The organism is Halopiger djelfimassiliensis (assembly GCF_000455365.1).
GTDB classification, from domain to species: domain Archaea; phylum Halobacteriota; class Halobacteria; order Halobacteriales; family Natrialbaceae; genus Halopiger_B; species Halopiger_B djelfimassiliensis.
In genome coordinates this window covers 197,789-313,131 of sequence record NZ_HG315684.1, presented here as the reverse complement: position 1 = coordinate 313,131, position 115,343 = coordinate 197,789, and the positions used below count along the sequence as shown (strand labels likewise).

General features: G+C 63.6%; 104 protein-coding genes, 2 tRNA genes and 2 pseudogenes (1 of these 108 cut by a window edge). 52 read left to right on the top strand and 56 right to left on the bottom strand.

The window, feature by feature from the left end; all coding sequences use genetic code 11:
- The 4 genes from TX80_RS01580 to TX80_RS01565 all read right to left on the bottom strand — a co-directional run.
- On the bottom strand, nt 1-1,158 hold the 5' portion of the coding sequence (locus TX80_RS01580; RefSeq protein WP_049921122.1) for an outer membrane protein assembly factor BamB family protein. Its footprint begins 54 nt before the window's first position; only the first 1,158 of its 1,212 coding nucleotides appear in the window; its start codon is at nt 1,156-1,158; its stop codon lies off the left edge, out of view.
- A 59-nt stretch (nt 1,159-1,217) separates the two neighbouring features.
- Nucleotides 1,218-1,874 (bottom strand): fibrillarin-like rRNA/tRNA 2'-O-methyltransferase, encoded by a 657-nt coding sequence (locus TX80_RS01575; protein WP_049921121.1) that lies wholly within the window; start codon nt 1,872-1,874, stop codon nt 1,218-1,220.
- Entirely contained in the window at nt 1,867-2,736 is an 870-nt protein-coding gene (locus TX80_RS01570) for an NOP5/NOP56 family protein (protein WP_049921120.1), read from the bottom strand. Before TX80_RS01570 ends, TX80_RS01575 begins: the two co-directional genes overlap by 8 nt.
- A 67-nt stretch (nt 2,737-2,803) precedes the next feature.
- Nucleotides 2,804-4,342 carry a TrkH family potassium uptake protein gene (locus tag TX80_RS01565; RefSeq protein WP_049921119.1) on the bottom strand — a complete coding sequence of 513 codons (1,539 nt, stop codon included), beginning with the start codon at nt 4,340-4,342 and terminating at the stop codon, nt 2,804-2,806.
- Nucleotides 4,343-5,285: 943 nt separating this feature from the next.
- Between TX80_RS01565 and TX80_RS01550 the strand changes: the two genes are divergently transcribed.
- Complete coding sequence (locus TX80_RS01550; RefSeq protein ID WP_049921116.1) at nt 5,286-7,604, top strand: amino acid permease; 2,319 nt, start codon at nt 5,286-5,288, stop codon at nt 7,602-7,604.
- Nucleotides 7,605-7,613: 9 nt separating this feature from the next.
- Here the strand turns inward: TX80_RS01550 and TX80_RS01545 are convergent, their stop codons facing one another.
- Entirely contained in the window at nt 7,614-8,363 is a 750-nt protein-coding gene (locus TX80_RS01545; protein WP_049921115.1) for an Lrp/AsnC family transcriptional regulator, read from the bottom strand.
- Between the two features lie 389 nt (nt 8,364-8,752).
- Here TX80_RS01545 and TX80_RS01535 point away from each other — a divergent pair, with 389 nt between their 5' ends.
- Together TX80_RS01535 and TX80_RS01530 are read left to right on the top strand one after the other, a co-directional pair.
- A complete protein-coding gene (locus tag TX80_RS01535) occupies nt 8,753-9,424 on the top strand; it encodes a potassium channel family protein (RefSeq protein ID WP_049921113.1) in 672 nt (223 codons plus the stop codon).
- Nucleotides 9,421-10,968, top strand: a complete 1,548-nt coding sequence (locus tag TX80_RS01530) for a TrkH family potassium uptake protein (RefSeq protein WP_049921112.1) — start codon at nt 9,421-9,423, stop codon at nt 10,966-10,968. The genes TX80_RS01535 and TX80_RS01530 overlap by 4 nt, the downstream gene beginning before the upstream one ends.
- A gap of 160 nt (nt 10,969-11,128) precedes the next feature.
- On the opposite strand, the gene TX80_RS01525 is transcribed toward TX80_RS01530, so the two are convergent.
- The 3 genes from TX80_RS01525 to TX80_RS01515 all read right to left on the bottom strand — a co-directional run bounded on the left by TX80_RS01525 (nt 11,129) and on the right by TX80_RS01515 (nt 13,613).
- The gene (locus TX80_RS01525; protein WP_049921111.1) at nt 11,129-12,256 is read right to left on the bottom strand and encodes a DUF63 family protein; all 1,128 of its coding nucleotides are present in this window, start codon (nt 12,254-12,256) and stop codon (nt 11,129-11,131) included.
- A 102-nt stretch (nt 12,257-12,358) separates the two neighbouring features.
- Nucleotides 12,359-13,162 carry an inositol monophosphatase family protein gene (locus tag TX80_RS01520; protein ID WP_049921110.1) on the bottom strand — a complete coding sequence of 268 codons (804 nt, stop codon included), beginning with the start codon at nt 13,160-13,162 and terminating at the stop codon, nt 12,359-12,361.
- 368 nt (nt 13,163-13,530) lie between these two features.
- A tRNA-Leu gene (locus tag TX80_RS01515) sits at nt 13,531-13,613 on the bottom strand.
- Nucleotides 13,614-13,721: 108 nt separating this feature from the next.
- On the opposite strand from TX80_RS01515, the gene TX80_RS01510 reads away from it, so the two are divergent.
- Complete coding sequence (locus tag TX80_RS01510) at nt 13,722-14,039, top strand: carboxypeptidase-like regulatory domain-containing protein (protein ID WP_049921109.1); 318 nt, start codon at nt 13,722-13,724, stop codon at nt 14,037-14,039.
- 60 nt (nt 14,040-14,099) lie between these two features.
- Here the strand turns inward: TX80_RS01510 and TX80_RS19915 are convergent, their stop codons facing one another.
- A complete protein-coding gene (locus tag TX80_RS19915) occupies nt 14,100-14,228 on the bottom strand; it encodes a hypothetical protein (RefSeq protein ID WP_268258127.1) in 129 nt (42 codons plus the stop codon).
- A 179-nt stretch (nt 14,229-14,407) separates the two neighbouring features.
- On the opposite strand from TX80_RS19915, the gene TX80_RS01505 reads away from it, so the two are divergent.
- The 13 genes from TX80_RS01505 (at nt 14,408) to TX80_RS01445 (ending at nt 29,371) form a co-directional block, all read left to right on the top strand.
- Entirely contained in the window at nt 14,408-15,283 is an 876-nt protein-coding gene (locus TX80_RS01505; RefSeq protein WP_081661380.1) for an ABC transporter ATP-binding protein, read from the top strand.
- A 1-nt stretch (nt 15,284) separates the two neighbouring features.
- On the top strand, nt 15,285-16,991 hold the full coding sequence (locus TX80_RS01500) for an ABC transporter permease (protein WP_154658549.1): 1,707 nt from the start codon (nt 15,285-15,287) through the stop codon (nt 16,989-16,991).
- Between the two features lie 182 nt (nt 16,992-17,173).
- Complete coding sequence (locus TX80_RS01495; RefSeq protein ID WP_049921106.1) at nt 17,174-18,253, top strand: ABC transporter ATP-binding protein; 1,080 nt, start codon at nt 17,174-17,176, stop codon at nt 18,251-18,253.
- On the top strand, nt 18,240-19,061 hold the full coding sequence (locus TX80_RS01490) for an ABC transporter permease (protein ID WP_049921105.1): 822 nt from the start codon (nt 18,240-18,242) through the stop codon (nt 19,059-19,061). Before TX80_RS01495 ends, TX80_RS01490 begins: the two co-directional genes overlap by 14 nt.
- A 242-nt stretch (nt 19,062-19,303) precedes the next feature.
- Nucleotides 19,304-20,017 (top strand): sporulation protein, encoded by a 714-nt coding sequence (locus tag TX80_RS01485; protein WP_049921104.1) that lies wholly within the window; start codon nt 19,304-19,306, stop codon nt 20,015-20,017.
- Between the two features lie 990 nt (nt 20,018-21,007).
- Entirely contained in the window at nt 21,008-22,972 is a 1,965-nt protein-coding gene (gene lanM, locus TX80_RS01480; RefSeq protein WP_049921103.1) for a type 2 lanthipeptide synthetase LanM, read from the top strand.
- A complete protein-coding gene (locus TX80_RS01475) occupies nt 22,969-24,177 on the top strand; it encodes a lanthionine synthetase LanC family protein (RefSeq protein WP_049921102.1) in 1,209 nt (402 codons plus the stop codon). The genes lanM and TX80_RS01475 overlap by 4 nt, the downstream gene beginning before the upstream one ends.
- Nucleotides 24,178-24,417: 240 nt before the next feature.
- Nucleotides 24,418-25,803: a DUF6895 family protein gene (locus TX80_RS19625; RefSeq protein WP_230198658.1), complete on the top strand. Its 1,386-nt coding sequence runs from the start codon at nt 24,418-24,420 to the stop codon at nt 25,801-25,803.
- A gap of 127 nt (nt 25,804-25,930) precedes the next feature.
- Nucleotides 25,931-26,728 (top strand): succinylglutamate desuccinylase/aspartoacylase domain-containing protein, encoded by a 798-nt coding sequence (locus tag TX80_RS01465; RefSeq protein ID WP_049921100.1) that lies wholly within the window; start codon nt 25,931-25,933, stop codon nt 26,726-26,728.
- A gap of 71 nt (nt 26,729-26,799) precedes the next feature.
- The gene (locus TX80_RS01460; protein ID WP_049921099.1) at nt 26,800-27,144 is read left to right on the top strand and encodes a glutaredoxin family protein; all 345 of its coding nucleotides are present in this window, start codon (nt 26,800-26,802) and stop codon (nt 27,142-27,144) included.
- A gap of 122 nt (nt 27,145-27,266) precedes the next feature.
- A complete protein-coding gene (locus tag TX80_RS01455; protein WP_049921098.1) occupies nt 27,267-27,848 on the top strand; it encodes a DUF7110 family protein in 582 nt (193 codons plus the stop codon).
- Between the two features lie 117 nt (nt 27,849-27,965).
- Nucleotides 27,966-28,280 carry a DUF7577 domain-containing protein gene (locus TX80_RS01450; RefSeq protein ID WP_049921097.1) on the top strand — a complete coding sequence of 105 codons (315 nt, stop codon included), beginning with the start codon at nt 27,966-27,968 and terminating at the stop codon, nt 28,278-28,280.
- A 119-nt stretch (nt 28,281-28,399) separates the two neighbouring features.
- Nucleotides 28,400-29,371: a phosphoadenosine phosphosulfate reductase family protein gene (locus TX80_RS01445; RefSeq protein WP_049921096.1), complete on the top strand. Its 972-nt coding sequence runs from the start codon at nt 28,400-28,402 to the stop codon at nt 29,369-29,371.
- 99 nt (nt 29,372-29,470) lie between these two features.
- Here the strand turns inward: TX80_RS01445 and TX80_RS01440 are convergent, their stop codons facing one another.
- The 6 genes from TX80_RS01440 to TX80_RS01415 form a co-directional block, all read right to left on the bottom strand.
- On the bottom strand, nt 29,471-29,665 hold the full coding sequence (locus tag TX80_RS01440) for a DUF7333 family protein (protein ID WP_049921095.1): 195 nt from the start codon (nt 29,663-29,665) through the stop codon (nt 29,471-29,473).
- Nucleotides 29,666-29,736: 71 nt separating this feature from the next.
- Entirely contained in the window at nt 29,737-30,486 is a 750-nt protein-coding gene (locus TX80_RS01435) for a hypothetical protein (protein WP_049921094.1), read from the bottom strand.
- A gap of 113 nt (nt 30,487-30,599) precedes the next feature.
- Nucleotides 30,600-31,439 carry an aldo/keto reductase gene (locus TX80_RS01430; protein WP_049921093.1) on the bottom strand — a complete coding sequence of 280 codons (840 nt, stop codon included), beginning with the start codon at nt 31,437-31,439 and terminating at the stop codon, nt 30,600-30,602.
- A 434-nt stretch (nt 31,440-31,873) separates the two neighbouring features.
- A complete protein-coding gene (locus TX80_RS01425; protein WP_049921092.1) occupies nt 31,874-33,325 on the bottom strand; it encodes an amidase in 1,452 nt (483 codons plus the stop codon).
- A gap of 101 nt (nt 33,326-33,426) precedes the next feature.
- Entirely contained in the window at nt 33,427-34,803 is a 1,377-nt protein-coding gene (locus TX80_RS01420) for a geranylgeranyl reductase family protein (RefSeq protein WP_049921091.1), read from the bottom strand.
- 206 nt (nt 34,804-35,009) lie between these two features.
- Nucleotides 35,010-35,750 carry a proteasome assembly chaperone family protein gene (locus TX80_RS01415; RefSeq protein WP_049921090.1) on the bottom strand — a complete coding sequence of 247 codons (741 nt, stop codon included), beginning with the start codon at nt 35,748-35,750 and terminating at the stop codon, nt 35,010-35,012.
- 133 nt (nt 35,751-35,883) lie between these two features.
- Between TX80_RS01415 and TX80_RS01410 the strand changes: the two genes are divergently transcribed.
- Both TX80_RS01410 and TX80_RS01405 read left to right on the top strand, forming a co-directional pair.
- Nucleotides 35,884-36,792: an RsmB/NOP family class I SAM-dependent RNA methyltransferase gene (locus TX80_RS01410; protein ID WP_049921089.1), complete on the top strand. Its 909-nt coding sequence runs from the start codon at nt 35,884-35,886 to the stop codon at nt 36,790-36,792.
- The gene (locus TX80_RS01405; RefSeq protein ID WP_049921088.1) at nt 36,792-37,325 is read left to right on the top strand and encodes a DUF7122 family protein; all 534 of its coding nucleotides are present in this window, start codon (nt 36,792-36,794) and stop codon (nt 37,323-37,325) included. Before TX80_RS01410 ends, TX80_RS01405 begins: the two co-directional genes overlap by 1 nt.
- A 62-nt stretch (nt 37,326-37,387) precedes the next feature.
- Here the strand turns inward: TX80_RS01405 and TX80_RS01400 are convergent, their stop codons facing one another.
- The 3 genes from TX80_RS01400 to TX80_RS01390 form a co-directional block, all read right to left on the bottom strand.
- The gene (locus TX80_RS01400; RefSeq protein ID WP_049921087.1) at nt 37,388-38,314 is read right to left on the bottom strand and encodes a ring-cleaving dioxygenase; all 927 of its coding nucleotides are present in this window, start codon (nt 38,312-38,314) and stop codon (nt 37,388-37,390) included.
- A 106-nt stretch (nt 38,315-38,420) separates the two neighbouring features.
- Nucleotides 38,421-39,635, bottom strand: coding sequence for an MFS transporter (locus TX80_RS01395; protein ID WP_049921086.1), 1,215 nt, complete (start codon nt 39,633-39,635; stop codon nt 38,421-38,423).
- A gap of 157 nt (nt 39,636-39,792) precedes the next feature.
- A complete protein-coding gene (locus tag TX80_RS01390; RefSeq protein ID WP_049921085.1) occupies nt 39,793-41,340 on the bottom strand; it encodes a DUF790 family protein in 1,548 nt (515 codons plus the stop codon).
- A 140-nt stretch (nt 41,341-41,480) separates the two neighbouring features.
- Here TX80_RS01390 and TX80_RS01385 point away from each other — a divergent pair, with 140 nt between their 5' ends.
- On the top strand, nt 41,481-42,056 hold the full coding sequence (locus TX80_RS01385) for a diadenylate cyclase (RefSeq protein WP_049921084.1): 576 nt from the start codon (nt 41,481-41,483) through the stop codon (nt 42,054-42,056).
- A 63-nt stretch (nt 42,057-42,119) separates the two neighbouring features.
- Complete coding sequence (locus TX80_RS01380; protein ID WP_049921083.1) at nt 42,120-43,076, top strand: CPBP family glutamic-type intramembrane protease; 957 nt, start codon at nt 42,120-42,122, stop codon at nt 43,074-43,076.
- Between the two features lie 38 nt (nt 43,077-43,114).
- Here the strand turns inward: TX80_RS01380 and TX80_RS01375 are convergent, their stop codons facing one another.
- Nucleotides 43,115-44,569 carry a DEAD/DEAH box helicase family protein gene (locus TX80_RS01375; protein WP_049921082.1) on the bottom strand — a complete coding sequence of 485 codons (1,455 nt, stop codon included), beginning with the start codon at nt 44,567-44,569 and terminating at the stop codon, nt 43,115-43,117.
- A gap of 131 nt (nt 44,570-44,700) precedes the next feature.
- Here TX80_RS01375 and grpE point away from each other — a divergent pair, with 131 nt between their 5' ends.
- The 3 genes from grpE (at nt 44,701) to TX80_RS01360 (ending at nt 48,838) form a co-directional block, all read left to right on the top strand.
- On the top strand, nt 44,701-45,672 hold the full coding sequence (gene grpE / locus TX80_RS01370; RefSeq protein ID WP_081661379.1) for a nucleotide exchange factor GrpE: 972 nt from the start codon (nt 44,701-44,703) through the stop codon (nt 45,670-45,672).
- A gap of 158 nt (nt 45,673-45,830) precedes the next feature.
- Entirely contained in the window at nt 45,831-46,976 is a 1,146-nt protein-coding gene (locus TX80_RS01365; protein WP_049922151.1) for an SPFH domain-containing protein, read from the top strand.
- Nucleotides 46,977-47,080: 104 nt separating this feature from the next.
- Nucleotides 47,081-48,838: a YcaO-like family protein gene (locus TX80_RS01360; RefSeq protein WP_049921081.1), complete on the top strand. Its 1,758-nt coding sequence runs from the start codon at nt 47,081-47,083 to the stop codon at nt 48,836-48,838.
- Nucleotides 48,839-48,840: 2 nt separating this feature from the next.
- On the opposite strand, the gene TX80_RS01355 is transcribed toward TX80_RS01360, so the two are convergent.
- A complete protein-coding gene (locus tag TX80_RS01355; protein WP_081661377.1) occupies nt 48,841-49,380 on the bottom strand; it encodes a hypothetical protein in 540 nt (179 codons plus the stop codon).
- Nucleotides 49,381-49,523: 143 nt separating this feature from the next.
- Nucleotides 49,524-51,026 carry an IMP dehydrogenase gene (gene guaB, locus TX80_RS01350; RefSeq protein ID WP_049921078.1) on the bottom strand — a complete coding sequence of 501 codons (1,503 nt, stop codon included), beginning with the start codon at nt 51,024-51,026 and terminating at the stop codon, nt 49,524-49,526.
- A gap of 474 nt (nt 51,027-51,500) precedes the next feature.
- On the opposite strand from guaB, the gene TX80_RS01345 reads away from it, so the two are divergent.
- The 8 genes from TX80_RS01345 to mce all read left to right on the top strand — a co-directional run bounded on the left by TX80_RS01345 (nt 51,501) and on the right by mce (nt 61,166).
- A complete protein-coding gene (locus TX80_RS01345) occupies nt 51,501-52,445 on the top strand; it encodes a DUF5794 domain-containing protein (protein ID WP_049921076.1) in 945 nt (314 codons plus the stop codon).
- Between the two features lie 53 nt (nt 52,446-52,498).
- Nucleotides 52,499-52,673 (top strand) — tRNA-Trp (locus TX80_RS18830).
- Nucleotides 52,674-53,458: 785 nt separating this feature from the next.
- Nucleotides 53,459-53,854 carry an SPW repeat domain-containing protein gene (locus TX80_RS01340; RefSeq protein ID WP_049921074.1) on the top strand — a complete coding sequence of 132 codons (396 nt, stop codon included), beginning with the start codon at nt 53,459-53,461 and terminating at the stop codon, nt 53,852-53,854.
- Nucleotides 53,855-54,885: 1,031 nt separating this feature from the next.
- Nucleotides 54,886-55,572, top strand: coding sequence for a helix-turn-helix domain-containing protein (locus TX80_RS01335; RefSeq protein WP_049921073.1), 687 nt, complete (start codon nt 54,886-54,888; stop codon nt 55,570-55,572).
- Between the two features lie 89 nt (nt 55,573-55,661).
- A complete protein-coding gene (locus TX80_RS01330) occupies nt 55,662-57,344 on the top strand; it encodes an acyl-CoA mutase large subunit family protein (protein ID WP_049921071.1) in 1,683 nt (560 codons plus the stop codon).
- A gap of 217 nt (nt 57,345-57,561) precedes the next feature.
- On the top strand, nt 57,562-59,697 hold the full coding sequence (locus TX80_RS01325; protein WP_049921070.1) for a PQQ-dependent sugar dehydrogenase: 2,136 nt from the start codon (nt 57,562-57,564) through the stop codon (nt 59,695-59,697).
- 79 nt (nt 59,698-59,776) lie between these two features.
- The gene (locus TX80_RS01320) at nt 59,777-60,634 is read left to right on the top strand and encodes an aldo/keto reductase (RefSeq protein ID WP_049921068.1); all 858 of its coding nucleotides are present in this window, start codon (nt 59,777-59,779) and stop codon (nt 60,632-60,634) included.
- A gap of 148 nt (nt 60,635-60,782) precedes the next feature.
- Nucleotides 60,783-61,166, top strand: coding sequence for a methylmalonyl-CoA epimerase (gene mce / locus TX80_RS01315; RefSeq protein WP_049921067.1), 384 nt, complete (start codon nt 60,783-60,785; stop codon nt 61,164-61,166).
- Between the two features lie 97 nt (nt 61,167-61,263).
- Here the strand turns inward: mce and TX80_RS01310 are convergent, their stop codons facing one another.
- Nucleotides 61,264-61,458, bottom strand: coding sequence for a cold-shock protein (locus tag TX80_RS01310; RefSeq protein WP_049921066.1), 195 nt, complete (start codon nt 61,456-61,458; stop codon nt 61,264-61,266).
- A 163-nt stretch (nt 61,459-61,621) separates the two neighbouring features.
- Between TX80_RS01310 and TX80_RS19245 the strand changes: the two genes are divergently transcribed.
- Nucleotides 61,622-61,792, top strand: coding sequence for a hypothetical protein (locus TX80_RS19245; RefSeq protein WP_195893011.1), 171 nt, complete (start codon nt 61,622-61,624; stop codon nt 61,790-61,792).
- A gap of 50 nt (nt 61,793-61,842) precedes the next feature.
- Here the strand turns inward: TX80_RS19245 and TX80_RS01305 are convergent, their stop codons facing one another.
- Nucleotides 61,843-62,481 (bottom strand): ferredoxin--NADP reductase, encoded by a 639-nt coding sequence (locus tag TX80_RS01305; RefSeq protein WP_049922149.1) that lies wholly within the window; start codon nt 62,479-62,481, stop codon nt 61,843-61,845.
- Nucleotides 62,482-62,817: 336 nt separating this feature from the next.
- Between TX80_RS01305 and TX80_RS01300 the strand changes: the two genes are divergently transcribed.
- Together TX80_RS01300 and TX80_RS01295 are read left to right on the top strand one after the other, a co-directional pair.
- Nucleotides 62,818-64,572 (top strand): 2-oxoacid:acceptor oxidoreductase subunit alpha, encoded by a 1,755-nt coding sequence (locus TX80_RS01300; protein WP_049921064.1) that lies wholly within the window; start codon nt 62,818-62,820, stop codon nt 64,570-64,572.
- The gene (locus tag TX80_RS01295; protein ID WP_049921063.1) at nt 64,572-65,435 is read left to right on the top strand and encodes a 2-oxoacid:ferredoxin oxidoreductase subunit beta; all 864 of its coding nucleotides are present in this window, start codon (nt 64,572-64,574) and stop codon (nt 65,433-65,435) included. The genes TX80_RS01300 and TX80_RS01295 overlap by 1 nt, the downstream gene beginning before the upstream one ends.
- Nucleotides 65,436-65,539: 104 nt before the next feature.
- Here TX80_RS01295 and TX80_RS01290 read toward each other — a convergent pair whose 3' ends face one another.
- A complete protein-coding gene (locus tag TX80_RS01290) occupies nt 65,540-66,199 on the bottom strand; it encodes a DUF6517 family protein (RefSeq protein ID WP_049921062.1) in 660 nt (219 codons plus the stop codon).
- 172 nt (nt 66,200-66,371) lie between these two features.
- Between TX80_RS01290 and TX80_RS01285 the strand changes: the two genes are divergently transcribed.
- Nucleotides 66,372-67,493, top strand: coding sequence for a pyridoxal phosphate-dependent aminotransferase (locus TX80_RS01285; protein ID WP_049921060.1), 1,122 nt, complete (start codon nt 66,372-66,374; stop codon nt 67,491-67,493).
- Nucleotides 67,494-67,603: 110 nt separating this feature from the next.
- Here the strand turns inward: TX80_RS01285 and TX80_RS01280 are convergent, their stop codons facing one another.
- Entirely contained in the window at nt 67,604-67,819 is a 216-nt protein-coding gene (locus tag TX80_RS01280) for a hypothetical protein (RefSeq protein ID WP_049921059.1), read from the bottom strand.
- A 179-nt stretch (nt 67,820-67,998) separates the two neighbouring features.
- Here TX80_RS01280 and TX80_RS01275 point away from each other — a divergent pair, with 179 nt between their 5' ends.
- Complete coding sequence (locus tag TX80_RS01275) at nt 67,999-68,328, top strand: YbjQ family protein (RefSeq protein ID WP_049921057.1); 330 nt, start codon at nt 67,999-68,001, stop codon at nt 68,326-68,328.
- 32 nt (nt 68,329-68,360) lie between these two features.
- Here TX80_RS01275 and TX80_RS01270 read toward each other — a convergent pair whose 3' ends face one another.
- The 6 genes and pseudogenes from TX80_RS01270 to TX80_RS01240 all read right to left on the bottom strand — a co-directional run bounded on the left by TX80_RS01270 (nt 68,361) and on the right by TX80_RS01240 (nt 74,752).
- Nucleotides 68,361-68,993, bottom strand: coding sequence for an RAD55 family ATPase (locus tag TX80_RS01270; RefSeq protein WP_154658546.1), 633 nt, complete (start codon nt 68,991-68,993; stop codon nt 68,361-68,363).
- A 118-nt stretch (nt 68,994-69,111) separates the two neighbouring features.
- Nucleotides 69,112-71,106, bottom strand: coding sequence for an AAA family ATPase (locus TX80_RS01265; RefSeq protein WP_049921054.1), 1,995 nt, complete (start codon nt 71,104-71,106; stop codon nt 69,112-69,114).
- Between the two features lie 62 nt (nt 71,107-71,168).
- On the bottom strand, nt 71,169-72,176 hold the full coding sequence (locus TX80_RS01260; RefSeq protein WP_049922147.1) for a TIGR04024 family LLM class F420-dependent oxidoreductase: 1,008 nt from the start codon (nt 72,174-72,176) through the stop codon (nt 71,169-71,171).
- A gap of 106 nt (nt 72,177-72,282) precedes the next feature.
- A pseudogene (locus tag TX80_RS01255) lies at nt 72,283-72,501 on the bottom strand (GNAT family N-acetyltransferase); the annotation flags it as partial.
- A gap of 34 nt (nt 72,502-72,535) precedes the next feature.
- Complete coding sequence (locus tag TX80_RS01250) at nt 72,536-73,078, bottom strand: helix-turn-helix transcriptional regulator (RefSeq protein WP_049921052.1); 543 nt, start codon at nt 73,076-73,078, stop codon at nt 72,536-72,538.
- 384 nt (nt 73,079-73,462) lie between these two features.
- On the bottom strand, nt 73,463-74,752 hold the full coding sequence (locus TX80_RS01240) for a hypothetical protein (protein WP_049921049.1): 1,290 nt from the start codon (nt 74,750-74,752) through the stop codon (nt 73,463-73,465).
- 231 nt (nt 74,753-74,983) lie between these two features.
- On the opposite strand from TX80_RS01240, the gene TX80_RS01235 reads away from it, so the two are divergent.
- Nucleotides 74,984-75,652, top strand: coding sequence for a hypothetical protein (locus TX80_RS01235; RefSeq protein ID WP_154658545.1), 669 nt, complete (start codon nt 74,984-74,986; stop codon nt 75,650-75,652).
- Between the two features lie 8 nt (nt 75,653-75,660).
- Here TX80_RS01235 and TX80_RS01230 read toward each other — a convergent pair whose 3' ends face one another.
- Complete coding sequence (locus TX80_RS01230; protein ID WP_049921047.1) at nt 75,661-77,349, bottom strand: thiamine pyrophosphate-binding protein; 1,689 nt, start codon at nt 77,347-77,349, stop codon at nt 75,661-75,663.
- A 103-nt stretch (nt 77,350-77,452) separates the two neighbouring features.
- Between TX80_RS01230 and TX80_RS01225 the strand changes: the two genes are divergently transcribed.
- Entirely contained in the window at nt 77,453-78,313 is an 861-nt protein-coding gene (locus tag TX80_RS01225; protein WP_049922145.1) for a UbiA family prenyltransferase, read from the top strand.
- A 56-nt stretch (nt 78,314-78,369) separates the two neighbouring features.
- Here TX80_RS01225 and TX80_RS01220 read toward each other — a convergent pair whose 3' ends face one another.
- Nucleotides 78,370-78,645, bottom strand: coding sequence for a hypothetical protein (locus TX80_RS01220; protein WP_049921046.1), 276 nt, complete (start codon nt 78,643-78,645; stop codon nt 78,370-78,372).
- Between the two features lie 421 nt (nt 78,646-79,066).
- Between TX80_RS01220 and TX80_RS01215 the strand changes: the two genes are divergently transcribed.
- On the top strand, nt 79,067-79,531 hold the full coding sequence (locus tag TX80_RS01215) for a GNAT family N-acetyltransferase (RefSeq protein ID WP_049921044.1): 465 nt from the start codon (nt 79,067-79,069) through the stop codon (nt 79,529-79,531).
- A gap of 79 nt (nt 79,532-79,610) precedes the next feature.
- On the opposite strand, the gene TX80_RS01210 is transcribed toward TX80_RS01215, so the two are convergent.
- Complete coding sequence (locus TX80_RS01210; protein WP_049921042.1) at nt 79,611-80,789, bottom strand: redox-regulated ATPase YchF; 1,179 nt, start codon at nt 80,787-80,789, stop codon at nt 79,611-79,613.
- Nucleotides 80,790-80,909: 120 nt separating this feature from the next.
- On the opposite strand from TX80_RS01210, the gene TX80_RS01205 reads away from it, so the two are divergent.
- Entirely contained in the window at nt 80,910-81,326 is a 417-nt protein-coding gene (locus TX80_RS01205) for a DUF2267 domain-containing protein (protein WP_049921041.1), read from the top strand.
- Between the two features lie 58 nt (nt 81,327-81,384).
- Here TX80_RS01205 and TX80_RS01200 read toward each other — a convergent pair whose 3' ends face one another.
- A complete protein-coding gene (locus tag TX80_RS01200; protein ID WP_049921040.1) occupies nt 81,385-81,831 on the bottom strand; it encodes a hypothetical protein in 447 nt (148 codons plus the stop codon).
- A gap of 409 nt (nt 81,832-82,240) precedes the next feature.
- Here TX80_RS01200 and TX80_RS01195 point away from each other — a divergent pair, with 409 nt between their 5' ends.
- Entirely contained in the window at nt 82,241-83,449 is a 1,209-nt protein-coding gene (locus TX80_RS01195; RefSeq protein ID WP_154658544.1) for a hypothetical protein, read from the top strand.
- A gap of 196 nt (nt 83,450-83,645) precedes the next feature.
- Here TX80_RS01195 and TX80_RS01190 read toward each other — a convergent pair whose 3' ends face one another.
- Complete coding sequence (locus TX80_RS01190) at nt 83,646-84,377, bottom strand: GNAT family N-acetyltransferase (RefSeq protein ID WP_049921037.1); 732 nt, start codon at nt 84,375-84,377, stop codon at nt 83,646-83,648.
- 179 nt (nt 84,378-84,556) lie between these two features.
- Here TX80_RS01190 and TX80_RS01185 point away from each other — a divergent pair, with 179 nt between their 5' ends.
- Both TX80_RS01185 and TX80_RS01180 read left to right on the top strand, forming a co-directional pair.
- Nucleotides 84,557-85,009, top strand: coding sequence for a hypothetical protein (locus TX80_RS01185; protein WP_049921036.1), 453 nt, complete (start codon nt 84,557-84,559; stop codon nt 85,007-85,009).
- A 421-nt stretch (nt 85,010-85,430) separates the two neighbouring features.
- The gene (locus TX80_RS01180) at nt 85,431-85,691 is read left to right on the top strand and encodes a hypothetical protein (protein ID WP_049921035.1); all 261 of its coding nucleotides are present in this window, start codon (nt 85,431-85,433) and stop codon (nt 85,689-85,691) included.
- On the opposite strand, the gene TX80_RS01175 is transcribed toward TX80_RS01180, so the two are convergent.
- Complete coding sequence (locus TX80_RS01175; RefSeq protein WP_049921034.1) at nt 85,688-86,272, bottom strand: GNAT family N-acetyltransferase; 585 nt, start codon at nt 86,270-86,272, stop codon at nt 85,688-85,690. The genes TX80_RS01180 and TX80_RS01175 overlap by 4 nt on opposite strands.
- 319 nt (nt 86,273-86,591) lie before the next feature.
- Between TX80_RS01175 and TX80_RS01170 the strand changes: the two genes are divergently transcribed.
- Nucleotides 86,592-87,578, top strand: a complete 987-nt coding sequence (locus TX80_RS01170; RefSeq protein WP_049921033.1) for a glycine betaine ABC transporter substrate-binding protein — start codon at nt 86,592-86,594, stop codon at nt 87,576-87,578.
- A gap of 8 nt (nt 87,579-87,586) precedes the next feature.
- Nucleotides 87,587-90,028: a methyl-accepting chemotaxis protein gene (locus TX80_RS01165; protein ID WP_081661373.1), complete on the top strand. Its 2,442-nt coding sequence runs from the start codon at nt 87,587-87,589 to the stop codon at nt 90,026-90,028.
- A 91-nt stretch (nt 90,029-90,119) separates the two neighbouring features.
- Here TX80_RS01165 and TX80_RS01160 read toward each other — a convergent pair whose 3' ends face one another.
- From TX80_RS01160 to TX80_RS01150, 3 genes are all read right to left on the bottom strand, one after another.
- Nucleotides 90,120-91,076 carry a M48 family metallopeptidase gene (locus TX80_RS01160; RefSeq protein WP_049921032.1) on the bottom strand — a complete coding sequence of 319 codons (957 nt, stop codon included), beginning with the start codon at nt 91,074-91,076 and terminating at the stop codon, nt 90,120-90,122.
- A 79-nt stretch (nt 91,077-91,155) separates the two neighbouring features.
- The gene (locus tag TX80_RS01155; RefSeq protein WP_049921031.1) at nt 91,156-92,085 is read right to left on the bottom strand and encodes a hypothetical protein; all 930 of its coding nucleotides are present in this window, start codon (nt 92,083-92,085) and stop codon (nt 91,156-91,158) included.
- Nucleotides 92,086-92,162: 77 nt separating this feature from the next.
- Nucleotides 92,163-92,816, bottom strand: coding sequence for an HAD family hydrolase (locus TX80_RS01150; protein WP_049921030.1), 654 nt, complete (start codon nt 92,814-92,816; stop codon nt 92,163-92,165).
- Between the two features lie 116 nt (nt 92,817-92,932).
- Here TX80_RS01150 and TX80_RS01145 point away from each other — a divergent pair, with 116 nt between their 5' ends.
- Nucleotides 92,933-94,603, top strand: a complete 1,671-nt coding sequence (locus TX80_RS01145) for an aldehyde ferredoxin oxidoreductase C-terminal domain-containing protein (RefSeq protein WP_049921029.1) — start codon at nt 92,933-92,935, stop codon at nt 94,601-94,603.
- 14 nt (nt 94,604-94,617) lie between these two features.
- Here TX80_RS01145 and TX80_RS01140 read toward each other — a convergent pair whose 3' ends face one another.
- From TX80_RS01140 to TX80_RS18390, 5 genes and pseudogenes are all read right to left on the bottom strand, one after another.
- Entirely contained in the window at nt 94,618-94,974 is a 357-nt protein-coding gene (locus TX80_RS01140; RefSeq protein ID WP_230198657.1) for a ubiquitin-like small modifier protein 1, read from the bottom strand.
- Between the two features lie 83 nt (nt 94,975-95,057).
- Nucleotides 95,058-96,404, bottom strand: coding sequence for an IS200/IS605 family transposase (locus tag TX80_RS01135; protein ID WP_049921028.1), 1,347 nt, complete (start codon nt 96,402-96,404; stop codon nt 95,058-95,060).
- 397 nt (nt 96,405-96,801) lie between these two features.
- The gene (locus TX80_RS01130) at nt 96,802-97,644 is read right to left on the bottom strand and encodes an alpha/beta fold hydrolase (protein ID WP_049921026.1); all 843 of its coding nucleotides are present in this window, start codon (nt 97,642-97,644) and stop codon (nt 96,802-96,804) included.
- Between the two features lie 6 nt (nt 97,645-97,650).
- Nucleotides 97,651-98,154: a YciE/YciF ferroxidase family protein gene (locus tag TX80_RS01125; RefSeq protein ID WP_154658581.1), complete on the bottom strand. Its 504-nt coding sequence runs from the start codon at nt 98,152-98,154 to the stop codon at nt 97,651-97,653.
- Nucleotides 98,155-98,282: 128 nt separating this feature from the next.
- A pseudogene (locus TX80_RS18390) lies at nt 98,283-98,854 on the bottom strand (FAD-dependent oxidoreductase).
- A 201-nt stretch (nt 98,855-99,055) separates the two neighbouring features.
- Between TX80_RS18390 and TX80_RS01115 the strand changes: the two are divergent.
- Both TX80_RS01115 and TX80_RS01110 read left to right on the top strand, forming a co-directional pair.
- Nucleotides 99,056-101,548, top strand: coding sequence for a hypothetical protein (locus TX80_RS01115; protein ID WP_049921021.1), 2,493 nt, complete (start codon nt 99,056-99,058; stop codon nt 101,546-101,548).
- Between the two features lie 193 nt (nt 101,549-101,741).
- Nucleotides 101,742-103,319 carry an FAD-dependent oxidoreductase gene (locus TX80_RS01110; RefSeq protein WP_049921020.1) on the top strand — a complete coding sequence of 526 codons (1,578 nt, stop codon included), beginning with the start codon at nt 101,742-101,744 and terminating at the stop codon, nt 103,317-103,319.
- Between the two features lie 10 nt (nt 103,320-103,329).
- Here TX80_RS01110 and TX80_RS01105 read toward each other — a convergent pair whose 3' ends face one another.
- The 7 genes from TX80_RS01105 to TX80_RS01075 all read right to left on the bottom strand — a co-directional run bounded on the left by TX80_RS01105 (nt 103,330) and on the right by TX80_RS01075 (nt 110,623).
- Nucleotides 103,330-104,109, bottom strand: a complete 780-nt coding sequence (locus TX80_RS01105) for a hypothetical protein (RefSeq protein ID WP_049921017.1) — start codon at nt 104,107-104,109, stop codon at nt 103,330-103,332.
- 84 nt (nt 104,110-104,193) lie between these two features.
- The gene (locus TX80_RS01100) at nt 104,194-104,817 is read right to left on the bottom strand and encodes a class I SAM-dependent methyltransferase (RefSeq protein WP_049921015.1); all 624 of its coding nucleotides are present in this window, start codon (nt 104,815-104,817) and stop codon (nt 104,194-104,196) included.
- 112 nt (nt 104,818-104,929) lie between these two features.
- Nucleotides 104,930-106,075, bottom strand: a complete 1,146-nt coding sequence (dnaJ, locus tag TX80_RS01095) for a molecular chaperone DnaJ (protein ID WP_049921013.1) — start codon at nt 106,073-106,075, stop codon at nt 104,930-104,932.
- 161 nt (nt 106,076-106,236) lie between these two features.
- Complete coding sequence (locus TX80_RS01090) at nt 106,237-107,280, bottom strand: glycerophosphodiester phosphodiesterase family protein (RefSeq protein ID WP_049921012.1); 1,044 nt, start codon at nt 107,278-107,280, stop codon at nt 106,237-106,239.
- A 502-nt stretch (nt 107,281-107,782) separates the two neighbouring features.
- A complete protein-coding gene (gene dnaK, locus TX80_RS01085; protein WP_049921011.1) occupies nt 107,783-109,732 on the bottom strand; it encodes a molecular chaperone DnaK in 1,950 nt (649 codons plus the stop codon).
- 195 nt (nt 109,733-109,927) lie between these two features.
- Nucleotides 109,928-110,365 (bottom strand): RNA-binding protein, encoded by a 438-nt coding sequence (locus tag TX80_RS01080; RefSeq protein WP_049921010.1) that lies wholly within the window; start codon nt 110,363-110,365, stop codon nt 109,928-109,930.
- A gap of 63 nt (nt 110,366-110,428) precedes the next feature.
- Nucleotides 110,429-110,623 (bottom strand): hypothetical protein, encoded by a 195-nt coding sequence (locus tag TX80_RS01075; protein ID WP_049921008.1) that lies wholly within the window; start codon nt 110,621-110,623, stop codon nt 110,429-110,431.
- 130 nt (nt 110,624-110,753) lie between these two features.
- Between TX80_RS01075 and TX80_RS01070 the strand changes: the two genes are divergently transcribed.
- The gene (locus TX80_RS01070) at nt 110,754-110,978 is read left to right on the top strand and encodes a hypothetical protein (protein ID WP_049921007.1); all 225 of its coding nucleotides are present in this window, start codon (nt 110,754-110,756) and stop codon (nt 110,976-110,978) included.
- Between the two features lie 40 nt (nt 110,979-111,018).
- Here TX80_RS01070 and TX80_RS01065 read toward each other — a convergent pair whose 3' ends face one another.
- The 3 genes from TX80_RS01065 to TX80_RS01060 form a co-directional block, all read right to left on the bottom strand.
- Nucleotides 111,019-112,050 (bottom strand): aldo/keto reductase, encoded by a 1,032-nt coding sequence (locus tag TX80_RS01065; RefSeq protein ID WP_049921006.1) that lies wholly within the window; start codon nt 112,048-112,050, stop codon nt 111,019-111,021.
- Between the two features lie 189 nt (nt 112,051-112,239).
- On the bottom strand, nt 112,240-112,416 hold the full coding sequence (locus TX80_RS19240; protein ID WP_195893010.1) for a hypothetical protein: 177 nt from the start codon (nt 112,414-112,416) through the stop codon (nt 112,240-112,242).
- Between the two features lie 62 nt (nt 112,417-112,478).
- The gene (locus TX80_RS01060; protein ID WP_049921005.1) at nt 112,479-113,159 is read right to left on the bottom strand and encodes a type 1 glutamine amidotransferase domain-containing protein; all 681 of its coding nucleotides are present in this window, start codon (nt 113,157-113,159) and stop codon (nt 112,479-112,481) included.
- 152 nt (nt 113,160-113,311) lie between these two features.
- Here TX80_RS01060 and TX80_RS01055 point away from each other — a divergent pair, with 152 nt between their 5' ends.
- Nucleotides 113,312-113,773, top strand: coding sequence for an Hsp20/alpha crystallin family protein (locus TX80_RS01055; protein WP_049921004.1), 462 nt, complete (start codon nt 113,312-113,314; stop codon nt 113,771-113,773).
- A gap of 21 nt (nt 113,774-113,794) precedes the next feature.
- On the opposite strand, the gene TX80_RS01050 is transcribed toward TX80_RS01055, so the two are convergent.
- On the bottom strand, nt 113,795-114,793 hold the full coding sequence (locus TX80_RS01050) for a DHH family phosphoesterase (protein ID WP_049921003.1): 999 nt from the start codon (nt 114,791-114,793) through the stop codon (nt 113,795-113,797).
- Nucleotides 114,794-115,019: 226 nt separating this feature from the next.
- Between TX80_RS01050 and TX80_RS18385 the strand changes: the two genes are divergently transcribed.
- On the top strand, nt 115,020-115,343 hold a 324-nt coding region (locus TX80_RS18385), incomplete at its 3' end, for a twin-arginine translocation signal domain-containing protein (protein WP_154658580.1).

Here is a 115,343-nt window from a genome sequence, read left to right as displayed (position 1 = left end):
GCCGTCGACGACCGCCGGCGTGCTGGCGACCCAGCCGTCGGTGCGGAACCGCCAGCGCGTCTCGCCGGTCTCGGCCGAGAGGGCATAGATGGAGCCGTCCTCGTTCCCGACGTAGAGGCTGTCGCCGACGACGACCGGACTGCTCCGAACGGCGCGAAAGCCGCCGCCGTTCCAGTAGTACGTTTCCGGACCCGGAGTGTCGTCACCGTCGGTTTCGGCGGCCGAGGGTGAAAGCGCGTACACGTTCCCGTCGAAGCTCCCGGCGTAGACGGCGTTCTCGACGACGGCCGGACTGCTGGTCACCGAGTTTTCGGTCTCGAAGCGCCACCGGATCGATCCCGACTCGTCGTCGATCGCGTAGACGTTGTTGTCGTTGCTGCCGACGTAGACGACGCCGTCGGCTACCGTTGGTCTGCTCTGGATGCGGGCGTGCGTGCTGACGGACCACCGCTCCTCCTCGGACTCGATATCCACCGCATAGAGCGTCTGATCGGCGCTCCCGACGTAGACGGTTCCGTCCGCGACCGCTGGTGCACGCTGTACCGCTTCCCCGGTTTCGAAGGCCCACTCCTTGTCGCCGTCGTCGGCCGCGATCGCATAGAGGGAGTTGTCGTTGCTGCCGACGTAGACGACGCCGTCGGCGACGGTCGGACTGCCGGCGACCTTGTCGTCGGTTTCGAAGGTCCACTCCTCGTCGCCGCTGTCGGCCGCAATCGCGTAGACGGTGCCGTCCTGGCTGCCGACGTAGACGGTTCCGTCGACCACTGCGGGGCTGCTCGAGACGGCGTCGCCGGTGTCGAGCGACCAACGTTCGTCGCCGTCGTCGGCCGCAATCGCGTAGACGGTGCCGTCGTTGCTGCCGACGTAGACGGTGCCATCGACCACCGCCGGGCTGCTGTACACGGAGCCGTCGGTATCGAACGACCAGCGTTCAGCGACGTCTTCCGTCGGTCCCGTCCCCGGGGCGCGACCGGTGTTGGCCGCATCGAACTGGAACATCGGCCAGTCCACGCTGTCGTCGGTCGCGATCGGTTCGACCGTCGGGGTTTCCCCGCCGGGACTTCGCTCTTCGGGACCCGAGAGACAGCCCGCCAGCCCGACCACACAGGCCGCCGTCGTCCCCCGAAGGAGATCCCGGCGCGTTCGGTCGCGATTCATTTTATCGTAGGTTCACGGACGGGAACATATAGGTTTCTTCATACCCGCACGGCCACCTGTCACCGGGGCCGCGCGACGACGCCGAGGTGATCCGCGTGGTACGGTTCGAGCCGTCGGGTTTCGAGGAGTTCATAGCTCGCCTCGAGTTCCGCGCGAACGTCCGCAAAGACCGCGTCGGGATCGCGGGTCACGTCCTCGCTTCTGGCCTTGACGGCAAGCAGCAGTCGCCCGTCGTCCCCGAGAAACCGCGCGTTCTCGAGGGCGACGCGGGCCTGTCCGCGCGTAGCGACGTCCTGAACGATCGCGTCGACGTCCGATTCGACGACGTGGGCGTAGGTGTCGGGCTTGCGGGCGTCCTTCAGCAGCGGGAACAGTCGCGGGCGCGACTCGGCGGTCTCGAGGAGGTCCCGGGCCGGCCGCGCGGCGAACTCGACGGCGTAGGTCGGCCCGGCGAAATCGGCGACGTGGCTCACCGTCGTGCCGCTTGCAGCGCCGAGATAGAGGACCGTTTCGCCGCCCGACAGTCCCGTGTCCATCCCGTGTTCGAGCATCGCGCCCAGTTTGGAACGGTTCGGATTCCACGCGCGCCACTCGCCGTCCGTGGGTTCGCCGTACACCGGCTCGCCCCGGGTCGCGAGTCGACTCGGCCCGTCGAACGCGTGGCGCTCGACGCCCGCAGGAAGGCCGGCGGTCGACGCCGAATCCGCGTCACTCATCGTCGCGACCCCCGTCGTCGGCACGCGCCTGAATCGTCTCGATCCGCTCGGCCAGTTCCGCCTCGAGGTCGGGCTTTCGCTCGCCGGAGTAGTGATCGACGCGGGCGGCGATCGCCAGTTTCCCCGCGAGCGCTCGCGCCGCCGACCCGCGATCCTCGGGTCTGGTTCCCCGAACCGCATCGTGCGTGTAGATGATCCCGTGTTTGGGCGACGAGGCGTGTCCGCGGAGGTGGGCAAACAGCGCGTCCTCCGCGCCGAGGACCTGTATCGTGCCGCTTGGCTTTTTCGCCAGCGTCTCGAGTCCGCCGGCCAGCGAGATCAGCCGCGCCGCAAGCACCGGGCCGGCCAGCGCGGCGAGGTTCGGCGCGATGGTCGGCGTTTGCCGTTTGACGAACGCGCGCAGCTCCTCGGCTTCGGTCTCGAGGTCGACGACGCGTTCGGCAAGCGAGCCGATCGCCTCCTCGCCGCCCGCGGGCGGGCGGTCCCTGTCGATCAGGTCCCGGGCGTACTCGATGCCCGTTCCCGCGTCGGGATCGACGGTCCCGCCCCACTCCGCCAGCCGCTCGGCGAGTTCGTTTGCCGTCCGCTCACAGTCGTCCATCGCCCGGACCGCGTGGACGAGCTGGCGGTCGTCCGCGGTCTCGCGGTCGGTCACCGCGGCGCGGGTCGCCGCCATCGTCGCCTCGTGTAACAGCTCGTAGTAGGCGTCCTCGTCGTCGGCAACCCCCGCCTCGACGGCGAGTGCGGGCCAGTCACGCGGCGCTGCGGCCGTGCCGTCGCGGATCGGCTCGAGGGCCGACTCGGGGTCGTCGGGATCGACGTCCGCGAACCACCCCTCCGTCGCGGCGTGTTGCTCGGTCATACGTCGGTATAGCGACCGGGCTCGTATATGCGTTCCCGAACCGAACCCGACGGGCCACGGTCCGGCGTTACCGCTTCCAGAACGCACCCGTAAACAGGACGAGCGCCGGAATGACCTCGAGCCGGCCGATCCACATCAGAAAGACCATCAGGAGTTTCGAGGTCCACGGGAACGCGAGGTAGCTGCCGAACGGCCCGAGCTTGCCGAACCCCGGGCCGATGTTTCCGAGCGTCGCGATGCTCGCGCTGATCGCCTCGATCGGGGATAGCGCGAGGCCGACTCGAGCCGAATCGATCACGATCACGACCGTCGAAACGCCGAATATCAGCAGGTACAGAAGTGAAAAGCCGAGCACGGCGCGGATCGCGTCTTCGTCGATGACGGCCCCGCCGAGCCGGATCGGTTTCACGGCTTCCGGGTGGGCGGCGGTGAACAGTTCCCGTCGGGCGAACTTCAGGACGACCAGCCAGCGGATAACCTTGATCCCGCCGCCGGTCGAGCCGGCGCTGCCGCCGATGAACATGGCAAACAGGAGCACGAGTTGCGCGGTCGGACTCCACTCGGCGAAGTCGCTCGTCGCGTATCCGGTGGAGTTCAACAGCGAAACGATCTGGAAGAGGCCGTGTCGGATCGACGGCTCCCCGAGGGCGGCGGTCGTCCCGCCCAGATCACCGAGCGGCGGGGCGGCTCCCCGGTAGAGGAGTGCCCCGACAAGCGCGGCCAGTACGGCCATCGAGCCGGCGTAGGCCCGCAGTTCCGTGTTCTCGAAGAACCGTCGCGGTTCCCCCCGGAGCACGTACCAGAACAGCGCGAAGTTGGTCCCCGCGATGACCATAAACGGGATGACGACCCACTGGACGGCCGCGGAGAACGCCGCGATGCTGTCGGCCTCGGGCGAGAACCCGCCGGTCGGCAGGGTCGTAAAGCCGTGGGCGACCGCGTTGTAGAAGGTCATGTTGTCAGCCAGCCCCGCGAGGTGAAGCGCGTAGAGTAGCCCGATGTACACCACCGTGAACCCGAAGTAGACGAGCCAGAGGATGCGGGCCGTCTCGGCGATCTTCGGTGTGAGCTTCTGGAGTTCCGGCCCCGGGGCTTCGGCCCGGATCAGTTGCGCGCCGTTGACGGCCAGTTCCGGCAGGATCGCGATCATCAGAACGATGATCCCCATGCCGCCGAGCCACTGTGTGAGCTGTCGCCACATCAGGAGGGCGTGGGAGTGGCGATCGAGCGAGATTTCGCCCATGACGGTCGCCCCCGTCGTCGTGAACCCGGACATCGACTCGAAGAGCGCGTTCTCGGGCTGTGCGAGCGTCGATTCGGTTCCGTACCCCGCGAGAACGTACGGGATCGCCCCGACGACCGCGACCGCGAGCCACGAGAGCGCGACCAGCAGCATCGCCTCGCGCGGTTGCAGGTCCGGGTCGGGATCGAGTCGCTCGAGGAGATAGCCCAGCGCGACCGTCAGCGCAAGCGTCGCGACGAACACGAGGATATCCTCCCGGTAGATGAGCGCGACGCCAACCGGAACGAGCAGGGTCAACGCGAGGTACTTCAAAACGGTGCCGGTCAGCGCGAGACTGGCCCGCCAGTCGACCCGGATCGTCATGGTTTCACGGTGGGGCGGAACCAGCGGGACGTGACTCCGTGCTTTCGAGGCACCCGTGCCTTCGAGTCGGCATCACGACCTCGTCTGACGCGGCTACGCGATCGTCGATCGGCGACACGCGCGGCGGAACCGACCGCCAGCCGGCCGGATGGCTCCGAACTGACGGCCGGATCGAAGCGGCGCTGCCCGATCGAGAAGGCGTTCGCCGACCGGTCCACCTGACCGGGGCCGGCGACGCCTGACCGTGGCTGGGTCAGAGACATGGTCGACCAGAACTGACGTCACTACATAGTTGTACTGAAAACCGCTCGGTTCGTACAGCCGCCGGCGCTCGAGTGAGACGTGTTTCCACCGTTTTCCGGGACGCGTTCCTGACCCGTCGGTTCGTGCCGCCGCCAGATGACCTATATGGCTCTGAACCGTAGCTTCGAGAAGCATGCCTCGCCTGCCAAGCGTTCGACATCCGAAGTCGTTTTTCGACGTGTTTTCCGTCTCCGTCGCCGCGATATCCGTCGTTGCGCTCGCTCTGGCGCTTTGGCACGGCTCGTTCGTTCGAGTCGAGATGGCCGCGTTCGTGATCGTGGTGTTTCTGTGGGCCATGTGGGCAGTAACCCAAATTCTCAAGCACTCGGTGGAGCATTCGAACCGAACGCGATAACCCCTCGAGCGGCGACGTATCGACCCCGACGGCAGTAGACAACCGGTCCGCTCGTCGCGGTCCGTTTTGTTCGACGGCAAACGAACCAATTAAGAGGCGAGTGACGCTTCGATTTACTATGGTTCGGAATACACTCGCTCAGTCCCGACTCTCGCGACGAAGACGCGTATCGGTCGCCTCCGGGTTCAACATCGGCAACGGATGATCCTCAAATGATAGTGAATACAACTATGGGAGCAAACCTGTCGCGGGTTTCGACGGCTGACCTGCCAAGAGGTGATGGCAATGGCTGACGACGAGGAGCTCGCCAAGGATCTCGGCTTGTTCTCGGCGCTTGCGGTCGGTATCGGGACGATGATCGGCGCGGGGATTTTCGTCCTGCCGGGGGCTGCCGCTCAGGAAGCAGGGCCGATCGTCGTGCTCTCGTTTCTCATCGGCGGTTCGGTCGCCATGATAAACGCGCTCTCGGTGAGCGAACTCGGAACGGCAATGCCCAAAGCCGGTGGTGGCTACTATTACATCAATCGGGCGCTCGGCCCGCTGTTCGGGTCGATATCCGGAATGGGCGACTGGATGGGACTCGCCTTCGCGAGCGCGTTTTACTGTATCGGGTTCGGCGGCTACCTCACGGACCTCTTCGAGGGCGTCGTAGTCACGGTTCCCGGCGTCGGTGCGGTCGAACTCCTCCCGACGATCGTTCTCGGACCGCTCGTGCTTTCGGACATCCAGGTCGGTGCGCTGATCGCCGGCGTCGTGTTCGTCGGCGTCAACTACATCGGCGCAAAGGAGACCGGCGGCGTCCAGACGGCCATCGTTACGTTGCTGCTCGGTATTCTGACGGTCTTTGCGGTCGTCGGCTACTTCTCGTTCGACTGGGGAACGGTCCTCGTCGACGGCAGCGTCGCGCCGCTCGGCTACGGCGAGGTACTGCCCGGTGCGGCGCTCGTGTTCGTCTCCTATCTCGGCTACGCGAAGATCGCAACGATCGGCGAAGAACTCAAAAACCCCGGCCGAAACCTCCCGATCGCCATCATCGGGAGCGTCGCCATCGTGATGTGTATCTACGCGATTCTCGTCGGGCTCATGGTCGGGATCATCCCCTACGATGCGATCAGCGAGAAGACGCCGATGTCGGACGTTGCCGAAATCATCTTCGCCGGCAACCTCGGTGTGGTCGGTATCACGTCGATCACGCTGGCCGCGCTGCTGGCGACGGCCTCGAGCGCGAACGCGTCGATCCTCGCCTCCGCGCGGATCAACTTCGCGATGGGCCGGGACAAGATCGTCAGCAACTGGCTCAACGAGATTCATCCCCGGTTTGCCACGCCGTACCGGTCGATCGCCGTCACCGGCGGGATGATCGTGGTGTTCATCGCCGTCCTCGGGGGCCAACTGGAGGTGTTGGCGAAGGCGGCGAGCGTCCTCCATCTCATCGTCTACGCGCTCATCAACGCGGCCCTCATCGTGTTTCGTGAGGCCGACGTACCGGAGTACGACCCCGACTTTACGGTTCCGCTGTACCCCATTACTCCGATTCTCGGCCTGGTCCTCTCGCTCGGCCTGATCGGCTTCATGAAAGAGATCGAGATCATGCTGGGGCTGTTGTTCGTCGTCCTGGCCGTGACATGGTACGGCGTCTACGCACGCCATCAGACCGATCGCGAGGGCGTACTCAGCAACTACATCCTCTCGCGGCCCGAGGAGATGCCGGACGCGGCCGTCACCGCCGCCACCGTCGCCAAGCCGTCCGGCGGGAACGAGTACACCGTCGTCGTTCCGGTCTCGAACCCCCAGACCGAGTCCGATCTGCTCGAGCTGGCGAGCGTTCTCGCGAAGGCCAACGACGGGGTCGTGCAGGCCGTCCACATCGTCGAAGTCCCCGACCAGACGCCGCTTGCCGAAGGGTCAGAACACGTCCAGCGGATCGACGAGGAATCACAGGCACTGATGGACCGGGTCCGCGAGAGCACGGAAACGCTCGAGGTCCCCGTCGACGTTCGGACGGTCGTCTCACACCGCTCGTTCGAGGAAGTGTTCGACGTTGCCCGACGGGAGCAGGCCGACACGGTCGTGATGGGATGGGGGCCGGACCGTCCCTGGTCGGCCGGGCGTGCGGAACGCCCCCTCGACGAACTCACGCACGATCTCCCGTGTGATTTCCTCGTGCTCAACGATCGCGGTCTCGAGACCGACCGCGTGCTCGTTCCGACCGCCGGCGGCCCGGATTCGGAACTCAGCGCCGAAGTTGCCCGCTACCTTCGCGACCAGTCCGGTGCCGAGATCACGCTCTTGCACGCCGTCGACGAGGGGTCCCGGGCCGACGGACAGGCGTTCCTGAGCGAGTGGGCGGCCGATCACGGTCTCGAGGACGCCACAATCAGGGTCGATACGTCCGGCGACGTCGAGGAGGCGATCGCAACGGCGGCTCGCGATCACTCGCTCGTCATCATCGGGGCGACCGAACGCGGCCTCCTCTCGCGGCTGCTTCGGGGGTCGCTCGCCTACGACGTCGTCAACGAGGTCGAGTGTGCCGTGTTGCTGGCCGAGCGGCCGACCTCGCGATCGCTCCGGGAGCGGCTGTTCGGCGATCGGTCGGACGAGTAACGAGCGCGGCTACGACTCGCGGTTTCCGCCTTCGAACGCCTCGAGCATCGAATCGGTGATGCCGCCCCGAGAGAGCACCGTCAGCAGATCGCCGGCCTGGATCGCGCTCGCTCCGGTCGGCGTCAGCACGGAGTCGTCCCGTTCGATCGAGACGACGAGCATCCCGTCCTCGAGAACGCCTTCGCGTCCGGCGCGTTCGAGCGTCATTCCGACGATCGGCGCGTCCTCGGCGACGGTGATCTCGACGACCTCGTTCCCGCCGGCGAGGCTGATGTAATCCGAGAACTGCTGGGGAGTCTCGTCGGGACCGAACGGCTGGTACGGCTGGAACCGGTCCGTTCGGACGAGTTTTTCGTCGTCGATCTCGAGTCCGAGCGACGTGAGTTCCCGTGAGATATCGGTGAGCGCGTCGATATCGCGGCCGACCGCGAGAACGTGGAGGTTCTCCCGTCCGGTCGCAAACGAGCGAACGTTGACGACCCCGGGGATCGTCCGTGCCTGTTGTGCGAGTCGCGGCTGGTCGTCGAGGGGGGCCGTCGCCACGTAAAGTGTCGAGAGCAGTCCGTCGGCGGCGTCGAAATCGACGTTGGCGTGATACCCCCTGATGACGCCGGCCTCCTCGAGTTGGGCGATACGGTTCCGGATCGTCGCGGGGGAGACGCCGACTTCGTCGGCGATCATCGGCGCGGACGTGTTTCTGGCGTCCCCCATCAACGCGTGGATGATGCGTTTGTTCACTTCGTCGAGGCGAATGCTCATAGCCGCCGGTACGTCGGTGGCCGTGAAGGGTGCTGCCTTTTGCTGTCCGTGGATCGTCCCGCTGGAGGAGCATGTCTCCAAGCAGTCGATAGCATATCCGATACCTATCGTATTAGCACCGTTACTGAATCAGTAGATTAGAAGGATATTTACTGACGAATCAACAACCCCACTCACGAGAAAGACCGATGCACTACTGTACGCCCGACAGAGAACACGAGAACAGCCGGATCGGACGCGGAACGGCCGGGCCGATCCGATCGGTCGGCCGGACCGCCATCGAAGACGGCTCGGTCGAAGCCGTATCCGAGAGCCGATATGCGGCGAGTGACCGTCCTGTCGTCGGACCTCGAGCCGACACCGGCGGTTCAACGGAGTGATCCCGACCGATGTATCTCATCATCGTCGGCGGCGGAAGCATCGGTTCGAACCTGATCGAGCTCGCGGTACATGACGGCAACGACGTCGTCGTCATCGAAAGCGACGAGGAGCGAGCCAACGAGATCGCGGCGGAGTACGACTGTCTGACGCTCAACGCCGACGCGACGAACCACGGGACGCTCCGGGACGCGGAGATCGACCGCGCGGACGCGGTCATCTCCACGACCGACGTCGACGCGGTCAACATCATGGTAATGTTGCTCGCACAGGAACACGATGTCCCCAACCTCGTCAGCGTCGTCCACGATCCCGGTAACCTCCCCATCTTCGAGAAGATCGGCGTCACGCTGATCGAAAACCCACAGCGGCTGATCGCCGATTACCTCTATCACTCGGTTCGCTACCCCGGCGTCAGCGATTTCGTCGACCTCGACGACGAGACGGAACTGGTCGAACTCACAGTCACCGAGACCGCGCCGATGAACGGTCAGCGTCTCATGGCCGCCACGGAATCGGGCGCACTGCCCGACGGCTGTCTCGTCGTCGCCCTCGAGCGCGACGGCGAGATCCGCGCTCCCAAAGGGGAGACGACGGTTCAGGCGGGCGATCAGGTGACGGTGTTTACCGACGACGCCGCGCTCGAGGCCGCCGTCGCGGCGTTTACTGACGATCAGGTATGAGAGTACGCTATCGAACCGTCGGCCGCGACGTCGGCCGCATTCTGCAGGTCGTCTCGCTCATGCTCGTCGCGTCGATACTGGTCGCCGTCGTCGTCGGCGAGTTCTTCGCGGTGCCCGCCTTCGCCGTCGCCGCGCTCGTGATGGGCGGTATCGGCGTCGGACTGGCGCGATGGTACCGGGACGCGGCGACGCCCGAGAAGCTCGAGGCGATGGTCACCGCGGCCAGCGCGTGGGCGATCGTCGGTGTTCTCGGCGGGTTGCCGTTTCTACTCATCGCGTGGACGATCGCGCTCGATCCGTTCCCGGCGTGGGCGAACACGCCGCCGACGGACGAGACGACGATGATCTTTCTCAACCCGCTAGACGCAGTGTTCGAGAGCATGAGCGGGTTCAGCGGGACCGGACTGACGATGGCCGCCCGCGAAGAGGACCTCCCGATGTCGCTGCACTGGTGGCGCTCGTTCACCGAGTGGATCGGCGGCGTCGGGGTGATCGTCCTCACCGTCGCCATCCTCGCCCGCCCCGGCAGCGGATCGCTCACCCTCTACGAGAGCGAGGCCCGCTCCGAGAAGATCCATCCGAGCATCGTCAACACGGTCACGGAGATCTGGAAGATCTATCTCGGGCTGACGCTCGCCTCGATCGCGCTGTTTCTCGCGGTCGGGATGGGAAGCTGGGACGCGATCAACCACGCCATGACCGGCATCGCCACCGGCGGGTTCTCCGTCCACGAGGCCTCGATCGGCCACTACAACGAGCCCCTTATCGAGTACGCGGTCGTGCCGGTCATGGTCGCGGGCAGTATCGCGTTCCCGATCCACTACCTGATTCTGAAAGGCGAACTCCGCAATTTCTACAAGGACATCCAGACCCGCTGGGTGTTCCTCTGGTTCGGACTCGGCTCGCTCGCGCTGACTGCGGTCCTCGCGGCCAACGATCAGTACGGATCGCTCGAGGAGACGTTCCGGATCGCCCTCTTCCAGTTCGTCTCCGCGACCTCGAACACCGGGTTCGGGACGGCGACGATCGGGAACGGAACGGAACCGGTCTGGACGGCCGGCGCGACGCTGGTGACGTGTCTGGGGATGCTCACCGGTGCCGCTGCGGGATCGACCGTCAGCGGCCTGAAGCTCATCCGCGTCATCACGCTCGTCAAAGGAACGGCCTGGCAGATCGGGAACGTGTACCGGCCCGATAGCGCAGTTCGACGGCTCCGGATCGGCGAGCGGAGCCTCAGCGAAAACCAGACCCAGCGGGAGTACACCGAAGCGATGGTCGTGTTCGTCCTCTGGGTGACCGGCCTCGTGATCGGGGTTTCCGTACTCCTGTGGCTGCTCTCGCCGGATCATCCGCTCGAGTACGTCATCTTCGACGTGATGAGCGCCCAGAGCAACGTCGGTCTCGACTCCGGGATCACCGGTCCGACGATGCCCGACGGCGCGAAGGCGATGTTGATCGTCAACATGTGGATCGGCCGGCTCGAGGTCGTCCCGGTCGCGGTGTTGCTCGGCGTCGTGTTCCGGTCCCTCGATCTGTACCGGTGAGTGGATCGGGACGGCCGGGAGAACCCTGATCCCGCCTGTGGGGGCGAATTGCGACCCTCGCCGAGGAGCCGCCCCGGATGAGACGCGTCGAGGACAGGACGGCGACCGCTGGGCGGCAGCTGAGTCTGGAGGGCTCTGAACGGAAACCGTGTGCAGACGGTCAGACGCCGAACGTCGCCCGGAGCATGTCGCGAGTGCCGGGACCGAGACCGACGGCGACGACGGTAATCATCAGCAAGATTGCGTATCGGGGGCTCTCCTCGAAGACGGTTTCGTCGAAGATCCAGACGACGAGGACTGCGGCGGCCAACTTCACGAGCAGGAACGGCCAGGCCGCTCCGGTGACCGCCACGATGTTTTCCGGCAGTATCGAGCCGGTGGCGTCGACGATCGCCTCGTTGATCGGATGTTTCGGACGGAGGTTGTGTGCATGACCGAACGCTGTCGCCCAGTCGAGTCCGATGACGTTCGCGACGCCGTCGACCGCGTGCGCCCAGATGACCACGATCCCCATATACCGCGTGCCTCGGTTGATCTCGGGTGCGAACTGCACGATCGCACCCCACGTGACCGCCGTAGCGGCGGTTGCACCGACGAGCGTGGTCACGAGCAGCCACGGATAGAACGTTCCGTACGGTTCGGTGGCCGCAGTGAACCCGAGATAGCCGACCGTGACCGCGAGCAACCCCGTCCCGATCGCAGCCAGCGGATACTCGTAGCCCGAGACGTACCCGTTTCGGTCGAGCCAGACGGAGACGACGACGGCGGCAAGCGTGACGAAAAAGACCGTGAAGTAGATGAGCGGACTGATGAGGATACCGACCCACGGCAACTGGATGGCGAGTTCGCCGGTTACGCGGTAGGCGGCGACGTTCATGTCCTCGACGACCCGGAGCGCCCCACCGAACAGCATGAACGGGAACAGGCCGTAAAAGCCCGCGCGATAGCGATCGATATCGAGCCGGCCGACGAGAAAGACGATCCCTGTCAGAAACAGGACGAGCGTCGGAATGTAGCCGGCATAGGAGACGAACGTGTATCCCGGCTCGGCGGTCGGACCGGCGTTGGGACCCGCCTCGCCACACGGGACCTGCTCGCCGCCGGCCCAGGCGATACAGTTCATGTCCTGCGCGTCGGCGACGACCGGCCCCCAGAAGTACTGCCAGATAATGTCGATGTAAATCCGCTGCGGGAACGTTATCGCAGCGAGCGTTACCGCAACGGCGAGAAGCGCGACGGTCGCGGCCCAGATCCGTTCCGGGCCGTACCGCTCGACGTACTCGTACATACCCGATACCCGTCGTGGGGGCCGCTTACCGTTTCCGGTTTTTCGCGGTCAGTGACCCGGGAGCCCGAACGTCCGACGCCGTCCCCGATCCCCACGCCGTCGTCATGCCGCGTCGATCTCGCGGGCGGCCGCGAGGAGTTCCTCGTGGATCGCCCCGTTGGAGGCCACCAGTCCCTGACTGTCGTGTCGCCAGCGGTTCCCCTCGAGATCGGTGACGACCCCGCCGGCTTCGCGGACGAGCGCGACGCCCGCGACGGTATCCCACGGATTTGCTCGCCTGTTCGTCACGACGCCCTCGATCGCCCCCGTCGCGACCATCGCAAGCTCGAGCTGTGCACAGCCGGCCCGGCGTAGATCCCCGAAACGGGAGACGATCGCACGGGTCGCCGCGGCGTACTGCTCGCGTTGATCGAGCTCCCACCAGTAGGTCGGACAGACGGTACAGGCCTGTGGATCCTCGCGGTCGCTGACCGACAGGGGCTCGCCGTTGCGGACCGCTCCCTCGGGACCGACGCGGTAGGTATCCGACAGCGCGGGACAGACCGTAGCCGCACCCACGGGTTCCCCGTCCCGAACCGCCGCAACCGCCGTTCCGAACGACCGGATGCCGTTGACGTAGTTGTTCGTCCCGTCGATCGGATCGACGATCCAGGCCGGTCCCTCCGGGGGCACCTGCTTCAGTTCGTCGTCCTCCTCGCCGACGATCGGATCGTCCGGGAACGTCTCCCTGATAACCTCGATCACGGCCGTCTGGGCGTCCTTGTCCGCCTGCGTCACGACGTCCGTCTTCCCGTCCTTGTACTCGACGTCGAGTGCCGTCCGAAACGAGTCGATGGCAACGTCAGCGCCGGCGTTTGCCGCCCGGGCGGCGACGGTCGCCCGACGCTGTGGATCGCGTTCGCTCATTGGTCATCGTCTGCTCCCCGTCGTGAAAAGCGGTCGTGATTCCGACTGGTCCGACCCGACTGACTCTTGCCACGGCTCGCGTTTCGCGTCACACCGCAGAAGCGTTGCGAGGGCAAGACGCTCCGTCTTGCCGCACTGTGAGCAGTGCGAGGGGAGGGAATCGAACCCACGAACCACGGGAAGACGGTCACGCTCGTTTCACTCGCGTGCTGCGACTTCCCTGCCTTTGCTCACGAGACAGCGCGAGGCGCTGCTCGTTCGCAAAGACCCTACGGGAGCGGATCGGAAACGCCAGTAGCAACTATCGTTTCGATCATCTCAGAAGCGTTGCGAGGGCAAGACGCTCCGTCTTGCCGCACTGTGAGCAGTGCGAGGGGAGGGAATCGAACCCACGAACCCCTACGGGAGCGGATCTTGAGTCCGCCGCCGTTGGCCGCTTGGCTACCCTCGCACGCACCGCAACGTTGTAGGTTCGGAAGGTTAAACGAACCGATTTCGGTTCCGGTCGCTCGCTCGAGTCCCACGTGATTCTTTTCCCCTACAGGTGGTACCACCACCCATGATTGTGTCGAGACAGCTCGTTCTCGAACTCGAGCGATCGACGGTGGCGGTCGGGGACGGAATCGGCGTCCGGGTCCGCGACGAGACGAACAGGCCGATCGAGAACGCGGTCGTCGAAGCCGGGACCAAACGGACGCGAACGGACGAGTCCGGACGCTGCCGACTGACGCTGAACGCCCCCGGCTTCTGGAAACTGATCGCGGTCAAGGAACCGACGGAACGGACCGAATACGAACCGGCGACGGCTCTCGTACGGGCCGTCCCCGGTACGACCGACTCGAGACGGGTACGGCGGATCGGTTTCCCCCGTGCATGACTGCCTCACTGTGGCGTTCGCAGTACCGCGTGTGTATCCCATCCAGCGTCCGAGAGCCAGTTACGGCGCTTGCTCGTCGAGTTCGTCGGGAGGGTACCGCGTCTCACAGTTCGGACACAGATACCCCCCATCGACGTGCTCGTAGAGCCGCTCCCCGCAGTTCTGGCATCTCCCGTACGGGTAGTTCATCTACTCTGGCTCTGGAACTACGACGGAATAAGCACTCCCCTTACACTGTATACGTATTACGTCTATTGGATGACGTATTCGGTCGTATCCGGGCGTTCTCCGGACCGGTGCCGGCGGATTAATTGATTAAAATAGTATTAGCATAAAAATATTAGTGCGCATTTGTACTGTAGATGAATATGAAGCTCCGGACTGAGCAACTCGGGAAGCAGTATGGACAGGACACCTGGGGGATCCGTGACATTTCCCTGGAGTTGGAGGACGGGATCCACGGACTTTTGGGGCCGAACGGGGCGGGAAAGTCAACGCTGATGAAGATCCTCACGACCGTTATGAAGCCGACGACAGGGACGGCATACTGGAACGGGACGAACATCGTCGAATCACCCGAGAAAGTCCGACCGATACTGGGCTATCTCCCGCAGGATTTCGGCACGTATCCGGATCTGACGCTCGATGAGTTTCTCGAGTACATGGCAGCCTTACGCGGTCTCGATAGCGAAACGGCAAGCGCCCGTATCGACGAGCTGATCGCGCTCACGAACCTCGTCGATGTCCGTTCTCGAAAGTTAAAGACGTTCTCCGGCGGGATGCGCCAACGGGTTGGAATCGCACAAGCGCTACTCAACGATCCGGAGTTGCTCATCGTCGACGAGCCGACGGTCGGACTGGATCCCGAAGAACGCGTCCGCTTGCGGAGTGCCCTGACGAACACCGCGACCGATCGGGTCGTTATCCTCTCGACACACATCGTTCCGGACGTAGAGGCGACGGCAAACACGATTGCGCTTCTCGACAACGGCCGACTGATAACCCATACGGGGGTCGAGGAGCTTGTCAACCGAGTATCGGGGAAAGTGTACGAGTGTATCGTCCCGCGCTCGGAGCTTTCCCGGATCAAATCGCAGTATCAGGTCTGTAGCACCGTCCAGCGTTCGGACGGGGTCAAGGTCCGGCTGATCGCCGAGACGCCGCCGACGGACGACGCCGAACGAGTTACGCCGACGCTGGAGGATGCCTACCTCGACACGGTCGATCAACAGGGAGTGGTCTAAAATGCGGCGACTGTACCACGTTGCGCGGGCGGATTTCCTGCAACGGATCCGATCGCGCCGACTCCTGGTTGCGCTTGCGGTGATCGCGTATATTGGTTTTCTGGTTAACGTCGGGCAGATCGAACTCGCCTACCAGATCCGCGATGGAGACACGGTAACGTACTTCCACGGGGAGCCGACGGCGGAGTTTATCGGGATGAAGGCGGGGCTAACCGGGACCTTGGTGTTGATTTTCGGTGGATTTTATTTGATGAACAATACGCTCTCACGCGATCGGACGCACAACGTTTCCCAGTTGGTCGCAAGCACGCCGGTGTCGGATCGGACCTATATCCTCGGGAAGTGGCTGAGCAACGTCGCGCTTGGCGGTGTCATCGTCGTGACGCTGGGCGTTGCAACGATCGTCAACCACGCGGTCCACGGTGTCGGAACGACGGATCCAGTCGCGCTTTTGGTTCCGCTGATCGTTTTTGCGATCCCGATTTCCGCTCTCGTCGGCGGGATAGCGCTCCTTTTCGAAACGATCGATCGGCTGAACGGGAGCCTCGGAAACATCTGTTATCTCCTTCTTATGGCGACCGTCGTCCCGATTTCGCTCGTTGCCGCGCAGGGCTTACTCCCGAACGAACTCCCGATCTGGGTGAAAGCCGGGGATCTAACCGGACAGATCGCGGTTTACGAGATGACGGCGAACGCGTTGCTCGATGCCGTCCCGGGGTATAGCGGTCGTCCCCCGAACATCGGAACGCTCGAGGGCGATCGGACGTTCCGCTGGGAGGGAGGGAACTGGCCTGTCTGGGTGTTTCCACAGCGAACCGGACTTATCATCTCATCTCTTCTCATCGTATTCGTAGCGACGGTCCCCTTCGACCGACTCCAATCGAGCGATCCGGCGACGGACTCCGGATGGCTGTCACGGTTCGTTCCATCGCTGTCCGTTAGCGGCTGGAGCAAGACCAAACGGTTGTCACAGTACGTTCCATCGCTTCCCGGTATTGGTCGGAATAACGCTGCCGTCGAGGAGACGTTCGAACAACCGGACGCGGATTCGATCTCGCTGACGCCCATCAGAGACCGTGATGCTGGCGGCTTCCGGCGGCTCGTCGCCGCAGAGCTTCGACTTGCACTCCGCGGACAGCCGTGGTGGTGGTACGTCGGAGCAATGGCACTCGTCGTGGTTCCGATCATCGGCCTCGTAAACGTCGGGACGACGGGTGGTTCGATCGAACCGTTCCGGAAACAGTTGTTGCCGATCGCGTTCATCTGGCCGTTGTTCATCTGGTCCGCAATGGGTGTCCGAACGAGCCAAAATCAGGTAACGGATCTGGTACTTTCCTCGAAATATCCGATCGGACAGATCGTTGCGGAGTGGCTCGCCGGGGTTCTCATCGCTATGGGTCTCGGCAGTGGGATGGTCGTTCTGTTCGTCGGGACTGGGCACCTCGGTGCGGTACTGGGTTACGCGAGTGGCGTTCTGTTCGCCCCATCACTGGCGATTGCAGCGGGTATCTGGACCCGCTCGTCGACGTTGTTCGAGTTGTTCTATCTCCTCCTGTGGTATGCCGGCCCGCTTAACGGTGCTGTCCCTGTTGATTTCGCCGGATCGACGAGCGATAGCATCGAGATGGGTGTCCCGATCGTATTTATCGGCCTGAGCATCGTCCTGTTCGGTGCTGCAGTTGGTCGTCGAAAACTCGAGATCACATAACGCAACCTCTCCGTTTTCCTTCCTCCCGTTCACTCAAAAGAAGTCATCTACTCCAGCCACTCGAGCGGCAAAGAGAGGGAGAGTGCAGTCAACCGTCATGATGCGTCCGGCCGAACCATCTATAATACCATAGCAGGTAAAATTAAAGGAATTGGAGAATGACAACAATAAACGAGTGACTGATGAGAACAGTCGAGACACCGGCGATCCGGGTCGAGGGGCTACGGAAGACTTTCGAAGACGGGACGACTACTGTAACCGCCGTCGACGACATCACTTTTCAGATCGAAAAAGGGACCGTCGTAGGGCTACTCGGGCCAAACGGGGCAGGAAAGACGACAACGATCAAGTCGATGCTCGGACTCGTCGTTCCTGACGCGGGGACCGTCGAGATCTGTGGGGTGGACGTCCACGACCAACCCGATCAAGCATACAAGAAGATCGGGGCGATTCTTGAAGGGGCTAGAAACGTTTACTGGCGATTGACTGTTCGGGAGAACCTCTCTTTTTTCGCCGGGCTCGGCGGGGACGATCCGACTGCAGTACGTGATCGACACGACGAACTTCTCGAGCAGTTCGGTCTCGTCGACCGGGCTGATACGCCGGTAAAAGATCTCTCACGGGGCATGAAGCAGAAAGTATCGTTAGCGTCGACGCTGGCACGTGACGTCGAAGTCGTATTTATGGATGAGCCGACGCTCGGCCTGGATATCGAAACCTCCCTAGAGCTCCGCACGGAGCTCTGCCGTCTCACTGACCGTGAAGACGTAACGATAGTGCTCTGTAGCCACGATATGGACGTAATCGAAAGCGTTTGCGACAGCGTACTCGTACTCAATGAAGGCTCGATCGTCGAGTACGATGAGGTCGACGCACTACTGCAGGTGTTCCGCACCCGCCAGTATCAAATCACCGTCGAATCGACACTCTCTACGGATGCCCGAGAGCGTCTCGAACAGGTAGTCGATGTCGACTATTCCGACGAGGACAAACAGTTCACCATCACGTTCACCGCGACCGACGGAAACGAAATATACGAGGTCATGAATATTCTTCAGAGGACCGGACAAAATATTCTGGATATCGAATCCTTGAAGCCGGATTTAGAGGATATCTTCCTCCAAATAACGGATACGAGCATCGAAGACAGCGGAAGAAACGGTGCCGACGAGACACTCGAGACTGGAGGGTCGTCATCTGTACCCGAGAACGCTGCCTCGGCCAGCGTTTCCACGGAGGTGAGTACCGGTGACGACCGCTGATACCGAAGGGGACTCCGAATCAGCCGGCGACACCGACCCATCACTAACGGCGCTCGTAAAGGTCGTCCTTTACAAACAGTTGATTCTGCTGGTGCGATATCCCGTGAATACTGCAACGCAGTTTCTCACACTGCTTACGTTTTTTGTACTGGTGTTTTTTGGAGGAAAAGCGATAGCAGGCCCTACAATAACCGACTCGCTGGACGGGATTATCGTCGGGTTCTTTCTGTTCACGCTTTCGATTACTGCCTATTCGGGGCTGGCGTGGAACGTCACACGTGAGGCTCAGTGGGGGACGTTAGAACGGTTGTTTATGTCACCATACGGATTTGGGACCGTCATGGGCGTCAAAGCGGTCATCAATGTCTGTATAAGCTTTCTTTGGGGGATTTCCTTACTGCTGTTGATGATGCTACTAACAGGACGATGGCTTGTCATCAATCCGCTGACCGTCGGTCCACTGTTGGTCCTGACACTGCTTTCCGTTCTCGGCATCGGTTTTCTATTCGCTGGACTCGCACTCGTCTACAAACGCGTGGAGAACCTGTTCCAATTGGTGCAGTTCGGGTTCGTTGGGCTGATCGCCGCGCCGGCCGGAACTGTCGAATGGCTGAAGATCCTGCCGATAACCCACGGAAGTTACCTCACACGGGTCGCAATGGAAAACGGTGTCCGACTCGGGGAGTTTCCCATCACGGATATTGGCATTCTCGTCGCTACTAGCGTGATCTACCTCTCAGTCGGGTACTACTGTTTTTACCGTGCGGGGATCAAAGCCCGCGAGAAGGCGCTGCTCGGTCACTACTAGACGTCCCTCCGTCGGCTTCCCTTTCTCTGGGAACGCGCATTCGTTCCCACTGGGGCGATTTCGTGGCGGTCACCGGGAGAGAACAGTTGATCCCCGGCCCCTTCGATCTTCGGATCATCGATCACGTGCTAGGCTGATTGGCACCACCCGTTACCGCCACCGGACCGCTGTTCCGGAGCATTGGCTGATAAATATCGAATATAGTAGCCAAATATTATATAATAAAATACAGTATGTAAATTATGGAACGAAAGAACGTGATCGCGACTCACGAAACGAACAACAAAGAAGTCAAGGTCCAGATTCCGGCCGGACCCGTTACTCTCAACGAGAACGTCAACGTTGAGATCCTATTCTCCGGAAAGAGATGCCGGTGGAACGTGCGAGAGGTTCTCCTCTCATTCGAGGCTCCCTATCGAGAACGAGATACGTTTCGACGGACGGAAATCGATCGATTTGTGTTGGTGAGTGATCCGCCGGAATACACCGAACTAACCGAAACTCGATCAGCGTCGATTACTATCCCGTGGGAAACGCCGAGAACGATCGCAAGTGTGAACGCGATTGCATCGGTGGAGATCGTTACTCCAACGGATACCGTTACGTACGAGACCAACATCGACGTGAAAGGCCCCTACTTGGAGGCTATCTTTGACGCAATGATCGACCTCGGATTCGCACCCCGCGATATCGAATGCATCGCCGATCCAACCGCTGCTGGACCACCGTTTCTCCAGGCGTTCACCTTTCAGCTGACCGATCAGTGTCTTCGAGACGCTCCCGATGACGTGCGATTGTTCTGCCGATTTCTCGAAGACGGTATTACGGTGTTCGTGGCAACCGACACCGACAATAACCGTTTTGAAAATATTGACCGAGTACACAAACCCGGTACTTCCATTCGAAGCAGTGAGATGGAAACGGTTCGTGATCGGATCGAATCGATCCTTCGATAACCGGTCCTGTCGAACGCCGCTCGCACTCACCGGTACAACAGAATACTTTGTGCGCTATTTTTCCAGTATACTATGGTTATACTCATAAATTATATCTATTATTCATGTATGCATTTATGTATTCGCAAGTTGTTGAATATATTCATATCAGGGAAAATATTAAGTGATTAGACGTGAGAACACATGTCGTAGGGGGACCAGCATCAATGAGAAATAATAATGAGAGAACAACCCAGTAATACGGCGGTCGAACAGTTCGAAACGAAGCACAACCGCGATGTAACTGAGGAGTTCGACGAGTCGGGCCCCGTCGCTGGCTGTCCGATCGCAACGTGCCTCGTGTACTCCGACAATTAGACCAATGAACGAACAATCAGAACTCACGTCGGTCGACCAGTTCGAAGTCAAACACAACCGCGATGTCAATGACGTTCACGAAGACGGGCATCAAGCCTGCTACGTGCTGTCGTGCGCTGTCGCATCGGGTAACGACTGATAAATCAACCACCTAACCGGTCGCTGGCCATCCCCTACACGTTATTTACCAAGTTGAAAAGCGATGGTTCGATCCACGCGATTGCCGGGCTCAGACCTCCTTCGGCGGCTGGCCCCTTCCACGATACTCGAAACACGTCGAAGTAACGAGCACATCCCGGGTCCGGCAAGCGTAACTCACGCGGGGAGAAGCCGACGCTTTCAGTCACCTCCGAGAAGCGAACGTGCGCATCTAGCGCCTCCGACGGATTGTAGCTACGATGGAAACAGTGACATGTCGGCCACAACCGAACAAGGGTCGAACACGACACGCTCCCGCGTTCCGTGCGGGCTCGAGTCCGATCGACAGTCGTGCTCACGAGATCGTCCAATAACCCCGGGTTGTTCTAGCTGGAGAAATGCTAATAATATTAATAGAATAATTTAAGTAATTATTAATGGATTAATGAATGAAACAGTGAGGTAAAGAAGAGAAGTCGTAATAACCCTTGAAAAATGGACGTAGATTATCATACCATCGCAGCGTCGGCAGAATTGTTACATAATCGAATACAGAACGATCACGTTGGGGAGAGCGAGAAAGGTGTAACAGGGCATGAGAAGGAGTTCTTTGACGAAATTGGAGAGAGCGATCGACGTCGCATCTATGCTCGCTACGACAGACGTAGCGAAGAAATAAATCGCTACGTGAGCTTCGATCGGTGGCCGGAGGACGAGAGCCTCCCGGAGTGGATCGCCGAGTTCAGGGATGTACTGAGCGTACTGACTACGACCGGTGAAGTGGCGCAGGTGCCGGATCGAATCGGTACCGAGGTCCCGTTCGAGGATATTTTTTGGCCGATCGTCGAGTACAGCCGCCAGACTGTAATCGATACGGTGAACACGGAGCGGTTAACGACTGCAGGACTGGGCGACTTCGAGCAATTATTGTTGAACCGACTTGCGGATGTTGCGGCGCAAGCATTACACATCGATTTCTTAACATATATAAACGATATCGACCCCGACGTTATTAGAACCGATCGTCGTTCGCCGAACTCCACCGCCTGGTATGATGAATACGTTCTTGCTTTTGTCGACGGTCGGGCGGCGTCTTTCTTCGAAGAGTTCCCGATGGCAGCGAAACTACTCACGATCAGCATTCAACAGTGGCAATCCATATTCACCCGGTTTCTATCGAGGTTGAACGACGATCTGCAACGTATTCGTTCGACGTTCGATCTCGGAGAAGCAGAACGGATAGCGAGTGTCTCTCCGGTAGGAGACGCACACGGCGGAGGAGAGCGCGTGCTCTTAATCGAGTTCGAGGCCGGGGTCGAGGTGTTATACAAACCACGGAACGTTGACCCTGAAAGCGCGTTCTATCGATTCGAATCCTGGCTTTGCCAAGAGTTCGAAACGGTACCAGTTCTCGAAACACCGAACCTGCTCAATAGGGACGGGTACGGGTGGGTAGAGAAGATCGAACGGAGCGACCACTCGGAGGTCACCGCCGTAGCGGACTACTATCGCGGTGTTGGTGCCCTCTTGTGCATCCTCTATGTCCTTAATGTCACCGACTGCCATTACGAGAATATAATCGCGGCGAAGGAATCACCCGTTCTCGTCGATCCGGAGACCGTTCTCGCGATGGACAGTTCAGCGGTAGAGAATCCTTCCCGGAAGATGGAACAGAAGATCCGGTACCACATGATGAACGCCACCGTTCTAGGCACCGGAGCGTTGCCGTACGATGCCGTCCCCGAAGGATCTTCGGGTATCGACGGAATTGACGGTCACGAAGCGTCTACCCGCCAACTCACCTGGAACCACATCAACACCGACGCGATGGACATCGAGTACTACGTTCCAGTGAACCCTCCACAAGAAAACTTTCCGACACTCGCCGGAGAACCGGCGCGACCCGAGCGATTCGTCGACCAGATCGTTGATGGGTTCGAAAGCGTGTATACCGCCATCTGCGGTGCCAAGGATCGGGTGAAAGTCAAAACAACGACTCATTTCGACGGCCTAGAGACGAGGATCCTTCTCCGCAGCTCGAGAGCATACGATGAACTCCTGAAAACGCTCACTTCTCCGAAATATTTGCGCAGCGGTGCGATCTTCGATTACAAACTTCAGGAAGTCCTGTCTATGCGGGGAGAGCAACCGATTTTCAGACGGGAAACGAAACTGTCCGAAATGGATCCGGAGCGGTGGGAGAAGATAATCGCGGCCGAGCGAGAAGCGCTCCAAAGGGGTGATATCCCGAAATTCACGGTGTATTCCAACGACCGCGGGCTGTATTTCGATGGTAACGTCGTCCTTCCGGAATTAACCAACCGAACCGGTATTGACCGTCTCTCGGACAGAATTTCCGACATGACGGAAAGCGATAACGACTGGCAGCGAGGGTTGCTCCGAGGCTCCTTGGAGCGATCGCGTATAACGGATCAGGCACACGCCGAGGATAAAATATGACGGGAACACCATTGCAGGCCGACGACTTCCGTCGTGAGGCGGAATCGATATTCAGTACCGTACGAGAGTCGGGCGTAACCTTTGCGGACGGAACCATCGGCCGGTTCGGCTACGGAGCGTCCGATCGGAAACTGAATTTGAAGACGCGAACCGGCCTCTACTGTGGACAAATCGGTATTGCAGTGTATTTCGCTGCAATGTACACCGAGTTCGGGGATGAGTTGTATCAACGCTGCGTCGAAAAGGCAGTTACACCCCTCCTCGAGCGAGCGGCAGAAGACGTACTGGACAGTACATACATCGGAGCAGGTTGCGGAGCCGGGTCGGTGATCTATGGCTTGAGTTTGCTTTCGGAGTTGACGGGCGAGCGTCGGTATCGGGACCGAGCGGAGGACCTAGTGGCGGCGGTATCGGCGGAGACGATAGCGCAGGACGAGCAGTACGACCTGCTGCTCGGAGCTGCTGGCACGACGATCGGATTACTGCGGCATTGGGAACGCACAAACGATCGCGAAGCGCTGGATAAAGCCGTTCGCTGCGGTGAACACTTGCTTGCTAACCGATACGATAAGTGGGGAGAGTATAAGTTGTGGGATACGAGCAACGGGGAGGGTATCCTTAGCACTTCCACCGGGATGGGACACGGCGTTGCAGGGATCAGTTACGCCCTGTATCGGTTGTACCATCATACCGGGCGCGAAGAGTTTCGGGAAGCGGCGGACAATGCAATTTCGTTCGAGAATTTGTTTTACTCGGAGTATGAAAACAACTGGAAAGCAAACTTTTCGGGGATAAAACATTATTCTCACTGGTGGTGTTACGGACTGGTCGGGATCGGAAACGCACGACTCGGAAGTTTGCAATATTACCAATCTGAGACACTTGAGCGGGATCTAAGACGTGTTACGAGTGGCTTTTCACCCCACGTCGCGCCGGAAGACCCGATCTGTCACGGAACGTTCGCACAGATCGATTTTCTCCTCGAGTTAGGGCGTGAGTTCGACACCGAATACATCGAAAAGGCGCGACAATTGGCAGCAGAGACGATAACGAAACGACGGAGAGCGAATACCTACCGGGTGGCAAATGGAAGTGTCGATGGGATCACTAACCCGGTCTTATTTGTCGGAACTGCTGGGATCGGATATACGATACTTCGGTTACTACGCCCTGATTCGATTCCCTCGATCCTCCGTTTCGAGTGAGTTCGAACTACGGTCCTCTCAAAAAGGATCAGGACCGAAACGTCCTTCTTGATAATTCCCCTGCGATAGTATTTATTATACTATAAGAAAATATTAAATACATGTGTTGCATTGATGTGAGCTAGTTTGTGAAAACGCGACCGGGTGAGAGAGCACTCGAAAACTCGAGACGGAACGGAAAGTACTGATCGGAAACGACATCGCGGGACGGCTCGGTGACTCGAACTACAGGACGGATTCGTGATTGACGGATGGGATACTATTATGGATAAGAAAGCTAATATACCGGTTCCGGAACCAGTGAGACGTGATGCGGTACCGAAACGATCGGCGGCGTTCAAAGAACACGCCGACACGTGGCTCGAAAATAACGTTCATCGGTTCGATCCCTCACTGGGGGAGATACCTGAAAAACGGGAGATTCGTCGAAAGGCGTTCACAGAGGCTGCGCTTTACCTGCATGTCGCCGAGATGCAGGGAGACGTCACAACACCACAGCTCAAAGAGTTGTTGGTATCGAGAACGAACGATGAATCGTTTTACTCCTTACTAGTGCGTACTCCGACCGAACTCAATAAAATCGGCTATCCGCTCGTGTATCTAGCGGAAATCGATGAGTTAGATCGAGACGCACAACGCGTCTTGAACGACGTGCTCGAATGGCCGGAGACCTGGGCAACGAGTCTCCCTCCATCTCGACAACTCGACCTGTGGCACATTTGTCGGATGTACGGCTATACTGACCATCCGCTCGATTTCCGGCGGTTACTCGACCAGGGGAACGTCAACCGCTATCTGAGTCCAGCACGGGTCGGACAGAACGACGCGTTCGGTCTGACCCACGAGCTACTCTACTATCATAACCTCGGCAGTGGAAGCGACAAGTTCCCCGACGAACCGTTAGCGTACGACTATCCGTCCGTACTGCAGGGGTTGCTACTCCGATTTATCGCCGAGGGCCATACCGACCTCGTGGCAGAACTCCTCCTGTGTGGCGTGTTGCAGCGCCAGCTTCCACCGGGATTCGTTCGGTTCGTCCTCGGGTGGATACTCGACCACGTCGATGACGACGGGTATCTATCGTTTCCGGTCGATAGTCCGGAGAAACTAAAGCGGTTCGTCGGTTACGATCCGGCCGACTGGCAGAACCAAAACGAAACGTGGCGGTGTTACTACCACCCCACGATCGTCGGGGGACTGCTCGCTCGAGCGCTGACCGATGCTTGGCCGGAACTGGATACCGAGGCGAACCGACGACCGATCGATTACCGAAGTCAAGCTGAAAACCTGGTAAAACTCGGAGACGTATTCGCCCTCTTTGCCAACTATAGCCTGGAACAGGGGGCGACGTATCTGCGAGAGCTTTCGGAGACCCCCGTTGTCGAGGAATACGGGGACGTCGTTGCTCACGCCGTCCGATTTCTCGAGACCCAGCGCCGTTCCGATGGCACCTTCGGGTGCTGGACCGACGAGCAGAGGCTATTCACGAGCAAACACGAATCGAATACCGAAGCTGACTTTCGGGAAGAGCTGTTGCAGCCGGTTTCCGAGACCTGTGAGTCCGCGATCGAAGCCGTTCGGTCCGATCTAGATGGAGCAATCGATGACGGCCCGGAGCTTGCGTAAGTGTATGGGTTGCGGCTCATTGGCTCTCCGGACAGGGCGTGAGTTCGATCGATCCCCTCGAGCGAACGGTTCCGAGACGGACCGAATCGCCTTTGAACACGTAGCACAACTAGCAAGCTAGTAGAGAATGAGAGTTGCACAGATCGGCTCGGGAACGCCGGAAATCGCGGTCGTCGCGGGGATTCACGGCGACGAACCGTGTGGCGTTCGAGCGGTCGAGCGGTTGCTCGACGAACGCCCGACCGTCGAACGGCCGGTCAAACTCATCGTCGCCAACGAGGAAGCGCTCAAGCGACGGGTCCGGTTCGTCGACGAGGACCTCAATCGTGCGTTCCCCGGCGATCCGAACGCCGAGACCCACGAAAGCAGACTCGCACACGAACTCGTCGGGGAACTCGAGGGTTGTCTTACCTTCTCGATGCACTCGACACAGAGCCACGCCGAGCCGTTCGCCATCGTCAACGGCGTCAGTGAAACCGCAACGGAGATCGTGCCACAGTTACCCGTGACGGCGCTCGTCGAGACGAGTAACTTCGCCGAGGGACGCCTTTTCTCGTCGATCGAGACGATCGAGGTCGAGTGTGGCATGCAGGGATCGGAGACGGCCGCCCAGAACGCCGATCGGCTGACCCGGGCGTTTCTGACCGCCGTCGGTGCGTTGCCCGGCGACACGGTGTGTCGTGAGCTGCCGATCTACCGGCTGACGAACGTCATCCGCAAGCAGGACGCCGACACCTACGAGGTGTTCGTCGAGAACTTCACCGAGGTCGAGTCCGGCGACCCGTTCGCCGCTGCCGACGGGAACGAGCAGGTCGCCGAGGAGCCGTTCTATCCGGTACTCATGTCCCCGAACGGCTACCGCGACGTGTTCGGTTACGCCGCGGAGAAAGTCGATGTCCTCAGCTCGCCACCGACGGCCGACTGACCGCGCTTGCGCGTCGTTCGGCCGGTCTCGATGACGCAAGGCCTATCCCGACTACCACCGTATGCTGGTGTATGGACTTCCCACCGAACCAGGGTCTCGACCAGGAGGAGGTCGACGAACACGTCGAAGAAGCCATCGAGGAAAACGAAGTCGTCCTCTTCATGAAGGGGACCGAACTGATGCCCCAGTGTGGGTACTCCCGGCGCGCGCTTGGACTGATCGACCAGTACCGCGACGAGTACGAAACCGTCGACGTCCTCGAGTCCCTCGACGAGTACCGTCAGGCGCTTGCCGAACACAGCGACTGGGAGACGATCCCCCAGACGTTCGTCGATGGCGAGTTCGTCGGCGGCTCCGACATCCTCGCTGAACTCGAGGAGCGGGGCGAACTCGCGGAAACGCTCAACGCGGAGTAATACCGGCCCGTCATCCGGAGTTAAATTTATCCGGACGAGTCGGTCACGTATTTAATAGCAGATCATATAAGTCGCGCCCTCGTACTAGAAACCCAGCGACTGTCGCCGCACACCTTCCCACTATGTCAACAGAGGAATCCAGACACGTATATCGGCTGCATTCGACGCTCGAACTGCCCCTCGAAGACCTTCGCGATCATATCGAGGAGGCGATGTTTCCGGACGGAATCGAGGACGTTGAAATCACGCGGCGAAACAACACGCTCATTCTCAAGGCCGTCGCGGAGGACGAATCCGTCAGCAAGTACACGCCGACGGCCCAGCTGAAAGCGAGCGTCACGGAAAACCGGGTCTACGAGGAGGATCCGGACGAGCGCCGCAACTCGTTCCGCTGGGACGAAGAGGAGGAAGAGGAAATCGAGTCCGAGCTCGTCGAGTTCGCGGCGTTCAAAGGCGACCGGGAAACGGTCCTGCAGAACTCGCTGTTGCAGTACGAGATGTTCCTCGTGCTCTGTGAGATCGCCGAAGCCGCCGAGAAGGGGACGCTGACTGCGATCTCGGAGCGAAACGGCGATCTCGAGGCGACACGGATCGTCGAGGGCGAGCCCCGGCCGGCCGACATCGAGGTCGTGGAAGGACCGCGCGAGCACGGCTCCGGCGAGACCGGCGTCAACTGGCGCGACAACAAGTTCATCAGCGACTGAACGGCGAGCGAATCGCCGACTTCTGTCGGAACCCCGATCAGTGAGCGACGAGTCCGACCAGCCGAATCTACAGCCGGCGACAGACGTTTTACACCCGTCGTCGTATCGGCTCGTGCGATGGCTGTGCCGGAACCGTACGCCACCGTCGGCCGACTCCTCGTCGCTATAGCTGTCATGATCGCACCGACGCTGCTCTTTCTGGGACTGGTCCGGGGGCTGGAACGATTGCGTGACGACGACCTCGTCGACGAATGGCTGCGAACGCGGGGGGACGAACGGGCCGTTGCCGACCTCGACGACGCGCTCGGCGCGGTCGCGTCCGGGGCCAGTTTCGAGCCGGATCGGTCGTCAGTCATGGCCTGTCCGGTCTGTGGGGCCACAAATCGGGCGGACGTGGCCTACTGTCGGGAGTGTCTCACCCGGCTGTCGTGAACTGGCCGACGCAGCCGCGATGTTCGACGGGCGGCGTCGTCCGTCGGATCCTGACTTCCGTCAGGCGTTTCCGCTCCCACAAAGGGTTTAACCGAAGTAATTATATCTAATTACACCACATGACGGAGAACGTTCCAGACTACGTCGACGTCGACTACAGCGACGGCGAAGGCGCAGATCCAGCGGACTATCCGCACATCGAGGACAAGATCGAGAAGGCCATCGAGGTCACCCGCGACGGGCTCGAGGAGTACGAGAATCCGGCGGTCATGTGGACCGGCGGAAAGGACTCGACGCTGACCCTGTATTTCATCAAGGAGGTCGCGGACCGGTTCGATCTCGAGGTCCCCCCGGCGGTGTTCATCGATCACTACCAGCATTTCGACGAGATTCACGACTTCGTCGATCGGTGGGCCGACGAGTGGGATCTCGAGGTCATCTACGCGCGCAACGAGGACGTCGGCGACTACGTCGACGAGCACGGTCTCGATCCGGGCGACGAGATCGAGATCTCAGCGCTCTCCGAGCACAACCAGCATCACGTCGAAAACATCCTCGAGTACGAGGACGACACGTTCCCGTTCCTGCTTGACACCTACGTCGGGAACCACCTGCTGAAGACGGTCGCGCTCAACGACGCCCTCGAGGAGCACGACATCGACGGCGTCATCTCCGGGGTCCGCTGGGACGAGCAGGAGGCCCGCGCCGACGAGACGTTCTTCTCGCCGCGCCACGACCCCGACATCTACCCGCCCCACGACCGCATCCAGCCGATCCTGCAGTTCGACGAGGCTGCAGTCTGGGAGGCGTTCTGGAACTTCGTCGTCCCGGACACCGTCGACGAGTTCCCCGACGACGGCTACGTCCCGGAGGGAGCCGACGACCTGCCCGAGGGAGTCGACCAGGACGACGTCCCGATCTCGCCGAAGTACTTCGCCGGCTTCCGCTCGCTCGGCAGCGAAGTCAGCACCGAAAAGAGCGACGAGGAACCCGCCTGGCTGCAAGACCTCGAGGGAACGACCGAACGCGCGGGTCGCGCTCAGGACAAGGAGGACCTGATGGAGCGTCTGCGCGATCTCGGGTACATGTAGCTCGTCGATCGTCTCCAAACTCGAGGAAGGCATCACCGTCCCCGACGTTTTCGTGTGACTCGAGCGCCAGCATAGCGCTAAAGCGCGGCTCTCCGTTTCTCACCGGCCGGTCGCACGGTACTCGCCGTGTTTGACACCGAGCCCGAGCATGATCAGTCCGAACACGATCATCGACGGCGCTACCATCATCAGTACGGTACTCATCTGCATCATCGGCGCGGCCAGCAGCCCACCGACGCCGAGCGCGATCACGAGGAGAAACGCACCTGCGGTCGTTGGAAGATTGAACTCCATGTGAGACCGTTCGGAATCCGAACTCAAATGATACCGGGAATCGGCAGCCCGTTCACGCCGGTTGGACGCGCCTATTGCGAGGGGCGAACCAGGTTCGCCAGCGCGATGACGATTCCGAGGAACCAGCCGAGCGGGAACGAGATGCCGAGCCACATTCCCGCGTAGGCTGCACCCTCGAGCTGGAAGTTCGCCCGGAGCCACTCGTTGATCCCGCCGAGGAACAACACGTTGTCCAGTACCCAGACGGCAAAGTCATAGCTCGGGTCGAGGACGTAGGGATGCAACGACGGCGTCACGAGCGCCGCGACTACCGGGGGCAGGAACAGCGCCGTCATCGCGAACGGGTACGCAAGCGCCACCGAGAGCGCCCGGCCGCCGAACTTGGAGCAGACCGCGGCCAGCGCCGTCGAGACCGTTGCGACGGCGCTTGCGGCGGCGATCGCGAGAAAGGCGTCGAACGGAAGTCTGAGATGGGCGATGACGGTCAACGTTCCCCAGACGAGCAACGCGATGGCCGTGACGCCGACGATGCCGAGTCGGGTCCGGGTCGAGTCGAGTTTCGCCGCGTAGTAGCGGGTCGCGAAGCCGAGAACGGTAAGCGGATAGAGGACGAGCAGCCCGAGCGTCCCGAGCGTACTCCAGGCGTAATAGCCGATCTTCTGTGGGAGCGTCTCGGGCTGCCATTTGCCCATGACGGAGTGGCCGCGGCCACGCTGTCGTGGAAAGACGAGTTCCATCCAGACACCGTGTAACCGCCCTAAGTCGGCCCTGATCGCGCCGACGATGCCACCACCGCCACTGCTTCGAGAGCGGGTGGACATACGCGAGCCATAAAGCTGACGTACCGTAAACTTTCCTGCTTTTTCTGGACCGCCAATAGGTGCTGAAACGGCCGATTCGGGCCCCGAACGCCCTCTCGAGTCCAACGGTGTGCTCAGTTCCAGGGGGCGAAGTCGGGGTCGACCTTGCGGTTCGTCTCCCCGATGGAATCGATCGCGTCGATGTCATCTTGATCCAACTCGAGCGTCAACGACTCGAGGTTGTCCCGGATGTGGGCCTCGCCCGTCGCCTTCGGAATCGCGGTGACGCCCTTCTCGCGCAGCCAGGCGAGACTCACCTGGGCCTCGCTGGTCCCGTGTTTGTCGGCGATCTCCTGAATTGCCGGCTGGTCGAACACTTCGCCGCGGGCGATCGGGGAGTACGCAACTACCTCTACGTCGTGGTCCTGGCAGGCCTCACGAAGCGCCGGCTGCTGGAGCATCGGGTGGAGTTCGACCTGATTCGCCAGGATCGGCGCGTCACAGATTTCGATCGCCTCCTCGAGCTGTTCGGGCAGAAAGTTGCTGACGCCGACGTTCTCGATGCGTCCTTCTTCGTACAGTTCCGAGAACGCGGCCAGCGTGTCCTCGGGATCGTAGGTTCTGGCCGGCCAGTGGACGTACAGCAGGTCGACCGAATCAACGCCGAGCCGATCGAGACTCGCCCGGGCGGTCTCGAGGACGTCGTCGGACGCGAGATTCGAGATCCAGATCTTGGTCGCGAGAAAGATATCCTCGCGGTCGACGTCGGCGCGGGCGATTCCCTCGCCGACGGCTTCCTCGTTGTCGTAGGCCTGTGCCGTGTCGATATGTCGATAGCCCATCTCGAGCGCCGTGCGGACGCTCTCGGCACACTGCTCGGCGTCGGTGTTTTGCCACGTCCCGAGCCCGAGCATGGGCATTCCGTTCGCGGTCGGATACGTCTCCGGTGTGATAGACCCGTCTTCGATTGCCATGTGCGTGGACAGGGGAACGACGTGAAAATGGGTTTGGGTTGCGGTGAGCGGTAGTGGGTACTCCGATTGCCGGACGGGTCCTGTCGAGAACGGCCCGAAGCGACAGTACGACGTCATTATCCACGGTGGGAACCGAGACCGGGTAACGGTCGACGATCGAAAAGCGTCTCTGGACGAGTTCCGATACGAGGTGACGGAGATCGCTCCCGACGTCGAGACGTTCGCCGAGCGGATTCGGGACCAGTATCTGTTCGCACACAGGCCTTTTCGACGACGAGCAGTCGGTGGTCGAGGAAGCGATCGACGAAACGTACTTCGAAGCCGACGACGCGTTCCGGTCGGTGGTCGACCGCCTCCGGAGCTACGAGGGGATAGACGTGGAGGGAGGACACTGGGACGTGGCTCGTCGAATACGACGGTATCGAGTATCTCACCTACGGCGACTGGTCGCTCTCGTCGGCGGACTCGTACAGCCGATCCCAGGGGCGCTCGTACTCGAGTGCGCTACTCGCGGCGAGGACGGCGTCGTCCTCGAACCGGCGGCCGACGAGTTGGATGCCGACGGGATGGCCCCGGTCGGTTAGCCCCGCTGGCGCGGAGGCGGCCGGGTGGCCGGTCCAGTTGAACGGCCAAGTCAGTGGCCACTCCCAGGCCTCGGCGCTGATATCCTCGTGGCGGCCGACGTCGACCCGCGAGAGCGTCGGCGTCACGAGCAGATCGTACTCGGCGAGGACGTCCTGAATGGCGTCGAAAAACCCAGTGCGGACGATTCCGGATCGCGCGACGGCTTCGGGGCCGTACCGCTCGCCGAGGTGCAACATCGCGAGCAGGCTATCCGACACCTCGTCGGGACGGTCCCGCAGGTCGACGTCGTGTGCGTCCTCGAGGACCGCGGCGGCTTCGAGAATCGAAGTAGTGAACGTCGGAACCACCGCTTCCGCGAGTTCGGCCATCGAGTAGTCGTGGTCGACGGAGACCGCTTCGACCGTCGCGCCGGCCCGCTCGAACGCGCCGACGGCGTCGTCGACGACCGTCCGAACCTCGTCTTCGACCGGAAAGACCTCGAGATCGGGGCTGTACGCGATCCGGTAGTCGTCGATCGAACGGTCGACGGCCTCGCGGTATTCGATCTCGACGGGGACGCTCGCCGGATCGGCCGGGTGCGGTCCGGCCATCACCTCGAGCATGACGGCGGCGTCGGCGACGCTGCGGGCCATCGGTCCCTTGGTGACGTGGTGGCGCGTCCGCCCGAAGGCGTTGGGCCTGTCATCGTCGGGAACCAGTCCGAACGTCGGCTTGATCCCGTAGACCCCGCAGGCGGCTGCCGGAATCCGGATCGAGCCGCCCGCGTCGCTCCCGGTCGCGATGGAGGTCAGCCCCGCGGCCAGTGCCGCCGCGGAGCCGCCCGAGGAGCCACCGGCGTTGAGCGAGGTGTCGATCGGCGACGCCGTCGCGCCGACGAGTTCGTTGTTCGTCGTCCCCTTGTGGCCGAACTCGGGCGTGTTCGTCTTCCCGATCACGATCGCGCCCGCCGCCTCGAGTCGCTCGACGATCGCCGCGGTTCGCGATGCGACGTTGTCGGAAAAGAGCGCCGAGCCGTACGTGTGCCGAACGCCGGCTTTGAACGCCCCGAGATCCTTCAGCGCCAGCGGGACGCCGTGTAACGGTCCGACGTCCGCGCCGGCCTCGAGTTCCCGATCGGCCTCGGCAGCTGCTTCGCGTGCGGCGTCGGCACAGACGGTAACGAAGGCGTTGAGTTCGTCGTCCCGTTCCGCGATCCGCTCGAGGTGGGCCTCGACCGCCTCGGTCGCCGTCAACTCGCCGTTTCTGATGCGGGCGGCGAGGGCGGTCGCCGAGAGTCGTGTCAGGTCCGTTTCGTGTGCCATGCCGGAATCGACACGGAGATATCATATAGAATCCCGTGATCGAGCACCGGCCCGCCGTCGTCCCGAGCGTGATTCGCGTCCGCCAACGGAAGCCGGAGCGGTCAGTACTTCGGCTCCGCGCCGGTGACGTCGTAGACGCGGTCCATCACGGCGTCGCGTTCTTTCCGCCAGGCCCCGAAGTGGTCGGGGCTGTCCGGATAGCTGTCGTAGACGTCCTTGAGCGAACCGGCGGCGCTCTGGACCTTGTAGAGTTCATAGAGGGTATCCCAGTGGCCGACGGTCTTGATGATGGTCTTGAGTTTGAGGCCGAGACCCATCTCCGCCGTCCCCTTCTTTCCGATGGCGTCGACGAGTTGCTGGCCGGGAAGGGCGGTGACGACGGAAACGAGTTCGTCGAGGTCGTGTGCGGTCCCGAAGATGTTATAGAGGTCCATCGCGGCGAACCGCTTGCCGAAGTCGGTCTGGACGCGTTCGTTGTACTCCCACAGCGCGTGCTCGCTCACGTCGCCGTCGGCGATCGCCTCCGTTGCGACCTCTGCGGCCCAGTGGCCGGCTTTCGCGGCCCCGGGAATGCCGCCGCCGGTACAGGGATTGACGTGGGCCGCGGCGTCGCCGACGGCCATGTATCCCGGGTGGACCGCCGAGTCGTACGGGCGTCGCGTGGGGAGCGCCGCGCCGAGTTTGTTCTTGACCGTCGCGCCGGCGAACTCCGCCCGACTCGCGATGTCGTCTTTGAGCACGTCGACCAGTTCCATCGGCTCCTGACTCATCTGGAACCCGAGTCCGACGTTGATCTCCGTCGCCGACCGCGGGAAATACCAGAGATAGCCCAACTCTTCGGTGGGCTTGAACACGAGGGCGTCGTCCCAGTCGACCGGCTCCGGCAGTTCGAGGACCTCGCGATAGGCCGAGCAGAACTGCGAGTAGTTGACGTTCGTATCGAACGTCGACGTCGAGAGATCGGCCTTGTCCTGCAACACCGACAGCGCGCCCGCGCCGTCGATGACGATGTCAGCCTCGTACTCGAGCGGATCGCCTTCTCTGACCGCTTTCACGCCTTCGACCCGTCCGTTGGGCTGGACGACGTCGTTGACGACGGTATTGTAGTGGATCTCGGCTCCCGCACGGTCGGTTTCGTCGAGCAGGATCTGCCCGTACTTCCAGCGGTCGACGACCGCGCCGGTCTGTCCGAACGGAATATCGATCGACTCCCCAGTCTGGGGATTCTCGAAGATGCCGCGCGTGATCCCTTCGTTGGTGAACGACTCGTCCCTGAGCCGGTCCCGATCGACGACATCGGGGAACGTGCTCTTCCCCTTGATTCCGTCACCACAGGCGATGTACCCCCCTTCCTCCTCGCTTTTACGCTCGAGAAGGACGACGTCCAGTCCCTCACGAGCGGCGGTCGCCGCGGCGAAACAGCCGGCGGTACCGCCGCCGACGACCACGATATCGTACGATTCCGTTTCCGGAGTCATCTCTATTCCTCTCGAAGGGTATCGGGAATTAAAAATACGCGGGAAGTGTTTTGACGCCGAGAAGACAACGGAAATCGAAGACCCGGTCGAGCAGCCTTCTTTCGTAAAAGTTACTTCCTCAAATATATAATTTGATGGTTCGATTGCCAGCCGACGCCCGCTGTGAAGCGGGAGGGGATCGGTACGTGGTCCCGCCGCCACTCGAGTTACTGATACATCCGCAGCGGCTGTGCCTGTGAACTCTCGTCCTGTCCGATCTGTTGCATCTGCTGGGCGAGCTGTTCCCGCTGTTCCCGGATTTCCGCCGCGCGATCGAGCAGATCCTGCACGTCGATCGAGAGGTCGGCGATCGGAGCGATCCCCGCTTCGAGGAGGATGCTCGCGGCTTCCGGATCCGGAAACTTCGGGTTCGATTCGACGACCAGCCCGATACTGTCGTTCCCCTGCTGTGCGGCGCGGTTGATGAGTGCCCCCGTCGGGCCGGTGATGACGCCGTCCTCGGGCGGAACCGGGATATCGTGCTCCTCGAGCGTCTCGACGGCGTCACCGGTTCCGACGCCGTAGACGTCCGGTTTCCCCTCCCTGTTCGCCGGAAGGCCGCTGAGATAGATCGGGGTCGCCCCCTGTGCGGCGATCCAGCTGGTGACGCAGTCGGCGACCGAATCGACGGCGTCGGATTTGATCGGGGCGTCGCTCCGGAGGGCGAGCAGGTTGTGGGTTTCGCTGACGTAGATCCGAACCGGCGGCCGGGCCGTCCGGTCGCCGCCGCGATAGACGCCGATTCCGGGCAACCCCTCGCAGTCGACGCTCCCGTAGTGGCGCATCTCGAGTTCGCTGACGAGGTGATCGGTCGCGATCTTCCCGACGAGGCCGAGTCCGGGGAACCCCTCGACGAGGATCGGGTCGTCGAGTTCAGCTTCCGGGCCGTGGAGTCGAATGCCTGCCATACTGGGACGAATGGGTGTTCGTCCCATAAAGGCCGTGGCAGCGTCTTCGAGGGGACGACGCCCGGCGGCGACAGGAGTCCACGACAGCGGCGCTTCGAAACCCACAAACAGCGGGCAAGCGAACGATCTCTCGATGGAGCCACTCGAGCGGTATCGACCGATCATCGACGATTTCGAGGCGTTTCTCGAGGCCTGCGATCGGCCCCTGGGTAACGCCGTGCGCGTAAACACGATCAAGGCCTCGGTCGACCGGGCGCTCGAGACCCTCGACGAGGGCGGTCTCGCGTACGAACAGGCCGAGTGGAACCCCCGCGTGCTGCGTCTCGAGACCGATTCGCCGGGCTCGACGTGGACCTCGTTCCACGGCCTGACACACGGACAGGAGGAGGTCTCGGCGGTGCCGCCGGTCGTGCTCGACCCCCAGCCCGGCGAGCGGGTCTGGGACTGCTGTGCGGCCCCCGGCGGGAAAGCCACACAGATCGCGGCGCTGATGGACGACCGCGGGACCGTCGTCGCAAACGACAGCAACCTCGGGCGGATCTCGGCGCTGCGGTTCAACGCCGAGCGCCTCGGCGCGACGAGCCTCGCGGTCACCAACAGGGACGCACGAAACTACTCGCTGAACCCCTTCCCGTTCGACGAGTTCGATCGGGCGCTCGTCGACGCCCCCTGCTCGTGTGAGGGGACGATCCGGAAAAACCCCGACGCGCTCGAGAACTGGTCGGAAGACCACATTCAGTCCGTCGCGGGGATTCAGAAGGGCGTCCTCCGGCGGGCCATTCAGGCCACTCGCGAGGGCGGCACCGTGGTCTACTCGACGTGTACCTTCGCCCCCGAGGAGAACGAAGCCGTCGTCCAGCACGCCCTCGAGAACGAACCCTGTCGCGTCGTCGATTTCGACCTCGGACTGGACTACTCGCCGGGGCGTACCGCGTGGAACGACGAGACCTTCGACGCAAGTCTCGACCGGACGGCCCGGATCTATCCCCACCAGAACGATACCGGCGGGTTCTTCGTGGCGAAACTGGAGGTGACCGCCTGATGGGAGACGACGCCGAGACGACGGATCTCGAGCAAAACGACGGCCAGCGGTTCGACCGGTTGCCCGAAACGGCTGCGGACCGAACCGTCGAGGGCCGGGTCAGCCGAGCGCAGGTGCTCGAGTACTTCGCGGACCGGTTTGGGATCCCACCCGAGACCTTCGAGGACTACACCTTCTGGGAGAAAGGGGCCGGCAAGATCTGGATCTACGCCGGCGAGGCGTCGACGCCGCTCGAAGTCGAGGCGATCGGGATGACTTGCCTCCGGACGCGACAGGAACACTGGAAGCCGACGACGGACTTCGTCCAGCGGTTCGGCCGCCACGCCACCGAGTGCGTCATCGAACTCGACGACGACCAGGCCCGCCGGTTCGCCGCCGGCGAGGATCAGTCCCTCGAGCGGTGGGACGGGGACTGGGGGTATCTCATCGCCGCCCACGAGATCGCGGGCGGCCGCGAGCCGATCGGCGTCGGACTGTACGTCCACGGCGAACTCCGCTCGATGGTGCCGAAGGGACGACAGCGCGACCTCTAGGTCGCGACGGGCGTTTGCCCGCCGGCACGGCCCCGAACAGTCAGCCGCGGATCGCAACGCGGCTACGGCGAAAGGGCGGGGAGGTTCGCCTCGATTTCCTCGCGTCGGTCCTCGAGCCACTCGGGAACCACTAGCCGCTCGCCGAGTTCCGCGAGGGCCTCGTCGACCGTGTAGCCGGGCGATTCGGTGGCGAACTCGAAGAGGACGGTGCCGTGCTCGCGGACGTAGACCGACTCGAACCATTTCCGGTCGATAATCTCCGTCGGTCTGAGTCCCGCCTCGATCAGGACGTCTCGCCACTCGGACTGTTCGTACTCGTGTACCCGGAACGCGACGTGATGGACGGTCCCGGCACCGGGCCTGCCCCGCGGTGCCTGTGGGTCTTCACAGATATCGACGACGTATCCCAGTTCGCCGTCGGCCACGTACCGCCGGCGGGTTCCCTCGCGGTCGGTTTCGCGGTACCCCATCGTCCGGAGCAAGTTCCCGGTCGGATCCGCGCTGGTCAGCGAGAGTTCCACGCCGAAGAACCCGCGGATCGCGTGTGCGTCGGGCACGGGAGCGTCCGGGAGGTTCGCCGGCGGGACGTTCGACCGACCGACCAGTTCCAGCGACAATCCGTCCGGATCGACGAACGGAACGACGGTGTCGCCGAACCGATCGCGGGGTTCGTCGGGATCGGCTCCCGCGTCCTCGAGTCGGTCGTACCAGTAGTCGATCGAGCCCTCGGGGACGAGAAACGAAACCGTACTGACCTGTCCGGTCCCGATCTGCCCCGGTTGGGCGTCGGGGTAGGGAAAGACGGTCATGCTCGTCCCCGGGGTCCCCTCGTGGTCGGCGTAGAAGAGGTGATAGACGGAGACGTCGTCCTGATTGACGCTCCGTTTCACCAGTCGAAGGCCGAGCGTTCCCGTGTAGAAGGCGTAGTTCCGGCCGGGATCGCTCGCGATCGCGGTGACGTGGTGGATGCCGGGCGTGTCCTGTGGCATGGGCGGTCGTACACCACCGACTGGAAAAACGATGGGGGCCGCTTCGACCGACCCGAGCAGGAACGCCGGCGCGCTCTCGAGGAACCCGGTTCGATCGGATCGGTCCCTAATCAGTCGTTGAGGCGTCTGACTCAGCTGCTTCTTCCGTCGGCGGCTCCCAGAGGTGTAACGACAGCGTGAAGGCGAGAAACGCAACGACGAGCGCCGCCACAGCAGTGATCGGCCCGCTCAGATCGCCGACGTACCCGCCAAGCGGCTGCAACGGGACTCGAAACGTGGCGATCACCATCGAAACGGTGCTCAACAGCGTCGCCCGCTCCATCGAGCCAACGTGGTCGTTGATATAGCCGCTCATGATGGGAAACAGCAGCTCCTTGCTCGTTTTCATGAGGAAAAACGCCGGGAGCGCAACCAGTGGAATCACGAGCGGAACGACGAGAAAGACGCCGACAACCGGCGGAATCAGCACGATCGCGCCTCCTGTCGTGAGCACGTCTTCAACCGTTTCCGCGTAGTAGCTCCCGACAGCAGCGACGGCGGCGAACCCGGCGTAGATAACGCCGAGTGACGCCTCCGGGAATCCGATGTCGTTCACGACGATCGGCTGGATGAAGTTGTCGATGACCGTAACGATCGCGAAAAACACCGCGAGATAGAGGACGACCGATCGAAGCGGTGGGCTACTCAGGTGTCCTTTGACGATCGGCAACGCTTCGGCGATCGAATACCCCTGTCCGTCGTCCGTCCCGTACCCGTCGCTCGAGTCGGTGTACCGTACGTTCTTGGGCATCGACAGGAGGATCGGAAGGCCGATCGCAGTCACGAGACCACCCGCGACGAACGGGAGCGTCGGGTGGACGGAGTAGACCACACCCGAGACCAGCATCGTCGCCGCACTGACCCACATGTTGACCGACGCACCGCGGCCCCGGACCCGGGTATACGCGTTCTCGTCGAGCCGTTCGTCGAGGAGGTCGTACAGCCACGCGTCGGCACTGCCGGACTGGAACGTGTGTGCGAACGACCAGAGCAGCCACAGGCAGACGAACTCGGGAAACGTCCGCGCAACGACGAACCCGAGTATCGCGCCCGTGTACAGCGCCGAACTCACGACCATGCTGTTTCGGCGGCCGATCCGATCCGCGACGTAACCCGTCGGGATCTCCCCGATGACGATCAGCGCGGCCGAGATGCTGTTCAACAGCGTTATCTGCGTGTATGTAAGCCCCTGATCGAGCAGGAAAAGCGTGAAAATCGGCCAGAAGAACCCGAACGTGACGCTGGCCTTGTAGAGATAGTACTTGTAAATTAGTCTCTCCATCCCCTCACGACCACGGTACCTGAACGAACTGTTATCTTGTCATTGTATCTATCGATTCATCACCGTATTAGAACCCCGTCGGCCGTTGACTACCGTTAGACGCCGAAACGTTCCGTCCCGAACGGCTCGACTGCGACGACCGGGGTGCTGTCGTCGGTTACGACCGTTCCGATTCGTCGACGAGCGTCCCGCCGGCCAGTCCGTCCCACTCGACGCGGTAGCCGAGCCGCGAGAGGAGCGTGCTGGCGTCGTCGACCCCGTAGGTCTCGAGGACCTCCTCGGCGTCGGCGAGTGACATGCCGGCCGCGAGTTCGTCCGCGATCGTCTCGAGCACCGCCGGCCGGACGAGCGTCCGCCCGACCCGTTCGTGTTCGGGGAACGCGACGTCCGCCAGCGCGTCCTCGCTCACCCCGTGGCGGGCGGCGAGGGTCTCGAGCGAGAGCGCGTCCTCGTCGGGTCGCAGCTCGTCGGGGAGGGCGGCGGCGCTCTCGGCGACTAGCTGGCGTTCGTACTCGCGGAGCACGTCCGCGACGTCTTTCACCCGGACGGAGTCGGTGTAGGGGATCGCGCGGTGGTCCCGAGCCGCGATCTCCTCGCCGACGCCCAGAGAGTCGTCGACCGCAACAAGCAGTTCGACGTCCTCCACGTCCGTGAGTTGGGCCAGCTTCTTTTCGACGTACTCGGGCGTCCAAAAGCCCATGATCTCGAAGAAGACGCGGAAGCCACCGTGTTCGTAGTCGAACGCGAAGTCGGGGATCATCACTCGCGTCCCCGTCGCGAGCGGTTCGGGCTCGCGCACGAGGTCCCACTCGAGGCCGAGGCCGTCGAACCGAGCGGCGAAATCGGCCTCGACGTCGCTGTCGAAGCTGACGTCCGCGACCGGCTCGGCGTCGGGGACTTCGATCGGGTCGGCGTGCGAGAGCGACAGCGTGCGCTCGGTCCCGCGGTCGTCGATCGTCGCCTCGAGGTGCCACTCCGCCGTCGTTGCGACCGTCCGCAACAGCCGCGCGAAGCGGGTGCCGTAGCGTCGGGTCGCTCGAAAGAGGCGCGTCGGACCGGTGACGACCACCTCACGGTCGCTCGCCAGACCCTCGCCCGTCTCGACGCTACCGCCACCGGGACGGCGGATCTCGTACATCAGGCGCAACCGCTTGATCGCAGACACCAGCGCCTTCGGATCGCTCGAGCGAACCCGAAGCTCGGTGGCGTCGAACAGCGCGCTCTGCGCGAGCGAGAGGTTGTACTGGGCGACCAGGTCGTCCGGGTCCCAACGGGGGTCGACCGCCGCGAGGACCTGCCGTTCCTCGAGGTCGGCGTACAGCGACTGCTCGAGGTCGTCGGCCGAGCGCCCGAGCGTCTCGCCGGCACGCGCGAGCGCCATCGTGCGTTCGTCCTCGGTGACGACGCCGACATCGTTCGCGGCTTCGAAGGCCGCGGCGCGGGCGCGTTCGGGGTCGATCGGCGCGTCGGTTTCGAACGTCGCGTCGCGCTCGACGAGCGCGGACAGGCCCCGCACGAGTTTGAAGTCGTCCGCCTCGCGTTCGAGATCGGTCAGGGCGTCCTCGAGATCGCCGCGTGGCTTGCCGACGTGGCCCTGATAGGTGCCGATCACGCGGGCCGCCAGCGGGCGGTGCTCGCGCCCGGCGAACTGGGGGTGGTAGCCGCCACCGGCCCTCGAGACGCGACGCAGGTCCTTCGTCAGCATTCGCGCCGAACTCCGCGTCGCGGGCCCAAAAGCGGTCCGCTCCGTCGATCCCGCGGCGGCCGACGGCCGTTCGGTCGGGACGGGCGCGCCGACGCGCGTTCAGGCACGGCCATTACGGGGGGCCGGGCGGAACAATCCCTATGGACGACGGGGAGCTTCGGATCGTGTACGAAACCCACGACGGGGTGCAGGAACTGGTCGACTGCGTTCGTTACACGCTCGAGGCGATCAGCCTGGAGTTCGACCGGTGGGACGAACAGCACGTCAAGGGGCCGGGAATGTACCTCGCGGTCGTCACCGGGCCCTCGATCGCGTCGTTCGCCGATCCGATGGGCCGAAACCGGTGGCCGACGAACCGCTGTCGCGACGTGTGTCTGGATCTCGACGCGTTCTTCGAAACGGCTCGCGATGTCGCCGTCACGCGCGACGGCGCGGTCGTCGTCAGCGTCGACGGCGTCGTTCAGGAGCAGATGGTCCGTTTCACGGACCTGATGCCCGACGAACGCGACGATCTCGATCCGCGGGACGCCGACTACGAGGGCTGGATGGGATCGCGACACATGAGCGCCCTCGACACCTCGCGCCGGCCGAACGTGGTGACGACGCTCACGCTGAGCGAGGAGACGGGGCGTGTGAGTCTGTTCGAGGCCGGGGCGATGGAGACGCTCGAGCGGCCGGAACTCGGTGGCGAATGGAACACCGACGGGGACGCGTGACCAGCGGTGTCGGTCCCGCGAGCGATGACAACGTTTACCTGTTGCACGTCTGACTAATAGGCCATGGTCCCCAGCGTCCGCTCACTCACGGAGACGATTCTCCGCGGCGAAACCGACACCCGGCTCTGGGCGACGTGGCGAGTCCTGATCCCGTTCGGGCTGTTCGTGCTGGCGACCGCGGGAGCGAGCGTCACCGCGCTGGTCGTGCCCTTCGACTCCCTGCCGTCCGAACTGGCCGTCTCCGGACTGACGGTCGCGGTCTTGACGGCCGGCGTCCTGCTCGTGTCGGCACGGTATCTCGATCGCCGGTCGCCGTCCGACTACGGGTTTCACCGTGACCGGACGTGGTGGCTCGACCTCGCCGCCGGAACGGTCCTCGGCGTCGTTCTGACGGGGCTGTTGTTTCTGGCGAGTTACGGGCTGGGATCGGTACGGATCGACGACGTCCTGTCCGCCGGGACGGGACCGCTGCTCGCCGCCCTCGTCCTCACGATCGTCGGAACGGGCTTCTGGGCGACGGTCGAGGAGGTCGTCTTTCGAGGCATCGTCGTGCCGAACGCGGCCGAGGGGCTGGCCGGTCGCGGCCTCGGTCGCTCGGCGGCACTCGTCGGAGGGGTGGTCGTCAGCACGACCGTTTTCGCCGTTCCACACCTCAGCTTCGGCGCGGTCCCCGGCGGCGTCCCGCCCGCGTTGCTGGTACTCTCGTGGACGATGAGCGGCCTCCTGTACGGACTCGCGTACCTGTTGACCGGGAGCCTGGCGTTGCCGGTCGGACTCCACTTCGCCAGCAACGCCGCGGTGAACGTGCTCTTCTTCGGCGGGCTGGACGACGCGACCGCAGCGGTGCCGGCTCTCGTTCGGGTCGAGGTGCTCTCGTCGGGAGCGTGGTACCCGATCCACGGCCTCCTCGATAGCCTGATCACGATCGTCGGACTCGCCGCCGTCGTGGGCTGGGTGTACTGGACCCGCGGGACCGTCTCGCTCGACGAACCCGCCGATCGGTGGCGTCTTCAGTCCTGACCCCCGATCGGAGTCGGCCGACTGCGGACGGCCCGTCCTCACCGTCGCCGTTCGGCGACGGTTTCCTCCGACGTCTCGGCCGCGACGACCTCGTACAGCAGCGCCCGGCGCTTGTCCGCGGCGGGACGCAGGATCCGTCCGAGTCGCTGGGTGAACTCCCGCTCGCTGCCGCTGCCCGAGAGGACGACCGCGACCGAGGCGTCGGGAACGTCGACGCCCTCGTCCAGCACGTTCGACGTCGCGATCCGATTGTAGGTTCCCTCGCGGAACCGCTCGAGGATCTCCCGTCGCTCGGCGGCACCGGTCTGGTGGGTGATCGTCGGGATCAAGAACCGCTCGCTGACGTCGTACGCGAGGTCGTTGTGCGCCGTGAAGACGATCACCCGCTCGCCGCGGTGCTCGTCGAGGAGTCCCTCGAGCGCCTCGAGTTTGGCCTCGCTGCCGTAGATGATCTCGCGGGCACGCTGGCGCGCGAGGAGGGCGTTCCGCGCCTCGGGGTCGTTCCCGGAGCGCTTGACGAGTTCCCGGTAGTCCGAGCCGCTTCGCATCCGGATGTTCGATTTCGCGAGGTACTCGGAGAAGACCTCCTGATTGCGCTCGTACGCGGCGCGTTCCTCCGGCGTGAGCGACACCTCGAGTCGCTTGACGTCGTAGGGTGCGAGGTGGTCTCCCGCGAGTTCGTCGACGCCGACCCGATGGACGAGCGGGCCGACGATTCCTTCGATGACCTCGTGGCCACCGTCGGAGCGTTCGAACGTCGCGGTAAGTCCGAGCCGTGCGGGCGCGGCGAGCAGGCGGGCGATCCCGCGGTAGCCTTCGCCGCCGAGGTGGTGGGCCTCGTCGAAGACGACGAACCCGAATCGGTCGCCGACCGAATCGGCTTTCAGGTACGCCGAGTCGTACGTCGAGACGGTGATCGGCTCGAGGCGCTGTTCGCCGCCGCCGAAGCGGCCGATCGGCCCGCCGAACTCCGCTTCGAGTTCCCGCTCCCACTGCTCGAGGAGGTCGATCGTCGGGACGACGACGAGCGTCGGGACGGCGAGGCGCTCGATCGCCTGCAGCGCGATGACGGTCTTGCCGCTGCCGGTCGGCAGTTCGAGGACGCCTGCCGGCGCTTTCGGAACCGGCGGCGAGTCGGGACCGTCGGCCCAGCGATCCGTCTCGAGCCAGTCTTCAAGCGCCGCTCGCTGGTACTCGCGGAGTTCGTACGCCGAGCGGAGGTCCCCCACGGGGTCGAGATCCAGCACCCGATCGTCGAGTTCGGAACCGACACCGGTCAGTGCCGCCCGAAGGGGAGCATACCGAAAGGCGGGACACCGCCGGCCGCCGGTTCGCGGATCGGACTCGAGTTCGGGAACGGCGTCCCCGATCGCCCGAGCGGTCGGCGACTCGAGCCCATCGATCCGGATCGTCCCGTCCTCGTACCGGAGTTCGGTCGCCCTCGTGTCGTCCGGCTGGCGTGTCACGGTCGGTGATCGGGCGAGGATGCACATATACTGTCCGGGTCGACGCCGTTCGAAGCCGAGACGCCGACCGTGTCGTGGCCGACTGACCTATCACGACCCGTGAACGACCTCGAGCGCCGACCTCAACCCTTTTATTACCGCTGTTCGTTGACCAGAACATGAGCGAAGACGAGGGCACGAATTCGGCTGCCCAGGGTGTCCCGTCCGAGGAGGAATCCGACGACGGCGATACGACCGACGTCGATACTGCGGCCGCGACCGACGCGGAGTCGACGGCTGAACCGGAGGCCGAACCGGCGACCGAAAGCGTCGACGCTGACGGGAGCGCCGGTACCGACGACGCCGAATCGGGCGACGACGAATCGACCGGGGACGACCCCGAAACGAGCGACGACGTTCAGCGGCTGCTCGACCGTGTCACGGAGTACGACGACGAACTCGCGCACAAGGTCAACTCGATCGTCGAAGAGGCACGGGACCTCTCGAGTACCGTCGATCACCAGCGGGCGGAACTCGAGGATCTCACGGAACGGGTCGAGTCTCAGGCCGAAACCATCGGCGACCTTCAGGACGAACTCGAGGCACGCGAGGAAACCCTCGCCGAACGGGACGAGCAACTCGAGGAGTACGAAGCGGAGATCGAGGACCTGAAGAGCCGACTCAAACGCAAACAGGCCGACTTCCAGAACTACAAGAAGCGGGCGAAAAAGCGCCAGCAACAGATCAAAGATCGCGCGACGGAGGACCTCGTCGAGCGGCTCATCGGCGTTCGCGATAACCTGAAACGCGCCCTCGAGGAGGACAGCGACGACGTCGATAGTCTCCGGGACGGCGTCGAGATGACCCTCCGGGAGTTCGACCGCATTCTCGAGGACGAGAACGTCACGGAGATCGACCCCGACCCCGGTACGGAGACGGACCCGCAGCGCCACGAGGTCATGATGCAGGTCGATAGCCCCCAGCCCGAGGGGACCATCGCCGACGTCTACACCCCCGGCTACGAGATGGGCGACAAGGTCATCCAGAACGCTCAGGTGACCGTCTCGAACGGCGAACTCGAGCAGGACGACGAGGGCGACGAACCCGAGGGAGACACCTCCGAATCCGAGACCGAAACCGCAGACGAGTAGCGGCTGTACCAGCACGGGATTCGCCGCGTGTACGCGGTCAGTGCTGCCGGTCGACTGTCCCAGTATTGGACGAAATCAGGCCTCACGACTGTCACGTTCGCTGAACGGTGTTCCGCTGACGGCCAAGAGTTATTCCTCCAGAACCCGCAGGATAAATGATGGAGGAACTGATGCTCGGCCGCCCCTTACAACTCGAGGAGGTCACGGCCGATCCGGCGATCGTCGTGGGACTGCTCGTACTCGCGGTTGCGGTCCTTACCGTCTGGTCGATGGTCGAAATCGTCGACGCGTACAACAGGGGGGCACTGACCGTCTTCGGCGAGTATCGCAAACTACTCGAACCCGGATTGAACATCGTTCCGCCGTTCGTCTCGCGGGTGTACACGTTCGACATGCGCACCCAGACGCTCGACGTGCCGAGTCAGGAGGCGATCACGCGGGACAACTCGCCGGTTACGGCGGACGCCGTCGTCTACATCAGGGTGATGAACGCCAAACGGGCGTTTCTCGAGGTCGACGACTACGAGCGTGCCGTCTCGAACCTCGCCCAGACGACGTTGCGCGCCGTGATCGGGGACATGGAACTCGACGATACCCTCAGTCGGCGCGAAAAGATCAACGCCCGGATCCGGGAAGAACTCGACAGACCGACCGACGAGTGGGGGATTCGCGTCGAGTCCGTCGAAGTTCGGGAGGTCACGCCGTCCCGGGACGTCAAGGGTGCGATGGAGCAACAGACCTCCGCCGAGCGGCGTCGGCGCGCGATGATCCTCGAGGCCCAGGGTGAACGCCGCAGCGCCGTCGAGAAGGCGGAGGGTGACAAGCAGTCGAACATCATCCGCGCCCAGGGTGAAAAGCAGAGTCAGATCCTCGAAGCGCAGGGTGACGCGATCTCGACCGTGCTCCGTGCTCGCTCCGCGGAATCGATGGGCGAGCGCGCCGTCATCGACAAGGGTATGGAGACCCTCGCCGAGATCGGCCAGGGCGAGTCGACGACGTTCGTCATGCCCCAGGAACTGACCTCGATGATCGGCCGCTACGGCAAACACCTCTCGGGCAGCGACATCGAGGCTGACGGCCAGCAACTCGAGAGCCTCGAGTTCGACGAGGAGACCCGTGAACTGATCGGGCTGGACGACATCGCCGAGATGATCGGCGAGATCGAGGACACCGAACTGGACATCGAAGCGATGGAGCAGGAGGCCCAGGCGATTCAGGAAGGCGAGGACATGCCGTCGGAGACGGGCGACGTCATCGACGTCTCGGAGACGCGCCAGCGGACCGACTCCGAATCCGACTCCTGAGCGGTCATTCCGTGTCGCAAGTTCGTCGTTCGGGTCGACTCGAGCGATCGAACCGACGGCCACCGAGCGCGACGCTTTTGCCGCCTGCCTGTGAGCGTTCTGGTATGCAGGTACACGTCGTCGGCGACGATCCGGTCCGTTCGGCCGTCGTCGCCGCGCTCGGAGACGTCGACGTCACCGTGGAAGGCGCTCGCCCCGACGACCTCGCGGACGCCCGGTTTGCCGTCGTCAGCGACGTCGCCGGTTCGGCGACGTTCGAACGGGCGGCCGACGCCGCCCGCGCGGGCGATACTCCGTGGATCGCCGTCGAAATCGGCGGCGTCGGCGGCCATCCGCTGTCTGCGGTCGACGCCGCAGTATCGGGGTTCACACCGGAAACCGGTTGCTTCGACTGTCTCAGGGCACGGGTCGCTTCGACCGTCGACGAGACGGACGACGCCCCGCGTGCCGACCGCTCCACTGCGCGGTTCGCCGGCGCGCTCGCGGGCCGGGAGTGCGTCCGGGTTCTGTCCGGAGCCGAACGGTCGGTTCTCGGCCACGTCGTCGAACTGCCACATACCCGGCGTCGGGTCCTTCCCGTCCCGGGCTGTGCGTGTGCCGACGGTGACCGGGACCGACGGCTCGAGCGCGACGACGAGTCGCTCGCGCTCGAGGCCGCCGTCGACGCCGCCGAGCAAGCGATCGACGATCGGGTCGGCCTCGTCACGGATATCGGCGAACTCGAGTCATTTCCGGCCCCCTACTACCTCGCGACGACCGCGGAGACGACGCCCTACAGCGACGCCAGCGCGCCGACGCAGGCCGCCGGCGTCGCCGACGACTGGAACGCCGCGTTGATGAAAGCCGTCGGCGAAGGCCTCGAGCGCTACTGTGCCGGCGTCTATCGCGATTCGGCGTTCGTTCACGACAGCGAAACGAGCCTCGAAACTGCCGTTTCCCCGACGGAACTCGTTCGTCCGGACGACGCGTCGGCATACGACGCCAGCGGCGAGTACCGATGGGTTCCCGGCGAGAACCTCGCGACCGGGGAGGCGACTCACCTCCCCGCCGCGGCGGTCCAGTTCCCCCAGCCCGGCGACGCGCTCGTCCCGTCGATCACGACCGGTCTCGGGCTCGGGTCCTCGACCGTCGACGCTCTGCGGTCGGGGCTGACGGAAGTCATCGAACGCGACGCGACGATGCTCGCCTGGTACTCGACGTTCGAGCCGCTCGGACTCGCCGTCGAGAGCGAGGCGTTCGACAGGCTCGAGCGGCGGGCGGCCGGCGAGGGGTTGTCGGTGACGCCGTTGCTCGTCACGCAGGATATCGACGTCCCCGTCGTCGCCGTCGCCGTCCACCGCGATCCCGAGGGGACGAACACCCCCGTCGACGGCGACGACGACGCGTGGCCGGCCTTCGCCGTCGGGTCCGCGGCAAGCCTCGACGCCCCGGCGGCGGCGACCGCGGCGCTCGAAGAAGCGCTTCAGAACTGGATGGAGCTGCGCAGTCTCGGCCCGACGGACGCGGCCGACGCGTCCGGCGCGATCGGCGAGTACGCCTCGTTCCCGGACGCCGCGCGGGCGTTCGTCGACGTCGAGCGAACGATCCCTGCGGCGAGCGTCGGCCCGGATCGCGTTCCCAGCGGGACCGAGCGGCTCGAGACGTTGATCGATCGGGTCACCGACGCCGACCTGACGCCCTACGCCGCACGGGTAACGACTCGGGACGTAGCGACGGTCGGATTCGAGGCGGTTCGGGTCGTCGTTCCCGGTGCGCAGCCGCTGTTTACCGGCGATCCGTACTTCGGCGAGCGAGCGAAAACAGTGCCGACGACCCTCGGGTTCGAACCGCGACTCGAACGGGAGTTTCACCCGTATCCCTGAGGTTACGCGTCGCCGTCGGTGGCGTTGGTATTGCTGGCGTTGCTAGTGCCGGTCGTATTGCCGTCGGTAGTGTCGTTGGTACTGCCGGCATCCCCCCGCTCTGTCCCGTCGTCGACCGGCCTCCGTGGCCCGGACGCGTCCTCGTCACCGCGCCGTACCTCGACGTCGAGACCGTCGTCGTAGAGCGTGATCACGACGAGGTCGGTGTTGGACGTCACCGGGACTTCCTCCACGGCGGCTTCGTCCTCGGTTTCCTCGTCGAACTTGACGACCCGGAGTCGCTGCTCCGTCGCCTCGAGGTGTGGCGAAGCGACCGTCTGATTGGGCGTGACCGAGAATCCCTGGTCGTAGATCATGCGGTTCGTCTCGAGTTCGTAGGCCTCGAGCTGGAGGTTGTAGTACCGGTCGGCTTCGCTGTGGATCTCGACCGGGACGAGCCCCCGGAAGCTGCCCTGAAAGTGTTCTTTGACGCCTTCGACACAGCCCGCGAGGCTCACCGTGGCGATCACTCCGGCGGACTGAAGTACCCTACGGCGGTTCACGGTCGATACTCCGGAGCGGATGCACGTATGTATTTTCTTTCTCCCGGACCCGAACGCGAGGGCGGCCGAACCGCCCCGAAAGCGGATCCGGCGACAGGCCCGCTTTGTCTGCTCGAGGGAAAATTGCGGAGAGCGAGCGGTGCTTATTCGCTGTCGGGCGAGTAGTTGGGCGCTTCGTCAGTGATGACCACGTCGTGAGCGTGGCTCTCGGCCTGTCCGGCCGCGGAGACGCGGACGAACTCGCTGCGTTGTTTGAACTCGGGGATCGTCTCGGCTCCGACGTAGCCCATGCCGGACTGCATGCCGCCCGCGAGCTGGTGGAGTTCGGACTTGAGCGAGCCCTTGTACGGGGTCGCGGCCTCGACGCCCTCGGGGACGTACTCCTCCTCTTCGTCGGGTTCGTCCTTCAGGTAGCGGTCGCCGTCTCCGGATTTCATCGCGCCGACCGAGCCCATGCCGCGGTACTGCTTGTACTTCTTGCCGTTCATGGTGACGACGCGGCCGGGTGCCTCGTCGGTGCCGGCGAAGTACGAGCCGAGCATGACGGCGTCCGCACCCGCGGCGATCGCCTTGATCGCGTCGCCCGAATAGCGGATACCGCCGTCGGCGATCACCGGCACGTCGTGGTCGCTTGCGACATCCGCGACCTGCGCGACGGCCGTGATCTGTGGCATTCCGGACCCGGAGACGACGCGGGTGGTACAGATCGATCCCGGCCCGATGCCGACCTTGAGGCCGTCCGCGAAGTCGACGATGTCCTCGGCCGCCTCGCGAGTGCCGATGTTACCGACGACGACGTCGGCCTCGACGGAGTCTTTGATCTCCCGTGCACCGTCGATGACGTTCAGGTTGTGCGCGTGGGCACAATCGATGAAGAGCACGTCCGCACCGGCCTCGTCGGCGGCTGTCGCTCGATCGGTCTCGAACGGGCCGACGGCGACGCCACAGCGAAGGCGGCCGTCCTCGTCCCGGACCGCTTCCTTGTACTCGCGGCGCTGGAGGATTCCCTGCATCGTCACCAGCCCGACCAGCAGGTTCTCGTCGTCGACGACCGGGACGCGTTCGATCTTGTGCTCGTACATCAGATCGAACGCTTCGCGCGCGTCGACGTCCTCGTGAGCCGTGATCACCTCGTCGGTCATCGCTTCCGTGACGGGGTCGTCCTCGTTGACTTCGAGGTGAGGACGGATGTCCGTGCTCGAGATTATCCCCAGCACTTCGCCGTTGGTGTTGACGACGGGTGCGCCGCCGACGCCCTCGCGGGCCATCAGTTCGTCGACCTCCCGAACGGACATGTCGGGGTCGGCGGTGACCACCGACTCCTGTGGGATGACGAGTTCGTCGGCGCTTTTGACCCGGTCGATCTCGTCGACCATCTGGTCGACGTTCATGTTCCGGTGGAGGACGCCGAGGCCGCCGTGGCGAGCCATCGCGATCGCCATCTCGCTCTCGGTGACCGTGTCCATCGCCGCAGAAAGGATCGGGACGGAGACCTCGACGTTCTTGGAGACGCGCGAGGTGAGATCCGCGTCGTCCGGTTCGACCCGACTCTCTTTGGGTCGGAGAAGGACGTCGTCGAACGTTAGTGCTTCCGGTACCTCCAGCTTCGAAGAATAGGGCTCGTGCTCGGGAACGTCGTTCGCCATGTCAACCGTCAGATTCCGCCGGCAAAAAACGTTGCGAGATCGGGACGGTGACTGTCCGGACCCTAGACGGTATGGCGGCGTCCGAGAACGGTTGTCGCCGTTCGATCCATGTCCTTGGTCACAGGTCTCAAATTGACTAGCGTCAACCTTGCAGCCATATTTGTGCACCCGCGTTCGCATCTGGATTGTATTGCCGGAAATACACCGAGTTGTGGAACCGCATCTCACACAACGTTTATTGACAGCCCCTGTCTCTGTTCACGTATGCACGCTGTGAGTTCCAGCGAATCCCGAACCGTTGGTCGGACGAGCTTCGACTCCGTCGCCGAGAATACGTTCGGGAATTTTACACGGAAATCAAAACTCACAGCACGAGGCCGAAACTGGGTACTCTGGTGTCGGAGCCACCGCTCAGTTCGGGACCGTTCTCCCTATCACCCATTGGCCTCGGGTTACGGCCATCGTCCCTAAGCGATGAGTACCTCCCGACACCCGGTTGCCTTCCGCCTCGAGCGTCTCGTCGGTGGTGACACCAGACTCCTAGCGCTGGTGATGATGCTGCCACTGGTCGATGGCATCTTCCCCGTGTTGATCCTCGCGGGCGGACTCGACGATCCCCTGAGTGCGATCCAGACCGGATTGCTGATCTTCGGCGGCAGCGCCACCGTTGCCGTAATACTCGCGGAAATGAGCGGAACGCCCCGCGAGCAGGCGAAAGTCGTCCTGCTCGTCGGGGTCCCGCTGATACTGCTCGCGGTCGTCCAGGCGGTGTTAGCGCCGGCGATCGGCAGTCTGCTCCAGGAGCAGATCTTCGAGCGGTTCGCGGCGGTCGTCATCCTCGCGATCGCGGCCAAAACCGCAAGCGCGACGATCGGCGAGTATCTGCCGAGTCCGGGCGTGATCATCAGCCTCGGACTGATCGCGAGCATCGATCCAAGCGGTGCCACGTTCGTGCTCATGAACGATCCGGGGCTGGTCGCAAACGCCACGCTGGCCGCGGTCGTCGGCGTCGCGTTTGCGCTCGCCGTCGCCCTCAGCGGCCCGTACCTGCGGGAGTACATGAACCTCGATCGGTTCCGCTTCGGGAGCGCCGTCGCGCTCGGACTCCTGCCGCTTTCGCTGTTGACCGACGCGTTCGGCCAGGCACCCCTCGCCGCGTTGATCGTCGCCGGCGTGTTCGCGATCGATCCGCCGATCGGTCCCCAGACGACCGACGAACGCGACTCGAGCCCCGACGATGGAGCGCCGACGGAGGGCCGCGAACCGCCGGCCGGAACGCTGACCGACGGCGGAGAGACCGGCTCGAGGCCCGTCGTCGGTGGCTGGGTCGCCTCAGAACCCGAGGAGGGTGCCGACGACGACAGCACCTATCCCGGCGACGACACGACCGAGACCGATGGCCGGGCCCCGTGGCTGTGAGCCGGATCCCGAATCGAAACCACTTTAGGGCGGATCCCCCAACTGAGTGACGAGGGGTCGTGGCCAAGCCAGGCATGGCGACTGACTCCAGAGGCACCGCGCCCGGGACGACACTCCAGACTGATATACTGATCGGGCACCTGATCAGTGTCCGTGTGATGACCCTCTGGAGTTCCGAGGCGCACCGGAGATATCAGTCGATCGGGGGTTCAAATCCCTCCGACCCCATTTCCTCATCGATCGGTTCCTCACCCGCATACTGGTGAGTGATTCTGCTCCCGAACACCGCTATACCCAGTCACTGAGTTATTCGACCGACTGGGCGGAGGAGCGGCATGTAGCCGGTGATCTACAGGCGGAACAGGCCGAGTGCCTCGGGGTCGTCCGGAAATCGGAGATTTCCGTGATCACGAGAATCAAAGATTCTCGAACGACTTGACCCCGAGGCGGTTCACTCGGTTACTGTGTCGAAACACACGGCGAAGAACAGCAGGCCATCTGTTCAAGCATCCATTCTTTCCCTTTCGTTGCTATCATCTATTCTGCCTCTCACCGGAGCTATCTCCGTCCCTTTTCCGAGGTAGGAGACCGATCGCTATAGAGCGATTCGTCTCGAGCGGCTCTGATCGCTCGAGCGAGGGCTGGCGAACGGCGTTTCGTGACTCCACGAAACGGGATTGTGCTACCGGTTCGGGACGGAACCGGTTACCCGAGCGGTCGAAACGTTTCGGCCCCACAGGAGCACGACGTCGTTCCGATGGGACGAATCGTTCCGTCGGCGAGGACTTTCGCTGCGTATACCGATTCGCAGCGGTTACAGACGGCCACAATTCGGCTGTGATCGTCCATGGGAATCACCCCGCACCTTAACACGGCGGCCAGCATCTTCAACCCCTTTGATACCGCTCCTGTAGGTCGTCGGGCGAAGACAGTCGTCCGTAGGTGGGACGACAGGCTGGGAGTTGCACGATGCGCGGTGTACATTTAGCGTCCTGGGGCACGGACACACATCCATGAGCGACTCACGATCGGTCGCGGCCGCATCGCCGATGGCACAGCGAACGGCTGGACTGGCAGCCGGGCTCGGTGCCTGGGTCCTGTTGTCGGGCGTCCTCTTTACCGGCGCAGGGTGGATCATCGTAAACAACGCGCTCGTCGGAGCCGCGATCGCCGCCGGCGCCGCATCCGTCGCAGCCGTTCCGTCCGGCGGCCCGCTTCCCAGCATCGCAGCACCGCTTGTCGTTCTTCTGCTCGGGCTGTGGACGGTTGCAGCCCCGTTCGTCCTCGGAGTGACCAACCAACCGCTGTTCTGGAGCAACGTCGTGGCGGGCATCCTCGTCGCGGTTCTGGCCGGGGCGAGTACGTACGGGAGTTGGAAACTGTCGAACGTGACGGCGACAGGAACGTAAGCCTCGCTCAAGCGGTCCGTCGAGCCGGATAGCGGGGGGCGATGTTTTGTGCTCGAACCGCATAGAGTACCGTATGGCCCGACGAATCCCAACGAGACGTCACGCTCGCCGTACTAGCCAGCCGGACCTCGAGCGAATCGTCGCCCGACTCGAAACGGCCGAACAGCGGCTCGTGCAGGTCCAGAACACGCTCGACGGTGTCGCACGTGAAGCGGGCGTCTCGATCGGCTGCCCATGCTCCCGGTGTGACCGAAGCTACCTGCTCGTGAAAGGCGGAGCGCTCTCCTGCCCGCTGTGTGGGTACACATGGTCAATGTAGGCGGCGTTTGCGCAGGACAGTTTACCGAGGCCGAACCGGGGACCGGTGGGACAAGCAGTGCTCGTGGCGGCGATCGGACTGTCAGTGATGCTGGACTGGCACACTCCTCGAAGCGGGCGATTGCAGGCTGGAGACCAGCGTCCTTGGGCTGCTCGCGGTAGCGGCTGGATTCTGGCTCGAGCGGACGGACGCCGTCGGGTCGGTGTCGATGGCGCGACGAACAACCGGAGGACGTCCCGTCGACAGTCGGGACGCGCGACGGAGGGAGAGTCTCGGAAAAGTCGAAACCGTGCGTTCGGCACTCCGGTTCCCCAGCCAGTACGAGGCGGTAACCGGTCGTGCCCTGTATTCCCTGTCGGCCAGACGCCCGGCGCTGGCCATCAGTGTTTTCTCACCTCCCAACTTTATACTTACTCATCCAATCCATAATTTGCATTGGATACCGGTATTAGGAAACGGACGGATGACGGTTGGGTCCGGAGACGGCGCGGGTCGTCACGGGTGTCAAGCGGAGCCGATCCGAAACTATAGTAGCCTCAATGCACACCCGATCGCACGAGGGCTGTGCGATCGGTGTGTGAATCGTTTCAGCTGTTATTATAGCGTCAGCGGTCGTGAGCCTCACGCTCGAGTGAGACTCACGTCGATTGGATGGCGGGAAAGGCTTCCGGAAACCCAATTCGTCTATACGCTTTCGTGGTGCACTCCGATGATGACGACGGTCGTCGAACTCGAGATTCCGGCTGATCGGCTCGGACTTGCTCGGACGTTCGATCGGGTGCCGGCGTTCGAGTTCCGGATCGGCGGCGTGATCGGGGACAGTCCGCCGATTGTCAGTACGACGGGCCCGGACCGCCACACCGTCGCGCAGGCACTCGAGGCGGATCCGTCGGTCGAAGTCGTCGCAAACCTGCGGGGAAAGCTGCGATCGGGTCCCGGAGACGAGACCGACGCCGAACACTACCTGTTCCGACTCGCGTTCGATGACGGCATCAAACTGTTCGAACAGCTGGTTTCGGAACCCGGCGGGGCCGTTCTGACGGCCCGCGGTCGGGACGGGACCTGGACGATGCAATTGCTGTTTCACGACCGGGAAGCCGTCTCGACGTGTCACGAACTGCTCGAGACGTACGACTTCGGCGTGGAAGTGCGACGCGTGACCGGCATCGACGGCCTCGATCGGTCACGAACGCCGCTGACGGAGACACAGTACGAGACGATCTGTACGGCCCACGAACTGGGTTATTTCGACGTTCCACGGGGGATCACGCTCGAGGAACTCGCCGCGGAACTGGGCGTGTCCCATCAGGCGCTGTCGGAACGGCTGCGGCGGGGCCACGCTGCACTCATCAGTGCGGAACTGACCGACGGATTGTCGCCGGCGGCGATCGATCCCTGAGTGCGCTCTCGGACGTTCGGGAGCGGAGTGAAAGCCGAACACGGCGAAGTCATCAACCTTCAAGCCCTCTCCGATCCTCGGTAACTATAATGTTCGATTCCGACGAACTCGAGGAGATTCGTGCCGGGAAAGAGGAGTGGCACGAGGAGGAAGTCGAGCCGGTGCTCGAACGGTTCGGCGAGCGGAAAGAGACATTCACGACGGATACGGGAGGGCAGGAGGTCGACCGTCTCTACACGCCCGAGGACGTCGCCGATTTCGACTATCAGGAGGATCTGGGGTATCCGGGTGAGCCGCCCTATACGCGTGGCGTCTACTCGACCGGCTATCGAGGGCGACTGTGGACGATGCGCCAGTACGCCGGCTTCTCGACGCCCGAGGATACTAACGAGCGCTATCATTACTTGCTCGATCAGGGCCAGACGGGGCTGTCGATGGCGTTCGACTTGCCGACCCAGATGGGGTACGATTCCGACGCGGGGATGGCCGCCGGGGAGGTCGGGAAAGCGGGCGTCGCGATCGACTCGCTCGACGATATGGAGACGGTCTTCGACGGGATTCCGCTCGACGAAGTCTCGACCTCGATGACGATCAATGCCCCGGCATCGGTGCTGTTGGCGATGTACATCGCGGTTGGGGACAAACAGGGTGTCGACCGCGAGGAGTTGCGCGGAACGATCCAGAACGACCTCCTGAAGGAGTACATCGCCCGCAACACCTACATCTATCCGCCAGAGCCGTCCATGCGGATCATCACCGACATCTTCGAGTTCTGCGCCGACGAGACGCCCAAGTTCAACACGATCTCTATCTCCGGCTATCACATCCGCGAGGCGGGTTCGACGGCCGCACAGGAACTGGCTTTCACTCTCGGCAACGGCATCGAGTACGTCGAAGCGGCGATCGACGCCGGACTCGACGTCGACGAGTTCGCCCCCCAGCTGTCGTTTTTCTTCAACGGACACAACAACATCTTCGAGGAAGTCGCGAAGTTCCGCGCGGCGCGCCGGATGTGGCACGATATCATGGACGAGCGGTTCGACGCCGAGAACCCCAAGTCCAAACAGCTCAAGTTCCACACCCAGACCGCGGGGTCGATGCTGACCGCCCAGCAGATCGAAAACAACGTCGTCCGCGTCGCCTATCAGGCGCTCGCGGCGGTGCTCGGCGGTACCCAGAGCCTCCACACGAACGGCAAAGACGAGGCGCTTGCGCTCCCGACCGAGGAGTCCGTCCGGACGGCCCTCCGAACCCAGCAGATCCTCGCCCACGAGTCCGGTGCGGCGGATACCATCGACCCGCTCGCGGGTAGTTACTACGTCGAATCCCTGACCGACGAGGTCGAGGCGGAGGCCTACGGCATTCTGGACGACGTCGACCAACGCGGCGGCATGCTCGAGGCCGTCGAGTCCCAGTGGGTCCAGCGTCAGATCCAGGATACCGCGTTCGACCGACAGCGGGAGATCGAGGAGAAAGAGCGCATCATCGTCGGCGTCAACGAGTTCGAGGTCGACGACGACCCCGAAATCGACGTGCAGGAGGTCACCGAGGAGGACCAGCAACGCCAGATCGATCACCTCGAGGCCGTCCGCGAGAAACGCGATGGCGAGGCCGTCGACGCGAAACTCGAGGCGCTGCGCGAGGCGGCACGGAACGGCGACAACCTCATGCCCTCCATCATCGAGGCCGTGAAGGCGTACGCGACGGTCGGCGAGATCTGTAATGTCATGCGCGACGAGTTCGGCGAGTACCAGCCCGGCGGCACCGTCTGACAGACGGCGCTGCCGCGTTGTGTCCCAGCCACGAGTTCTCCGACGACAGAACGGGGTACTACCGTCGGTAACACCGCGGATTCGATTCGGGTAATACCGGGTTATCCGTGCTCTCGTCGGGCGATCCGAGGATAACACGAGGTTGAACGACGAACTCGAAGGAACGGTGGGAGTGGTTTATCCGAGTTTCGGCCGACGGCGCTGTCGGAGAGTCAAAATGAGCGATCATCCCGACGGACGACCGATCTCCGTACCGGACTCGACCGACGGTCACCGCTTGACGTCCCGGCGTCGCGTTCTGCAAGCTGCCGTAGTTACAGGCGGAGTCATCGGCCTGAGCGATCTCGGGCGGGCCCAGGAACCCGAGACGATCGAACTCGGTGGCGAGACGAGCGGCTGGCAGGGGGTCGCACCCGAAGCTATCGCGGGCGAAGAAAACCCGACGCTCGAACTCGAGGCCGGTACCACCTACGAACTCACTTGGGAGAACCTCGACGGCCTCCCGCATAACTTCGTCATCGAAACCGACGACGGCGAGGAACTCGAGCGGACCGAACTGCTGGCCGAGCAAGGTGAAACCCAGACGCTCGAGTTCGAGGCGACGACCGAAATGGCGGAGTACTACTGTGAGCCCCACACGGCGACGATGCGTGGGGATATTTCGGTCGGTGGCGGGGACACGGCCGGGGGCGGAGGCGAAGAGGGAGACGAAGCGGCGAGGTTCTTCGAACCCGGCACCGAGATCGGCGTCCAGACGCTCGCGGAGGGGATGACGGCACCGACCGATTTCGCCGTTGCCGACGAAGGCGAGGGGCGGTACTTCGTCGCCGATCAGACCGGCGAACTCTGGATCGTCGGCGAGGACGGCCTGCAGGACGAACCGTTCCTCGACGTGAGCGATCGGTTGGTCGAACTCGGCACGTTCGAGGGCGACTATGCGGATCCGGAACAGGACTACGACGAGCGGGGGCTGTTGGGGGTCGAGCCACACCCGGACTTCGCGGAGAACGGGCGGTTTTTCGTCCACTACAGCGCGCCGCCGAACGACGAGACCCCCGAGGGGTGGAGCCACGTCGAGGTCGTCTCGGAGTTTATGGCCGACGAGGAACGGAGTCAGGGCGATCCGGAATCGGAGCGCGTCCTGATGGAGTTTCAGTCGCCACAGTACAACCACGTCTCCGGGCCGATGGCGTTCGGACCGGACGGCTACCTGTACGTTCCGATGGGCGACGGCGGGGGCGCGAACGACGACATGGAGGGTCACGTCGACGACTGGTACGACGAGAACGACGGCGGGAACGGACAGGACGTCACCGAGAACTTGCTCGGGGGAGTTCACCGGATCGACGTCGACGCCGAGGGCGATGACGAGCGACCGTACGCCATTCCGGACGACAACCCGCTGGTCGATCAAGATGAGGGCCTCGACGAGTACTACGCGTGGGGGTTCCGGAACCCGTTCGGTATCACGTTCGACAGCGACGATCGCATGTTCGTCGCCGACGCCGGACAGGACCTCTTCGAAGAGGCGAACATCGTCGAAGCGGGCGGCAACTACGGCTGGAACGTCAAGGAGGGGACACACTGTTTCAGCACCGACAGTCCGAGCGATCCACCCGAGGACTGTCCGGACTCGGCCCCGGACGAACCGCCCTACGATGGCCAGGAGTTGCAGGACCCGATCGTCGAGTACCCCCACGTCTACGAGGGCAACGTCGTGGGCATCGTGATCGTCGGCGGCCACGTGTACGAAGCCGGCGAGATCGGCGACCTGGACGGCAAGTACGTCTTCGGCGACTGGACCGCCGATCCGTCACGGGAGGAACCGGCGGGTCGTCTCTTCGCCGCCGTGGAACCCGGCGGCGCGGCCGAGCAACCGGATGACGGGATGGCGGACAACGAGACGGGTGACGTCGGTGCCGACGGACAAGACGTCGAGGAGGAAGCGACCGAAGACGTCCAGGACGAACCCATCGACGAGAACAACGAAACCGGCAACGAGACCGACGCTGGCGCAGACGCGGACCTCGAGGACGAGGTCGTCCCGCGGGACGACCTCTGGGAGATGGAAGAACTGCAGGTGGCGGGGTCCGAGGACGGCTCGTTCCCCTACTTCGTCCGGCAGTTCGGCCGCGACGACGACGGGAACGTGTACGTACTCGCGAACCGAGAGGGGGTTCCCCAAGGGGACACCGGCGCGGTCATGCGGATCGTCCCGCCTGGCGAGGGCGATTCGATAGAGACGCCCGACGGCGCGGCCGAGGCCGATGCCGAAGAAGCGGAGAACGCGACCGAAGACGTCCAGGACGAACCCATCGACGAGAACAACGAAACCGACGGGAACGGCGCGTAGCGACTCGCGTCGCCGCCCGGACGACTACGGATCACTGCGGCACTCGAGGCCGACTACGTGTTTTTCGGACCGACCATTGATGGCGACCGGCGGTGAACGGCCGCCCGTGAGCGACGCGACGACCGAAACGATCACCGCGAACGGTGCCGAGATACCGGCGCTCGGTCTCGGGACGGCGCGGATGACCGGCGACGACTGTCGGCGGGCCGTCGAGACTGCGCTCGCGGCCGGCTACCGACACGTCGACACCGCCCAGCTGTACGACAACGAGGCGGCGGTCGGCGAGGCGATCGCGAACAGCGCCGTCGACCGCGATGACGTCTTCGTCGTCACCAAGGTCCATCCGAGCAACGCCGCACCCGCCGACGTCCGCGAGTCCACCCGCGAGAGCCTCGAGCGGCTCCGACTGACGACCGTCGATCTGCTCTTGCTGCACGCCCCGAGCGATCAGGCCCCGCTCGAGGAGACGGTGGCCGCGATGAACGACCTGCAGGACGACGGGCGCGTCGACCACGTCGGCGTCAGCAACTTCTCGGTCGCACAACTCGAGCGGGCGATCGAGTGCTCCGAGACGCCGATCGTGGCGAACCAGGTGAAGTACCACCCGTTCCACCGACGGGACGAACTACTCGAGTACTGCCTCGAGCACGAGGTCTGCCTGACGGCCTACAGCCCGCTCGCGGAGGGGGCCGTTCCGGGGGACGATCGGCTCGCAGAGATCGGCGAACCGTACGGCAAGTCGGCGACACAGGTCGCGTTGCGGTGGCTGCTCCAGCAGCCGATGGTGGCGGCGATTCCGAAAGCCTCGCGGCGCGACCACATCGAAGCGAACGCCGATATTTTCGATTTCGAGCTGACCGACGACGAGATGGCGGCGGTCGCCGAGGCCAGCGGGAGTCGGTGGGCCGCGCTGGCGGCCAGACTCGGACTGCAGTGACCGGGGTTTGCGGGGTAGCTCCCGGTCGATCGGGATCGTCTTTCTCCCGAAGCGGCCCCGTCGCGTACCCTCGAGAGGGGACCGATTCGAGCCCGCCGGCCGCCGGAGACCCCGTCGATATTTGGGTGCTGGTCAGTAACGGACGATCATGCACTTCGATCACGCGGGAATCGCAACCGAGGACGCGGGTGAACTCGCCGATCTGTACGCCGACCTCTTCGGCCTCGAAACCGTTCACGAGGAGGTATTCGACGGGATGCGAGTCGTCTTTCTCGACTGCGACGGCGGCTACTTCGAACTGCTCGAACCCCTCGAAGAGGGGACGATTGCCCAGTATCTCGAGGCCAACGGCCCGGGAATTCACCATCTGGCGCTTGCGACCGCGGACATCGAAGACGCGCTCGAGACGGTGCGAGCCAACGACGTGCGACTCATCGACGACGAGCCACGATCCGGTGCGTGGGGACATACGGTCGCGTTCCTGCATCCGAAGGATACGGGCGGGATTTTGCTCGAACTCGTCGAACACTGAGCGCTCGGGCCGAACCGACCGTCAACGACGATAGCCGCCGCTCAGTCGGACGAGACCCGCAGGTAAGAAACGAGAAACGTCGGTCGAAGTATCGGAGCTAGACTCGAGTGACGTTGGTCGCCCGGGGACCCTTGGGGGCCTGTTCGATACTGAATTCGATCTCCGTCCCTTCTTCGAGGTCCGGGCCGCCAACGTCTTCCATGTGGAAGAACACGTCGTCGTCCGCATCGTCCGTCGAAATGAAACCGTAGCCGCCTGTGTCGTTGAAGAAATCAACGTTACCTTTTGCCATTGCTTCTATAGAGAGCAGCGACACACGGATAAGGGTTCCGTGAGACGAGTGCACGCGGCCCTGCCTGCACTGGTGGCCGAGTTTCACCCGTAGACGTGACTCTCCCGCCGGATATGTTACTTCAGTAAGAAAACTTATGCGGGTATGTCACGTGTCTTGACGCATGAGCCTGTTCGAACGCCTCGGTGAGAGAGTCGAGGAGTTCAAACAAGAGGCCGAGGCGGCGCGGGACGACGCGGCGACGTATCGCTGCCGCGAGTGCGAAAAACGGTTTTACAGGGATCGAGATACGTGCCCGGAGTGTGACGGCGACGTCGTCGAGATCGAATCCTGACGGCTCTCGAGCGAGCGCGACGGTCGTCCGTACTGCGCGTGGATCGACGCTCACCCGAAGTTCTCGATCAGCGCGTCGTCGGCATCGCCGCCGGCGTCGTCGATCGCGTCCGCGACGAACGTGACGAAGTCGTCGAACCCGAACGCGTACAGCTGTCCCTCCTCGTGGTGAGAGGCGATCGCGTCCGCGAGTTCCGCGTCGGCGTCTTCGTCAACGACGCGGACCGTCGCGCCCGCGGTCTCGAGGGCCTCGAGTCGCTCGCGGTGAGCCGGATCGTCGTCCTGATAGATGACGACGGCCTCGTGGCCCGCCTCGTGGGCGGCCTCGGCGATCGAAACCGCGGGACCGATGCCCGGGCCGCCCGCGATGGGGACGACGTCCCTGTCGCCTTCGTAGGTGATCGTTCCGAAGGGGCCGTCGATATGAACGGTTTCGCCACCGTCGAGTCCCGCGAGCCACGGCGAGAGGTCGCCGTCGGGGTCGATCCCCACCGTAATCTCGAAGGTGTCCCCGACCGACGACGAGGAGAGCGTGTAGTGGCGAGCGATCTCCTCGCCCTCCGGGGCGGCCCGGAGCAGGACGAACTGACCGGGCAACGCGTCGAACTTCGCGGGCGTCTCGAGTTCGAGTGCAACGGTGTCCGGGCCGACTTCGCGTACCGATTCGACGGTGACTGGCGTGCCCTCCATGTCGAACGCGTTCGCCGTCACATTGAAAAGCCGTTTCGTTCCCCGATCGAGGTATCGAACGAGGAATGCATTTCACATACGTTGCATTATCGGGACGGGCTATTGTGATGCAGATAACCACTCCCGAGGAGATTACAAATCAGTGGTATACTTTGCGTATATTCTGTACAAATTCTACTTCCAGCGCGAGAACTGATGGTACCACACTTATCCGAAAAAATTCATAACTATTAATAATTGTTTTCTCTGAGAGCCGGACATATCAGCTCTCGGGATGGTGAATCGGTTGGGGTTTCAGAAGCCTTTTCATTTACTGGGAGCAAGGTGCAGCATAACATGGCTGAGGATCTCAACTGGGCGGTCGGAGGCGAAGCCGGAGACGGTATCGACTCCACCGGTAAAATCTTCGCTCAGGCACTTTCCCGAGCCGGACGGCACGTATTCACGTCGAAAGACTTCGCGTCGCGAATCCGGGGTGGCTACACGGCCTACAAGATCCGGACCTCCGTCGATCGCGTCCAGAGCGTCGTCGACCGACTGGACATTCTGGTCGCACTGACCCAGCGTACCATCGACGAGAACCTGGACGAACTCCACGAGGGCAGCGCCATTATTTACGACGGCGAACGATCCTGGGAGGCCGAAATTCCCGACGAGATGACGGCCGTCGACGTCCCGCTGAAGTCGCTTGCGGAAGACGCCGGCGGGGCGATCATGCGCAACATCGTCGCGCTCGGTGCCGCGTGTGAGATCACCGGGTTCGACGTCGAGTACCTCGACGAGGCCCTCGAGAAGCGCTTCGGCGGCAAGGGTTCGAAGATCGTCGAGAACAACAAGGAAGCCGCCCGTCTGGGACAGGAGTACGTACAGGAGAACTACGACCTGGATCACCTCGGGTACGACCTCGAGACGACCGACAGCGATTACGTCCTGCTCAACGGCAACGAGGCGGTCGGTATGGGTGCGATCGCCGCAGGCTGTCGGTTCTACTCCGGGTATCCCATCACGCCCGCGACGTCGATTATGGAGTACCTGACGGGCCGTATCGAGGACTACGGCGGGCACGTCGTTCAGGCCGAGGACGAACTCTCGGCGATCAACATGGCACTCGGTGCCGCCCGATCCGGTGCGCGAGCGATGACCGCAACCTCGGGTGCCGGGATCGACCTCATGACCGAGACGTTCGGTCTGGTCGCGACCAGCGAGACGCCGCTTGTCATCGCCGACGTCCAGCGCTCGGGTCCCTCGACGGGGATGCCGACCAAGCAGGAACAGGGCGACCTCAACATGGCGCTGTACGGCGGCCACGGCGAAGTCCCGCGGTTCGTCGTCACACCGACGTCGATCTCCGAGTGTTTCTGGAAGACGGTCGAGGCGTTCAACCTCGCCGAGAAGTACCAGACGCCGGTCTTCCTCGTCTCCGATCTGGCGATGTCGGTCACCGAACAGACCTTCGAACCCGAAACCTTCGACATGGACGCCGTCGAGATCGACCGGGGCAAACTCGTCGACGAGGACGACGTCGACGAGTGGCTCGACGCCCAGGGTCGGTTCCGCGCCCACGCCGTCACCGACGACGGCGTCAGCCCGCGGGCGATTCCCGGTACGACCGACGGTGCACACATGAGCACGGGGCTCGAGCACGACGAACTCGGTCGCCGGACCGAGGATCAGGACGAGCGCGTCCAACAGGTCGACAAGCGCTACCGCAAGGTCGAGACCGCACAGGAGCGGGAAGACTGGGACTACCGCGAGTTCGGCGATTCGGATTCGGACAACCTCATCATCTCGTGGGGATCGAACGAGGGCGCGCTCGTCGAGGCGCTGGACTACCTCGAGGAAGACGGCATCGACGTCCGCGTGATCTCGGTGCCCTACATCTTCCCGCGGCCCGACCTCTCCGACGAGATCGAGGCGGCCGAGGAAGTCATCGTCGTCGAGTGTAACGCGACCGGCCAGTTCGCGGACCTGCTCGAACACGACGCACTTACCCGCCTCAAGCGCATCAACAAGTACACCGGCGTCCGCTTCAAGGCGGACGAACTCGCCGAACAGATCACCGAACGACTCTCCGAGGAGGTGCCAGCATAATGAGCTCCGACGTACGATTCACCGACTTCAAATCCGACAAGCAGCCGACGTGGTGTCCCGGATGCGGCGACTTCGGGACGATGAACGGCATGATGAAAGCCCTCGCCGAGACCGGCAACGATCCCGACAACACGTTCGTCGTCGCCGGAATCGGCTGTTCCGGTAAGATCGGGACCTACATGCACAGCTACGCCCTCCACGGGGTTCACGGCCGTGCGCTCCCGGTCGGAACGGGCGTCAAGATGGCCCGCCCCGACATCGAGGTCATGGTCGCCGGCGGCGACGGCGACGGCTACTCGATCGGTGCCGGCCACTTCGTCCACGCGGTCCGTCGCAACGTCGATATGTCCTACGTCGTCATGGACAACCGCATCTACGGGCTGACCAAAGGACAGGCCTCGCCGACCTCGCGGTCGGACTTCGAGACCAGTACGACGCCCGAAGGTCCCAAACAGCCGCCGGTCAACCCGCTCGCGCTCGCACTGGCTTCCGGCGCGACCTTCATCGCCCAGTCGTTCGCCTCCGACGCCCTGCGCCATCAGGAGATCGTCCAGAAGGCGATCGAGCACGACGGATTCGGCTTCGTCAACGTCTTCAGCCCCTGTGTTACGTTCAACGACGTCGACACCTACGATTACTTCCGTGACAGTCTCGTCGACCTTCAGGAACAGGATCACGATCCAACCGACTACGAGTCCGCCAAGAAGGTCATCCTCGACGGCGAGAAGGAGTATCAGGGCGTGATGTACAAGGACGAAAACTCCGTGCCGTACCACGAACAGCACGGCGTCACCGAGGACATGTCCGACATTCCCGAGGGTGCGCCCGAGGACGCGATGGATCTCGTCCGCGAGTTCTACTGAACCGCCGTTTCGTCTCGTTTTCTCGCCGTCCGTCGGCCCGCCCAGAACGAGTGCGACAACGCGGCCCGACCGAGCCACCGGCGGCCGACGGGAACGTCACGCCGTCAGACCGGGTGTTCGACGGATTCCATCAACAGTTCCACGTTCACCGCCTCCTCGGCGAAGTTCCGCGGATAGCTGCCCAGTAACACGAGCAAGTCGTCGGCGTGGGAAACGGCCGTAAGCGTGAGTTCGACGTCGATCGGTTCGCCATCGAACTCGGATTGCCCCACAAAGCGGTCGACTTCACGACCCTCCCCGAGGATCTCGAGTCCGAACGACTCGTCGTGACGGATGTTTTCGACGTTGCCCTGCTCCCCGTCGACTTCGCTCAGGAGTCGCTCGAGGAGTTCCTCGTTGGACATGTCGTCGAGCGGGTTGAACGACCGCCCGAGGACCTCCATCGCCGGAACCGAAACGGCAGCGAAGAGAGCTCCCTCGTGCGTCCGTCCCTGATATTCGATTTCCTTCGAGTAGTGAGAGCGCCACAGCGAAGCCCGGATCTCGCGTTCGACGCCGACATCGATCGTTTCCTCGATCGTCTCTTCCTCGACGGTCTGGTTCTCGTATTCGGTCTCGGTCAGAGCAGTTTCGGTCGGAGCCACGCGACTGGAGTCGAACTCGAGCGGGCCTTTCCCGAGAACGAAATCGAGACAGCCGGCGGTCAATGCGAGCGTTCCGGTCGCTCCCGCGGCAAGGAGTGTACGTCGAGAGGGAGTCGCCATCACCACTGTAGTGCGAAACGAGGCGCATATTCGTTGTGGCCACTTCTCGACTGAGAAACACGAAAACGGGGCGTAACAGCGCTATTACCGCCAGTTTCTACCTGTTATGACATGTGACAGCATCGATCACATCAAGAGTTATCGGGGTCGGCGTCAGCCGTTTAATGTACCAATGACGGAGTTCGCAACCCGGGTCGAGGAGGTGTCGATAAGCGGCATCCGCGAAGTGTTCGAGGCCGCAAGCGAGGACGCGATCAATCTCGGTATCGGCCAGCCGGACTTTCCGACGCCCGCTCACGCCCGGCGGGCGGCAATCGAAGCCATCGAGGCCGGCCGGACCGACGCGTACACGTCGAACAAGGGCACGCCCCAGCTCCGGGAGGCCATCGCCGCGAAGTACGACCGGGAGTACGGGCTCGAGATCGATCCCGCGGACGTGATCGCCACCGCCGGCGGGAGCGAGGCGCTGCATCTGGCGCTGGAGGCACACGTCGATCCGGGCGAGGAAGTGATCTTCCCCGATCCGGGCTTTGTCTCCTACGACGCACTGACCCGGATCGCCGGCGGCACGCCAACGCCCGTGTCGCTCCGGGACGATCTCACGCTCGACCCGGCCGCCGTCGAGGACGCGATCACCGACGAGACGGCGGCGTTCGTAGTCAACAGCCCGGCCAACCCGACGGGGGCCGTCCAGAGCGAGGCCGACATGCGCGAGTTCGCCCGCATCGCCGACGAGCACGACGTCCTCTGTCTCTCGGACGAGGTGTACGAACACATCGTCTTCGAGGGCGAGCACCGCTCGCCGATGGAGTTCGCCGAGACCGACAACGTGGTCGTCGTCAGCGCCTGTTCGAAGACCTACTCGATGACCGGCTGGCGGCTCGGCTGGGTCGTCGCCTCGAACCGCCGCATCGAACGCATGCTCCGGGTCCACCAGTACGGGCAGGCCTGTGCCTCCGCACCCGCGCAGTTCGCCGCCGAAGCCGCACTGACCGGTCCACAGGAGCCGGTCGCGGAGATGGTCGAAGCCTTCGAAACCCGGCGCGACGTCGTCCTCGACGGCCTCGAGGACGCCGGTCTCGAAGTGCCGACGCCACAGGGGGCTTTCTACGCAATGCCGAACGTTCCGGACGGATGGTGCGACGCGGTGCTCGAGCGCGACGTGATCGTGGTGCCGGGAGAGGCCTTCGGCGCTCACGGAGCGGGATACGCGCGCCTCTCCTACGCGACGGGGATGGAGGATCTCAAGACGGCGCTCGAGATCATCGACGACGCGACGCGGGCGGTCCGATAGCGTTCGAGAGGCGACCGTTTTCGTTTCGGAGGATCTCTCGGAAGCGGTGAGACGGTGTAAGGAACGGTTCAGTGGCGAGCATGACTTTTCTCGGGCGGCTTTCGAGACGGTCAAATGTTGGCGAAGACGAGAAGTCCGAACAGCGTTATCGCGATTCCGGAAAGCCGAGTGAGCGTTACCTTCCATTTGGCAGGCTCGACATCGTACCACGACCGCCTACTGCCGATCGCGTCCACGCGCTCCTCGAGCCGGGCGATTTTGTACGGCCTGACGATATTGGCGATCCCGATCACGAGCAGCAAACCACCCAGTATCAGATTGATCATACCTCATCTGTCATTCAGTGTGAGATATATTTTTACACTAGGTTGTGAAACCAAGCCGGATATCCGTTCGCAAGTCCACCGTACTCGAGCCGAGGCCGTATATGTACTTTCGCCACGATGTACTGACTCTGTAACCGCGACGCTACGTTTATGCAGAGACCAGCCGCACGCTGACGTGTATGACGGACGTAATCGTTACGACGACGGATGGGATAGACGGCCGAGAGATAACTGAGTACTGCGGCGTCGTATCGGGCGAAGCGGTCATCGGCGCGAACGTCGTCAGCGACATCGCCGCCGGCATCCGCGACATCGTTGGCGGGCGAAGCGGCTCCTACGAGAAGAAAATCGAGACCGGTCGCGAAGAGGCGATCGCCGACATTCGAGCGGAAGCGACGGAACTCGATGCCGACGCCGTCGTCGGTGCGACGTTCGACTACGAAGAGATGGGCGAAGGTATGCTCTGGGTCAATCTCTCGGGAACCGCGGTGAAGACGCGCCGCGAGTAGGCGATAGATCGGAACGGACCGATGAACCGCCACTAAATGTTCCGACTATGGTCGATGCGAACCGTATCGGACAACACCAGCGGGATGGGTCTGTCGAACACCAGCCCTCGGCGGGCCTTCGTGATGAGCAGTCGCGTCTTGATTTCGCGGGAGCGGGCGAGGACCTCGAGTTCCCAGACCTGATCCGCCCGCTTCAGCGTCAGTTCCCGATTCGACGGGGGATGTTCCGACTCGAGGCAGTGGACGATACCGACGCTGGTAGTTTCGCGGAGCCGTTCTTTGATCGTATTCAGGAACGAGAGGTACCGCTCCCGCGAGCCGTCCTCGAGAGCGTTTATCGGGTCGATGACGAGCAACGACTCCCGTGGGATCGAATCGAGCACGTCGAGCGGCTCCGCCAGCAGGGAATCGACTGCAGGGGCATGAACCGTCAGGTTCCGACGGACGGGGACCGTCCGCTCTATCCAGTCACGAACTTCCCATTCGGGACGGGTCGTCGAGACGAATACCGTTCGGTGTTCGGCCATGATCTCGGCAAGGAGTCGCTCGCTTTGCGATCCTGCCGGTGCCCGTAGCGCAGTGAGTACCCCCGCCTTGAGTCCACCGCCGATGAATCGATCGAGAACGTCCAATCCAGTGGAATATTCTCGTTTCGGAAGGGTCATGCTGTCTGCAAGGAGTATCAGGTACCGAGACCGTAGCTGTTTGGGTCGAGACGTCGAACTGGCCGCGAACCACACGGCTGTTTTGGGCGACGCGGGCGGGCCGATAGCGAACGCCGCGTTACCGTCGTCGACCGATCCCGTCCGGAACCGCGCTCGATCGCAAGTGGTCCATCCGCGGCCCGTCCCACCCAGCAAGGGTCGGCTCGACCGCCTCGGCCTCGGCGACGAGTCGGTCCGTGGTAATCGGCTCCTCGCGGCGGACGGCCTCGCGGGCGACCCGCCCGGCGAGGTGTCGAACGTCGCGGAGGCTAAAGCCCGCCGTCGCGTCGGCCACGGCATCGAAGTCCACCGTGTCCGCCAGAAAGCCCGCCGGGAGTGCATCGCTCAGAATCGCCGCGCGCGTCGCGGCGTCCGGCGGTGGGACCTCGATCCGCTCGTCGAAGGCCCCGGCGTGGAGGACGTCGACGTTTACCCCCTCGACTGACCGGGCAGTCCCGACGACGAGCACGTCGTCCTCGAGCGTCGGCAGGAGCGTCTCCAGCTGCGTCGCGACTCGCTTTGTCGCCCTCGAGCCGCCGGACGCGGGGGCGAGTTCGTCGACGTCGTCGAGCACCAGCACGCTGGGGGCGATCTCGCGCGCGTCTTCGACGATTTCGGCGGTTCGCTCGGCCGGTTCGTCGACGGACTCCCGGCGGAACCGATCCGGACTGATCTCGACGACCGGACGGTCGAGTTCGGCGGCGATCGACCGCGCGAGCGACGTTTTCCCGGCGTCCGGAGGCCCGTACAGGAGCGTCCCGTCGACGGGGGCGACGCCGTAGCGCTCGTACCCGTCGGCGTTGCGAACCGGCTCGAGGACGCGGCGATCGATCGCGGCGGTCAACTCGTCCATCCCCGGCAGGTCGTCGAACTGGCGGGGCTGGTCCGACGACGATCGGCCGAGGTCCTCGTCGAAGTGGTCCTCGTACCGATCCAGCCAGTCGGGGATACTGGTGTCGATCTCGGCGATGGCCTGCCGGAGGTGTGACTGCTCGACGGGCGATTCGTCCGCGATAGCGTGGCGAATCGCAACGTCGGCGACCAGCGTCACGTCGCTCGAGGCGTAGCCGGCCGTCGACTCCGCGACGGCCTCGAGGCTGACGTTGTCCCCGACCGGGGCCTCGGCCAGTTCGAGCCGAAGGATCTCCAGTCGCGCTTGCCGGTCCGGTGGCGGCACCTCGATGCGTTCGTCGAACCGCCCGGAGCGCAAAATCGCGTCGTCGACGTCCTCGAGGTAGTTCGTCGCGGCGAAGACGACGATCTCCGAATCGTGTTGGCTCTCCAGTTCGGTCAGGAGCTGGTTGACCATCTGCTGTTCGCTCGTCGCCATCCGCCCCGATCGGTCGCCGGCGATCGCGTCGATCTCGTCGATGAACACGAGGCAGGGCTCGTTTTCCCGGGCGGCCTCGAACACCGCGGCGACGTTGTCGGCGGCCTCCCCGATGTACTTGCTCGTGATGTCGCTCGGCGTGACCTCGACGTAGTTGTAGTCGGTCTCGGCCGCGACGGCGCTTGCGACGAAGGTCTTCCCGCAGCCGGGTGGCCCGTGAAAGAGGACGCCGTTGACGGCCCCGATCCCGTAGTGGTCGTACACGTCCCGGCGCGTCAGCGGGTCGATCACCCGATCGGTCAGCGTCTCCTTGAGGTCCGCCATCCCACCCACGTCCGAGAAGTCGTGTCCGGGGGGGTCCGTATTGAGTTCGTCGGCGTCGAGTGCGGTATCGTCCTCGTCGCCTCCCCGAGACTGATCGGTTCGATCGCCGCCCGGAGCTTGACGTCGAACTGCCGTGCCACCGGCTGTCTCCGTGTAGCGGCCGACGACCAGCCAGGCCAGCGTCACCGCTGGCGGGGCGAACGCGAGGGCGGGGTCGCCGGTGGCGACGAAGCCAACGACGCCGAACACGTACGCGACGCCGAGCAACAGCCGGTCGAACTGGGTCGCCGCCAACCACGAAACCGTTCGGAACGCGATCGCGATCGTGCCGAACGTAAGGACCGTCGCGAGAAACACGTTCGAACCGGGGACCACCGCGTCGAACGCCCCGAGTTGTGCGAACGGGAACAACGCAATCATGCACACTACGTGATGGTATCGTTACAAAACAGTTCTGATACCGGTTCCGCGACGTCCCCGTCTTACACCGCGTCGACGACCGCTTCCATCGTCGTCTCCTTTTCGGCTTCGGTCATGCCGTCGACGAACCCGACGCGGACGGCGTCGACGCCCTCGAGGGCCGCGTACGACTCGATCCAGTCACGGACCTCCTCGGGCGTTCCTGCGGGAGCCAGTTCGTCGAGCACGTCGTCCGGCAGTGCGGCGGCCATCGCGTCGGTATCGCGGTCGTCCCACGCGGCACGGACCTCCGCGACGACGTCCGGATACCCCTGTTGGGCGACCGAGTCGCCGTAGTAGGGACCGTACGCTCCGAGCATGAACGCGATCGTCGAGCGCGCCTTTTCGCGGGCCGTTTCGCGGTCTTCCGCGGCGATCCCGCGGACGATCGGGGCCACCCGCAGTTCGTCGAGGCTCCTGTCGGCGAGGTCGGCCCCGCGCTCGAGATCCACGAGACGGTTCTCGAGGCCGTCTTTCGTGAACAGTTGGGGCGTCCAGCCGTCGCCGAAGCGGCCGGCCATCTCGGTCGCCGTCGGTCCGAGGGTCCCGAGATCGATCGGCGGCGGGTTTTCGGGCGTGTCGCGTTCGTAGTTGAGCCCGGGGATATCGAATATTTCGCCGTCGTACGCGGGCGTGCCGTTCTCGTAGACCGAACGGACGATCTCGATCGTCTCGCGGGTTCGCCGTAGCGGCCGCTCGAAGGACTGCCCGTGCCAGCGTTCGGTGATCGCCGGCGAACTCGGACCGAGACCGAGCCGGAACCGGCCGTCCGAGGCGTCGTGTATCGTCAGTGCGGTCTGAGCGAGCATCGCCGGCGACCGTCCGTACGGCGAGACGACGTCGTTCGAGATGCCGAGGTCGTCCGTCCGGTCGGCCGCCAGCGTCAGCGGCGGGACGATGTTCCACCCCGTCGTCTCGCCGACCGTAATTCGATCGAATCCGAGCCGCTCGGCCTGTACGGCCCGATCGGCGACGTCCTGTGGCCGATCGTAATCGTTGAGCCGCACCAGCAGGTCCAGTTCGGCGGTCACGGGTCGTCCCTCCGCGTCGGCTTCGGCATCTGTCGGGATGTCATAATTACACACTGGGACGTCCGGTCACATAAAGCTGCAGCGTTTCATCGATGTCTCGGGCCGATTACGCGTCGGGGCTGTCGGGCTCCGATCGCCATTCCTCGCGGAGTAACCCGTACTGGATCGTATCGACGTACCCGCCGTCGATAAAGCGATCCTTCCGGGTCCGTCCCTCCTCCGTGAACCCGAGCGACGCAAGCAGACCACGAGAGGCGTCGTTGAAGTCGTACGCCGCCGCACCGACGGCGGGCGTATCGTACACCCGGAAGACGTGCTCGATAAGATCGGACGGTTCGCCGACGGACTGAACCGTCGGCTCACAGCAATTTGACTTCGTTTCCCATCCCGCTGCGCTCCCGTTCGACGAGTCCTTTGGCCTCGAGGGTATCCAGCGTTCGGCTGACCGTCGCTTTCGACAGGTCCGTCCGGTCGACGATCTCGGTCTGGGCTATCACGCCGTCGGCCTCGAGAACGGTTTCGTAGATCACGCGTTCGTTGTTCACGAGTTCCTCGGCAGTTCGCTCCCACTCGTGTCGGCGTGCTTCGAGCGACGGTGTTCCCCGGTCGATGTCCGCGTTCCGTTCGGTCGTCGCCGCCGGCCCCGTCGAGCCGGGATCGGGTACCGACCACTCGGCGAGCAGCAGATACGTCCCGCTCGCGCCGAACAGGCACGCCGCGAGCGTGGCGACACCGACGTCACGGTAGGTGAAGTACTCGACCAGTTCGACGACCTCGGTGCCGCCACCGGCGGTCACCGTCACGGGGGAGGGGTTGGTCAACTGTACCGCAAGGATGACCGTCGAACCGACGAAGACCGCCGCCGCCAGAGCCGCCGGTCGCTGGAGGGCGCGCGCGTTCATGTTTCAACGCTCCGATTTGTCCCTTTAATCGGTATCGGTCTCGATCCGAGAAACACCCGTGAAAGGCCCCGAACCGCGTTGCAACGTAGCTTCCGTGGTTCGGCAGCCGTCGTTCGAACACGCTACCCGCTCGTTCGTTCCTCGACGAGCCGAAACGGCGAGGAGAGTTCGAAAAAACCCGTTCCGAACCCGTTGTCGGTAGCTCCCGAATCGAACCATTGCAGGCCGGTGGAGATACCGTAGCGTGTCGACGCTCACGGTCGGCCGGCGACGATCCGAGGAGAGCGTTCTCGAGCGAACGGGGGAGGGCGCGGTTGGTCAGCGGGGCGGGCGTGAATGTGGGAGATGGGACCCGGGCGCGGTCCGACTTACTCGTCTTCGCCGTCAGCTGTGGCCGTCGAGTTCCTCGATCGTTATCTCGTAGTCGTTTTCGACCGAATCGAGCGTTACTTTGGTGTGGGTCTGAGTGACAGTTTCGTTCTCGAGATCGATGCGCGAGACGACGGCCTCATCATCGACGGTCGGCGGTGCGAGCGCCACCTTGACGATATCGTCGCGTTCGACGAACTCGCCGGTCTCCGCGTCGAACGTCTCGGCTCGGGAGACGGTTCCGCCCAACTCGTCGGGGTCGTCGAACTGGCGCTGGAGGGAACTCCGAACGCCGGGGTCGTCGACCACGAGATTCTCGAGCAGATCGCGCTCGTCGTCGGTCAGCAGGTCGTTCTCGTCAGTGATCTCGAGGTCGACGTCGTCGAGATCGAGTTTCGGTTCCGTCTCGGCGTTCGTCGTCGTTCCGGTCCCGGTTTCGGAGCCGCTCTCGTCATCGGCGGCCGAACCGTTCCCATCGGTCACGTTAAGCTGGAGGGTTTCGGCGTCGTCCGACCCGTACACGATGGTGTTGTTCTGTCCGCCGCCGATCGTCGTGGAGTCCGTATTCGTCTCGGTCACGTTTACCGCGTCGAGTTCGATGGCGGTACCGGGGGTGTCGTACTCCTCGATTTCGACGGCCCCGTTCTGGAGGGCAACCGTCGCTCGGATCGCCGGCCGATCCTCGTCCGGTGCGGTGACCGACACGGTTACGTTCTCGTCGGTTCTGTCGGTTATCTCGACGGCAAGCGTCTCGGGGCCACCGAGCAGGGTCTGACTCTCCCATTCGACGTCCGGGTCATCGAGCAGCAACTTCGCGACTCGTTCGCGCTCGGCGGCGGTCAGCAGGTCGTTTTCATCGCTGACTTCGACGTCGATATCGCCGGGCGTGCGAATGCCGTTCTGGACGGACACCGTCCCGGCGTCCAGATCGACGGTGGCGAACAGGTACGGCAGGCGTTCGCCGGCGGGCGAAACGTGAACCTTCACCGTATCCTCGCGAGGAACGACCGCATCGGCGCTCTCGTCGTAGGTCATCCGCTGGGAAACCTCGAACGCGAGCGCGTCGGGATCGTCGAAGTACCGACGGACGTCGTCGTTCTCCCAGACGAGTTCCGGGAGTCGCTCCGCCTGGTCGTCGGTCAGTGCGTCGTCTTCGTCGGCGAGTTCGATGGTTACGTTCTCGAGCGATGCCTCGGTCGTGTCGTGTGTGCTCGCGTCGCCGGTAGCGACGATGACGCCGGTTGCGACGGTTATCGCCGCTGCGAGCGCGAGCACATAGATCGTGTACCTGTATTCGCGTTTCATGGGGACCACGTCGTGAGCGAGATCCGGTACGCCTCGCGGAGCGGTGATCGAGACGCCTCGTCGCGAGGGATACCGGATCGCTCCGCTCGACGGTTGTGTGAAAGCCCCCTTAGAACTCCGTTAGAAACGGACGTGTAACGCCTTCGGAACGCGTTTCAGTCGCGTTTCAGGCGTTCCTCCCGACGTTTCATCGAAATACACATTACCCTTTCCCAGAAGAAACGCGACGTGATGGACGAGGTCGATCCGGCCCGGTTGTCGCTGGTGCTGTCGCTTGCCCTGCTCGGGCTCAGCCTCGCCGCGTTCGTGAGCGTAACCGGATTGGTCCCGGCTTCGGCGACCGGTCCCGCAGGGACGTTCAGCATCGAGGACGGAACGTTCACGTTCTCGGCCGGGGGGTCAGAAACGGCGATCGTCGAAGAGACGGAGCCCGTCGGTCGCATCGAGATCACGGCCGACGACGGTCGGTTCACGACCGCCACGGAACTCCGTGACTCCGCTCGGCTGACCGACGCACAACGTGACATCGCCAAACGGACCGCGCTGACGAACGACACCCTCGCGGATCGCCTCGAGGCGGCCGGCGGGGCCGAACTGACCGTCGTGCCGGTCGTCGGAGCCGAGGTCCCCGAGCGCTGGGACGGGCTGACCCGGGACGGCGCGGCAACCGGCGTGAACCGGGACTCCCCGCGGGGCAACGGTACCGGCGACGGATTCGAACTCTCCGCGAACGACCCGGCCGGCTCGGTCGTGTTGCATCGGGACGAACCGACGGTCCTCGAGGATCGAGCGATCGTCATCGTCGATCCCGTGACCGAGAGCGCGAAATACCGCGTTACGGTCGATCTGGCGTCCGAAACCGTCAGGCGGATACTACGACTCGAGTTCGTCGCGGACTGACCCGACGGTCAATCGTGGACGAGCACGTCGAGGACGTCGACCCCATCGCGATCCAGTGCCGTTCGAAGCGCCGGCTCGATCCCGTCCGGCGTCTCGACGAGTTCGGCGCGTGCGCCGTGGCTCTCGGCGTTTTGGACGATATCGACCGGCGGCTCGAAGTCCATCCCGACGAACTCGTGGTCGCGTTCGTCGCCGCCGAGCAATTCGAGGGTGTTGTCCTTCAGGATCCGGTAGTTGCGGTTGTCCGGGATGACGACCGTCAGATCCAGCCCGTACCGGGCGGCGCTGTAGATCGAGTGTGGGTAGTACAGGTACGACCCGTCCCCGATGAACCCGATCACGTCCCGGTGAGCGTCCCGCTGGGCTTCGGCGACCGCCGCGCCGACCGCGGCGGGCAGCCCGTAGCCGAGTCCGCCACCCTTGTTCGAGACGTACTGCTGTGGGGCGAGATCCCACCGGGTCAGCATGGCGTACTTCGAGGTGACGCTCTCGTCGACGACGTACGCGTCACCCGCCACTGATTCCATGGCGTCGACCAGCTGCGCCTTCGACGCGCGCGAATCGGTCTCGTCCCCTTCGCCCAGACCAGCGAGTTTTGCCTCGACCATCTCGGCGACCGCGCCGACGGTCTCGAGTCGATCGGCCACGACGGCGTCGGAAAGACGCGGCCGGACCCGTTCGGTGATCGCCTGAAGGATCAATCCGGGGTCGCCGACGGCGGCCGCGTCGGCGGGCTGGTTCTTGCCGACCTGCCAGGCGTCGGGACCGACGTGGATACAGGTCGTGTCGGGATCGACAAGCGCGCTCTCGTGGCGTGTCAGCGTCGTGTTCGTCGAACAGCCCACGAACGCGATGGTGTCGGTGTCCATCAGCGTCGACGCGAGGTCCTCGTCCGGCGGGAGATACGACAGCCACTGCTCGTGGTCGGTCGGGAAGTTGACTTCGGACGAGAGAATTTCGCCGTGGACCCGCGCCCCGGTGGCTTCGGCGAGTTCGACCGCCGCAGCGACGGCTTCCTCGCCGGCCCGGGCAACGTGATCGCCGACGACCACCGCCGGACTGTCGGCCTCGACCAGCAGGTCGGCGATCCGGTCGAGCTGTGCCGGATCGCCGCTTCCGGCGTTTGGAATCGCACCGAGACGCTCGGGTTCGGCGTCCGTTTCGGCCAGCATGACGTCGAGTGGCAGTCCGAGAAAGACGGGACCGGTCGGCGGCGTCATCGCCACCCGGAACGCCCGTCGGAGCATCGTCGGCAGCGCCTCGACGTCGAGCACCTCGTCGGACCACTTGCAGAACTGCCGTGTCATCTCGACGAGATCGCCGCTCAGGACCGGTTCCTCGTGACGAAAGTCGGTGCTGTGGTTGCCCGCCGTCACGACCACCGGCGCACCGGCGACGCTCGCCGCATAGAGGTTCCCGAGTCCGTGGGCCGTTCCGGGTCCGATATGGAGGTTGACGACGCCGACCGGCGTGATCGACTCGTCGTGGGAGGCGTGATAGCGCCGGGTTTGAGCGTAGCCCGCCGCCATCCCCACCGCGATGTCCTCGTGGAGTCCGAGCCGGTACTCGAGGTCGCTGTCGCTGATCGCCTCGAGCACCGGTAACTCCGTCGTTCCCGGGTTGCCGAAGACGTAGTCGACGCCGTAGGCCGCCAGCGCGTCGGTGAACAGTTCGGCACCTGTGTACTCGTCCGACATGGTCGCTCGTGACACGGCTCGACACATCAAACTGTGTGTCACCGACGACCGCGTTCGACGGTCGCCCCGTGGTATTATATTTCAGTTCGTTGTCGCCCGGGACATGTCCCTGGCGAGAACCGGGACCGGTCTCGAGGCGACGGCGCGAGCGTTCTGGTCGCAGGTCCACCCCGTGTTCATGACGCCGCCGCTTGCCGCGTCGCTGTTCGGCGCGATTCTCGGCGGTGAGATCGATCCCGTCCTCGCGATCGTCCACGTCGCAGCGATGTTCGCGGCCGTCTATACCGCACACGTCAAGGACGGCTACGTCGACTTTCACGTCCGCGGCGAGGACGACGACCACCCGTTGACCGAACGCGGCTGTCGCGTCGCACTCGCGCTTTCGACCGGTACCGTCGCCGTCTGCTGTGGCCTGTTGTTCGTCCTCGTCGACTGGGTCGCAGTCGCACTGACCGTGCCGACGTGGCTGATCGCATACCACCACGCGCCACAGCTCGATACGAACCCCGTGACGGCGACGACCGGGTATCCGCTGGGGATCGCGCTGTGCGTTCTGGGCGGCTTCTACGTCCAGACGGCGACGGTTGCGGCCGTACCGCTCGGATTCGCGCTCGTCTTTCTCGTATTGCTGTCCGGCATCAAGGTTATCGACGATACACAGGACTACGCGTACGACCGCTCGATCCGAAAACGAACCGTTGCGGTGGCCGTCGGACCGGCGCGGGCGTACACGATCGCGTACGGGTTGATGGGAACGGCACTGACGCTCGTCGTCGGCCTTGCGGTCGCTCACGTCTTTCCGCCGACGGCCGCCGTCGCGGCTCTCGCGTTCGCCGCCGTCGCCGCCGTCGCACGCCGGGCGACGCCGTCCATCGCGACGATGTTACTCATCCGCGGGTCGTACGTCTTTCTGGCCGTGCTCGTGGCCGCCGTTCGATTCGAACCGCTCCAAATCCTCCTCTGAGCCATGAAGCCGATACTACCCGCTCGAGACTCGATGCGACGGAATCGACGCGGGAACTACTGTTTCTGCCGAACGGGAATATGGTGGTCGATAGTCGACAGCGAGTGCGGATAGACTTCGACGAGTTTGAGTTCGGTTTGCGTATAGAGGTCGACAGCGAATCTCGGGAGGAGGTCATCGAGCGTCACCGGCGGCTCCGGCTCGTAGGTCGTCTCCGCACGCTCGACGAATCTCGTGACGTCCTCGGTGACGTCACCCCTGCTTTCGATCGTCAGCTGGTGTGTAATCACGCCGTACGTTCCGGTCTCGTCGATGAATACCAGCTCGGTCATTATCCATGGCCGAACACGACGATCGGTCCCGGCATACACATCCGAACGTCTCCGTCGGTCGTGAACGCGCTCTCAACGCGGCGACTGTCGATCACTGGTACCATTGTCCGCGGCTACGTGCGGTGCCCGATTCTTGCTTGTGCATGAGACGGCAACGTCAGCCACCGACGACGGACTCGAGCCCTGATATGGACCAGCACAAGGGCGTGGGATTCCGGACCGAACCCGGTCTTCACGTCGTGGAGACGGTTTCGATTCCGGCTACCGCGGACACGCGTGGTCACTGATACGGGACAATCCGCGCTCGTCTCCCGGTCGTGGATACTATCGATCGGCTCACGTTTCAGCACCTGCGACGGAAGTTTGTCTGACTATGACACACCGTGTGTAAATTAACAAGCGAGTGGCGGAGATTCGTCGTATGGAACTCATCGAAGTCGGTGCGGAAGACCTCGACGCGCTCGTCGACCGCTGGTATTCCCTCGCGAAAGCGATGGAAGCGTACGACGAACTGAACGTACTCGACACGGACGCGATCCACGAGGCCGCCGAAGACGGCTTCCGTTCCCATCTCGAGGACGACGCCGTCACCGACTACCTCGTCGTCCACGAAGACGAGCGTATCGGCTTCGTCACACTCCGTGAGGGCCGTCACCCGTCCCGACAGTACTCGCAGTACCTCCGCATCGTAAACCTCGCTATCGACGAGGCCCACCGGAGTCGAGGTCACGGTACAGCGGTCGTCGAGCGCGTGAAAGAACTGGCCCGGGAGCGAGGCTGTGACCATCTCACGGTCTCCTGTGAGTGGCACAACGAGGACGCACGTCGGTTCTACCGCGACACGGATTTCCGGCCGAAACAGGTCGACTATGCACAGCCGTTATAAGTTCGGTCCCACTCCACCATCGCGTCGTCACCGAGGGCACGGGAGAAACGTAACTGTATCCATATACTTTCCGCTATCGTCAATTAGTACTCACGATCTTGATCACGTCGCCCTCCTCGAGTTCGTAGTCCTCCCCCACTTCCCGATTCGACTTGGCGTTGACCGCATGCAGATAGCCGTCCCCGATGTCGGAGTGGACGGCGTAGGCGAGATCGACGGGCGTCGAGCCGTCGGGCAGCAGGTGGGCGTCGGGCAGAACGTTCCCGCTGCCGTCGGACCACTTCGAGGCGTCTTCGACGGGGTAGGCCGTGATATGCTCGAGCAGTTCGTAAACCGCGTGATCGAGCGCCCGCTGGACGCCCGTTCCGTCCCACTCGGCCATCGTCTCGGCCAGTTCCTCGAGGGCGTCACGTTGGGCGTCGCTTGCGCCGTCGCCGATCTCGATCGTCTCGTCGCCGGGATCGTAGGCGACGAGATCGTTGTCGGCGGCCCGCCGCAGCGCGAGTTCCCCCTCCGCAGTCGTCGGGATCACGGGCTTGTCGAGGTCGAGCAGGCGCTCGACGTTCTCCTGAGGAGCGACGTCGATCTTGTTCGCCGCGACGACGATCGGTTTGGTTCGCTCGCGGACCAGTCTGGCGAGTTCCTCGCGGTGGTCGTCTTCCCACTGGATCGGGTCCTCCGGGTAATCCAGTTCCCGCAGGACGGTCGCGATCTGTTTCGGCGAGGCACCGAACCCCGAGAGCATCTCCGCCAGCGCGTCGTCGATGTCGAAGTCGGGCGAGCGGGACTTGCGCTCGACCGACTCCCAGTTGCGCTCGACGATGCCGGCGAGCCAGAGGTCCATCTCCTCCTCGACGAAGTCGATGTCCTCGAGCGGGTCGTGCTCGCCGATGTCGACCGGTTCGCCCTTCTCGTTGGTCCCTCCGGAGGCGTCGACGACGTTGACGATGGCGTCCGCGTTCGTGAGTTCGTCGAGGAACTGGTTGCCAAGCCCCTTCCCCTCGTGGGCACCCGGGACCAGTCCCGCGACGTCGAGCAGTTCGATCGGAACGTATCGTTTGCCGTCCTCGCAGTTGTCGGCGTTACACCGCTGGTCGCGCTCGAGACAGGGACACTCGGTCCGGACGTAGCTTACCCCGCGGTTGGCATCGATCGTCGTGAACGGGTAGTTGGCGACGTCCACGTCGGCCATCGTCGCCGCCGTGTAAAACGTGGACTTGCCGGCGTTTGGCTTTCCGGCAAGCGCGATCGAAAGCATGCCTCCCCGTAGCGCCGTCGTCTCAAATTGTCTTTCGGTCTCCGCGGGGCGGACCGACCTTCGTGCCGGCTTTCGACTGAAGGGTTTACGCTCACTTCCACCGCGCGTGAACGAACACCCATGCAGTACGATGCCTTCATCGGCGAGGTACAACACCGGGCACAACTGGACTCCCGAGAGGCCGCCTTGAGTATCTCCCGGGCGACGCTGACGACCCTCTCGGAGCGCATCGAACCCGGGGAAGCCGAGAACATCGGCGCACAATTGCCCGAGGAACTCGGCCGGTTTCTCGAGGAGGTCGACGAGGTCGAACGGTTCGGATTCGAGGAGTTCGTCGACCGCGTCGCCGAGCGCGAGGAGATCGGCGAAGAAGACCCCGCCGACGCCGCATTCCACGCACAGGTCGTCCTCGACGTCCTCGCGGAGGCGGTGACCGAGGGGGCACTCGAGGACCTCAAAACGCAACTCCCCGAAAACGAGGGCTACGAAACCCTGTTCGAGATCGCCGAACAGGAGGGGAGTCCGCCCGATGCGTGACCCCGCTCGGGTAGCTCGGATGCCGTCGTGAAGTGAACCGATATCGACGAGAGGTGGCTTATTTCGAGAAGATACTATCGGCCGTCGCCGCCCCGACGACGCTAAATACCGAGCCCACGCTCACAGCCTTGAACGTGGTCAAGAGGATTCCGGTCGCCGATTTATCGGAGCCGAGGAAGGTCTCGGGTGCACCCAACAACAGCGCAAGCAGCGTCACCGAACCGAACGAGACGCCCATCAGGGAGATAAACCGCAGCGGGACCCCGCCGACCTCCTGTTCGACGTCGGCGTCACGGCTCGTATCCGCTTTGTACAGCGCAGCGTATCCGATTCCGAACACTAACACTACCGTTCCGATCCCCTGCAAAACGTTCATATTTCCCGCGAGATCCCACACTTCCTCGGTGACGACGAACGGACCTGCGAGTAGAAACCCGCCCACGATCTGCTGTGCTGTATCTGCCAGCCGGAACTGACGCGGCCGACGCGGTCGTCGAATCTTCATGGCGGGAGATGACGGGGCTATGGGAAAACTCCGCCGCTCGAGGGGAGACGGATACGGAGGCAGATCCTCCCTGTCGCGTCTCGAATTCGATGCGCTTCCGTAGCTTCCGGGTGACTCCGAACGTACACACCGGTTGCACGACGAACTACTCGGAGCGGTTTTTCGACCGGCGTCACTAACACGGCTCCCGAACGGCGTCGATCGCCGCTGACCCGCCACCGAGGATCGATTCGAAGCGGTGTCTCGAGCGATGTGCCTGATCGACCAGCGGTCTCGTCGGGAAGGCCGGCCACGGCGAAACTCGCCGGGACGGGGTCCCCTCTGACGAGGCCGTTCTCGTAACGGCAATAACGCATTTATGTATGATATTATATTAAAACTTAATTACTGGTACGGGCCAGCACCATGGGTGTCCAGAGACACTAACTTGTCCGATTCGGACGGATCGCTTGTCAGTCGTCGCAACGTGCTCGGTCTAGGCCTCGCGGTGACCGGTGGTGCCGGCCTCGCCGCACTCACCGGGTCCGCAGGGGCAGCGCAGAACAACATGTACATGCGGGACGCCTACATCGGCGACAGCGCCAACCGCGACGACCAGATCGGCGGTCGCGGCTGGCTGTACTTCGAGACGGATACGGGGCGAGTTTTCTACGACGACGGGAGCGGCTGGTCGGATCTCGAGATCGGCGGTGAGACGACCGGCCCGGACCCGACGACAATCGATGATAGCAGCCAGTCCTACACGACGGCCGGCAGTTCGATCGTCTACGTCGACACCTCGAGTACGGGTACCGCCGAACCGGTCACGCTCACGATCGACAGCGCCGACGAAGTTTCGGGCCGCTCGCTCGAGATCTACGACGTCGGCGAGGTCGCCGGGACGAACTCGATCGCGATCGAGAACAGTGCGGGCGAACTCGTCACGGAGATCGACGCCGATAGAGGGTTTACCGAACTCATCTATCAGGACTCACGATGGCTGGTCAAAACGTGGCCCGCTGACGGCGGCGTCTGGACTATGGAAGAATGGAATAATGCTGTTCCCGACAACGTGATTGATCACTTTGAGGAATCATTGTACGAGGATCAGAATAAGGGACTGGCGGACTATTACAGCGGTGACTTAACTCATTTCAATCGACAGCAAACGACTGTCTTCGAAGGTTCCTATGCTCTAGAGAATGATGGTGGTGATGAGTATTACGAAATTGAGAAAACGGACACAATCCTTGAAGAAGAAATAATATATTCATTTTGGATCCAGTTCAACAACAAGCAGGGTGCAGGAGGAATTGAATACTTTACCCAATCGGGAGGTGAATCCTCCTATCTGCTAGATTTCTCATTTGGTAATGACGAAGTTCGCCTACTTCTTGAGGAAAGTGGAGGTAATTCACAACTTGAGACTATATCTAGTACAACGTGGGTTCAAACTGCTGAATGGTACAAAGTTGATGTCCTAGTATCATCTGGCGATCATACTGTAACGATCTACGATGATTCAGGGAACAAACAGGAACAATTGACAACTACAGATACAACGTATACAAGTGGTGGATACGGATTCCATTCTCGTAATGGTAATTTAATGTCAGTAGATAAAATAACAGAACAATAATAATATTATCGTCATAGATGTAAAGAATAGGATGAGATATCAAATTAGAGTTACCGCGTAAGCTAACTGATAACGGTAATACCATGGCATCTACGAAGAACCGATCCAGTCTCTCGTCAGTGCAGAAGCGACGAGGATAGACGACCTATGCCGATGGTATTCCGTAGTGTTGCTGACCGAAACGAGGGCCGAGAGCTTATAACTCGACCGCCATCATTACCTCGTCGACGTCCCGGCCGTTGAGTTTGTAGTGATCCTCGCGGACGGCTTCGGTCTCCCAGTCGTGTTCCTCGAGGAACGCGATCGCCTCCTCGTTGGTCGAGGGGACGCTCTGGTAGACTTTCTCGTAGCCGTTGGAGCCGGCCCACTCGAGGCCTCGTGAGAGGAGGTGTGAGCCGATCCCGTGGCCGCGGTAGCCCTCGAGCACGCCGACGGTGAGTTCGGCGGTGTGGCTCAGTTTCTCGAGTTCCGGGGCGTGGAGGTGGACCCAGCCGACGACCTCGTCGTCGACGGTCGCGACGAAGAACATCCGCGACTCGAGTTCGTTGTGCCGGAGGAGGGTCTCCTCGTGGTCGATCTCGTCGGCGACGCTCTCGGCCTCGATGTAGGTTTTCTCCTCGGCGACCTGCCGGATCGCGCCGACGATCCCGGTGAGGTCCTCCTGTCGCGCCGGCCGGATGTGGAACTCGAGGTCCTCGGTGACGTACTCCTCTTCGGTTCCCGCGTCGATCGTGACCCGGAGTTTTCCGTCCGTCTCCTCGAGACGGCCGTCGCGTTTGAGGATCGCGACGTGGTGGCGGAAGCCGGACGGATCGATATCGAGTTGCGATCGAGCCTCGTCCGGTTCGACCGTGCCGTGTCGTTCGACGTACTCGTAGATCCGTCTGCGGTCCGCGTGCCCGAACTCGAGCGTCTCGCTGAATACCATGCCATGAGTTACCTGCCCACACCACTTAACCCTTGGCTGAGTGAGAACTATCCGTAACTTAATACACTCACACGTGAATCCGGGCACCCTTGCGGGTCCGTCCGTTCGGCTGTACTGCGTGGGATGGTCGAACATCGACGGATGGCAGTTCGGTCGGCAGTCGCCGTCCCACGCGAGCGATGATCGGAACGGATCTGGCGGTCGCCGGCTGTGTGCTCGCCCTGGCCGTAGCCACTGGACTGGTTGCCCACGAGTGGACACACGCCTTCGTCCTTCGCCTCGCCCGAATCGACTACGCGGTCTCGTACGCCCCGGACCGTACCGGTGGGATTGCCGGAATCGTGACGAGTTGTCCGTGGGCCGTCGTCCACCCCCGCCCGGACGGACACGAGCCGCCCTGGGTCCTCCGGGTTGCGGCCCTCGCGCCATTGCTCCTTGCCCTCCCCGTTGTCGGACTCGAACTCGCCGGTGTGCTGTCGACCGAGTCCCCTGTCGTCCTGGCGCTTGCGATCGGCTGGCTCGCCTGTGCGATTCCCAGCCCGCAGGACTTCTCGGTCGTCTTCTACGCCCACCGCGTTCTCGAGACGGCGGCTGACGCCTCGACGGGCGTTTCGCCGTCACGCGCCGACTGACAGGCACTCCGCTCCTTTCGTGATGGAACCGCGCCGCGGCGGGACAGCGAAAAACAGGCCGGAAGTCGAGCGGCCAAACTCGATCGGTCGGTTACACAGCCACGAGTAACCGGACCGAAACGGTGAGCCACCGATACTCGCAGGGGATCGTTCGAGTACCAGTACGTCGCGGTCGGCAGTTTCGCCGACAGCCTATCCGACGGAGTGTTTAACAATAAGTCTGTTCACTTCTCCAAATACTACTCTACTCGGATATATACTAAATGAATGGTCGATATATACCCTGAAATAGGAAGATCCACCATTCTCTCCCGTATCGACACGGGATTGTGACCGGGTGAAACCCGACTCGAGTCGGAACGCGTGACTCTCGGTCGGATCGTCACGGCCGTTTTTGTCCCGGGCCGTCGAGTCCCCGGATATGGAGCCGTCGACTCCGTCCGTCGACGATGACGATCCCGAGCGTCGAGGATCCGGTCGTCGACGGGCCGCGGTGTCCATTGCCCCGTTTCTCGCGCTCGGTCTGGGACATCTCGTAACGCTGTTTTTCTGGGGGGTAGATCCGCTGTGGGCCTTCGCAATCCTGCCGCCGATCCTTGCGGTCACCGCGATCGCCTGGGTCGCGTTTCGACACGGGTTCGACCGACGCCCGCGGGAGACTAGCCGAAACCGCCCGGACTAGCCGCCCGTATCGTACTTGTACGTCGCCGAATCGGGATCGATCCCGAAGTCCTCGGCCGACTCGTCGGTCGACGCCTCGTTTCGCCCCTCGGGGGCCCGTTTGAACGCCTCTCGTAACCGTTCTGGCATCCGAAACCGGTCGACGTCGATCGCGAGCGGGACCGCGTCCGGATCGGTTCGCTCGCGTTTCTCGGCGAGCCGTTCCTCGAGCACGGTCGGCAGTTGGGACTCCTCGATCCGGCGAAAGCCGAACTGGGCGAGGTACGCGCTCTCGCCCGTCAGCGCGTAGACGGTATCGAACCCCTGATCCGTGGCGTACTCGACGAGACGTTCGATGACGTGGGCACCGACGCCCTGTTCGCGCCAGCCCTCGAGGACGCCGATGCTCGTGAGCTCGCAGACGGCCTCGCCGTCGTCGGGTTTGTGGACGCGGATGCGTCCGAATCCGGCTTTCTCGCCGGATTCCTCGTCGACGGCGACGACGTAATCGCGCGAGCGGAACGCCGTATCGTCGAGGCCCATCGCTTCGATGTGATCGAGCAGCCAGACCTCCTCTCTGTTTTTCGCGTCCCGCACGTACATGTATTGCCGTACGCTGGCTTCGGTCAAAAGGGTTTACGGGCCGACACGGAGCGCGGGTATCCCGCCGATAGTCGACCGGTCCGTCGGACCCAATCGTCTCGAGGCCGGCCCCGGACCGAGAGGAACGCGGCGATGTCGCCCTCCCCGTCCTCGCGTCGAACTCGTGGGGCAGACGAGCGACTAGTTTTTTGTACTATGCTGTATGTATCAACTCCATTAACACTCAGAACAGCTTCGAAAACCGTCGAAACAAGGGTTTTTCGGGGTAATACCGGCCACCAATGATATAATAGCAGATCGGAGATTATAGGTCGGGATTATGAACAACGAGGTAAACGAGAGGGTTTCACGGCGAACACTCCTTGCAACCGGGGGAACGGTTGCTGGGGTGGGCGTACTGGCCGGTTGTCTCGGCGACGACGAGTCGGAAGACGGCGGTGGGGGCGGTAGCGACTCCGAGATCGTCGTCGGATCGAAGAACTTCACCGAATCGATCGTGTTGAGTTACATGGCTTACGAGGTGCTCGACTCGAACACCGACGTAAGCGTCGTCGACGAGACGAACTACGGCAACAACGCGGAAACGTGGGAGGGCTTTACGAACCGCGAGATCGACTTCTACTGGGATTATACCGGAACGCTGTGGCTGACCAATCCGCCACAAAACGACGACCCCGTCGTCGGGCAGGAAGCACAGTACGAGGCGGTCAAAGAGGAGATGGAATCCGAACACGACCTCGAAGTCCTCGAGATGGCCCCGTTCGAAGACACGTGGTCGCTGATGGCAAGTCCGGAAACGCTCGAGGAGACGGGTGTCGAAACGATCAGCGATATCGCGGCAGCCGTCAACGACGGTGACTACGACCTGTCGATCGCGGTCGAGGACGACTTCTACGAGCGAAACGACGGCTGGCCGGGACTGATCGATCACTACGAGTTCGAGGACGATGCCGTCGAGGAGTGGGAAGCCAGCGACGGTGTGGTCGTCGTCAACGTCGGCCTGACCTACGACGAAGTCCACATCGGAACCGCAGATATCGGACTGGCCTACAGTACGAACGCACAACTGGACACCTACGGACTCGCGCTGATCGAGGACGATCAGAACTTCTGGCCGGCATACAACCCGGTTCCGGTGATCGCATCGGAGAAGAGTTCGTCGGCGGTGCAGTCGGAGCTGAACGAGATCGGCCCGGCGATCGGAGGTCCGGAGACGATGCAGGAGTTAAACGCACGGGTCGACGTCGACGGTGAGGACCCACAGGACGTCGCCCACTCGTTCCTCTCTGAAAACGGAGTGATCTAAGCGAACGTATGACTGACGACGAGTCTCCATCCGACGATCTCAGAACGCGTATTGCAACCTTCACCGACGGCATCCGTGATCGATTGGTCGACCGCGAGCAGGCTGCTTCCGAATCGTCAGGGGGTGGCGTCGTGGATCGGATCCGATCCTCCTATCTGGCGAAGTTCTCGATCGCACTCCTGCTCATCATCGTTATCATCAGCGTTGCAGGGGTATACGTCCACCACGGTGCGACAACTACGCTCGATCGCGACGTCGAAGAGGGGTTGACGCTCGAAGCCGAGGCTGACGCCGCACAACTAAGCGAGTGGATCGAAAGCAACGAACTCCCAGCCCGATTGATTTCGGATCACCCGGCGTTCGACGACGGCGAGGACGCCGCACAGGCGTATCTCGAAGCTGAAACGGAATCACATCTCCCCGAGCGCGTCGAATCGGTCCATCTCGTCAACACCATCGAGGAAACGACCGTGGCGAGTTCCGATGAGACCCGAGTCGGCGAGAGCGTAAGCGATGCGCCGTGGATCACCCAGACCGCGTTCAGCGGGTACGACGACGTCGTTACGTCCGAGCCGTACACGAACGATCAGGGCACCCCCGTCGTCGCGTTTATGAGTCCGGTTCCACAGGAACCGGGCTGGGTCGTCGTCGTAACCGTCGATTCGTCGATGATCGCCGAAAACTTCGACAGTTCGATCGAAGGGACGTTCACCGAAGTGATCAGGCCGACGAGCGGATCGACGCAGGTGCTGTTCTCGAACCATCCCGAGGCAGACAACTCCGAGTTGACTCCGTACGTTCCCGATGCGACACAGCGTGACGTGCCCGAACTGCGCGACGGGGTAGCGGGCAACAGCGGCTTCCTCGAGAATCCGACGAAACAGTCGGAGCTTTCGGCCGAACACGTCGTCGCGTATGCCCCCATCGACGGCAGCGACTGGGTCGTCGTGACCCACGCACCGAGCGAGCAGGCATACCAGCTGAGCACCGACATTCAGCGGGGACTGTTGTTGTTCATCGGTCTCGCGCTGGTCGGCGTCGTCATGGTCGGTGGGACGATCGGTCGGAACACGGCGAAATCGATCACTACGCTGTCGCAAAAGGCCGAAAAGATCAGAGCCGGAGAGTACGACGTCGTCGTCGACTCGAACAGACAGGACGAACTCGGCACGCTCTATCGTTCCATCGACGACATGCGGACGACACTGGTCGAACGGCTCGAGGAGTCCGAAGAGGCTCGAAAGGAAGCCGAACGAAAGACCGAGGAGGCCCAGCGGGCGAAAGAAACCGCACAGGAGGCCCAGGAAGAGGCCGAACGGGCCAGACAGTCCGCCGAAGAACTGCTCGAGCATCTGCAGTTGAAAGCCGAGCAGTACCGCGATGCGATGGAAGCGGCCGCGAACGGCGATCTGACCCAGCGCGTCGATGCGAACAGCCAGAACGAGGCGATGGAGGAGATCGGCACCGCTTACAACGAGATGATCGCCGAGATCGACCGCATCATCGACGGAGTGAGCGCGTTCGCGGGTCAGGTCGCCGCCGAGAGCGAGGAAGTGACCGCGGGCAGCGAAGAGGTTCGTTCGGCGAGCGAACGGGTCGCCGACTCGATTCAGGAGATCGCCGACGGGGCAACCCGCCAGCACGAATCCTTGCGAACGGCCGCCGACGAACTGAGCAACCTGTCGGCGACGACCGAGGAGATCGCCGCCTCGTCGAACGAGGTCGCTGACATCGCGGCACAGACCTCGGCTGCCGGCGAATCCGGGCAACAGGCGGCGTCGAAAGCCGCAGACGCGATGGACAAGATCGACGAGAGTTCCGAACTGGCCGTCGACGAGATCCGGGAGCTAGAAACCGAAGTCGGACACATCGACGAACTGATCAAGCGGATCTCGAAGATCGCCGACGATACGAGTCTGCTCGCGCTCAACGCCAACGTACAGGCGGCGCGAGCGAGCGAAAGCGGCGGCGGCAGAGGGTTCGGCGTCGTCGCACAGGAGGTCAAAGCGCTCTCGAGCGAGGCCAAAGACGCCGCCGACGAGATCGAAGAGCGACTCGAGCGGATCCGGGACCAGACCGAGACGTCGGTCCAGTCCGTCGAGGAGACGAGCGAACAGATCGACGAGGCGATCGATCAGGTCGAGGCTGCCGTCGAGGAGCTCGACCAGATCGCCCAGTACGCCGACGAAACGAACGTCGGTGTGCAGGACATCTCCGAAGCGACCGACGAACAGGCCACGTCGCTCGAGGAGATCTCCTCGACCGTCGACGAGACCGCGACGATCAGCGAACGAACGACCGACGAGGCCGAAAGCGTCGCGGCCGACGCCGAAGAGCAGACGAGTTCGATCGCGGAGATGACCCAAAGCGCGAGCGATCTCTCCCAGCAGGCCGCCGAACTGTCGGAGAAACTCGATCGGCTCGAGACCACCGGCGAAGCCGATTCCTGACCCGGTTCGAGTCCGTTTTTTCGCGGTGGCGTGTTCGATACTGTCCCCCCGTTTTTCGGTCGGTCCGGTTCGATCGCCCGGCGTCGGCAGGTCAGCGATCCGCTGCCCGAACTGCGGCGGTCGCGTTCCGCGCCCGGTCGGCCAGTCGTTCGATCCGTTCCGCCGTCGACGGGTGCGTCGAGAGCAGCCGTGACAACGCGTCCTCGTCGTCCGGGGAGACGTACAGCGGGGACAGGAGCCCGCGACGCGGGTTCCCGGCCCGGTCGATTTTCCGCAGTGCACGCGCCAGCGCGAGCGGGTCGCCGGTGACCGTGGCCGCTCGGTCGTCGGCCGCGTACTCCCGGTGTCGTGAGTGGGCGCGGACGACGACCGTTACGAGCAGGAAACACAGCAGGACGCCGTGCTCGATCCAGCGAAGCACCCGGCCGAAGGGGGTAGCCCGCCACGACCACGGCCGACCCCGGGCCCACGCGAGCGCTCGAGCGACGCCGACGACGACGAGCACCGGCGGCACCGACACGAGAAAGACCACTCCGACGATCGTCCTGAAGACGCTGTATGCAAGCGTCTGGACGAAGGCATCGTGACTCTCGAGGTGAGCGAGTTCGTGGGCGACCAGCCCCTCGAGTTCGTCGACGGTCAACAACCGCAACAGCGAGCGATCGAGCACGACGGTGCCGTTTCGCGCGCTACCGATGGCGAACGCGTTCGGTGTCGGAAGCGCTGCGACCAGCACCGTCGGCTCGTCGACGGCCATTCGATCGGTCAGCCGGTCGATCCGCCGGTAGAACGCCGGGGCCCGCGACCGCGGCAGGTCGACGGCCTCGAGACCCGCGAGCAACTGAGTCGTGCCGAACCGGTAGCTCAGGGTGCCGACGACGACGGCGGTGCCGACGACGAGCACAACCGCGGTCGCCGGTCCCGGAACCGAGTGCCAGAGCAGCGTAAGGCCCAGATACCCAAGCGCCGCCAGTCCGACGTAACACAGCAACACCGAACAGCCGACCAGCACCAGCAGGACACGGGTTCCGGTTCGGGACGGTGCCATAGGAGAGCCTACAGACGGCTGTCGCAAACGCGTTTCGTCTGTCGGCCGCGACGGTCACGCGGCGGCCGGAACCGTCCCCTCAACTGCCGGCCAGTGCCTCCTCGAGTCGGGCTTCGATCTCGGCCAGGTCCTCGCGAAGCGCTTCGTCTTCGAGGTCGTCGAGCCGATCTGCGATACCTTGGAGGCGCGAGTACTTCTCGTCCTCGTCGACGCCGGTCTTCTGGACGTAGACGTCTTCGCTGACGTCGTAGACTTCGTCTTCGGTGAGGTCGGTCACCGAGAGCACCACGTCCAGTTTCTCCCGATCGATACCCAGCACCCACTCGCGGGGAATGCCGTGCTCGTCGAGGGCGGCGAGGACTGTCTCCTCATCCAGCGGCCGGCGGCGCATGCGGGTCGTCCGTCGAACCGTGCCGTACCGACCGTGGAGTTGTTGGTCCGGACCCAGCCGTTCGAGCAACGCGTCTCGAGCCGACCGCCGCAGTCGATCGGCGCCGCGCTGGACGTCGGAGGCGAGGACGTAGAGGTCGGTCACCGGGTCGGTCTCGAGCGACGGGAGATCGCCGACGTCGCCTTCGAGACGGTCTAGCAGTGCTGCGAGAAGCAGGGAATCGTCGTGAACGCGTTCGGGATTCGTTCGCGCCTCGGCCGCGGCGACGAGAGACGGGCTCGATCCGGCCGCGGCCGCGTCGGGATCGCGGACGATCGCGTCGTCGGCGACCGTATAGCGCCCGGAGAGCGTTACGACGGTCGCGTACGGCTCGATCCCGGGTTGGAGATCCGTGATGGCCATCGCTCGGCCGTCCCCCGAGAGCTGGGCGTCGAACACCGCAAACTGCTCGCGCCAGAGCGATCGCTCCGTCCCGCTGTCCGCAAACCGGATCACGATCCGATCGCTTGCGGTGTCGACGATGCCGAAGTGGCGCTCGGAGACGGGCGTTACCAGTTCGGTACCGGGCTCGAGCGCGTCGCATTCGGCTCGAAGGTCGTCCCAGGTGTCGTCGTCCATGCCGTAGTCTCCCACGGAGGATGACAAAAAGCGGGGGCCGGAATCTGCGGTCGCAGACGGGCGGTCGGGCGGCGACGCTACTCGAGAAGCGCCGGAAGGCGAGTGAGCGACGAGAGTCGGTACTCCGGTTCCGACTCGAGCGTCGGCGAGTCGGCGTCCGCTCGGGAAAGCAACGCCGCGTCGATGCCCGCGTTGTGGGCCGCTTGCACGTCGACCGCTCGGTCGCCGACGTACAGGGCCGAGTCAGCCTCGAGCGTCGCCATCGCGTCTTCGATGTTCCGCGGGTCCGGCTTTCGTCTGGCCAGCCCGTCGGGGGTCAGCGGACAGCCATAGATCGTCTCGAAAAGCGATCGGAAGCCGAACCGATCGAGCAGCCGCGAGACGACCGTCGGATGGTTGTCGCTGACGATTCCAAGCGGCCGCTCGAGCGATCGCACGGCGGTGACATCGTCGTAGGCCGACCGCAGCCCCTGTTCGACGTCCGCGACCTGTGCCCGGACGAGTTCCGTGGCGGCCGCGGTACAGAACGTGTCGGTGTCGATCTCGAGGCGACGACACCGCGTTGCGATCGACTCGAAGTCTCCCTGTACGAGTCCCTGAAACAGCTCCGTCGCCGACCCCGACCGGCCGATCCGATCGGCGGCTCGCCCGAACGCCTCGTATAACCGCTGTGACGAGGGCGTCTCGACCACGACCCCATCGAAGTCGAACAGGACCGCGTCGTAATGCATCGATGTCACGAACTCATTGGTCAGGGATAATAACTGTACCTAGTGTCGAGCGTTCACACCGATCGGCAAAGACGGAGGTCAACACTAAGGTCGCTCGAGCGGGGAGTACGTACCGAATGCTTCACGCCCAAGGGCCACTGCTCACCGTCGACGTCGGTGAGCGAGCCGCGACGGAGACGGTGATCGACGACGTACTCGAGACGTGTGTCGGCGGGCGAGCGGCGGCGACGGCGCTTGCCCACGAGCGGATCCCGTTCGACGCGGACCCGCTCGGTCCCGAGAACCGGGCGTCCCTCTCGACCGGACCGCTCCAGCAGTCCCGGATGTCGTTTACCGGCCGGATGAACATGACCGGCCTCTCGCCGCTGACCGATGGGCTGGTGTCGGCGAACGCGGGCGGCTATCTCTCGCGGAACTTCGTCGGAACGGGGTACAGCGTGCTCGAGATCACCGGCGAGAGCGAGGAGTTGCTCGCCGTCCACGTCACCGATTCGGGCGTCGAGTTCGAGGCGGTTCCCGACCTCGCGGGGGCGACGGTCCCCGAGACGAGCGCCGCGATGACCGAGCGCCACGATCTGGGACCCGAACACTGCATCGCGATCGGCCCCGCGGGCGAGAACCTGGTGCGGTTTGCCTCGGTGATGACCTTCGACTCGCGGGCGTTCGGCCGCGGCGGCCTCGGTGCCGTCCTCGGCGCGAAAAACGTCAAATGCGTCACGTTCGACGGCGACACACGGCCGCCGGTCGAGATCCCGAATCCGCCGGAGATGGACGTCCACCGGGAGGCCGCCCAGTCCGACGACCGGATGCGCCGACAGGGGACGACCGGCAGCACCGAGTTCATCAACGACAACTTCTCGCTGCCGACGCGCTACTTCCGGGAGTACGAGTTCGAGGGCGTTGCAGCCATCGGCGGCAACGCGATCGAGGAGAAAAAGTACAAGAAGGGAGCTTGTTCGGCCTGTGCGTACGCCTGTAAACTCCCGACGCGGGACGAGGAAACCGGCCTCGAGACCGAAGGGCCGGAGTTCGAGACGGTCTACTCCTTCGGCTCGCTGCAAGGCGTCGACGACGTCGTTGACGTTATGCGGGCAAACGAACTGTGTGATACGCTCGGAATGGATACGATCTCGGCCGGCGTCACCGTCGCGGCGTACCTCGAAAGCGAGGACGCGTTCGGCGACGCCGACCTCGCTCAGGAGATCACCGAGAAGATCGCGTCCCGCGAGGGGATCGGCGACACGCTCGCGGAAGGCGTCGATCGCATCCACGGCGACCTCGGCGTCGAGAACTGGACCGTCAAGGGGATGGAGTTCGCCGCCCACGACGGCCGCGTGCTCCACGGGCAGGGGCTTTCCTACGCCGTCGCGAACCGCGGCGCGGACCACCTCTATGCCAGCATGTTGAGCCTCGAGTACGGCGGCGACCTCGATCCACAGGGGACCGCCGGAAAGGCCGACACGCTCGTCGAACGGGAGAATTACAACGCGTTCCGCGATACGGGGATCGTCTGCGCGTTCGGGGACGACTACGTCACTCCCGACCGCCTCGAGACGCTGTTCGACGCCGAGTACGCCGATCTGCTGGCCGTCGGCGCACGGACGGTTACCCGCGAGCGTCACTTCAACAATCAGCGCGGCTTCGATCGGGAGGACGACGACCTTCCCTACGAGATCCCGGGACTCGAGGACGCGATCGATGACTACTACGACGCACGCGGCTGGTCCGCTGACGGCACCGTTCCCGACTCGCGTCTCGAGTCGATGACGGAAGCGACGCGGGACTAACCGCCAGCGTGCAGTTACCCGCCGTAGACCGACGGAACAAGTCGGAGTACGTCGTCCGCCTCGAGTTCCGTCCCGAGTCCCTCGAGGTGCGTGACGTTCCGTTTGTTCTTCGTGACGACGGTATCGCCGGCGAGTCCGGCCTCGTCGTCGGCCACGAGCCGTCCCTTGAGGGCCGGATAGCTCGACTCGAGGTCGGCCAGGAGTTCGCCGACGGTTTCGGCCTCCGTCTCGTACCGGACGGTCTTCTCGCCGACGGCGTCCCGAAACGGACCGAAGAAGACGCACTCGAGTTTCACACTCCGGAATTGGGGGTGATATCCCTTGTAGCCGACGGTTCCGATGGTCGGCGTGACGACGCGAGGAGCGTTCACGTCGCGGACAGTGCAGGCCGACGACTGATGACATCCTCCCCGCCGTGAACGGCGGGGTTTCCTCCGTGGGAGTCTCAGCCGGTCTAAGATTCCCCGGAAGCAACATTCCCGTCACGGTGGACGGTAATCGGGTCTGTGCGCTGTTCTTTGGGACTTTCGTGAGAGTGTGGTGGCTCCGACCAGTTGTGGTCGTCCCACTCGAACCGCACGGGCCGTGCCATCGGCCTGACTGCCTGTTCTGTGTGCCGTCTCAGGAACGTCTCTGACGCCGTGAGGTCGGCGTGCCCCTCGAACCCACACCGACAGGTGAGCGTGTCCTGATGCCGTGTCGTTCGGTCTGTCGAGCCGCACTGCGGGCACTCTTGACTGGTCCATACTTCCGACCGGACTTCGACCGAGATGCCGTATTCCTCGGCGGTACACGCCAGTCGCTCGGTGAATTGCTTGAACGCCCAGAAGTTGTGGGTCTTGGCGTTGGTTTCGACCGACCAGTGCGTTTCGAGTACGTCGGTCAACCCGCCGATATACACGGTATCGACATCTTCGGCGTACAGTCGGTCCAGCAGGTCACGACACAGTGCTTCTTGGGCGTGGTCCCGGCGACGGGTTCGCTTGCGGTACAGTCGCCGGATGCGCTCGCTACTGTATCGGCTTTCCCGTAGTTTCGACTGTAACCGGGCAATTTCTCGTGTCGTCTCACGGAATCGCTGGAACAACTCGCGGCCTTCGTACAGGTATTGCTCGCCGGTTGTGGTGGTACAGGCGACGAGATTGTTTGCACCAATGTCCAGAGCGGCCTTCTCGTCGGCCAGTGGAGTATCCCGTGCATCGTCAGAAACAGTCACGGGTTGCGAAGCTCGGAAGGTGCTATCAGTCTCGTCGTACCACAATTCTAACCGGCTCTGGTCCTCGTAGTCAGGCCAGTTCGGGTCGCCAACGATTTCGAGCCGGAGACGGCTTTTCGGGCTGTTGTGCCTATCACGGAGTTCTTTTCCGATAACCATCTCAAGCCGAGAGCGGTCGCCCCATTCGACGGTGTATGCGTCCTTTCGGACGACGCCTTTGAGAACACGTCCGTCGTCCTCGTTGCCACGGAAGCCCGGCGGTTCCGGGTGTTCCGTGACCGACGTGTTCGATTCGTCGTGATACGCCTTCTTGTTCTCGAAGAACGACCACCACGCTTCGGTGTTTGCTCGCCGGACAGTCTGGGCGGTGGACGCGCCGAGAACGCCTTTGTATTTGCCTTCGAGTTTGCCGGTATCGGCGTCCCACACATCTTCGCCCTCGAAGCCGTCTTCGTCGTTGTAGCGCATGAGGCGCTGGTAGTTTATCTCGTTCCAGAGAGCGGCGGAAGCGTCCAACAGGTCCCGTAGCACCTGCTCATCGTCGTCGGTGAGTGGTCGCACGGCAAACGTGTTGGTACGCTTCACGACGACAGATTGTTAGGTTGTCATGCATAAAAGACTGTTGGACTATGCGACCAAACGTAGAAATAACCCACACGCTACAGGGACGTATCAAAGACTTCGCAGAGGAACGCGACCTGACGCTATCAGAAGCCTATACAGAGTTATTAGAAGCCGGACTCGATACGTTGGAGACTCAAGACCAGCAGTAACTCGGCAGCTTCTCACCAGAGCTTACGCGATTCACTCCCGCCCTGCTCAGTTCTCGGTTCCGACTGAGCGTCGGAACGCTCGTCCTTCGCGGGAAGGGCGGGATTCTCTCGCTGAATCAAGATAGCGGACGACGCTCACGAGGAGGGCTGGCCCCGCGTCTGTGACTGGCTCGAGGCTCGCAGCGAGGCGAGCCCGGTACGCTGACGGATCAGGCCTCGAGCGACGGCGGCACGGCCCGATCCAGAAACGAGCGAACCCGCGAGTCGAACGTGAGCTTTCGTTCGTGGAAGGCCCCGTGTTTCGCGCCCGAGACGAGTTCGAGTTCCCCGTGTGGGAGCCCTGCAGCGGTCTCACGGGCTCGGGCCGCCGTGAAAAACGGATCGCGCTCGCCGCCGAAGACGAGCGTCGGCCGGTCGATTTCCTCGAGTCGGCCACAGCCGTCGAACTCGAGAATGAACTCGAGCGAGCGCCGGACGTCCGCAGGCTCGGCGGGTCGTGGCTGGACGAAACGCCCCATCGTCTGCACCAGCATGGGGTAGCCCATCGCGCGGCAATCGGCGAACATGGCACCGGCGAGTTCGGACCGGATCGACGCCCAGTCGCCGTCGTGGGCGTAGCGCTCGAACCGCCGGACGATCGGGCGAGCGTCGTCGTCGAGACGACAGGCGCTGTTCGCGACCACGAGTCGATCGATGGGCGTCGGGTTCCGGCGGGCAAGCTCTAAGCCGATCAACCCGCCCATGGAGATGCCGATCGCGTCGACTCCGTCGCTCGAGTCGGCGATCGATTCGAACGCGCGAGCGTGGGTCGAAACCGAGTCGTCGGCGTCGTACCCCGGCGGGAGCCCGCGGGGACGACTGAGGACGTAGACCGTATACTCGTCGAGGTACCGCGCGAAGTACGGCGCGAGCATCCAGCCGGTGCCGGGCGGATAGCGTCCGGAAAACATTGCGTCACCGAACCCCGGCATGACGACGAGCGATCGGGAGCCGTTCCCGACGCTAACGTAGGGATGGCCACCGGGGAGATCCCCGGTATCGCTGCGGATCACGGCCGATTACGACGGGGTCAGCCGGTCCCACAGCGACTTCATGTCCTTCGCCGTCGCCAGCGTCTCGAGCTCGCGGAAGGCGGACTTCTCCTCGTCGTAGTTCGACTCGAGCGGGCGTTGCACGTCGTTGCCGAGTTCGAGTTGCTCGGCGAGGGTCGTCAGCCCCTCGTAGGCCGTCATCTCGACGCGTTCGGTCATCATCCCCGCGTTCAGGTAGACCATGTTCAGCAACTCCTCGTCCTCGATCCGGGACTCGAGGTCGCGTCGGTCCTCCTCGAGCCCGTCGAGGATGGCACAGTCGCGGGTTTCCGCGGAGCGGTCCAGCGCCGCGAAAACGTCCTCGAGTCGCTGGACCTGCGTTCTGGTTTCGTCGCGGTGGTCGGCAAAGCCCTGACTCATCCGGTCGTTGGTCGTGTTGCGGGCCATCTCGTCGAGCGTCTCGACGAGTTCCTGTTCGATGTAGTACTGTTGGGCGAGCTTGTGGACGAACAGCTCCTGCAGGTCGTTCATGGGCATACGTAGTATCCGCCACCGACCAGTTGCTTAGTCGTCGACCCCGAACACGCAGGCGGCCCCCGCCCGTCGCTCGCCGATCGACCGCCGTCTCGGCGGGGAGCCACCGAAGCCGGTCGTGGCCGTCACTCGGACTCGAGGATCGGCACGTCGTCGGGCACGTCGAAGTCGTGGAGTGCTCCCCTTTCTCCTTGCTGAGGATGTCCAGCGCGGCCGACGCGCCGTCGCCCGCGGCGATGACGGCCTGCCACTCCTCGTCTCGGACCATCGCGCCCGTCGCGTACAGGTCGTCGATGCTCGTCTCGGTATCGAGGTCGACGTCGACGGTTCCGTCGTCGTCGAACTCCACCTCGAGGGCTTCGGCGATCGACCGATCAGCGCCCGTCGCGAGGACCACGTAGTCGGCCTCGTAAGTGTCGTTCTCGGTTTCGACCTCGAATCCGTCGCCGGTCGGGTCGACGTCGGTCACCGCCTCGCTCTCGCGCACGTCCGCGCCGCGATCGCGTACCTGCCCGCGCGTGAGTTCCATGAATTCGTTGCCGCTGATGCTCCGGATCCCGGGGTAGTTGAACAGGTGGGCCTTGTGCATCCACGTCTCGTCTGTGTCGAAGACGACGGTTTCGAGGCCGTTCTTCGCGGTAAACAGCGCTGCGCTCAGGCCGGCGGGGCCCCCGCCGACGATGGCGACGTCCAGCATACCCCGAGCGACCACGACAACGGAGTAAACGGTTTCGCCGGAGACGGGGAGCGTTTCGAAAGCCGGCCCGTTCGATCCCCCTGCGAAGGGAATTCGGCCGGGATCGACACGTGGTGTCGTCGATCCCGGCGAAGCCGTCATGGGAAAATATCAAATATCACTGGATTAGATTAATGATGCTACTATTGGATGCTAGGGGAAATGAGAGAGAATACGGACGACCGACTCGACGCGTCGACTCGGCGGGGACTGCTTCGCGGGGCCGCGGGTATCGCAGGGGGACTCTTCCTGAGTGGCCCCGCAGCGACCAGCGTTCGCGGGAGCCCCAGCGCGAACACCCCGGCTGCGTCTTCGGCGGCGAGTGCTGGACCGACGTACGGTGATCCGGTCACGCTGCCCGAGGATGAGCAGGCCCAGACCGGCCAATCCAACGAGTCGGGGGTTCGCTTCACCGCGACGGCGGATATGGTCGGGCTGGAGGTGACGCTCTCGAGCGAGGTCGACGGGCTCACCGCGGCGTTTCTCAAGGCGGGAGCCGGCGGCGAGCCTGTCGACGAGGTCGATCTGTCGAATCGGGGCGCGGGGGATACGGTGACCTTCGAGTACGACGTTCGCGCGGGCCGAACCTACGAGGTGACGGCCGACGCCGGCGGCGGCGAGTACGTCCGCGGTCGCTCGAGTGCCGATTACCCCTACGCGGGCGACGAACTGGAGGTGACCGCCGGCGTCTATACCGGCGGCGGATCGGACACGTCGAACTACCGGTACAACGTCTCCGAGCTCAGACCGATACTCGGCTCCCGCGACGACCGGGAAGCGCCCGAATATCTTCCGGACGACGCACACGTCGTGTGGGTGGACGAGGAGCCGTCTATCGATGCCGACGGTGACCTCTCGGCGGAGATCGCATCGTATCTCGAGGCCCGGACGACGGTCAATCACGCCTTCGTCGTCCCGGGCGGATCGTACGATTGGGGCCAGCCGTTGACCGTCGGCGACGCCGACTACTTCGGCCTCGTGGGGGCGGATCCGGACGACAGACCGGTTTTCGGGATCACTCGATCGATGAACGCGTTGCTCACACTCGGCGTCGGCGGAGTTCCCGACGAAGTCGACTGTCGGGATTTCGTCGGCGACCTCGATGCCCATCCGGCCGACGCCGGCGAGACGAACGACGCGGGCTTTATCGTGGGTACGATCGGCTCTCGGGGGCGCTTCGAGGACCTCGAGTTGGTCGGGAAACGCCAGCGGTGGTACCACGAGGGACAGGAGAGCGGTCGAGGGAACCGATTCGCGTTCCGGATTCACGTCGCCGATACGTCGGGGGAGGCGCTCGTCCGACGCCTGCGGATGCTCGACGGCGAACTCGACACCGCCGCCGGACCCGACGAGAACCAGGAGTACTCGATCGGCGTCGCCGTCGACCCCGGGAACAACGGTACTGTCATTTACGAGGACTGTCACATAGCCAACTGGATCGACAACGGGTACTACTTCTATCGCGATCGGGACCAGGCGGACAACGGCACTATCGGCGACGCGTACATCTACGATTCGCGCTCCGAGAACTGTTCCGGCTGCGACCTCCGACTCGGCGAGAACGACGAGGCGCACGGCTGCGAGATCGTCCTCGACGACATGGCGGGACGGATCCCGGGGACGGCGCTGTGGCTCCACGACGCCGGGGCCTCCGTCGAGGACGTGACGATCCACGCGACCGAGACGAACTTCCACCTCGTCCGGTTCAACTCCAAGACCGACGCCGCGACTATCGACGGACTCGACCTGTACGTCGGCCCGAATCACGAACACGAGGTCTTCAAGTGTACCGAGAGATCGTACACCGATCACGGCGACATCGTCGTCGAGAACTTCGACGTCGAGGTCCACGGCACGGGCGGGACGGACGCCGTTGACATCGATCGCGACCTCGTGACCTTCCGGAACGGGAGCTTCGAGTTCCACGGCTCGAGCTACACGGGAGTCTCGATCGGCGACGACGGCACCACCCTCGAAAACGTCGACATCACGGCGACGAACGGCGGCGACGCCATCGGGATCGACTCCGGAAACGTCGAACTCACGGGAACGACCGTCGACGGCCACGGCGACGGGGCCCCCGCCGGGTTGCGACTCGAGGACGGCTTCGATCCCGACACGACGACCGCGGCGGGGAACGCGTTTTCGAACGTCGAACTCCGGAACGACACCGGCCACGACGTTTCGCTCGAGGACTTCGAGGAGGGCACCTTCGGCGGCGGAGCTGGGGACGGCTGGATCGACCTCGGCACCGACGACGCCGCCGATTCCACCACCAACGAGAACGGGATCCACTTCCACGCCGAGGAGGACCTCGCCGGCATCCGCCTGCGCCTGTCCGGAAACAGCGCGGGCGTTCGAACCTGTCGGCTTTACGATGCGTCCAGCACGAGCGTCGTCGCCGAGAGGGACGTCTCGTCGCTGGAGGCCGGCGACGCGTTCACCGTGGCCCCCGACGGCGGGCTCGAGGCGGACAGCTACTACGTCACGCTGGATGCCGACGGAAGTTGGACGCGCGGGCGGTTCGAATCCCCGAGCTACCCTTACGGAAACGACACGCTGACGGTCAAACACGGCGTGTACACGGGCGGCGGAAGCACGACGGAGGACGTTCGGTACGCGTTCAGCGAGGTGGCCCCGATCCTCGAATCGTGAGCGTCCCCCGTCGACGACGGACCGCGAAACGGGGTGTCCGAACCGGTCGGTACGGACCGATGCTGCGGGCAGTTCTCCGCCTCGAGGCACACGACCGGAACCGATACGTGCGGGCGGTTCCTGTAGCGCCCGACCGATGACACCCCCGCTTCCTTTTGTCGTGAGTGTGGATAGCAAGAGCCGCTGATCCCCAATGTCGGACGCTACTGAACCCCTGTCCGGGTCCCCCCGAACGCAATCGCTGTGGCTGGCCACGACGCCGGAAACCGAGTACGACCCGTTCGAGGACGGGCTGGATGTCGACGTCGCCGTCGTCGGCGGCGGCATCACCGGCCTGACCGCCGCGATCGAACTGAAAGAAGCCGGCCGAACCGTCGCCGTCCTCGAGTCGGATCGCATCGTCGAGAGCACGACCGGCCACACGACGGCCAAACTCACCTCCCAGCACGGACTCGTCTACGACGCGCTCGTCTCCCAGTTCGGGCCGGAGCGAGCGAGACAGTACGCCGAAGCCAACGAAGCGGCGATCGACGCGGTCGAACGGCGCGTCGAGGCCGAGGACATCGACTGCGACTTCCGGCGGACGGAAGCGTACACGTACGCGGCGTCGCCGGACGACAGGGACGAGATTCGGACCGAGGCCGAGACGGCAAAGCGGCTCGGATTGCCGGCCTCGTACGTCAAGGAGACGCCGCTGCCGTTCGCGGTCGCCGGCGCGGTGCGGTTCGACGAACAGGCGGAGTTTCATCCCCGCAAGTACCTGCTCGCGATCGCCGAGGGGATTCACGGCGACGGGAGCTACGTCTTCGAGGAGACGCGCGCGCTCGACGTCGATCCCGGTTCGCCCTGTCGTCTCGAGACCGATCGCGGCGAGGTCGTCGCCGACGACGTCGTCGTCGCCACGCACTTTCCCTTCTTCGACCGGGCCGGCTACTTCGCGCGGATGCACCCTCACCGCGCGTATCTGCTCGCCGTCCGTATCGAGGGGACGCCGCCGAAGGGGATGTACTACAGCACCGCGTCGCCGCCACACACGATTCGAACACACCCCGCGCGGGACGCGATCGAAGACGGCGACGCGAACGGCGACGAGGAACTCCTTCTCGTCGGCGGGCAGAGCCACAAACCCGGGCTCGATGGACCGCCGACCTCCGAACGGTATCGTCGCTGCGAAGCGTTCGCCCGGGAGCACTTCGCCGTCGAGTCGATCGAGTACCGCTGGTCGACCATGGATTACTCACCGGTCGACCGGGTCCCCTTCGTCGGACAGATCGATCCGCTGGCCGAGCACGTCTACGTCGGCACCGGGTTCAAGGGCTGGGGAATGACCGGCGGCACCGCCGCGGGGATGATCCTCGCGGATCTGATCGTCGACGGATCGAACCCCTGGGCGGACGTGTTCGATCCACAGCGGGTTACCCCGAAGGCGTCCGCCAAGAGTTTTCTCGAGGAGAACGTGACGGTCGGCGGGAGCTTCGTCGGCGACCGGATCAGGACGCTGCTCGCCTCGCTGGGTGCTGCCGGCGATGAGGCCCCCGACCCCGGCGACGCCCGGATCGTCCGGCGGACCGGCCGTCCGATGGGAGTCTACCGCGACGAGGACGGAACGATCCACGCCGTTTCCGCGGTCTGTCCGCACATGGGCTGTCTCGTCCGGTGGAACGACGCCGAACGGACCTGGGACTGCCCCTGCCACGGCTCGCGGTTTACCCACGAGGGCGACGTCCTCTCGGGACCGGCGCTCGAGGGACTGCCCTACCGGACGCTATGACCGGCCGGTGCTACTCGCGCGTCCGGTCCGGGAGCGAGACCGCGTCCAGCGCGATCCGGTTGGGTTCGGGGACCGTCCCGTCCGAATCCGTGACGGCGTCGGTCCCTCGTTCGGCCGCTCCCTCCGCTTTCTCGTCGTTCTCGTCGTCGGTGAGAACGACGATTCCGTCGGCGAGCAGCGGCGCGAGGACTCCGGCGGCCACGGTTCGGGGATCGGAAAGCGGGGCTCGAACGACGACGCGATCACCCGTCTCGAGGTCGTAGTCGTCGGCGACCGCGGCGGCGGCCTCGAGGAGCGCGTCGTGGCTGACGGTCCGGTCGCCGTCGGTCAGGATCGACGTGTCCGGATCGATCTCGAGCGGCGGGAACGCGGGGTTCTCGCTCCAGATGCCGGCATCGAAGTGGTGAACGTCGGGTTCGTCGGGTTTCCCCCCGTAGCCGACCCGCTGTGCGCCACGGGGCAGGTCGTACTCGCCGGACTCGAGGTCCTCGACCGGGGCAACGAGCGCCCGGAACGCCTCCTCGTCGGCGAGGGCCGCCGGCGGATCGAACCGCGTGGTACCCTCGAGCAGCGTCGTCCCGAAGAACGCAAGCAACGCGAGCGGACCGTCGCCGACGACACCGACGGTGACGTCCCTTCGAACCCCGGCGTGTCGCAGGAAGTTCCCGGCCTTCCACGAGGTCGTACACAGCCAGTGGTGATCGAACTCCCGGCCCGTCGCATCGACGAGCGCCGTCCGATCGTCGCGGAGTTCACGCGTGAGCAACTCGTCGACTGTCGCGGCGGTCATACTCCTTTCTCGAGTCCGAGCCGAAAAAAGCGCGCCGACTCGATCGAACCCGGTCGGCGTCAATCCCCGTAATATGGCGGTCCGTTACCGGTCGAGCCGTGCGTCAATGATAACCCATGCCGGCTCGGCATCGTCGGAATCCTCCTCGAGCGGGTCGACGATGGTCCACTCGTCGACGACGGCGAACCCGGCGTTTCGCAGGTGATCGCGCGTCGCCGCCGCGCCGGCGAGATCCCACTGCATCTCGGCACCGCTCTCGAGCCAGTCGGGATTCGTTCCGCGCCAGTCGTCTTTGCCAACACACAGGAGCGCCCGCCCGCCGGAACACAGGAGCCGCGCGAACTCGTCGATGGTCGCCTGCCTGTCCTCGCGGGGAACGTGAATCAACGACCAGTAGGCGACGACGGCGTCGAACGAATCGGCGGCAAACGGCGGCGCTGCCAGATCACCCCGAACGAGCGCCGCGCCGGGAGCGTTCGCCGCGGCCAACGCGAGTTGTTCGCCCGAGAAGTCGAGTCCGACCGCGCTCGCGTTCCGGAGGACCGGCGTCCCCTGGCCACAGCCGGCATCGAGGACGGACGCCGCTTCGGGCAGCGACTCGAGAAAGCGCTCGAGTATCGCCGTGCTTCGGCCGTCGGTCGCCCGTTCGGCCGCATACACCGGTGCGACATCGTCGTATCCCCGACGAACGACATCCTTGTCGACCATGGCCAATCGGTTCAGAGGGATGGCAGATAAAATACACCCACCGGACGCTGATCGACGTCCGTGTGAGCGACGCAAAACGGGAGCGAGGAAACGACTGCGGGCCGTCCGCGTCTCAGAACGCCCGTTTGATCTTTTCGAAGAACCCTTCCGTCACTTCGATCTCGTCGCCGCCGGCCTCGGCGAAGGCCTCGAGGGCCTCGCGCTGTTCCTCGTTCAAACTTTCGGGCGTGACGACCTGCACCTGGACGTAGAGGTCGCCGGAGCCGCGCCCGCGCAGGCGGGGCATCCCCTTGCCCTCGAGGCGGAACGTCTCGCCGCTTTGGGTGCCCTTGGGGATTTCGAACTCGGCAGCGCCGTCCAGCGTCGGGACTTCGACGGTGTCGCCGAAGGTCGCCTGCGGGAACGAGATCGGCAGCCGATAGCGGAGGTCGTCGCCTTCGCGTTCGAACTCCTCGTGTTCGCGGACGGCGATATCGATCAGGAGGTCGCCGTGCCGACCGCCTTCGGGGCTTGGCGCGCCCTCGCCCTCCATCCGGAGGGTCTGGCCGTCCTGAATGCCGGCCGGCACTTCGACCGTCAGCGTCGCCTCGTTGCGGACGTACCCCTCGCCGCGACACTCGCTGCAGCGCTCGGAGTACAGCGTCCCCTCGCCCTCACAGCGGCGACACGGCGTCGTCTGCTGGACGCGGCCAAGCGGCGTCTGCTGGACCTGCGTCACCTGCCCGCGGCCCTGACACTCGGGACAGGTTCGGGCGTCCGCGTCCGGCGGGTGTCCCGCGCCGCCGCAGTTATCACACTCCTCGGGTCGTTCGACCGAGAACTGCTTTTCGACGCCCTCGTAGGCCTCCTCGAGATCGATCTCGAGTTCGGTCCGGAGGTCACGACCCTTGCGGGGGCGACGCCGACCGCGGCCGCCACCGCCGCCGAAGACCTGCTCGAAGATGTCGCCGAGGCCGCCGCCCATGCCGCCACCGCCCATGCCGCCGAAGGGGTCACCGGCACCGCTTTCGCCGGCGTCGAAGCCGTGTTTCTCGGCCTGCTCGTAGCGGTCGTGGCCCATCCGGTCGTAGGCCTGCCGTTTCTCCTCGTCGGTCAGGACCTGCTTTGCCTTCTGGATCTTCTTGAACTTCTCCTCGGCGTTGGGGTCGTCGCTGACGTCCGGATGGTACTCCGTGGCTTTCTCTCGATAAGCCTGTTTGATCTCCTCGGTGGAGGCGTCGGAACTCACACCGAGCACGTCGTAAAAGTCCTCGCTCATTCGTTGTCCAACCGATACTCGGTTGAGCCACTTGAAACGAACGTTCGACGGTCGGACCGTCGAGAACGTCACGGCCCACCCGGGCCGATGTCACGAACCGCCGTCCGGGACGGACAGCCACTGCGCAGCCGAGCAATCGGATCGAAAGTCGGCGATCGAGCTTACAGGGCACCCCAGCGGACGATCTCGCTGTAGTCGAGGAAGAGCCCGTCGGCCCCGGCATCGATGAGCTGTTCGACTTCGCGCCAGGTTTCGACCGTATAGACGTTGACGGGGAGATCGCGATCGTGGGCTTCGGCGACGATGTCGATGTCGGTTTCGTCGGCGTACGTCTCCGCGTCGAACATCGTCGTGTCCTGAATCATCCCCATCGGGGGATTGAGCGCGGCGAGATCGTACTTGTCGGCCATATCGAGGCCCTCCTGAACGGAGTACCACATGAGAAACGCCACGGGGAAGTCGTGGTCGATGTCGTTCTCGAGCGCCCAGATAGCTCCTTCCCAGAACGTCGACAGCAGGATCTCGTTGTCGTAGTCGGCCGCGATGTCGACCATCGTCTGGAGCCACTGCCACTGCTCGAGTTCGTCCTCGGGATGGTCGTAGTCGTGTGGATCGTCGCGGTCGTAGTGTTTCGGATCCGTCGCGCCCCACGCCCAGTTGAGTTCCTCGGCTCCGACCTTGATCTCGATGTTGACGCCCACATCGTCCGGGATCGTCTCCAGTGCTTCCTCGAGGGACGGCACCGTCTCCCCGCTCTCGAGGACCTCCGCCGAGAAGACCTCCTCGGAGGGCAGATCGTAGACCTGCCCCTCGGCGTCGGTCGCCTCCTCCAGATCGCGGTGGTGGTAGACCGCGATATCGCCGTCGGCGGTCGGATGAACGTCGAGTTCGATCCAGTCGGCCCTGCGCCGTTCCGCCTCGTCGTTCGGGTCGCCCATGGCGGCCTGTTCGAAGGCCCCGATGGTGTTTTCGGGATACATGCCGGCGAACCCGCGGTGGGCGATGACCGTCGCCCGGTCGTCGTACTCCGTCTCCTCGTCGGCGTCGTCCGTGGAGTCGTCCTCGGGATCGTCAGTCGGTTCTTCGCTGGAACCGTCGTCCGCCGGGTTCTCGTCGGAGTCGTCGTCCGAGTCCGCACACCCGGCGAGTGTGCTTCCAGCGACTACCGCTCCCGTTCCTGCAACGAACCGTCGGCGATTGAGCATACTCGATGTGTTTTCCATCTCGAAACAAGGTTTATATTTGACGCTGATATGTCTTTTTACTTTATTGAATAGGGAATTGGTAACACAGTGATATAACTACTCATCCGAATCGAAGACGCCGTGTATTATCGACATACCAATCGGCAACTCACAATATAGCTGGGAAAGATGTCCTCCCGCCCAATTCTTGCCACACAGATAATCAGCAGAGGTCGTGTCGTGGACGGATCTCCCACTCCCGAAGAGTTATCTGCGAGTACAGGACACACCCATCAGTTAATTTTCAGTATTCGATATCATAAATTTCTCCCTATTTACCGGGGAACTCGGTGTGGCGGTCATCGAAAGCTTCCCGGAGCCGTGAACGGCCGGAACGACCCCACCGACGGACTACCGGCGGCCGGTTCCAGCGACAGGCTCTCCGCTGACGGAACGCAGTGAACGAGTGAGACGCCACCGCAGCCAGAAGGGAATCGGTCGGCGATCCGCCGCGGTCGTCGGTTCAGTCCTCGTCGTCTTCCTCGAAGTCGACGTCTTCGAAGTCGGCGTCGACGAACTCCTCGTCCTCACCACCGGCAGCGCCGCCCGGACCGGGATTCGGGCCGCCGCCCATGCCGCCGGGACCGGCACCAGCACCGGCCGCACCGCCGGGGCCTGCACCTGCGCCGGCCGCGCCGCCCGGACCTGCACCGGCAGCGCCCTCGGCACCGGCTTCTTGGTACATCTGTTTGCCGATCTCCTGAAGTTCCGTGCTCAGTTCCTCGGTCGCCGCTTCGATCTCCTCGGCGTCGGCCTCGTCGTCGTCGATCGTCGCCTCGAGCTCCTCGACGGCGGCCTCGATCTGTTCCCGGAGGTCGTCGTCGACCTCTTCGTCGTTCTCCTCGAGCAGCTTTTCGGCGCGCTGGATCGTCGCTTCGGCGGTGTTGCGGGCCTCGATCCGCTGGCGCTTTTTCTCGTCTTCTTCGGCGTGTTTCTCGGCCTCGCGTTGCATCTCCTCGATCTCTGCGTCGGAGAGCCCGGCACCGCCTTCGATGGTGATCTCCTCCTGGTTGCCGGAGCCTTTGTCCTCCGCAGAGACGTTGACGATACCGTTCTCGTCGATGGAGAAGGTCACTTCGATCTGTGGGGTTCCAGCGGGGGCCGGCGGGATGCCGGTCAGGTGGAACTCGCCGAGCAGTTCGTTCTCCTCGGCGATTTCGCGTTCACCCTGGAAGACCCGCACCTGGACGGAGGTCTGGTTGTCCGCCGCCGTGGTGAAGATTTTCGACTCCTCGGTCGGAATCGTCGTGTTCTTCTCGATGAGACGTTCGAAGAGGCCACCCTTGACCTCGATCCCCAGCGAGAGCGGCGTGACGTCGAGCAGGACGATGTCGTCGACCTCGCCGCCGAGGACCCCGCCCTGAATGGCCGCACCCAGCGCGACGGCCTCGTCGGGATTGACGTTCTTCTGTGGTTCCTTGCCGGTCAGTTCCTCGACCTTCTCGGCGACCTGGGGCATCCGGGTCGAACCGCCGACGAGCAACACCTCGTCGATGTCGTCTTTGTCGTAGCCGGCGTCCTCGAGGGCCTGTTCGGTCGGTTCGACCGTGCGCTCGATGAGATCCTCGGTCAGCGACTCGAACTTGGCCCGCGTCAGGGCCTCCTCGAGGTGGATCGGGCCGTCGTCGGTCGCCGTGATAAAGGGCAGGTTGATCTCGGTTTCCTTGCGCGATGAGAGTTCGATCTTGGCCTCCTCGGCGGCGTCTTTCAGCCGCTGGAGGGCCTGCCGGTCCTCGCGGAGGTCGATCCCGTGCTCCTCCTCGAAGTTGTCAGCGAGCCAGTCGATGATCGCCTCGTCCCAGTCGTCCCCACCGAGGTCGTTGTCACCGTTCGTAGCGACGACCTCGTAGACGCCGCCGCCGAGATCGAGAATAGAGACGTCGAACGTGCCACCGCCGAGGTCGTAGACGAGGACGGTCTGGTCGGATTCGTCGTCGAGGCCGTAGGCCATCGACGCGGCAGTCGGCTCGTTGATGATGCGCTCGACCTCGAAGCCGGCGATCTCGCCGGCGTCCTTGGTCGCCTGGCGCTGTCGGTCCGAGAAGTACGCCGGGACCGTGATGACGGCGCGTTCGACTTCGTCACCGAGGTAGTCCTCCGCGTCGTGTTTGATCTTCTGGAGGATCATCGCCGAGATCTCTTCGGGCGTGTACTCCTCGCCATCGATCTCGACGGTGTAGTCCTCCTCACCCATGTGGCGCTTGATCGACTGAATCGTCCGCTCGGGGTTCTGGACGGCCTGGTTCTTCGCCGGCTTCCCGACGAGTCGCTCGTCGTCGTTAAACGCGACGACGGAGGGCGTCGTCCGTTCACCTTCGGCGTTGACGATGATTTCCGGATCGCCGCCTTCCATCACGGCGAAGGCACTGTTCGTCGTACCGAGGTCGATTCCGAGAATCTTGTTGCTCGCCATTATGGGGGCTATTATGCGCACTTTGTTTTAAGCGTTACTAGCCCGAGGCACGGGTCGAATAAAATCGCACACGCGTCGCTTTCGGCCCGCTATCCGTCGGTTTCTGCCGTCCAGGCCGACGCAAGCCAGCGGGCGACCCGAGCCGTTCGGATCGGAAACCGGCGCTGACCAGTCGTCGCGAAAGCGGTCCCGGACTCAGTCGTCGTCCCGCAGCCGTTCGAGAACCGTCTCGGCGTTCTCGACGGCTGCCGACTTGGTCGCGGGGTAGGCCTCGACTTTGCCCCGAAAGGTGATGCCGTCGCCGAGACGAACGTCCCCTTCGAAGGCGGCCTGTTTGTCCAGTCGCAGGAAGAGTTCGGTGTTTTCGGTGACGCGGTCGTCGAGTTCCGCGATCAGCCGGTCGAAGCTCTCGAGCGCCGTGAGACGCGAGAGCACGTGGCGAACGTCGTCGGCGTTCTCGACGCGCGCAGAGAGGACGAGAATGCGGTCGCCGTAGTGGCCTTCGCTCTCGGCGCGGTCGATCTCGAACTCCTCGGGCAGGAACGTTCGAAGCGCCTCCTCGACGCGCTTTTCGTCCTCGGTGGCGTAGCAGAACGTCCGTAAATCGACGTAGTGAAGCGGGATCTGTGGCATCTGCGGTCTGTCCGGTACGGTAACGGCTCGAGCGGCGGGGCCGACTCGAGCCCGGTCTCTCGGTTATTCCTCGTCGGTGTCGTCGGCCGCCTCGAGCGCGTCCTCGGGGACGCCGGCTTCCTGACCGTCGTCGAAGCTGATGGTATAGGTGACGTCGCCGAACATCGATTCCATCGTCTGGGTGATGGTTCCGGTCTCTCCGTCGAATTCGCTGTGTTCGTCGTGCAGAACGACGCGATCGTCTTCCTCGAAGCTCATAGTGGCAGTTCCCCGCCGGTTCGTAAAAAGGGACTGATTCACTGCGCACCGTCAGCTACGAGTCGAGACGACGACCGACACTAGTTGGATAGTCGAAGTGGTTATGGTAGTAAAGAGGACAGGAACGAATATGCTCGGATTGTTTGCCCTGATCCTCCCCGCCATCGGGGCGTACGCCGTCTACGTCGACGGCACGAATCGCGACATCGCCCATCCGATCGGCTGGGCGGTCTGTACCGCGGCGATCGGTTACCTGGTCAGTCCCGTGCTGATGGGACTGTACCTCGCTTTGTACCTGGTGTTGCACTGGCTCGAGGGAGTGTGGCAGTCCGGCCGGCCCGGCGTCGGTATCTGACTGTCACCGCGGCCACCCTTCGGCGGCCGGCGAGGCTGAATCAGGACCGGTGGCCCCAGCGCGCTCCCGACTCGTCGTAGCGGGCGTCGACGATCCGATCGAACTGCTCGTCCGAAAGCGACAGGTCGACGGCACCGACGTTCTCCTGGAGTTGGTCGACGGTCCGTGCGCCGACGATCGGCACGCAGGTAACCGACTGCTGTTCGATGAGCCACCGCAGCGAGACCTGTGCAGGCGTCGCATCGAGTTCGTCGGCGACCGATCGGATCTCGTCGAGCACGCGCCAGCCGCGTTCGGAGAGGTAGTAGTCCTCGAAACGATCGTCGAGCGAGCCACGCGCCCCGTGGGGTCCCTCGAAAGCAGTCGGGTCGTCCTCGTCGGCTCGCTCGTACTTGCCGGTGAGAAAACCGCCCGCAAGCGGCGAGTACGGACAGACAGCGAGGTCCTGATCGGCACAGACGTCGAGGTAGTCCGTGATATCGTCGCGGTAGCCGGCGTGAAACAGCGGTTGGGTCACGTCGAACCGCTCGAGGCCGTTAGCGTCGCTTTTCCACAGTGCCTTGGTCAGTTGCCAGGCGGCCATCGTACTCGCGCCGAGGTGATGGACTTTCCCCTCTCGAACGAGGTCGGTGAGCGTCCGCAGCGTTTCCTCGATGGGCGTCTCCTCGTCCCAGCGGTGGATGTAGTAGAGATCGAGGTAGTCCGTTCCCAGCCGCTCGAGGGTCCCCTCGATCTGGGCGCGGACGTGCTTGCGGCCGAGTCCGGAGTCGTTCGGCCCCGGCTCGCCCCGGCCGTCGAAGGGAAAGTAGACCTTCGAGGCGATCACGACGTCCTCCCGGTCGTGGTCGTCGAGCCACTCGCCGATGAACCGCTCTGACGTGCCGTTCGGCGTTCCGTAAACGTTTGCGGTATCGATGAAGTTGATGCCGTGGTCCCACGCGGCGTCGAGCAACGCGTGGGCTTGTTCGCGGTCGGTTTCGACGACGCCGCCGGTTTCGCGGCCGAACCGCCACGTCCCGAAACACAGTTGCGAGACCGTCGTCCCCGTCCTGCCGAGCGTGGTGTACTCCATACTGGAGCCACTGCTGCAAGCCCCAAAACCCTGCCGTGACCGGCAATCGGTGGCGGTCGGGAACGTCGCGGCTGCGACCGTGGCGGGTCAGGGGAAAGAGCGTGGGCGGAGGCGACAGTCCCGCCGCTCGAGGACGGTGTATGCTTCTCGCCCGTCGGCGGCGAGTCCGCGACCGTCTCGTCGGGCGGCTCAGCGGATGTTCTCGAGGGCGACGACGGTATCCGACATCAGCCACGCGTGTTCGCTCGTGACGTCTTCGATGCTCAGTGCGAAAAACGATTCGCGGCCGTCGTCGACGGTGATGCGGTAACTGCGACTCCGCAACGGATCGGCCCGTTCGGATGTGTTCGATTCAGCGGGGGCCACACACGCCCTCGGCAAGCCGTGCGTATAACGGCCTCGGTCCGGCCGTCACGGCGGTTGTCGACCTACACGTCCAGCTCCTCGAGCAGCGTCTCGGCCGCCGCACTCGAGGATTCGGGGCCGCGGGCGGTGATGAGATCGCCGTCGACGGTGACGCTTGTCTCCTGCTCGAGTTCGGCGTCCCAGTTCCCGCCGGCCGCTTTCACTTCGTCCTCGACCCAGTAGGGGAGTTTACGACCGCTGGGCATGCGGTCGTCCTCGTCGACGATGGTCTCTTCCCACGCGTTCGGGAAGCCGGTCACGTCGCGCCCGTTGACGATGAACGCGCCGTGGCTATCGCGCGCGAACCCGAGAATTCCCACCGCATGACAGACGACGAGCGCTTTGCCGTCGTCCCCTTCGACGGCATCGCGGAGCAGCCGCCGGGCGTCGCGGTCCTGGTTGACGTCCCACTCGGTGCCGTGGCCGCCGGGGAAAACGACGACGTCGTAGTCGTCGGCGTCGGCCCGTGCGGTCGGGATCGGGTCGTTCAACCGCTCGTCGGTCTCGTGGACTTCCTGGACGTGCTCGGCAGTGTCCTCGCCGACCTCCTCGGGGTCGATCGATCGCTCGTCGATCTTCGGCGGGTTCCCCGACGGGGTCGCGACCGTGATCTCGACTCCCGCGTTCGAGAGGCTCTCGAGCGGTTCGACACACTCCTCTCCCCAGTAACCTTCCTCGCTGACGACGAACAGTGCTTTCGTCATATCCGCTCCTAGGTGAACCAGCGTTAAAACCCCCAGCCAACCCATAGGTTCTGCTGCAATTCAACGGAGTAATTCGTTGGAAACACTGACCGTCACCCGGGCGGGGAGTGGTCTTTTTCGCCGCTGCCGTCCTACCTATGGGAAGAGAGACCATGGCAGAACGATCCGGGCCGTTCGACGGCATCAGACAACTGGTCGAGCGACTGAACAGCCAACTCGAGCAAGCGGCTCGCTCGTGGGATCTCGAGGCGGATACTCGAAGCCGCCTCGAGGAATCGATGGGCCGGTCGACGAGCCTCGATCTCGCCGACGAAGGCGACGCGTTCGTCGTTACTGTCGACGTTCCCGGCTACGAGACCGACGACATCGAGATTCGACTCTCGGGGGAGACGCTGTCGATCAGGGGCGAACGCGAACGGCGGACGGAACACGAAGCGGACGACGGGACCTTCATTCGCCGCGAGCGAACGGTTCAGTCGTTCAGCCGCCACGTAACGCTCCCCGCTTCCGTCGACGCCGACGGGGTCGATGCGACCGTCAATAACGGTATCCTGACGGTCCGGCTACCGAAACGGGAACCGACGGACGAATCCAGATCGATCCAGATCGAGTGATCGCGGTCGCGTCGCTGGAACTCACTCGTCGAGGTTCAACGCGTCGAAAAACCGCCGCGAAAGTCGGCTGCCGACGAACTCGAGGAGTTCGTCGACGTCGTCGGCGTCGTCCGCGAACAGGCCGAGTTCGATCCGGCCGCCGGCCATGTCGTGGTGGCCCCCGACCGTTCCGAGCTCGCCGAAGCCGCTGGCGAGGGTCTCGCCGATGTGTACTCGTGGATCGATCGAGCGGGCGCTCAGTCTGATCGCCTCGCCGACGATCCCGTAGACCAACACCGTATCAACCCCCTCGAGGTTGAGCAGATAGTCCGCCGCCTGCGGGAGCGCATCCGTTTCGGCCGTCTTGCCGGCGCTTGCGACCAGCGACGACCCGCGGCGTTCGCGGCTCGCGATCGCCTTCCCGATCGCATCGAGGGTGCCCGGGGAGAACGCGCTCCCGTAGAGTTGCTCGAGCACGTCCAGTTCCGCGTCGGGATAGACCGTCAGGGCGGCCTCGTACTCCCGTCTGGTCGGCTCCCGGACGAAATCCAGTCGCTCGCGATGGAGCGCGAACAAAAGCGCCGACGCGAGCCGGGCGGTCAGTTCGACCTCGAGTTCCTGCAAGTACTCGACGAAGATCGTCGCCGTCGCGCCGTATTTCGTCCGGACGTCCTCGAAACGGGCTTCGACCGACGACCCGGGATGGTGGTCGACGACGATGTCCGGTTCGATACGCGCCGGCAGTTCGGTGTTGCCGCCGGGCTGGCTGTGATCGACGAACCCGATCCGCTCGTGGGCCTCGACATCGGTGTCGTCGATCGGTCGGAGGCCGATATCGAGCATGTTGACGAACGCCCGGTTTTGCTGGTGGGAGATCTCACCACCGTAGGCGATCGTGACGTCGTCGACCTCACGCGCCAGTGCGATCGCCTCGAGCGCGATCGCGCTTGCGAGACAGTCCGGGTCCGGGTTGTCGTGACAGACGATCGCAAGCGACTCGGTCGTCTCGAGGACGGACGCGAGATCGGCCGCACGTGACATATTCGGGATACGGGAACGAGACGCTTGAATCCCGCGTCGCGTCTCAGAGCCAGCCGTCGAAACGGCGCTGCTGGGGCCGTATCCTGTTATAGTGGATCGATGAACATCTTTGGTGTCGTTCCCACCACGGAATAATTCGGCTGAACGGCTGCAGACCGCTTCTCACGGGGGAGAAACGCGCCTCGTTATTCAATAGTCATACACATCGAGTTGGTTATGTTACGCCATGAACCCGAGCACGGAGACCCGACGGCGGTTCTTGCAGACGGTCGGCGGTGCCGGTGTGGCGGGTATCGCCGGTTGTTTCGACGGCGCGCCGGAACTGAGTGAATCGGCGGACGGGGACACGCGGACCGAACGGACCGACGAGGCGGCGGAGGGACTGCCGGCGGCGACGGCTGTCGACGTCGACCGGATCGCCCGGGATCCGACCGACCTCCCGCCGCCGGTCGACCGGGACCGGCCCCGCGAACACGAGGTGACGATCCGGACCGAGCGGGTGACCGCCGAGATCGAGCCGGAGGTCACCTTCGAGTACATGACCTTCGAG

Coding starts and splice junctions, on each gene's coding strand:
- TX80_RS01280 (WP_049921059.1), bottom strand. CDS start 67,819: ATGATCAATCTGATACTGGGTGGTTTGCTGCTCGTGATCGGGATCGCC.
- TX80_RS01310 (WP_049921066.1), bottom strand. CDS start 61,458: ATGGCAAAAGGTAACGTTGATTTCTTCAACGACACAGGCGGCTACGGT.
- TX80_RS01285 (WP_049921060.1), top strand. CDS start 66,372: ATGACGGAGTTCGCAACCCGGGTCGAGGAGGTGTCGATAAGCGGCATC.
- TX80_RS01435 (WP_049921094.1), bottom strand. CDS start 30,486: ATGTCCACCCGCTCTCGAAGCAGTGGCGGTGGTGGCATCGTCGGCGCG.
- TX80_RS01400 (WP_049921087.1), bottom strand. CDS start 38,314: ATGCCACAGGACACGCCCGGCATCCACCACGTCACCGCGATCGCGAGC.
- TX80_RS01110 (WP_049921020.1), top strand. CDS start 101,742: ATGTCGGACGCTACTGAACCCCTGTCCGGGTCCCCCCGAACGCAATCG.
- dnaK (WP_049921011.1), bottom strand. CDS start 109,732: ATGGCGAGCAACAAGATTCTCGGAATCGACCTCGGTACGACGAACAGT.
- TX80_RS01090 (WP_049921012.1), bottom strand. CDS start 107,280: ATGCTCAATCGCCGACGGTTCGTTGCAGGAACGGGAGCGGTAGTCGCT.
- TX80_RS01190 (WP_049921037.1), bottom strand. CDS start 84,377: ATGGTATTCAGCGAGACGCTCGAGTTCGGGCACGCGGACCGCAGACGG.
- TX80_RS01150 (WP_049921030.1), bottom strand. CDS start 92,816: ATGCATTACGACGCGGTCCTGTTCGACTTCGATGGGGTCGTGGTCGAG.
- TX80_RS01115 (WP_049921021.1), top strand. CDS start 99,056: ATGAGAGAGAATACGGACGACCGACTCGACGCGTCGACTCGGCGGGGA.
- TX80_RS01160 (WP_049921032.1), bottom strand. CDS start 91,076: ATGGCACCGTCCCGAACCGGAACCCGTGTCCTGCTGGTGCTGGTCGGC.
- TX80_RS01340 (WP_049921074.1), top strand. CDS start 53,459: ATGAGCGACTCACGATCGGTCGCGGCCGCATCGCCGATGGCACAGCGA.
- TX80_RS01055 (WP_049921004.1), top strand. CDS start 113,312: ATGGCAGAACGATCCGGGCCGTTCGACGGCATCAGACAACTGGTCGAG.
- TX80_RS01455 (WP_049921098.1), top strand. CDS start 27,267: ATGTCAACAGAGGAATCCAGACACGTATATCGGCTGCATTCGACGCTC.
- TX80_RS01495 (WP_049921106.1), top strand. CDS start 17,174: ATGAGAACAGTCGAGACACCGGCGATCCGGGTCGAGGGGCTACGGAAG.
- TX80_RS01510 (WP_049921109.1), top strand. CDS start 13,722: ATGATTGTGTCGAGACAGCTCGTTCTCGAACTCGAGCGATCGACGGTG.
- TX80_RS01050 (WP_049921003.1), bottom strand. CDS start 114,793: ATGTCACGTGCGGCCGATCTCGCGTCCGTCCTCGAGACGACCGAGTCG.
- TX80_RS01240 (WP_049921049.1), bottom strand. CDS start 74,752: ATGAAACGCGAATACAGGTACACGATCTATGTGCTCGCGCTCGCAGCG.
- TX80_RS01405 (WP_049921088.1), top strand. CDS start 36,792: ATGGGAGACGACGCCGAGACGACGGATCTCGAGCAAAACGACGGCCAG.
- dnaJ (WP_049921013.1), bottom strand. CDS start 106,075: ATGAGCGAGGACTTTTACGACGTGCTCGGTGTGAGTTCCGACGCCTCC.
- TX80_RS01335 (WP_049921073.1), top strand. CDS start 54,886: ATGACGACGGTCGTCGAACTCGAGATTCCGGCTGATCGGCTCGGACTT.
- TX80_RS01520 (WP_049921110.1), bottom strand. CDS start 13,162: ATGAGCGAACGCGATCCACAGCGTCGGGCGACCGTCGCCGCCCGGGCG.
- TX80_RS01415 (WP_049921090.1), bottom strand. CDS start 35,750: ATGGCAGGCATTCGACTCCACGGCCCGGAAGCTGAACTCGACGACCCG.
- TX80_RS01100 (WP_049921015.1), bottom strand. CDS start 104,817: ATGGTCGACAAGGATGTCGTTCGTCGGGGATACGACGATGTCGCACCG.
- TX80_RS01525 (WP_049921111.1), bottom strand. CDS start 12,256: ATGTACGAGTACGTCGAGCGGTACGGCCCGGAACGGATCTGGGCCGCG.
- TX80_RS01180 (WP_049921035.1), top strand. CDS start 85,431: ATGGAGCCGTCGACTCCGTCCGTCGACGATGACGATCCCGAGCGTCGA.
- TX80_RS01275 (WP_049921057.1), top strand. CDS start 67,999: ATGACGGACGTAATCGTTACGACGACGGATGGGATAGACGGCCGAGAG.
- TX80_RS01165 (WP_081661373.1), top strand. CDS start 87,587: ATGACTGACGACGAGTCTCCATCCGACGATCTCAGAACGCGTATTGCA.
- TX80_RS01390 (WP_049921085.1), bottom strand. CDS start 41,340: ATGCTGACGAAGGACCTGCGTCGCGTCTCGAGGGCCGGTGGCGGCTAC.
- TX80_RS01225 (WP_049922145.1), top strand. CDS start 77,453: ATGTCCCTGGCGAGAACCGGGACCGGTCTCGAGGCGACGGCGCGAGCG.
- TX80_RS01080 (WP_049921010.1), bottom strand. CDS start 110,365: ATGCCACAGATCCCGCTTCACTACGTCGATTTACGGACGTTCTGCTAC.
- TX80_RS01500 (WP_154658549.1), top strand. CDS start 15,285: ATGCGGCGACTGTACCACGTTGCGCGGGCGGATTTCCTGCAACGGATC.
- TX80_RS01345 (WP_049921076.1), top strand. CDS start 51,501: ATGAGTACCTCCCGACACCCGGTTGCCTTCCGCCTCGAGCGTCTCGTC.
- TX80_RS01295 (WP_049921063.1), top strand. CDS start 64,572: ATGAGCTCCGACGTACGATTCACCGACTTCAAATCCGACAAGCAGCCG.
- TX80_RS01530 (WP_049921112.1), top strand. CDS start 9,421: ATGAGAGTACGCTATCGAACCGTCGGCCGCGACGTCGGCCGCATTCTG.
- TX80_RS01445 (WP_049921096.1), top strand. CDS start 28,400: ATGACGGAGAACGTTCCAGACTACGTCGACGTCGACTACAGCGACGGC.
- TX80_RS01265 (WP_049921054.1), bottom strand. CDS start 71,106: ATGATTGCGTTGTTCCCGTTCGCACAACTCGGGGCGTTCGACGCGGTG.
- TX80_RS01450 (WP_049921097.1), top strand. CDS start 27,966: ATGGCTGTGCCGGAACCGTACGCCACCGTCGGCCGACTCCTCGTCGCT.
- TX80_RS01360 (WP_049921081.1), top strand. CDS start 47,081: ATGCAGGTACACGTCGTCGGCGACGATCCGGTCCGTTCGGCCGTCGTC.
- TX80_RS01185 (WP_049921036.1), top strand. CDS start 84,557: ATGATCGGAACGGATCTGGCGGTCGCCGGCTGTGTGCTCGCCCTGGCC.
- TX80_RS01125 (WP_154658581.1), bottom strand. CDS start 98,154: ATGAACGACCTGCAGGAGCTGTTCGTCCACAAGCTCGCCCAACAGTAC.
- TX80_RS01210 (WP_049921042.1), bottom strand. CDS start 80,789: ATGCTTTCGATCGCGCTTGCCGGAAAGCCAAACGCCGGCAAGTCCACG.
- TX80_RS01075 (WP_049921008.1), bottom strand. CDS start 110,623: ATGAGCTTCGAGGAAGACGATCGCGTCGTTCTGCACGACGAACACAGC.
- TX80_RS01305 (WP_049922149.1), bottom strand. CDS start 62,481: ATGGAGGGCACGCCAGTCACCGTCGAATCGGTACGCGAAGTCGGCCCG.
- TX80_RS01105 (WP_049921017.1), bottom strand. CDS start 104,109: ATGACCGCCGCGACAGTCGACGAGTTGCTCACGCGTGAACTCCGCGAC.
- TX80_RS19245 (WP_195893011.1), top strand. CDS start 61,622: ATGAGCCTGTTCGAACGCCTCGGTGAGAGAGTCGAGGAGTTCAAACAA.
- TX80_RS01290 (WP_049921062.1), bottom strand. CDS start 66,199: ATGGCGACTCCCTCTCGACGTACACTCCTTGCCGCGGGAGCGACCGGA.
- TX80_RS01505 (WP_081661380.1), top strand. CDS start 14,408: ATGAAGCTCCGGACTGAGCAACTCGGGAAGCAGTATGGACAGGACACC.
- TX80_RS01170 (WP_049921033.1), top strand. CDS start 86,592: ATGAACAACGAGGTAAACGAGAGGGTTTCACGGCGAACACTCCTTGCA.
- TX80_RS01070 (WP_049921007.1), top strand. CDS start 110,754: ATGCTCGGATTGTTTGCCCTGATCCTCCCCGCCATCGGGGCGTACGCC.
- TX80_RS01320 (WP_049921068.1), top strand. CDS start 59,777: ATGGCGACCGGCGGTGAACGGCCGCCCGTGAGCGACGCGACGACCGAA.
- TX80_RS01060 (WP_049921005.1), bottom strand. CDS start 113,159: ATGACGAAAGCACTGTTCGTCGTCAGCGAGGAAGGTTACTGGGGAGAG.
- TX80_RS01410 (WP_049921089.1), top strand. CDS start 35,884: ATGGAGCCACTCGAGCGGTATCGACCGATCATCGACGATTTCGAGGCG.
- TX80_RS01575 (WP_049921121.1), bottom strand. CDS start 1,874: ATGAGTGACGCGGATTCGGCGTCGACCGCCGGCCTTCCTGCGGGCGTC.
- TX80_RS01325 (WP_049921070.1), top strand. CDS start 57,562: ATGAGCGATCATCCCGACGGACGACCGATCTCCGTACCGGACTCGACC.
- TX80_RS01175 (WP_049921034.1), bottom strand. CDS start 86,272: ATGTACGTGCGGGACGCGAAAAACAGAGAGGAGGTCTGGCTGCTCGAT.
- TX80_RS01425 (WP_049921092.1), bottom strand. CDS start 33,325: ATGGCACACGAAACGGACCTGACACGACTCTCGGCGACCGCCCTCGCC.
- TX80_RS01300 (WP_049921064.1), top strand. CDS start 62,818: ATGGCTGAGGATCTCAACTGGGCGGTCGGAGGCGAAGCCGGAGACGGT.
- TX80_RS01365 (WP_049922151.1), top strand. CDS start 45,831: ATGGAGGAACTGATGCTCGGCCGCCCCTTACAACTCGAGGAGGTCACG.
- TX80_RS01485 (WP_049921104.1), top strand. CDS start 19,304: ATGGAACGAAAGAACGTGATCGCGACTCACGAAACGAACAACAAAGAA.
- TX80_RS01270 (WP_154658546.1), bottom strand. CDS start 68,993: ATGACCCTTCCGAAACGAGAATATTCCACTGGATTGGACGTTCTCGAT.
- guaB (WP_049921078.1), bottom strand. CDS start 51,026: ATGGCGAACGACGTTCCCGAGCACGAGCCCTATTCTTCGAAGCTGGAG.
- TX80_RS01420 (WP_049921091.1), bottom strand. CDS start 34,803: ATGACTCCGGAAACGGAATCGTACGATATCGTGGTCGTCGGCGGCGGT.
- TX80_RS01440 (WP_049921095.1), bottom strand. CDS start 29,665: ATGGAGTTCAATCTTCCAACGACCGCAGGTGCGTTTCTCCTCGTGATC.
- TX80_RS01235 (WP_154658545.1), top strand. CDS start 74,984: ATGGACGAGGTCGATCCGGCCCGGTTGTCGCTGGTGCTGTCGCTTGCC.
- TX80_RS01430 (WP_049921093.1), bottom strand. CDS start 31,439: ATGGCAATCGAAGACGGGTCTATCACACCGGAGACGTATCCGACCGCG.
- TX80_RS01380 (WP_049921083.1), top strand. CDS start 42,120: ATGGTCCCCAGCGTCCGCTCACTCACGGAGACGATTCTCCGCGGCGAA.
- TX80_RS01545 (WP_049921115.1), bottom strand. CDS start 8,363: ATGAGCATTCGCCTCGACGAAGTGAACAAACGCATCATCCACGCGTTG.
- TX80_RS01460 (WP_049921099.1), top strand. CDS start 26,800: ATGGACTTCCCACCGAACCAGGGTCTCGACCAGGAGGAGGTCGACGAA.
- TX80_RS01535 (WP_049921113.1), top strand. CDS start 8,753: ATGTATCTCATCATCGTCGGCGGCGGAAGCATCGGTTCGAACCTGATC.
- TX80_RS01550 (WP_049921116.1), top strand. CDS start 5,286: ATGGCTGACGACGAGGAGCTCGCCAAGGATCTCGGCTTGTTCTCGGCG.
- TX80_RS01395 (WP_049921086.1), bottom strand. CDS start 39,635: ATGGAGAGACTAATTTACAAGTACTATCTCTACAAGGCCAGCGTCACG.
- TX80_RS19915 (WP_268258127.1), bottom strand. CDS start 14,228: ATGAACTACCCGTACGGGAGATGCCAGAACTGCGGGGAGCGGCTCTAC.
- grpE (WP_081661379.1), top strand. CDS start 44,701: ATGAGCGAAGACGAGGGCACGAATTCGGCTGCCCAGGGTGTCCCGTCC.
- lanM (WP_049921103.1), top strand. CDS start 21,008: ATGGACGTAGATTATCATACCATCGCAGCGTCGGCAGAATTGTTACAT.
- mce (WP_049921067.1), top strand. CDS start 60,783: ATGCACTTCGATCACGCGGGAATCGCAACCGAGGACGCGGGTGAACTC.
- TX80_RS01215 (WP_049921044.1), top strand. CDS start 79,067: ATGGAACTCATCGAAGTCGGTGCGGAAGACCTCGACGCGCTCGTCGAC.
- TX80_RS01220 (WP_049921046.1), bottom strand. CDS start 78,645: ATGACCGAGCTGGTATTCATCGACGAGACCGGAACGTACGGCGTGATT.
- TX80_RS01200 (WP_049921040.1), bottom strand. CDS start 81,831: ATGAAGATTCGACGACCGCGTCGGCCGCGTCAGTTCCGGCTGGCAGAT.
- TX80_RS01155 (WP_049921031.1), bottom strand. CDS start 92,085: ATGGACGACGACACCTGGGACGACCTTCGAGCCGAATGCGACGCGCTC.
- TX80_RS01385 (WP_049921084.1), top strand. CDS start 41,481: ATGGACGACGGGGAGCTTCGGATCGTGTACGAAACCCACGACGGGGTG.
- TX80_RS01330 (WP_049921071.1), top strand. CDS start 55,662: ATGTTCGATTCCGACGAACTCGAGGAGATTCGTGCCGGGAAAGAGGAG.
- TX80_RS01570 (WP_049921120.1), bottom strand. CDS start 2,736: ATGACCGAGCAACACGCCGCGACGGAGGGGTGGTTCGCGGACGTCGAT.
- TX80_RS01250 (WP_049921052.1), bottom strand. CDS start 73,078: ATGAACGCGCGCGCCCTCCAGCGACCGGCGGCTCTGGCGGCGGCGGTC.
- TX80_RS01205 (WP_049921041.1), top strand. CDS start 80,910: ATGCAGTACGATGCCTTCATCGGCGAGGTACAACACCGGGCACAACTG.
- TX80_RS01375 (WP_049921082.1), bottom strand. CDS start 44,569: ATGTGCATCCTCGCCCGATCACCGACCGTGACACGCCAGCCGGACGAC.
- TX80_RS01065 (WP_049921006.1), bottom strand. CDS start 112,050: ATGGAGTACACCACGCTCGGCAGGACGGGGACGACGGTCTCGCAACTG.
- TX80_RS01565 (WP_049921119.1), bottom strand. CDS start 4,342: ATGACGATCCGGGTCGACTGGCGGGCCAGTCTCGCGCTGACCGGCACC.
- TX80_RS01145 (WP_049921029.1), top strand. CDS start 92,933: ATGCTTCACGCCCAAGGGCCACTGCTCACCGTCGACGTCGGTGAGCGA.
- TX80_RS01475 (WP_049921102.1), top strand. CDS start 22,969: ATGACGGGAACACCATTGCAGGCCGACGACTTCCGTCGTGAGGCGGAA.
- TX80_RS01230 (WP_049921047.1), bottom strand. CDS start 77,349: ATGTCGGACGAGTACACAGGTGCCGAACTGTTCACCGACGCGCTGGCG.
- TX80_RS01465 (WP_049921100.1), top strand. CDS start 25,931: ATGAGAGTTGCACAGATCGGCTCGGGAACGCCGGAAATCGCGGTCGTC.